Source organism: Bacillus sp. FSL R9-9834, from assembly GCF_038006905.1.
GTDB classification, from domain to species: domain Bacteria; phylum Bacillota; class Bacilli; order Bacillales; family Bacillaceae_G; genus Bacillus_A; species Bacillus_A pacificus.
In genome coordinates, this window is the sequence record NZ_JBBOWD010000001.1 from 2,016,273 (window position 1) to 2,131,615 (window position 115,343).

125 protein-coding genes and 5 pseudogenes (2 of these 130 cut by a window edge) are annotated in these 115,343 nt (G+C 33.9%); 96 read left to right on the plus strand and 34 right to left on the minus strand.

The annotated features are described in order from the left end of the window. Positions 1-44: the end of a hypothetical protein gene (locus MKY00_RS10440; protein ID WP_000540927.1), read on the plus strand. The gene continues 106 nt to the left of window position 1, outside the view; the window shows 44 of its 150 coding nt (coding positions 107-150); the start codon falls outside the window, past its left edge; it ends in the stop codon at positions 42-44. 115 nt (positions 45-159) lie between these two features. Next, entirely contained in the window at positions 160-819 is a 660-nt protein-coding gene (locus tag MKY00_RS10445) for an oxidoreductase (RefSeq protein WP_001042754.1), read from the plus strand. Between the two features lie 29 nt (positions 820-848). Here the strand turns inward: MKY00_RS10445 and namA are convergent, their stop codons facing one another. Beyond that, positions 849-1,886, minus strand: coding sequence for an NADPH dehydrogenase NamA (gene namA / locus MKY00_RS10450; protein ID WP_016717270.1), 1,038 nt, complete (start codon positions 1,884-1,886; stop codon positions 849-851). A 133-nt stretch (positions 1,887-2,019) separates the two neighbouring features. Between namA and MKY00_RS10455 the strand changes: the two genes are divergently transcribed. The 6 genes from MKY00_RS10455 (at position 2,020) to MKY00_RS10480 (ending at position 7,039) form a co-directional block, all read left to right on the plus strand. Then, positions 2,020-2,472 carry a methylated-DNA--[protein]-cysteine S-methyltransferase gene (locus MKY00_RS10455; protein WP_000283887.1) on the plus strand — a complete coding sequence of 151 codons (453 nt, stop codon included), beginning with the start codon at positions 2,020-2,022 and terminating at the stop codon, positions 2,470-2,472. Positions 2,473-2,497: 25 nt separating this feature from the next. Next, positions 2,498-3,487: a DUF2628 domain-containing protein gene (locus MKY00_RS10460; protein WP_016717271.1), complete on the plus strand. Its 990-nt coding sequence runs from the start codon at positions 2,498-2,500 to the stop codon at positions 3,485-3,487. A gap of 232 nt (positions 3,488-3,719) precedes the next feature. Beyond that, entirely contained in the window at positions 3,720-5,381 is a 1,662-nt protein-coding gene (locus tag MKY00_RS10465) for a peptide ABC transporter substrate-binding protein (protein ID WP_000823005.1), read from the plus strand. A gap of 58 nt (positions 5,382-5,439) precedes the next feature. Next, the gene (fosB, locus tag MKY00_RS10470) at positions 5,440-5,856 is read left to right on the plus strand and encodes a FosBx1 family fosfomycin resistance bacillithiol transferase (protein WP_000931692.1); all 417 of its coding nucleotides are present in this window, start codon (positions 5,440-5,442) and stop codon (positions 5,854-5,856) included. Positions 5,857-5,869: 13 nt separating this feature from the next. Further along, positions 5,870-6,415 (plus strand): short-chain dehydrogenase, encoded by a 546-nt coding sequence (locus MKY00_RS10475; RefSeq protein ID WP_016717272.1) that lies wholly within the window; start codon positions 5,870-5,872, stop codon positions 6,413-6,415. A gap of 12 nt (positions 6,416-6,427) precedes the next feature. Beyond that, positions 6,428-7,039, plus strand: coding sequence for a phosphoserine phosphatase 1 (locus tag MKY00_RS10480; protein ID WP_016717273.1), 612 nt, complete (start codon positions 6,428-6,430; stop codon positions 7,037-7,039). Between the two features lie 44 nt (positions 7,040-7,083). On the opposite strand, the gene MKY00_RS10485 is transcribed toward MKY00_RS10480, so the two are convergent. Further along, the gene (locus MKY00_RS10485; protein WP_341034904.1) at positions 7,084-7,776 is read right to left on the minus strand and encodes a CotG/ExsB N-terminal domain-containing protein; all 693 of its coding nucleotides are present in this window, start codon (positions 7,774-7,776) and stop codon (positions 7,084-7,086) included. A 182-nt stretch (positions 7,777-7,958) separates the two neighbouring features. Here MKY00_RS10485 and cotH point away from each other — a divergent pair, with 182 nt between their 5' ends. The 8 genes from cotH to MKY00_RS10525 all read left to right on the plus strand — a co-directional run bounded on the left by cotH (position 7,959) and on the right by MKY00_RS10525 (position 15,661). Next, positions 7,959-9,035 carry a spore coat protein CotH gene (cotH, locus tag MKY00_RS10490; protein ID WP_016717275.1) on the plus strand — a complete coding sequence of 359 codons (1,077 nt, stop codon included), beginning with the start codon at positions 7,959-7,961 and terminating at the stop codon, positions 9,033-9,035. Positions 9,036-9,140: 105 nt separating this feature from the next. Continuing rightward, positions 9,141-9,758, plus strand: a complete 618-nt coding sequence (locus MKY00_RS10495; protein WP_000216928.1) for an NUDIX hydrolase N-terminal domain-containing protein — start codon at positions 9,141-9,143, stop codon at positions 9,756-9,758. A 104-nt stretch (positions 9,759-9,862) separates the two neighbouring features. Next, positions 9,863-10,465 carry a DedA family protein gene (locus MKY00_RS10500; RefSeq protein ID WP_000881210.1) on the plus strand — a complete coding sequence of 201 codons (603 nt, stop codon included), beginning with the start codon at positions 9,863-9,865 and terminating at the stop codon, positions 10,463-10,465. Positions 10,466-10,561: 96 nt separating this feature from the next. Next, the gene (locus MKY00_RS10505; RefSeq protein WP_011040245.1) at positions 10,562-11,941 is read left to right on the plus strand and encodes a putative polysaccharide biosynthesis protein; all 1,380 of its coding nucleotides are present in this window, start codon (positions 10,562-10,564) and stop codon (positions 11,939-11,941) included. Positions 11,942-12,125: 184 nt separating this feature from the next. Then, positions 12,126-13,067 (plus strand): magnesium transporter CorA family protein, encoded by a 942-nt coding sequence (locus MKY00_RS10510; RefSeq protein ID WP_000932390.1) that lies wholly within the window; start codon positions 12,126-12,128, stop codon positions 13,065-13,067. Positions 13,068-13,265: 198 nt separating this feature from the next. Next, a complete protein-coding gene (locus MKY00_RS10515) occupies positions 13,266-14,162 on the plus strand; it encodes a permease (RefSeq protein ID WP_000418724.1) in 897 nt (298 codons plus the stop codon). Positions 14,163-14,165: 3 nt separating this feature from the next. Then, positions 14,166-15,035 (plus strand): TIGR03943 family putative permease subunit, encoded by an 870-nt coding sequence (locus MKY00_RS10520; RefSeq protein WP_016717276.1) that lies wholly within the window; start codon positions 14,166-14,168, stop codon positions 15,033-15,035. Positions 15,036-15,154: 119 nt separating this feature from the next. Continuing rightward, entirely contained in the window at positions 15,155-15,661 is a 507-nt protein-coding gene (locus MKY00_RS10525) for an acyl-CoA thioesterase (RefSeq protein ID WP_000141171.1), read from the plus strand. A gap of 126 nt (positions 15,662-15,787) precedes the next feature. Here the strand turns inward: MKY00_RS10525 and MKY00_RS10530 are convergent, their stop codons facing one another. Then, the gene (locus MKY00_RS10530) at positions 15,788-15,874 is read right to left on the minus strand and encodes a YjcZ family sporulation protein (RefSeq protein WP_000505094.1); all 87 of its coding nucleotides are present in this window, start codon (positions 15,872-15,874) and stop codon (positions 15,788-15,790) included. A 160-nt stretch (positions 15,875-16,034) separates the two neighbouring features. Between MKY00_RS10530 and cls the strand changes: the two genes are divergently transcribed. The 4 genes from cls (at position 16,035) to MKY00_RS10550 (ending at position 18,789) form a co-directional block, all read left to right on the plus strand. Next, on the plus strand, positions 16,035-17,219 hold the full coding sequence (gene cls, locus MKY00_RS10535) for a cardiolipin synthase (protein WP_016717277.1): 1,185 nt from the start codon (positions 16,035-16,037) through the stop codon (positions 17,217-17,219). A gap of 30 nt (positions 17,220-17,249) precedes the next feature. Next, on the plus strand, positions 17,250-17,708 hold the full coding sequence (locus MKY00_RS10540) for a spore coat protein (protein ID WP_000340557.1): 459 nt from the start codon (positions 17,250-17,252) through the stop codon (positions 17,706-17,708). 179 nt (positions 17,709-17,887) lie between these two features. Continuing rightward, positions 17,888-18,067 carry a hypothetical protein gene (locus MKY00_RS10545; RefSeq protein WP_001045960.1) on the plus strand — a complete coding sequence of 60 codons (180 nt, stop codon included), beginning with the start codon at positions 17,888-17,890 and terminating at the stop codon, positions 18,065-18,067. A 101-nt stretch (positions 18,068-18,168) separates the two neighbouring features. Next, positions 18,169-18,789, plus strand: coding sequence for an NAD(P)-dependent oxidoreductase (locus tag MKY00_RS10550; protein ID WP_016717278.1), 621 nt, complete (start codon positions 18,169-18,171; stop codon positions 18,787-18,789). A 24-nt stretch (positions 18,790-18,813) separates the two neighbouring features. Here the strand turns inward: MKY00_RS10550 and MKY00_RS10555 are convergent, their stop codons facing one another. The 3 genes from MKY00_RS10555 to MKY00_RS10565 form a co-directional block, all read right to left on the minus strand. After that, positions 18,814-19,296: a DUF456 domain-containing protein gene (locus tag MKY00_RS10555; RefSeq protein WP_016717279.1), complete on the minus strand. Its 483-nt coding sequence runs from the start codon at positions 19,294-19,296 to the stop codon at positions 18,814-18,816. 1 nt (position 19,297) lies between these two features. Further along, complete coding sequence (locus tag MKY00_RS10560; protein WP_016717280.1) at positions 19,298-20,605, minus strand: hemolysin family protein; 1,308 nt, start codon at positions 20,603-20,605, stop codon at positions 19,298-19,300. Positions 20,606-20,813: 208 nt separating this feature from the next. Further along, positions 20,814-21,683 carry a hypothetical protein gene (locus tag MKY00_RS10565; RefSeq protein ID WP_016717281.1) on the minus strand — a complete coding sequence of 290 codons (870 nt, stop codon included), beginning with the start codon at positions 21,681-21,683 and terminating at the stop codon, positions 20,814-20,816. 244 nt (positions 21,684-21,927) lie between these two features. On the opposite strand from MKY00_RS10565, the gene cbpA reads away from it, so the two are divergent. From cbpA to MKY00_RS10585, 4 genes are all read left to right on the plus strand, one after another. Further along, positions 21,928-22,575 (plus strand): cyclic di-AMP binding protein CbpA, encoded by a 648-nt coding sequence (cbpA, locus tag MKY00_RS10570; protein WP_016717282.1) that lies wholly within the window; start codon positions 21,928-21,930, stop codon positions 22,573-22,575. Positions 22,576-23,011: 436 nt separating this feature from the next. Continuing rightward, positions 23,012-24,349, plus strand: a complete 1,338-nt coding sequence (brnQ4, locus tag MKY00_RS10575; RefSeq protein WP_073531294.1) for a branched-chain amino acid transport system II carrier protein BrnQ4 — start codon at positions 23,012-23,014, stop codon at positions 24,347-24,349. A gap of 66 nt (positions 24,350-24,415) precedes the next feature. Beyond that, positions 24,416-24,745: a chaperone CsaA gene (gene csaA / locus MKY00_RS10580; RefSeq protein ID WP_016717284.1), complete on the plus strand. Its 330-nt coding sequence runs from the start codon at positions 24,416-24,418 to the stop codon at positions 24,743-24,745. Between the two features lie 17 nt (positions 24,746-24,762). Then, a complete protein-coding gene (locus tag MKY00_RS10585) occupies positions 24,763-25,290 on the plus strand; it encodes a DUF1572 domain-containing protein (protein WP_016717285.1) in 528 nt (175 codons plus the stop codon). Here the strand turns inward: MKY00_RS10585 and MKY00_RS10590 are convergent. After that, complete coding sequence (locus MKY00_RS10590; protein ID WP_033677760.1) at positions 25,263-25,568, minus strand: hypothetical protein; 306 nt, start codon at positions 25,566-25,568, stop codon at positions 25,263-25,265. The genes MKY00_RS10585 and MKY00_RS10590 overlap by 28 nt on opposite strands. A 4-nt stretch (positions 25,569-25,572) precedes the next feature. After that, on the minus strand, positions 25,573-25,869 hold the full coding sequence (locus tag MKY00_RS10595) for a hypothetical protein (protein ID WP_016717286.1): 297 nt from the start codon (positions 25,867-25,869) through the stop codon (positions 25,573-25,575). Between the two features lie 88 nt (positions 25,870-25,957). On the opposite strand from MKY00_RS10595, the gene spoIIP reads away from it, so the two are divergent. The 5 genes from spoIIP to MKY00_RS10620 all read left to right on the plus strand — a co-directional run bounded on the left by spoIIP (position 25,958) and on the right by MKY00_RS10620 (position 30,718). Next, on the plus strand, positions 25,958-27,112 hold the full coding sequence (gene spoIIP / locus MKY00_RS10600) for a stage II sporulation protein SpoIIP (RefSeq protein WP_016717287.1): 1,155 nt from the start codon (positions 25,958-25,960) through the stop codon (positions 27,110-27,112). A gap of 224 nt (positions 27,113-27,336) precedes the next feature. Beyond that, positions 27,337-27,834: a GNAT family N-acetyltransferase gene (locus MKY00_RS10605; RefSeq protein WP_016717288.1), complete on the plus strand. Its 498-nt coding sequence runs from the start codon at positions 27,337-27,339 to the stop codon at positions 27,832-27,834. Positions 27,835-27,845: 11 nt separating this feature from the next. Further along, the gene (locus MKY00_RS10610; RefSeq protein ID WP_000747655.1) at positions 27,846-28,586 is read left to right on the plus strand and encodes a M15 family metallopeptidase; all 741 of its coding nucleotides are present in this window, start codon (positions 27,846-27,848) and stop codon (positions 28,584-28,586) included. Positions 28,587-28,609: 23 nt separating this feature from the next. Further along, the gene (locus MKY00_RS10615; RefSeq protein ID WP_016717289.1) at positions 28,610-29,056 is read left to right on the plus strand and encodes an NUDIX hydrolase; all 447 of its coding nucleotides are present in this window, start codon (positions 28,610-28,612) and stop codon (positions 29,054-29,056) included. Between the two features lie 186 nt (positions 29,057-29,242). Next, the gene (locus MKY00_RS10620) at positions 29,243-30,718 is read left to right on the plus strand and encodes an amidase family protein (RefSeq protein WP_016717290.1); all 1,476 of its coding nucleotides are present in this window, start codon (positions 29,243-29,245) and stop codon (positions 30,716-30,718) included. Positions 30,719-30,763: 45 nt separating this feature from the next. On the opposite strand, the gene MKY00_RS10625 is transcribed toward MKY00_RS10620, so the two are convergent. Continuing rightward, positions 30,764-31,990, minus strand: coding sequence for an MFS transporter (locus MKY00_RS10625; RefSeq protein WP_074585558.1), 1,227 nt, complete (start codon positions 31,988-31,990; stop codon positions 30,764-30,766). A 264-nt stretch (positions 31,991-32,254) separates the two neighbouring features. Between MKY00_RS10625 and MKY00_RS10630 the strand changes: the two genes are divergently transcribed. The 4 genes from MKY00_RS10630 to MKY00_RS10645 all read left to right on the plus strand — a co-directional run bounded on the left by MKY00_RS10630 (position 32,255) and on the right by MKY00_RS10645 (position 35,293). Continuing rightward, a complete protein-coding gene (locus tag MKY00_RS10630) occupies positions 32,255-32,683 on the plus strand; it encodes an NfeD family protein (protein WP_000741991.1) in 429 nt (142 codons plus the stop codon). 2 nt (positions 32,684-32,685) lie between these two features. Continuing rightward, positions 32,686-33,651 (plus strand): SPFH domain-containing protein, encoded by a 966-nt coding sequence (locus tag MKY00_RS10635; RefSeq protein ID WP_014893804.1) that lies wholly within the window; start codon positions 32,686-32,688, stop codon positions 33,649-33,651. Positions 33,652-33,919: 268 nt separating this feature from the next. Continuing rightward, entirely contained in the window at positions 33,920-34,510 is a 591-nt protein-coding gene (locus tag MKY00_RS10640) for a histidine phosphatase family protein (RefSeq protein WP_029141109.1), read from the plus strand. Positions 34,511-34,516: 6 nt separating this feature from the next. Further along, the gene (locus MKY00_RS10645; RefSeq protein ID WP_016717293.1) at positions 34,517-35,293 is read left to right on the plus strand and encodes a Cof-type HAD-IIB family hydrolase; all 777 of its coding nucleotides are present in this window, start codon (positions 34,517-34,519) and stop codon (positions 35,291-35,293) included. Positions 35,294-35,300: 7 nt separating this feature from the next. Here the strand turns inward: MKY00_RS10645 and MKY00_RS10650 are convergent. Then, positions 35,301-35,763 (minus strand): annotated as a pseudogene (locus MKY00_RS10650) (DinB family protein). Positions 35,764-35,934: 171 nt separating this feature from the next. Here MKY00_RS10650 and alr point away from each other — a divergent pair. Then, positions 35,935-37,110: an alanine racemase gene (gene alr, locus MKY00_RS10655; protein WP_011040256.1), complete on the plus strand. Its 1,176-nt coding sequence runs from the start codon at positions 35,935-35,937 to the stop codon at positions 37,108-37,110. Between the two features lie 20 nt (positions 37,111-37,130). Here the strand turns inward: alr and MKY00_RS10660 are convergent, their stop codons facing one another. The 3 genes and pseudogenes from MKY00_RS10660 to MKY00_RS10670 all read right to left on the minus strand — a co-directional run bounded on the left by MKY00_RS10660 (position 37,131) and on the right by MKY00_RS10670 (position 39,030). After that, a complete protein-coding gene (locus MKY00_RS10660; RefSeq protein ID WP_016717295.1) occupies positions 37,131-37,844 on the minus strand; it encodes a class I SAM-dependent methyltransferase in 714 nt (237 codons plus the stop codon). Further along, positions 37,837-38,124, minus strand: a pseudogene (locus tag MKY00_RS10665) (GNAT family N-acetyltransferase); the annotation flags it as partial. The pseudogene MKY00_RS10665 and the gene MKY00_RS10660, both read right to left, overlap by 8 nt. A gap of 27 nt (positions 38,125-38,151) precedes the next feature. Then, positions 38,152-39,030 (minus strand): nitrate reductase, encoded by an 879-nt coding sequence (locus MKY00_RS10670; RefSeq protein ID WP_016717297.1) that lies wholly within the window; start codon positions 39,028-39,030, stop codon positions 38,152-38,154. A 382-nt stretch (positions 39,031-39,412) separates the two neighbouring features. On the opposite strand from MKY00_RS10670, the gene MKY00_RS10675 reads away from it, so the two are divergent. After that, a complete protein-coding gene (locus tag MKY00_RS10675) occupies positions 39,413-40,621 on the plus strand; it encodes a macrolide family glycosyltransferase (RefSeq protein WP_016717298.1) in 1,209 nt (402 codons plus the stop codon). A gap of 169 nt (positions 40,622-40,790) precedes the next feature. After that, positions 40,791-41,636, plus strand: a complete 846-nt coding sequence (locus tag MKY00_RS10680) for a YitT family protein (RefSeq protein ID WP_000755119.1) — start codon at positions 40,791-40,793, stop codon at positions 41,634-41,636. Between the two features lie 45 nt (positions 41,637-41,681). Here the strand turns inward: MKY00_RS10680 and pdxR are convergent, their stop codons facing one another. Further along, complete coding sequence (gene pdxR / locus MKY00_RS10685) at positions 41,682-43,082, minus strand: MocR-like pyridoxine biosynthesis transcription factor PdxR (RefSeq protein ID WP_016717299.1); 1,401 nt, start codon at positions 43,080-43,082, stop codon at positions 41,682-41,684. Positions 43,083-43,212: 130 nt separating this feature from the next. Between pdxR and MKY00_RS10690 the strand changes: the two genes are divergently transcribed. Both MKY00_RS10690 and MKY00_RS10695 read left to right on the plus strand, forming a co-directional pair. Next, on the plus strand, positions 43,213-43,635 hold the full coding sequence (locus tag MKY00_RS10690; RefSeq protein WP_016717300.1) for a GNAT family N-acetyltransferase: 423 nt from the start codon (positions 43,213-43,215) through the stop codon (positions 43,633-43,635). A 147-nt stretch (positions 43,636-43,782) separates the two neighbouring features. Then, positions 43,783-44,910 carry a metallophosphoesterase gene (locus MKY00_RS10695; RefSeq protein ID WP_016717301.1) on the plus strand — a complete coding sequence of 376 codons (1,128 nt, stop codon included), beginning with the start codon at positions 43,783-43,785 and terminating at the stop codon, positions 44,908-44,910. Between the two features lie 29 nt (positions 44,911-44,939). Here MKY00_RS10695 and MKY00_RS10700 read toward each other — a convergent pair. Further along, positions 44,940-45,562 (minus strand): annotated as a pseudogene (locus tag MKY00_RS10700) (DUF1648 domain-containing protein). A 136-nt stretch (positions 45,563-45,698) separates the two neighbouring features. On the opposite strand from MKY00_RS10700, the gene MKY00_RS10705 reads away from it, so the two are divergent. The 30 genes from MKY00_RS10705 (at position 45,699) to MKY00_RS10850 (ending at position 73,292) form a co-directional block, all read left to right on the plus strand. Next, positions 45,699-46,265 carry a GNAT family N-acetyltransferase gene (locus MKY00_RS10705; RefSeq protein WP_016717303.1) on the plus strand — a complete coding sequence of 189 codons (567 nt, stop codon included), beginning with the start codon at positions 45,699-45,701 and terminating at the stop codon, positions 46,263-46,265. Between the two features lie 6 nt (positions 46,266-46,271). Further along, positions 46,272-46,832, plus strand: coding sequence for a 2'-5' RNA ligase family protein (locus MKY00_RS10710; protein WP_016717304.1), 561 nt, complete (start codon positions 46,272-46,274; stop codon positions 46,830-46,832). Then, the gene (locus MKY00_RS10715; RefSeq protein WP_000222822.1) at positions 46,829-47,314 is read left to right on the plus strand and encodes a GNAT family N-acetyltransferase; all 486 of its coding nucleotides are present in this window, start codon (positions 46,829-46,831) and stop codon (positions 47,312-47,314) included. The genes MKY00_RS10710 and MKY00_RS10715 overlap by 4 nt, the downstream gene beginning before the upstream one ends. Positions 47,315-47,326: 12 nt before the next feature. Continuing rightward, the gene (locus MKY00_RS10720) at positions 47,327-47,698 is read left to right on the plus strand and encodes a cupin (RefSeq protein WP_016717305.1); all 372 of its coding nucleotides are present in this window, start codon (positions 47,327-47,329) and stop codon (positions 47,696-47,698) included. Then, positions 47,695-48,123, plus strand: a complete 429-nt coding sequence (locus MKY00_RS10725; protein ID WP_016717306.1) for a GNAT family N-acetyltransferase — start codon at positions 47,695-47,697, stop codon at positions 48,121-48,123. The genes MKY00_RS10720 and MKY00_RS10725 overlap by 4 nt, the downstream gene beginning before the upstream one ends. A gap of 309 nt (positions 48,124-48,432) precedes the next feature. After that, entirely contained in the window at positions 48,433-48,729 is a 297-nt protein-coding gene (locus MKY00_RS10730; protein WP_000918605.1) for a WXG100 family type VII secretion target, read from the plus strand. 127 nt (positions 48,730-48,856) lie between these two features. After that, positions 48,857-52,336, plus strand: a complete 3,480-nt coding sequence (gene esaA, locus MKY00_RS10735) for a type VII secretion protein EsaA (protein ID WP_262731489.1) — start codon at positions 48,857-48,859, stop codon at positions 52,334-52,336. Continuing rightward, positions 52,308-52,811, plus strand: coding sequence for a type VII secretion protein EssA (gene essA / locus MKY00_RS10740; protein WP_016717308.1), 504 nt, complete (start codon positions 52,308-52,310; stop codon positions 52,809-52,811). Before esaA ends, essA begins: the two co-directional genes overlap by 29 nt. 4 nt (positions 52,812-52,815) lie before the next feature. Further along, positions 52,816-53,067 carry an EsaB/YukD family protein gene (locus MKY00_RS10745; RefSeq protein ID WP_016717309.1) on the plus strand — a complete coding sequence of 84 codons (252 nt, stop codon included), beginning with the start codon at positions 52,816-52,818 and terminating at the stop codon, positions 53,065-53,067. Between the two features lie 73 nt (positions 53,068-53,140). Next, on the plus strand, positions 53,141-54,340 hold the full coding sequence (gene essB / locus MKY00_RS10750) for a type VII secretion protein EssB (protein ID WP_016717310.1): 1,200 nt from the start codon (positions 53,141-53,143) through the stop codon (positions 54,338-54,340). Between the two features lie 39 nt (positions 54,341-54,379). Next, entirely contained in the window at positions 54,380-58,891 is a 4,512-nt protein-coding gene (gene essC, locus MKY00_RS10755; RefSeq protein ID WP_016717311.1) for a type VII secretion protein EssC, read from the plus strand. A gap of 12 nt (positions 58,892-58,903) precedes the next feature. Then, positions 58,904-59,326 carry a YwqH-like family protein gene (locus MKY00_RS10760; protein ID WP_016717312.1) on the plus strand — a complete coding sequence of 141 codons (423 nt, stop codon included), beginning with the start codon at positions 58,904-58,906 and terminating at the stop codon, positions 59,324-59,326. 3 nt (positions 59,327-59,329) lie between these two features. Next, positions 59,330-59,617 (plus strand): TIGR04197 family type VII secretion effector, encoded by a 288-nt coding sequence (locus MKY00_RS10765; RefSeq protein ID WP_006923818.1) that lies wholly within the window; start codon positions 59,330-59,332, stop codon positions 59,615-59,617. A gap of 23 nt (positions 59,618-59,640) precedes the next feature. Next, complete coding sequence (locus MKY00_RS10770) at positions 59,641-61,104, plus strand: T7SS effector LXG polymorphic toxin (RefSeq protein ID WP_016717313.1); 1,464 nt, start codon at positions 59,641-59,643, stop codon at positions 61,102-61,104. Between the two features lie 55 nt (positions 61,105-61,159). Further along, complete coding sequence (locus MKY00_RS10775) at positions 61,160-61,987, plus strand: hypothetical protein (protein WP_016717314.1); 828 nt, start codon at positions 61,160-61,162, stop codon at positions 61,985-61,987. 25 nt (positions 61,988-62,012) lie between these two features. Then, positions 62,013-62,291, plus strand: a complete 279-nt coding sequence (locus MKY00_RS10780; protein WP_016717315.1) for a hypothetical protein — start codon at positions 62,013-62,015, stop codon at positions 62,289-62,291. Positions 62,292-62,743: 452 nt separating this feature from the next. Then, positions 62,744-63,283: an STM3941 family protein gene (locus MKY00_RS10785; RefSeq protein WP_074585556.1), complete on the plus strand. Its 540-nt coding sequence runs from the start codon at positions 62,744-62,746 to the stop codon at positions 63,281-63,283. A 195-nt stretch (positions 63,284-63,478) separates the two neighbouring features. Next, positions 63,479-64,273, plus strand: coding sequence for a hypothetical protein (locus tag MKY00_RS10790; protein ID WP_074585555.1), 795 nt, complete (start codon positions 63,479-63,481; stop codon positions 64,271-64,273). An 80-nt stretch (positions 64,274-64,353) separates the two neighbouring features. Then, on the plus strand, positions 64,354-64,818 hold the full coding sequence (locus MKY00_RS10795; RefSeq protein WP_016717318.1) for a DUF5085 family protein: 465 nt from the start codon (positions 64,354-64,356) through the stop codon (positions 64,816-64,818). Further along, positions 64,812-65,258, plus strand: coding sequence for a DUF5085 family protein (locus MKY00_RS10800; RefSeq protein ID WP_016717319.1), 447 nt, complete (start codon positions 64,812-64,814; stop codon positions 65,256-65,258). The genes MKY00_RS10795 and MKY00_RS10800 overlap by 7 nt, the downstream gene beginning before the upstream one ends. Positions 65,259-65,539: 281 nt before the next feature. Beyond that, positions 65,540-65,785 (plus strand): hypothetical protein, encoded by a 246-nt coding sequence (locus MKY00_RS10805; RefSeq protein WP_029141110.1) that lies wholly within the window; start codon positions 65,540-65,542, stop codon positions 65,783-65,785. A gap of 468 nt (positions 65,786-66,253) precedes the next feature. Beyond that, positions 66,254-66,514, plus strand: coding sequence for a hypothetical protein (locus MKY00_RS10810; RefSeq protein WP_016717321.1), 261 nt, complete (start codon positions 66,254-66,256; stop codon positions 66,512-66,514). A gap of 12 nt (positions 66,515-66,526) precedes the next feature. Beyond that, positions 66,527-67,165: a hypothetical protein gene (locus MKY00_RS10815; protein WP_016717322.1), complete on the plus strand. Its 639-nt coding sequence runs from the start codon at positions 66,527-66,529 to the stop codon at positions 67,163-67,165. Between the two features lie 464 nt (positions 67,166-67,629). Further along, positions 67,630-68,412 (plus strand): hypothetical protein, encoded by a 783-nt coding sequence (locus tag MKY00_RS10820; protein WP_016717323.1) that lies wholly within the window; start codon positions 67,630-67,632, stop codon positions 68,410-68,412. A gap of 77 nt (positions 68,413-68,489) precedes the next feature. After that, the gene (locus MKY00_RS10825) at positions 68,490-69,314 is read left to right on the plus strand and encodes a DUF3952 domain-containing protein (protein WP_016717324.1); all 825 of its coding nucleotides are present in this window, start codon (positions 68,490-68,492) and stop codon (positions 69,312-69,314) included. Positions 69,315-69,414: 100 nt separating this feature from the next. After that, positions 69,415-70,200, plus strand: a complete 786-nt coding sequence (locus tag MKY00_RS10830; protein ID WP_000267098.1) for a hypothetical protein — start codon at positions 69,415-69,417, stop codon at positions 70,198-70,200. Positions 70,201-70,235: 35 nt separating this feature from the next. Beyond that, the gene (locus MKY00_RS10835; RefSeq protein ID WP_016717325.1) at positions 70,236-71,033 is read left to right on the plus strand and encodes a hypothetical protein; all 798 of its coding nucleotides are present in this window, start codon (positions 70,236-70,238) and stop codon (positions 71,031-71,033) included. A 94-nt stretch (positions 71,034-71,127) separates the two neighbouring features. Continuing rightward, entirely contained in the window at positions 71,128-71,415 is a 288-nt protein-coding gene (locus MKY00_RS10840; protein ID WP_016717326.1) for a hypothetical protein, read from the plus strand. 82 nt (positions 71,416-71,497) lie between these two features. Further along, entirely contained in the window at positions 71,498-72,292 is a 795-nt protein-coding gene (locus tag MKY00_RS10845; RefSeq protein WP_016717327.1) for a hypothetical protein, read from the plus strand. 199 nt (positions 72,293-72,491) lie between these two features. Then, positions 72,492-73,292, plus strand: coding sequence for a DUF3952 domain-containing protein (locus MKY00_RS10850; RefSeq protein ID WP_016717328.1), 801 nt, complete (start codon positions 72,492-72,494; stop codon positions 73,290-73,292). Between the two features lie 278 nt (positions 73,293-73,570). Here MKY00_RS10850 and MKY00_RS10855 read toward each other — a convergent pair whose 3' ends face one another. Continuing rightward, positions 73,571-74,356 (minus strand): GNAT family N-acetyltransferase, encoded by a 786-nt coding sequence (locus MKY00_RS10855; protein ID WP_016717329.1) that lies wholly within the window; start codon positions 74,354-74,356, stop codon positions 73,571-73,573. A 131-nt stretch (positions 74,357-74,487) separates the two neighbouring features. On the opposite strand from MKY00_RS10855, the gene ytfJ reads away from it, so the two are divergent. From ytfJ to MKY00_RS10875, 4 genes are all read left to right on the plus strand, one after another. Further along, positions 74,488-74,913 (plus strand): GerW family sporulation protein, encoded by a 426-nt coding sequence (gene ytfJ / locus MKY00_RS10860; protein ID WP_000349987.1) that lies wholly within the window; start codon positions 74,488-74,490, stop codon positions 74,911-74,913. A 160-nt stretch (positions 74,914-75,073) separates the two neighbouring features. Then, positions 75,074-75,850 (plus strand): oxalate:formate antiporter, encoded by a 777-nt coding sequence (locus MKY00_RS10865; protein WP_000014090.1) that lies wholly within the window; start codon positions 75,074-75,076, stop codon positions 75,848-75,850. 51 nt (positions 75,851-75,901) lie between these two features. Then, positions 75,902-76,222: a hypothetical protein gene (locus MKY00_RS10870; protein WP_016717330.1), complete on the plus strand. Its 321-nt coding sequence runs from the start codon at positions 75,902-75,904 to the stop codon at positions 76,220-76,222. Positions 76,223-76,291: 69 nt separating this feature from the next. Then, positions 76,292-76,504, plus strand: a complete 213-nt coding sequence (locus tag MKY00_RS10875) for a hypothetical protein (RefSeq protein ID WP_000798747.1) — start codon at positions 76,292-76,294, stop codon at positions 76,502-76,504. A gap of 29 nt (positions 76,505-76,533) precedes the next feature. Here the strand turns inward: MKY00_RS10875 and MKY00_RS10880 are convergent, their stop codons facing one another. Beyond that, on the minus strand, positions 76,534-76,872 hold the full coding sequence (locus MKY00_RS10880; protein WP_016717331.1) for a hypothetical protein: 339 nt from the start codon (positions 76,870-76,872) through the stop codon (positions 76,534-76,536). A 187-nt stretch (positions 76,873-77,059) separates the two neighbouring features. On the opposite strand from MKY00_RS10880, the gene MKY00_RS10885 reads away from it, so the two are divergent. The 6 genes from MKY00_RS10885 (at position 77,060) to MKY00_RS10910 (ending at position 82,800) form a co-directional block, all read left to right on the plus strand. Beyond that, complete coding sequence (locus MKY00_RS10885; RefSeq protein WP_113711464.1) at positions 77,060-77,758, plus strand: class I SAM-dependent methyltransferase; 699 nt, start codon at positions 77,060-77,062, stop codon at positions 77,756-77,758. A 94-nt stretch (positions 77,759-77,852) separates the two neighbouring features. After that, complete coding sequence (locus MKY00_RS10890) at positions 77,853-79,541, plus strand: formate--tetrahydrofolate ligase (protein WP_011040261.1); 1,689 nt, start codon at positions 77,853-77,855, stop codon at positions 79,539-79,541. A gap of 90 nt (positions 79,542-79,631) precedes the next feature. Further along, on the plus strand, positions 79,632-80,159 hold the full coding sequence (locus MKY00_RS10895; protein WP_000460210.1) for a hypothetical protein: 528 nt from the start codon (positions 79,632-79,634) through the stop codon (positions 80,157-80,159). 19 nt (positions 80,160-80,178) lie between these two features. Continuing rightward, on the plus strand, positions 80,179-81,348 hold the full coding sequence (locus tag MKY00_RS10900) for a DEAD/DEAH box helicase (protein ID WP_000588613.1): 1,170 nt from the start codon (positions 80,179-80,181) through the stop codon (positions 81,346-81,348). Positions 81,349-81,551: 203 nt separating this feature from the next. Next, positions 81,552-82,361, plus strand: coding sequence for a sugar phosphate isomerase/epimerase family protein (locus tag MKY00_RS10905; RefSeq protein WP_016717333.1), 810 nt, complete (start codon positions 81,552-81,554; stop codon positions 82,359-82,361). Positions 82,362-82,416: 55 nt separating this feature from the next. After that, a complete protein-coding gene (locus MKY00_RS10910; RefSeq protein ID WP_016717334.1) occupies positions 82,417-82,800 on the plus strand; it encodes a VOC family protein in 384 nt (127 codons plus the stop codon). A 44-nt stretch (positions 82,801-82,844) separates the two neighbouring features. Here the strand turns inward: MKY00_RS10910 and MKY00_RS10915 are convergent, their stop codons facing one another. Together MKY00_RS10915 and MKY00_RS10920 are read right to left on the minus strand one after the other, a co-directional pair. Continuing rightward, on the minus strand, positions 82,845-83,483 hold the full coding sequence (locus MKY00_RS10915) for a zinc dependent phospholipase C family protein (protein WP_016717335.1): 639 nt from the start codon (positions 83,481-83,483) through the stop codon (positions 82,845-82,847). Between the two features lie 29 nt (positions 83,484-83,512). Next, positions 83,513-84,499, minus strand: coding sequence for a quinone oxidoreductase family protein (locus tag MKY00_RS10920; protein WP_016717336.1), 987 nt, complete (start codon positions 84,497-84,499; stop codon positions 83,513-83,515). 205 nt (positions 84,500-84,704) lie between these two features. Here MKY00_RS10920 and MKY00_RS10925 point away from each other — a divergent pair, with 205 nt between their 5' ends. Both MKY00_RS10925 and MKY00_RS10930 read left to right on the plus strand, forming a co-directional pair. Further along, positions 84,705-85,283 carry a sigma-70 family RNA polymerase sigma factor gene (locus MKY00_RS10925; protein ID WP_016717337.1) on the plus strand — a complete coding sequence of 193 codons (579 nt, stop codon included), beginning with the start codon at positions 84,705-84,707 and terminating at the stop codon, positions 85,281-85,283. Beyond that, positions 85,280-85,960 carry a DUF3600 domain-containing protein gene (locus MKY00_RS10930; protein WP_000050659.1) on the plus strand — a complete coding sequence of 227 codons (681 nt, stop codon included), beginning with the start codon at positions 85,280-85,282 and terminating at the stop codon, positions 85,958-85,960. Before MKY00_RS10925 ends, MKY00_RS10930 begins: the two co-directional genes overlap by 4 nt. 54 nt (positions 85,961-86,014) lie before the next feature. On the opposite strand, the gene MKY00_RS10935 is transcribed toward MKY00_RS10930, so the two are convergent. The 5 genes from MKY00_RS10935 to MKY00_RS10955 form a co-directional block, all read right to left on the minus strand. After that, positions 86,015-86,260, minus strand: a complete 246-nt coding sequence (locus tag MKY00_RS10935) for a hypothetical protein (protein WP_016717338.1) — start codon at positions 86,258-86,260, stop codon at positions 86,015-86,017. 141 nt (positions 86,261-86,401) lie between these two features. After that, positions 86,402-88,348, minus strand: coding sequence for an ABC1 kinase family protein (locus MKY00_RS10940; RefSeq protein WP_016717339.1), 1,947 nt, complete (start codon positions 88,346-88,348; stop codon positions 86,402-86,404). 110 nt (positions 88,349-88,458) lie between these two features. Further along, positions 88,459-88,893: a hypothetical protein gene (locus MKY00_RS10945; RefSeq protein ID WP_001174530.1), complete on the minus strand. Its 435-nt coding sequence runs from the start codon at positions 88,891-88,893 to the stop codon at positions 88,459-88,461. Positions 88,894-88,978: 85 nt separating this feature from the next. Then, entirely contained in the window at positions 88,979-89,950 is a 972-nt protein-coding gene (locus tag MKY00_RS10950) for an MBL fold metallo-hydrolase (protein ID WP_016717340.1), read from the minus strand. Between the two features lie 97 nt (positions 89,951-90,047). Then, positions 90,048-90,257 carry a DUF3925 family protein gene (locus MKY00_RS10955; protein WP_000844978.1) on the minus strand — a complete coding sequence of 70 codons (210 nt, stop codon included), beginning with the start codon at positions 90,255-90,257 and terminating at the stop codon, positions 90,048-90,050. 225 nt (positions 90,258-90,482) lie between these two features. On the opposite strand from MKY00_RS10955, the gene bsaA reads away from it, so the two are divergent. Further along, positions 90,483-90,965 (plus strand): glutathione peroxidase, encoded by a 483-nt coding sequence (bsaA, locus tag MKY00_RS10960; RefSeq protein WP_000219435.1) that lies wholly within the window; start codon positions 90,483-90,485, stop codon positions 90,963-90,965. Positions 90,966-91,048: 83 nt separating this feature from the next. Here bsaA and MKY00_RS10965 read toward each other — a convergent pair whose 3' ends face one another. From MKY00_RS10965 to MKY00_RS10980, 4 genes and pseudogenes are all read right to left on the minus strand, one after another. Then, positions 91,049-93,277 (minus strand): transglutaminase TgpA family protein, encoded by a 2,229-nt coding sequence (locus tag MKY00_RS10965; RefSeq protein WP_016717341.1) that lies wholly within the window; start codon positions 93,275-93,277, stop codon positions 91,049-91,051. Further along, on the minus strand, positions 93,274-94,488 hold the full coding sequence (locus tag MKY00_RS10970) for a DUF58 domain-containing protein (protein ID WP_016717342.1): 1,215 nt from the start codon (positions 94,486-94,488) through the stop codon (positions 93,274-93,276). Before MKY00_RS10970 ends, MKY00_RS10965 begins: the two co-directional genes overlap by 4 nt. Continuing rightward, positions 94,488-95,450, minus strand: coding sequence for an AAA family ATPase (locus MKY00_RS10975; RefSeq protein WP_016717343.1), 963 nt, complete (start codon positions 95,448-95,450; stop codon positions 94,488-94,490). The genes MKY00_RS10970 and MKY00_RS10975 overlap by 1 nt, the downstream gene beginning before the upstream one ends. Positions 95,451-95,786: 336 nt before the next feature. Beyond that, positions 95,787-95,927: pseudogene (locus MKY00_RS10980) on the minus strand (DUF542 domain-containing protein); the annotation flags it as partial. Positions 95,928-96,121: 194 nt separating this feature from the next. Here MKY00_RS10980 and MKY00_RS10985 point away from each other — a divergent pair. Further along, entirely contained in the window at positions 96,122-96,691 is a 570-nt protein-coding gene (locus tag MKY00_RS10985; RefSeq protein ID WP_016717345.1) for a hypothetical protein, read from the plus strand. 121 nt (positions 96,692-96,812) lie between these two features. On the opposite strand, the gene MKY00_RS10990 is transcribed toward MKY00_RS10985, so the two are convergent. Continuing rightward, on the minus strand, positions 96,813-97,811 hold the full coding sequence (locus MKY00_RS10990) for an excalibur calcium-binding domain-containing protein (RefSeq protein WP_262731513.1): 999 nt from the start codon (positions 97,809-97,811) through the stop codon (positions 96,813-96,815). 208 nt (positions 97,812-98,019) lie between these two features. Between MKY00_RS10990 and exsG the strand changes: the two genes are divergently transcribed. Together exsG and MKY00_RS11000 are read left to right on the plus strand one after the other, a co-directional pair. After that, positions 98,020-98,172, plus strand: a complete 153-nt coding sequence (gene exsG / locus MKY00_RS10995) for an exosporium protein ExsG (protein ID WP_000395674.1) — start codon at positions 98,020-98,022, stop codon at positions 98,170-98,172. Positions 98,173-98,334: 162 nt separating this feature from the next. Next, positions 98,335-98,544 (plus strand): hypothetical protein, encoded by a 210-nt coding sequence (locus tag MKY00_RS11000; protein ID WP_000830253.1) that lies wholly within the window; start codon positions 98,335-98,337, stop codon positions 98,542-98,544. 96 nt (positions 98,545-98,640) lie between these two features. Here the strand turns inward: MKY00_RS11000 and MKY00_RS11005 are convergent, their stop codons facing one another. After that, positions 98,641-99,480: an arylamine N-acetyltransferase family protein gene (locus MKY00_RS11005; RefSeq protein WP_000957152.1), complete on the minus strand. Its 840-nt coding sequence runs from the start codon at positions 99,478-99,480 to the stop codon at positions 98,641-98,643. A 548-nt stretch (positions 99,481-100,028) separates the two neighbouring features. Here MKY00_RS11005 and MKY00_RS11010 point away from each other — a divergent pair. After that, positions 100,029-101,630 carry an esterase/lipase family protein gene (locus MKY00_RS11010; protein ID WP_014893792.1) on the plus strand — a complete coding sequence of 534 codons (1,602 nt, stop codon included), beginning with the start codon at positions 100,029-100,031 and terminating at the stop codon, positions 101,628-101,630. 196 nt (positions 101,631-101,826) lie between these two features. On the opposite strand, the gene MKY00_RS11015 is transcribed toward MKY00_RS11010, so the two are convergent. Then, positions 101,827-102,351, minus strand: a complete 525-nt coding sequence (locus tag MKY00_RS11015) for a hypothetical protein (RefSeq protein WP_016717346.1) — start codon at positions 102,349-102,351, stop codon at positions 101,827-101,829. 509 nt (positions 102,352-102,860) lie between these two features. On the opposite strand from MKY00_RS11015, the gene spoVS reads away from it, so the two are divergent. Further along, a complete protein-coding gene (gene spoVS / locus MKY00_RS11020) occupies positions 102,861-103,133 on the plus strand; it encodes a stage V sporulation protein SpoVS (RefSeq protein WP_000427805.1) in 273 nt (90 codons plus the stop codon). A 112-nt stretch (positions 103,134-103,245) separates the two neighbouring features. Here the strand turns inward: spoVS and MKY00_RS11025 are convergent, their stop codons facing one another. After that, positions 103,246-103,998 (minus strand): hypothetical protein, encoded by a 753-nt coding sequence (locus tag MKY00_RS11025; protein WP_000499662.1) that lies wholly within the window; start codon positions 103,996-103,998, stop codon positions 103,246-103,248. A gap of 109 nt (positions 103,999-104,107) precedes the next feature. On the opposite strand from MKY00_RS11025, the gene MKY00_RS11030 reads away from it, so the two are divergent. The 5 genes from MKY00_RS11030 (at position 104,108) to MKY00_RS11050 (ending at position 108,310) form a co-directional block, all read left to right on the plus strand. Continuing rightward, the gene (locus MKY00_RS11030) at positions 104,108-104,755 is read left to right on the plus strand and encodes an HD domain-containing protein (protein WP_016717347.1); all 648 of its coding nucleotides are present in this window, start codon (positions 104,108-104,110) and stop codon (positions 104,753-104,755) included. After that, positions 104,752-106,647 (plus strand): ABC-F family ATP-binding cassette domain-containing protein, encoded by a 1,896-nt coding sequence (locus tag MKY00_RS11035; RefSeq protein WP_014893791.1) that lies wholly within the window; start codon positions 104,752-104,754, stop codon positions 106,645-106,647. Before MKY00_RS11030 ends, MKY00_RS11035 begins: the two co-directional genes overlap by 4 nt. Positions 106,648-106,722: 75 nt before the next feature. Then, positions 106,723-107,454: a Bax inhibitor-1/YccA family protein gene (locus MKY00_RS11040; RefSeq protein ID WP_001260642.1), complete on the plus strand. Its 732-nt coding sequence runs from the start codon at positions 106,723-106,725 to the stop codon at positions 107,452-107,454. A 106-nt stretch (positions 107,455-107,560) separates the two neighbouring features. Next, complete coding sequence (locus tag MKY00_RS11045) at positions 107,561-107,815, plus strand: DUF4318 domain-containing protein (RefSeq protein WP_000975124.1); 255 nt, start codon at positions 107,561-107,563, stop codon at positions 107,813-107,815. Positions 107,816-107,974: 159 nt separating this feature from the next. After that, complete coding sequence (locus tag MKY00_RS11050; protein ID WP_000982033.1) at positions 107,975-108,310, plus strand: single-stranded DNA-binding protein; 336 nt, start codon at positions 107,975-107,977, stop codon at positions 108,308-108,310. Between the two features lie 28 nt (positions 108,311-108,338). Here the strand turns inward: MKY00_RS11050 and MKY00_RS11055 are convergent, their stop codons facing one another. Continuing rightward, on the minus strand, positions 108,339-108,929 hold the full coding sequence (locus MKY00_RS11055; protein ID WP_016717348.1) for a TetR/AcrR family transcriptional regulator: 591 nt from the start codon (positions 108,927-108,929) through the stop codon (positions 108,339-108,341). 119 nt (positions 108,930-109,048) lie between these two features. Next, on the minus strand, positions 109,049-110,182 hold the full coding sequence (locus MKY00_RS11060; RefSeq protein WP_016717349.1) for an FAD-dependent oxidoreductase: 1,134 nt from the start codon (positions 110,180-110,182) through the stop codon (positions 109,049-109,051). Positions 110,183-110,440: 258 nt separating this feature from the next. Here MKY00_RS11060 and MKY00_RS11065 point away from each other — a divergent pair, with 258 nt between their 5' ends. The 5 genes and pseudogenes from MKY00_RS11065 to MKY00_RS11085 form a co-directional block, all read left to right on the plus strand. Next, complete coding sequence (locus MKY00_RS11065; protein WP_016717350.1) at positions 110,441-111,568, plus strand: conserved virulence factor C family protein; 1,128 nt, start codon at positions 110,441-110,443, stop codon at positions 111,566-111,568. 3 nt (positions 111,569-111,571) lie between these two features. Beyond that, positions 111,572-111,955: a thiol-disulfide oxidoreductase DCC family protein gene (locus MKY00_RS11070; RefSeq protein WP_014893790.1), complete on the plus strand. Its 384-nt coding sequence runs from the start codon at positions 111,572-111,574 to the stop codon at positions 111,953-111,955. An 83-nt stretch (positions 111,956-112,038) separates the two neighbouring features. After that, on the plus strand, positions 112,039-112,473 hold the full coding sequence (locus tag MKY00_RS11075; RefSeq protein ID WP_000063712.1) for a BrxA/BrxB family bacilliredoxin: 435 nt from the start codon (positions 112,039-112,041) through the stop codon (positions 112,471-112,473). A 49-nt stretch (positions 112,474-112,522) separates the two neighbouring features. Continuing rightward, positions 112,523-113,077 (plus strand): annotated as a pseudogene (locus MKY00_RS11080) (class I SAM-dependent methyltransferase); the annotation flags it as partial. 627 nt (positions 113,078-113,704) lie between these two features. Beyond that, on the plus strand, positions 113,705-115,343 hold the 5' portion of the coding sequence (locus MKY00_RS11085; protein ID WP_001245660.1) for a reverse transcriptase/maturase family protein. 179 nt of this gene lie beyond the right edge of the window; 1,639 of the gene's 1,818 nt are visible here — the first part of the coding sequence; its start codon is at positions 113,705-113,707; its stop codon lies beyond the right edge, outside the window.

Here is a 115,343-nt window from a genome sequence, read left to right on the forward strand (position 1 = left end):
CAACCGTAACAAAATTACGAGAGAAAGATGAGAAAAAAGAGTGAGTAAAGCACTATGCGTACGCATAGTGCTTTACTTGTGGTAAAATGAGAGAAGGAAACTCCTAAAAGTTGTATGTTACTAAAGGAGAGAAAAGTAAAATAAGAGGTATATGCATATATGAATAAGCGAACAGCGTTAGTACTTGGTGCAAGTGGTTTAGTTGGGCAAGAGATAACGCGTCTATTACTTGAATCAGATTACTACGATTCGGTTACTATTTTTGTAAGAGAACCAATGCAATGGCAACATGAAAAGTTACAGCAAAAGCAAGTAGATTATTTGGCATTAGAGGAATATAAAGAGTTCTTTGCTGTAGATGACGTATTTAGTTGTCTAGGAACAACAATCAAAAAAGCAAAAACGAAAGCTAATTTCAAAAAGGTAGATTATGAATATACGTTACGAGCGGCTTGTTTAGCTGAAAAACAAGGGGTGCAAAATTTCCTTGTTGTGTCCTCAATGGGAGCGAATCCTAAATCGTTTTTCTTTTATTCACAAGTGAAAGGAAGAATGGAAGAGGAATTGCAAAAGTTAGTAATCGGTGGTATTCACATTTTTAGGCCATCTTTATTAGTAGGAAATCGACAAGAATTTCGCTTTGGTGAACGAATGGCGGAAAAATTATCTCGTATGATTCCTTTTATATTTAAAGGAGCCTTCAAAAAGTATAAACCAATTTCAGCTAAAGATGTGGCAAAAGGGATGTATATAACTGCATTGCGAGAAGAATCAGGTATCCACATTTATAATTCGAATGAAATTACAACGATAGAATAAATAAAACCGAGAAGAAAAGCTTCTCGGTTTTATTTATTGGTACTGATTTTCCCAGGCGCTCGCTCGTATTGATACGGTTCTTCTAACTCAAAGCCAAGTTCATTGGCGGCTATTCGTGGGAAGTAAGGATTGCGAAGTAACTCACGTCCGATAAAAATTAAATCTGCTTCGTTATTATTTAAAATTTGCTCTGCTTGTGCCCCAGTCGTAATCAATCCAACTGCACCAGTTGCAATGTTAGCATGTTCTTTAATATGTTTAGCATATTGTACTTGATACCCAGGATAAACATCGATGCGTGCAGGTACAACAGCCCCAGAGCTACAATCGATTAAATCTACTCCTTGTTCTTTCATCCACTTCGTATACTGAACATAATCTTGAACTGTTAACCCGTCAGGATGATAATCATTTGCTGAAATACGGACAAATAACGGTCCGTTCCAAACTTCATTTATGGAGTCAATGATTTCGCGTAAGAAACGATAGCGGTTTTCAGGTGAACCACCATATTCATCAGTCCGCTTATTGGTAAGTGGAGAAAGAAATTCATTAATAAGATAACCGTGAGCACCGTGTATTTCAATAACGTCAAATCCAGCTTGTTTGGATCGTACTGCAGCTTGCTGAAAAGCTAATACAGTATCTTTAATTTGGTGTTTGCTCATCTCTATTGGCATTTTCATTGTTTCATTAAATGGAATGGCTGAAGGAGCTAACGCATCTGTTTCTAATTCTGCTTTTCTTCCAGCGTGAGCGAGTTGGATGGCAGCTTTTGCACCATTATCGTGTATAAAACTTGTCGTTTTATGTAAGCCTTCAATTAAACTGTCATCCCAAATGCCTAAGTCTTTATTTGAAATTCGACCTTCAGGTAACACGGCTGTTGCTTCAATCATAACTAAACCAACTTGACCGGCAGCTCTTGTTCCATAATGAATGAGATGGAAATTCGTTACTTGGCCATCCCCGTTTTCCGATGAATACATGCACATAGGTGACATAACAATCCGGTTTTTTAATGTAACATCTTTAATTGTATAAGGTGAAAAAAGTTTGTAATTCATCCAATAGCCTCCTAGATTGAATTTTCTTACATTGTATCATTCTCATTTTTGTTTCTCGAATAAAACGCTTATACGAAAAATTTTGTCTATTCGTGTTACAATAATGAATATGAATTGAATTGGAGGATGACATATGTACCAAGCTTATTATGAAAGTGAATTAGGCTTGCTAGAAATTACAGCGAACGATAAAGGAATTACGTCTGTTATATTTGTTGATGAGAGACAAGAAGAACATATAAATGAAATGATAGATCAATGTATAAATGAGCTAGATGAATATTTTAAGGGGAATAGAAAAGAGTTCACAGTCCCGTTGTCTGCTGAGGGAACAGCATTTCAAAAAAAAGTATGGGATGCGCTCTATACGATTCCTTATGGCGTAAGTGCTTCATATTTAGATATTGCAGAGAAAGTCGGAAATACGAAAGCTGTACGAGCCATAGGAGGAGCAAATAGTCGCAATCCGATTTCAATAATCGTTCCGTGTCATCGTGTAATAGGAAAGAGCGGGAAACTTGTTGGGTATGCGGGCGGTTTATGGAGGAAAGAGTGGTTATTAAAACACGAAGGTATTTTGAAATGACGTATGGATGGGAAGAGGGATTGTTTTGAAATGTATAAATTGTGGGCAACTTTGCGAGGGAAATCAGTTAAATTGTGAAAGTTGCCAGCGGACTTTGCATACTGAACAGAGTGAAGGAAGTTCGCTAATAGACAAGGAATTAGAAGTATATGTAGGGAGACAATATCCGTATTACAAAAGGAAATGGGAGCTTGAGGAAAAGCGGATTGCTAGGTGGAGCTGGAATGGTTGGGCAGCTATTTTCAATGTAGGTTGGCTCGGATATCGTAAGTATTATTTACCTGCAGCTTTATTTGTATCGTTATTATTAGCGTGTGATGCGTTTTCTTATTATATGGGCTTCAACGTAGCATTGCCGATCATTAATATGGTGCCTCTTACGTTTCTATTACTCGTTTTTATTTTATTTGGAATGGCGATTTTTGCGAATGGATTATATTATCAATTTGCAGAAAGGCGTATATATCGAATAAAAGCACGAGAAATTCAAGATGAATCGGTTGAAAAGTACCTCATTCGTGATAGTGGTGGAACGAGTAAAATGGGAGCAACAATTGTTACGATTTTAGCGGTTGCTAGTATTTTTATCAGCCATTTCTTTTTTCCGACTGATCGAGATATTATTCAAAAAGTTCGTACAAGCTCGCTATATGAATATCCATTCTTTTCAATTGGTGAATCGTTTGAAAATTATTTTAGAAATCCGGGTTGGGCATATTATCGTGGCACTGAAGGATTAGAATTCGTAGAGTTCCAAGGGGATAGTCCGGATATGTCGAAGAAAAAGGTTACGATCCAATTTGTTGTTGATTATAAATTGGGTGAGATCGAGCCATACTCACTTATGATTAATGGCGAATCTAAAAATGAGGAAGAATTTTTAAAGATAATGGACGAAATATTTAAAGTTCAAAATCCATTTGACATAGAGGATGGATTACAAGTAAAAGAAATAGAAAAAGAAGTGGATAGTAGAGCTCTCTATCCGCTTCTTTTTTTGTATATACGAAAATAATATTTGAAATAATCTGAATCTTTTGTATAATAATATGTATTATACTGGCTTTCATTTATCCCGCTTTAATGGGCAGTAAGACCCCCACCTCAAAATTCAGTCAAAGCAAAGAAGTTAGGTGGGGGGGCAACTACCCATAAAAGCCCGATTGGTTCAACTAATAATCAGTGGGGATGAATACCCCCCACTGATTAAAGTTTCACTTTATACATATAGATTGGGGGAAGGAACAATGAAGAGAAAGGCAACAACGATTGCTGCAGTTGCATTATCGACTAGCGTATTAGTTGCAGGTTGCGGAAATGGGGAGAAGGCATCTACAACGAAGAAAGAAGCAGGTAAGGGGGTAGCAGATAAGCAAGTATTAAACTTACTAGAAACAGCAGAAATTCCTTCAATGGATACGTCAAAATCAACAGACTCTGTATCATTCCGTGCCTTTGTAAATGCAATGGAAGGATTATATCGCTTGGATAAGGATAATAAACCAACTCCAGGTATGGCAAAAGACGTGAAAATTAGTGAAGATAAAAAGACATATACATTTGAATTACGTGATGCGAAATGGTCAAATGGTGATCCAGTTCGAGCACAAGATTTTGTATATGCATGGCAACGTACATTAGATAAAGCAACGGCAGCTGAGTATGCATTTATTTTATTTGATGTGAAAAATGCACAGAAAGTAAATAAAGGAGAGTTACCGTTAGATCAATTAGGAGTGAAAGCGAAGGATGATAAAACGTTAGTAGTAGAATTAGAACAACCAGCACCATATTTCCTTGAGCTTACTTCATTCCCAACATTCTTCCCTTTAAATGAAAAATATGTGAAAGAACAAGGAGATAAATACGGATTAGAAGCAGATAAATTATTATATAATGGACCTTTTACGATGAGTGAATGGAAACATGAAAGAAGTTATCAGTTAAAGAAAAACCCTAATTATTGGGATAAAGATACTGTGAAGTTAGAAGAAATTAATGTGAATATTGTGAAGGAAACAAGCACAGGAGTAAATTTATATGATAGTGATCAAGCGGACCGTGTTATTTTAACTTCTGAATTTGTTGATAAATATAAAAAGAATAAGCCAGATGAATTTAAAACGAAGTTAGATCCACGTATGTATTTCTTACGATTTAACCAAAAAAATGCAACTTTTAAAAATCAAAAAGTTCGTGAAGCAATTGACCTAGCATATGATAAAAAAGGAATTGCAAATGTTATTTTAAATGACGGATCATTGCCAGCATATTTCTTAGTACCTGAAAAATTTACGACAGGACCAGATGGGAAAGATTTCCGTACTGTAAATAAAAATTTCCGTGACAGTAAAGATAATGCAGCAAAAGCGAAAAAGTTATGGGAAGAAGCAAAGAAAGAACTTGGCCAAGATACAATTACAGTCGAATTACTAAATGATGATAACGGTAGTCGTAAAAAAGTAGGAGACTTTATTAAAGAAGAGTTAGAGAAAAATTTACCTGGTATTAAAGTGAATTTAAAACAACAGCCATATAAACAGAAGTTAGATTTAGAAAAGAAATTTGAATATGAATTCTCTTTATCTGCATGGAGTCCAGACTATCCAGATCCAATGACTTATATTGATATGTTTGTTACTGGAAGCTCATTTAATGAAATGGATTATTCTAATCCGAAGTATGATGAGTTAGTAGCGAAGTCAAAAGGAGAACTATTAAAAGATGATAAAGCACGCTGGAATGCACTTGCAGAAGCGGAAAAAATCTTAATTGGTCAAGATGCTGCCATTTCTCCTACGTATCAACAAAGTACAGCATATTTAGAGAAACCGTACGTAAAAGGTATTGCGAATCATACGTTTGGTGGGGACTTCAGTTATAAGTGGGCATATATTACAAAAAAATAGTATAATAAAAGATGAGTGAATTTTCGCTCATCTTTTATTTGTATAGGAGGAATTATAGTTGTTAAACGGAATCAATCATCTTTGTTTTTCAGTATCTAATCTAGAAGATTCTATTGAATTTTACGAAAAAGTATTGGAAGGAGAATTATTAGTTAGAGGAAGAAAACTTGCATATTTTAATATATGTGGAGTATGGGTAGCACTTAATGAAGAAATACATATTCCGAGAAATGAGATTTATCAATCTTATACACATATTGCGTTTTCTGTTGAACAGAAAGACTTTGAAAGTCTACTGCAGCGATTAGAAGAAAATGATGTTCATATTTTAAAAGGAAGAGAACGTGATGTAAGGGATTGTGAATCTATCTATTTTGTTGACCCAGACGGGCATAAGTTTGAATTTCATTCAGGGACATTGCAAGACAGACTTAATTATTATAGGGAAGATAAACCTCATATGACATTTTACTAAGGAGGAAAAGAAGTTGCATGCGCTAGTAATTGGCGGAACAGGAATGCTAAAGAGGGTGTCTATGTGGCTTTGTGAGCAAGAGTTTCATGTTTCTATTATTGGAAGAGATGAAGTGAAATTAGAAAATGTTAAACGAGAGAGTGCTATACCAGAAAATATTACATGCCTTCCGTTAGAGTATCATAATGATGACGATGTAAAGGTAGCTATTAAAAACACAATTGAGCGGAATGGCCCAATAACATTAGTTGTCGCATGGATACACTCAAGTGCAAAGGATGCGTTATCACTTATTTGTAGAGAATTAGACTTGTCGTCTGAAACATACGAAGTTTTTCATATTTTAGGCAGTAAAGCGTCGAGAATAGCCTCACAAAAAATAGGCGGTACGCGATGTAGCTATCATAGAATAATTTTAGGTTTTATATTAGAAGATACATACGCAAGATGGCTTACTCATGAAGAAATATCGGATGGGGTAATAAAAGGAATTGAAAGTAAATGTAATGAATGGATTGTAGGACGAGTAGAACCTTGGGAATTGCGGCCAACATGGTAAGGGGGAATTGAAGTGAAGACAACGGTATATGTAACAAGGCATGGTGAAACGGAATGGAATGTAGCGAAGCGAATGCAAGGACGGAAAAATTCTGCTTTAACTGAAAACGGTATACTGCAAGCTAAGCAATTAGGAGAGCGAATGAAAGATTTATCTATTCATGCGATCTATAGTAGTCCGAGTGAAAGAACCCTTCATACTGCAGAGTTAATAAAGGGAGAACGTGATATACCAATAATCGCGGATGAGCATTTCTATGAAATTAGCATGGGTATATGGGAAGGACAGACCATTGATGATATAGAAAGGCAATACCCAGACGACATACAGTTATTTTGGTATGAACCACATCTTTTTCAGTCAACATCAGGAGAAAATTTTGAGGCTGTTCATAAAAGGGTAATTGAGGGGATGCAGATTCTATTAGAAAAGCATAAAGGAGAAAATATATTAATTGTTTCTCATGCGGCAGCGGCAAAGCTACTTGTAGGACATTTTGCAGGTATTGAAATAGAAAATGTGTGGGATGATCCATTTATGCATAGTGCTAGTTTGAGTATTATAGAATTTGAAGAAGATAAAGGTGAAGTGAAGCAATTTGCAGATATAAGTCATTTTCAGTAAGCATACAAAAAAGGCCGTGAAAACGGCCTTTTTTGTATGAAAAACTAGCAATTGCGTTTTTTGTACCAGAAGTGATCGAATTTCTTGTTTTTGCAAGATGGGAATTTATGTCCGCCACCTTTGCAATCGTTCCATTTATTTCCATTATCACACGAATCGTCGCAAGAGCCACCGTGTCCATTAGGGAAGAATTCGCATTTTTTACAGTAACATCGTTTTGTCCAGTAAAATTTCTTTTCAAAGCGTACACATTTTGTAACGAACGTACAATGCTTTCTGCGAGTGCGTTTTGTAACTAACACACATTCTTTTCTACGTGTTACTTTCGTAACGAACGTCCATTTTTGAACGCGAACACGCGTACATTTCGTAACAAATGTCCATTTTTTAACATGCGTACATTTTGTAACGAACGTACAATGTTTCACGCGAGTGCATTTTGTAACTAACACACATTCTTTTCTACGTGTTACTTTCGTAACGAACGTCCATTTTTGAACGCGAACACGCGTACATTTCGTAACAAATGTCCATTTTTTAACATGCGTACATTTTGTAACGAACGTACAATGTTTCACGCGAGTGCATTTTGTTGTAGGGCAGTTACAATCTTCGCTACAGTCTATTTTTGTAGTGCAATCATCATCGCAATCAAACGTACTTGGATCTTGATGTAAGAAATCTTCCATCCCCGCACTTTTGATTTCCTCAACAGCTTTTCTAATATCACGTTTCATAGAAATCCTCCTTATCATGTATTCAGGTGAAAAGGTATTCTTTTTCATTAACAGGATATGTATATAGGTATCTTTCTGAACAGGACAAGAGTGTAATTTTATATAAATGGTTGATAGCGGATGTATGGACAAGGCAAAGTGCATACTATTGAATGAAGAGAACTGAGAAGGGATGTGAAAATATGCTACCTTCATATGATTTTTTTATTCATCCAATGAACCTAGTGGAATTGAAAAAAGACATTTGGTCAGACAGTCCAGTGCCAGCAAAATTAACTTATGGAAAAAAGAAGTATGACATTGATATCGTATATCGGGGTGCTCATATTCGTGAATTTGAGAAGAAATCTTATCATGTTATGTTTTATAAACCGAAAAAATTTCAAGGTGCGAAAGAGTTTCATTTAAATTCTGAGTTTATGGATCCGTCTCTCATACGAAATAAATTATCTTTAGACTTTTTTCATGATATTGGTGTACTTTCACCGAAATCACAACATGTGTTTATAAAAATTAATGGGCAAATTCAAGGTGTATATTTACAGTTAGAATCAGTGGATGAAAATTTTTTGAAAAATAGAGGATTACCGAGTGGTTCTATTTATTATGCGATAGATGATGATGCAAATTTTTCTTTAATGAGTGAGAGAGATAAAGATGTTAAGACCGAGCTTTTTGCAGGTTATGAATTTAAATATTCGAATGAAAATAGTGAAGAACAGCTGAGTGAATTTGTATTTCAAGCGAACGCTTTGTCAAGGGAATCTTATGAAAAAGAAATTGGAAAGTTTTTGCACGTAGACAAATATTTAAGGTGGTTAGCTGGCGTCATTTTTACGCAAAACTTTGATGGTTTTGTTCATAACTATGCACTATATCATAACGATGAAACGAACTTATTTGAAGTGATACCGTGGGATTATGATGCGACTTGGGGGCGAGATGTACAAGGGAGACCACTTAATCATGAGTATATTCGTATTCAAGGTTATAACACATTAAGTGCAAGATTGTTAGATATACCTATATTTAGAAAACAATACCGAAGTATTTTAGAAGAAATATTAGCAGAACAATTTACCGTTTCATTTATGATGCCGAAAGTAGAAAGTTTGTGTGAATCGATTCGTCCTTATTTACTACAAGATCCATATATGAAAGAAAAATTAGAAACATTTGATCAAGAAGCTGATATGATTGAGGAATATATAAATAAAAGAAGAAAGTATATACAAGATCATTTACATGAATTGGATTAATTTTGAAAGAGATTGGAACATTATCAATCTCTTTTTTTGTATAATAAAGATGTATTGGTAGAATTGACGTAATATGTACTTAATAAAGAATGGGGATGTGGAAACATGACGGTAAAATGGATTGAGTGGGCAAAACAAATACAATCTATAGCTCAAGCGGGTTTAACGTATTCTAAGGATGTGTATGATATAGAACGTTTCCAACAATTACGGGATATTTCCATTTCGATGATGTCACATTACACTAAGACAGATTGGGAAGTTGTAGAGAAGTTATTTGCAAGCGAGACAGGCTATCAAACACCTAAAGTCGATATAAGAGCAGTCGTTTTTCAAAATGAAAAGTTATTATTTGTGAAAGAAAAAAGTGATGGGAAATGGGCATTGCCAGGTGGATGGGCTGATATCGGTTATACGCCGACAGAAGTAGCAGCAAAAGAGGTTTTCGAAGAGACAGGTTATGAGGTCGATCATTTTAAGTTACTCGCTATATTTGATAAAGAAAAACATCAACCATCGCCTTCAGCAACGCATGTATATAAAATTTTTATTGGCTGTAAAATTATTGGTGGTGAAAAGAAAACTAGTATTGAAACAGATGATGTGGAGTTTTTTGGTGAGGATGAATTGCCTAATTTATCGATTGCTAGAAATACAGAAGAGCAAATTAAACAAATGTTTGCCTACATAAAAGAACCGCAGAAAGAAATAGTAATAGATTAATAATGCTTATGCCGATAATAATGTTGGAATGAAGATATTGGCAGAATGCAACCTTTATGTAATAATGGGATGGTATGTGAAGAAAAAAGGAGATAGAAAATAAAATGTTAGCAAGCATAATAGATCAGTTATTGCAGTTCTTTGCAAGCTTAGGTTATTTTGGGGTAGCGCTCGGTTTAATGATTGAAATTATCCCAAGTGAAATTGTACTTTCATATGCCGGTTTTTTAGTGGCAGAGGAGAAAATTAGTTTTGTTGGTGCTGTTATTGCAGGAACGATCGGTGGTACGCTAGCACAGATTTTTTTATACTGGCTTGGATACTACGGAGGACGTCCAGTTGTAGAGAAATATGGGAAATATCTGCTTATTAATAAACACCATTTAGACATAGCAGAAAATTGGTTTAAGCGTTACGGAGCAGGAGTAATCTTTTCGGCACGTTTTATCCCAGTCGTACGTCATGCAATTTCTATTCCAGCAGGATTAGCTAAGATGCCATTAAAACTATTCACACTGTATACAGTAGTTGCGATTATTCCGTGGTCAATACTATTTATATATTTAGGTGAAAAGCTTGGTGGAAATTGGCGACATATTAAAGAATATGCATCTGATTACACACATTACATAATTATAGGAGCGATTCTCTTTATTGCTCTATACTTCGGTTTAAAGTATTTCAAAAAGAAAAAAGCAGCGCGTTAAAGCCAATGATTTTTCATTGGCTTTTTTACTTGTTTCGGTTCTAAAAAAAAAGAGTTGTCCATAATGTGTAATAATAAAGTGTAGCGGGGGAATGTGATGAAAGGGTCACCGTTTATACGTGGAACGATATTTTTAACAATGGCAACAATGATATCTAAAATGTTAGGGTTTATATATGTTATACCATTTACAGCTATGGTCGGTACGAGTGGGTACGTTTTATACACGTATGCTTATCGTCCATATACAATTATGCTCAGCATTGCGACGATGGGACTACCACTTGCAGTTTCAAAGATGGTATCAAAATATGATCAACTAAATGATTATCATACGGTTAAGAGAGTGCTGAAAAGTGGAATTGTTTTTATGTTTATAATGGGAATTATTTCGTGTTTTACGTTGTATATGCTAGCTCCGCATTTGGCTAAACTTGTAATCGATGGAAATGATCAAACCGGGAATAGTATAGCGGCGGTCACTACTAATATTCAAATTGTAAGTTTTGCGTTAATACTTGTACCAGTCATGAGTTTATTAAGGGGCTTTTTTCAAGGGTTCCAATCGATGGGGCCTTCTGCTCTAAGTGTAGTTGTAGAGCAATTTTTTCGGGTATTAACCATCTTGATAGGAAGCTTTGTCGTTATATATATTTTAAAAGCTTCTATCTCACTAGCTGTTGGTATTTCAACATTCGGTGCTTTTATGGGAGCGATAGGTGGACTAACTGTTTTAAGTGCGTATTACATAAGGAGGAGAAAGCACTTAAAGAAAAAAGAAATGGCAAGTATACCACAAACAACGAAATCTTTTTTCTCACTCTATAAGGAGCTCTTTACATATTCAATACCATTTGTTGTGGTTGGTTTAGCAATTCCGTTGTATCAGACGATTGACACATTTACAATTAATAAATTGCTTATACAAATGGGATATATGCAAGGAGAAGCAGAGAAGATTAATGCAATAATTGGACTTGTTCAGATGGTTGTACTTATCCCAGTTTCCGTTGCGACTGCTTTTAGTATGTCACTCGTACCTGAGATGACAAAAGCTTATACAGCAGGAAATGTGAAGTTGCTGTACAAACATTTTACGAGGACGAATCTATTAGTAGTAGGTATTACGGTACCAGCGGCGATTGGAATGATGATGTTAGCAAAACCGGTATATACTCTTTTATTCGGCGCCGGAAATGATCCAGAGATGGGAAGTATTATTTTACAGTATTACGCTCCTGCCTGTATACTATTTTCGCTTTTTACAGTAACAGCTGCGATGCTCCAAGGAATCAATCAGCAACAGAAAACGGTGCTAGGGTTAGTGATTGGCATTATTGTAAAGATAGTTTTAAATATTGTATTGCTTCCGTATTTCGATTATGTAAGTTTTATTATTTCAACATACGCTGGTTACACGATTTCAGTTGGCTTTAACTTGTGGATGCTTTCTAAATATGTTATAAAGGCAACATAAGCTTTTTAAGGCAGAGAGCGCTCTGTCTTTTTCTTTGTTTAAAATATTTTTCTTGTAAAAACGTTTTCAAAATAATTTTTCTATTGAAATTTAAACGTATGTTTCATATGCTGAGAATGGCGGTTCCAAAACTGTTATGTAAGAGAGGTAGATTCCTACATGTAAAAAGAATCGGGGTGATAGTATGTTAAATATTTATTTAACAGACCGAAACGGAAAACTACAAGAGATTGAGGAAATGCAAAAGGGTTGCTGGATTAATGTACTTCATCCAACGGAAGAAGAAATTCAATATCTAGTACAAACTTTAAATGTAGACTTAGATTTCATTAAAGACCCTTTAGATGACGAAGAACGTTCTCGTATTGAAAAGGAAGACAGTAATACTTTAATAATCGTGGATATTCCAACAGTTAGACATGATGAAGAAGGAAATTCGATTTATGACACGATTCCAATAGGTATGATTGTTATGCCAGATTGTTTTGTGACAATTTGTTTAGAGGAAAACCCAATATTTGAACGTTTTATTAATCAACGTATTAAAGAATTTTATACGTTTAAAAAGACACGATTTGCACTTCAGCTCTTATATACGATTTCTACTTATTATTTAAGATACTTAAAGCAAATTAACAGAAAAACAATTGATTTAGAGCATCAATTAAATCAGTCGATGAAAAATAAAGAGATTTTCACATTGCTAGGTCTTGAAAAAAGTTTAGTTTACTTTACCACATCATTAAAGGCGAATAAAATCGTAATTCAAAAGTTAATGCGTAACAGTACATTTTTAAAAATGTATGAAGACGATCAAGATTTATTAGAAGATGTATTAATTGAAAATAAACAGGCTATTGAAATGGCGGAAATATATAGTCACATTTTAAGTGGAATGATGAATACTTTTAGTTCCGTTATATCAAATAACTTAAATAGTGTTATGAAACTGTTAACGTCTATTACAATCATTTTATCGTTACCAACGATGGTTTCTAGTTTCTTTGGAATGAACGTAAAAGTTCCGTTTGAAGGGGAAGCGCACGGTTTTGTAATTGTACTTATAATATGTGTAACACTATCTTTCACATTAGCATTTGTTTTTTGGAAGAAACGTTACTTTTAACGATAAGAAAGCTGCTCTAGCATAGTTATATAACTGCGCTAGAGCAGCTTTTTTGCTATGAAATCGAAAGTTTTGAATAGAATATAGCTTATGAAATGTAATGTATATGATAGAGGGGAATTTCGTATAAGTCTTGTTCAATTAATGAAATAGGGTTAAAATTACATATTGTTAATGAAAAGTTGGAGGAAATACATCATGGAATTGTTTCAATTACCGAAAGCATTCCTGCAAATGAATACAATCTTTATCTCCATATTGATCGAAGCACTTCCTTTTGTGCTCATTGGTGTATTTATTTCAGGATTCATTCAAATGTTTGTTACAGAAGATATGGTAGCAAAATGGATGCCGAAAAACCGATTTCTGTCTGTTTTAATGGCTACTTTTTTAGGGATGATGTTTCCAGGCTGTGAATGTGGAATCGTTCCGATTGTAAGGCGATTAATCGGAAAAGGGGTTCCGCCATATGCCGGGATTGCATTTATGTTAACTGGACCAATCATTAATCCAGTCGTATTATTTGCAACATACGTTGCCTTTGGAAGTAGTATGCACATGGTATGGTATCGTTCTATTGTAGCGATTATCGTAGCAATTATCGTTGGAATTATATTATCATTTATGTTTAAAGAACATCAATTACGAGATGATCACTTCCCAGAAGTGAATCATAAGCGTCCATTACGTAAAAAAATGTGGGATGTATGTACGCATGCTGTTGAGGAATTTTTCTCGATGGGGAAATATTTAGTATTAGGTGCGTTAATTGCAGCAGCAGTTCAAACGTTCGTACAAACTTCAACACTTCTTGCTATAGGACAAGGTCCGTTTTCTTCACCAGCTGTTATGATGGGACTTGCTTACATTTTATCACTTTGTTCAGAAGCAGATGCATTTATTGCTTCGTCATTCCAAAGTACATTTTCAACAGCATCACTTGTCGCGTTCCTTGTATATGGACCGATGGTGGATATTAAAAATATGTTTATGATGCTTGCGACATTTAAAACAAAATTTGTAATTGTCGTTACAGTTACAGTTACACTTGTTGTTTATGCAAGCTCACTACTCATTTATGCGATGGGGTGGTAGGTTATGTTTCGAGCATATATATTATTAGGTTTTACAATCTTAATCGCGCAGCTTCATATTTCAGGTAATATTACGAAGTATATTAATATGAAGTATGCCTACTTATCAAAAACAGCAGCTATTATATTAGGTTTTTTAACTGTTGTTCAAATTATAATCGTTTTCCAAAAAGAACATCAAAAAGAAAGAGAACAGCATAATTGTGGTTGTGATCATAGCCATTGTGGACATGACCATTCAAAAGATGAAAACACATGGTGGAAAAAAGCATTTTCGTACACATTGTTTTGTTTTCCAATTGTCTCAGGTTTGTTTTTCCCGATTGCAACGTTAGATTCAGATATTGTTAAGGCGAAAGGATTTCATTTTCCTGTTGCGCAAGCGGAAAGTACAGATCCATTTATGAGAAGGCAATTTTTAAGGCCTGACACGAGTATATATTACGGAAAAGAAGGATACCGTGGTGTAATGGAAAAAGGAAAGAAAGAGTTTGTTACGAAAGATAGTATTGCTTTAAAAGATGAAGATTTCTTAAAAGGGATGGAAACAATTTATAATTATCCTGGCGAGTTTACTGGGAAGAAATTATCTTTTAAAGGGTTTGTTTTCAAAGATGATTCTTCTAAAAAAGAACAATATTTCTTATTCCGTTTCGGTATTATACATTGTGTAGCGGATTCTGGTGTATATGGTATGTTAGTGAAAAAGCCAGAAGGGGTAGAATGGACCAATGATGATTGGATTCAAGTTGAAGGAGAAATATCAACGGAATTTTATCAGCCATTCCATGCGAATATTCCTGTTTTAGAAGTAACGAAATGGAATAAAGTTGAACAACCGAAAGAGCAATATGTATTTAGAGGAGCCGATTGATAACATCGGTTCTTTTTTATGGACTAAGAGTTCTGAATGTTGTTAATATTAAACGTGTAGTTCATTTAGTATAGTGATTATTGAGATATTAGGGATACATCATTAAAGGGGTGATAACAATGACAGAAGTAAAGGGGAAAACAGCCAATGAATCAAGGGTGTTCAAAACGAGCCGAGTATTTCCAACAGATTTAAATGATCATAATACGTTATTTGGTGGAAAGATATTAGCCGAGATGGATATGGTTGCTTCTATTTCAGCGACGAGGCATGCAAGAAAAGAATGCGTCACAGCATCTATGGATTGGGTAGATTTTTTACATCCTGTTCGTTCTACCGATTGTGTGAGTTATGAATCCTTTGTAATTTGGACGGGTAGAACGTCTATGGAAGTATTTGTGAAGGTAGTAGCAGAAGATTTAATTTCAGGTGAGAAGCGCATCGCAGCAACGTCATTTGTTACTTTTGTTGCACTTAGTAAGGAGAACAATCCAGTTCCAGTTCCTCGAGTAATTCCTGAAACAGAAGAAGAGAAAGAATTACATCGCATTGCTGTATTGCGTGCAGAACAACGTCATATACGTAAGGCGGAGAGTAAGAAAGTAGCCACATTACTAACTTTTTAATTTGAATATTAAGTCGTTAAAGGTATTATAACGGACTGAAATGTTTTTCATATGAAAAGCGGACACCTAACAATAGGTGTCCGCTTTTATAGTTTTTTCATCCACATATCATATGACTGTAACTACTTAGCAGAAGCAAGCAGCACCGACGATGATTAAGAGGATAAATAATACGACTAATAGCGCGAATCCATTACCATGTGCGAAGCCCATTGTTATTTCCTCCTTTTATTTTAAGATACAACATACAATATGCAAATGAGCTATCGTTTGATATGGACATATATCATGCAATGACATATTTTCTTGAATGATATTGTATTAAAAAAGGGAAGATATAGAAATAACAGTAAGTGGAGAAAGGAAAATATCCATGAAACACTTTTTCGTTGTAATCCTTTGTGTAATAGGTGTATTCATTTGGATGAACATCGATGTGGAAATGGGGAAAAAAATGGCTAGTGAATATGAAGTAGGACAAGTTCGATTAGGTGAATTTCAACTGTATACGAACGGTGAAGAGTTATATACGAATTTATTTGAGGATATACGTAATGCGGGGAAGTACATATATATCCATTTTTATATTGTAGGTAAAGATGAAATAAGCAAAGAGTTTTTACAGTTGCTCGAGAAAAAGGCATCTAGCGGAGTAGAAGTGAAATTGTCAGTCGATCGAATAGGTGGATATAAGCTGAAGAAAAAGACAATTCGTCAACTACAAAGCAACGGTGTCCAGTTTACGTTTAGTAAAAAACCTAAATTGAAACATTTATTCTATTCGTTGCATCAGCGAAACCATAGACGAATTGTTACGATAGACGGAAAAGCATCATATATCGGCGGCTTTAACATCGGAAAGGAATATCTTGGACAAGATCCGAAATTTGGCCCGTGGCGTGATTATCATGTGCGAGTCATTGGGAATGGTGCCACGGATATGGAAAGACAATTTGCTGCTGACTGGAAAGAAGATACAGGAGAAAAAATGCCTGTACATGAAAGTCTACCTGCAATTGGGAATGTAAAATATCAATATTTATTTTCAGATGGAAAAGGGTTATGGGAAAAATATGGAGCGCTTTTAAAGCAGGCTAAAAAGTCTTTAATTATTGCTACACCATATTTTGTACCAAGTAAAGAAATGATGAAAGAGTTAAAAGGTGCATTAAACCGCGGTGTCAATGTGAAAATTCTCGTACCATTTAAAAGTGATGCAGTATTGTTAAAACAAGCTGCCTACCCGTATTTGAGAGAGATGAACCATGCTGGAGCGGAGATTTATCAATATCGGAATGGTTTTTTTCACGGGAAAGTAACAATCATTGATGGAGAAATTGTTGATATAGGTACAGCGAATTTTGATAATAGAAGTTTTTATTTAAATTGTGAATCTAATTGTGTCGTATATGATAAAACAGTTGTTGCTGACGTATGGGATCGACTAAAAGAAGACTTCCATAAATCAAAAAGATTTTCGGAAGAAGATTTTGAGAAAATTAGTAAATGGGATTGGTTTTTAGCAAGAATAGCAAATGTTATAGCATCATATTTATAGCATATAGACAAAAAGTAGGGAGGCACTTTCATGGATTGTATGAAAGAATTGATGAGGTATAGTTATATGCTTATATATAAGGTTGGGGAGTATACAGGACAGGTAAGAGACGAAGAATTAAAGGAGCTATTACAGCATCATTTACCATATATGTTGCAAGCATATAATGAACAAGTGAATTTTCAAGAAGGAGAGAATGTACAGCATATAACTTGTGAACCAATTTCATTTCATTTTCATGAAATGGAAAAGGAAACTGATAGTAAATATACAGGTGATATTTATATTGCAACTTGTTATATTTCGCATTTGAAACGGTTAGCGTTAAAGTTTGCTCAAGTGGCAGTTGAAGTTGCAAATCCAGAATTTCGCTCGTTTTTAGAAAACTGCTTCCTGAAAATGAATCGTTATGCCTATAGTGTATGGCAATATGTCGTGAAGAAAGAGTATAAGATTAAACATGTATATGAAAAGGAGAAGTTTGCATAAGAAACTAAGGCGGAAAGATAGGCGCCTTAGTTTTTTACTTTTTGTGGAGAAAAAATGACTATGTATATTATCAGAAAATTTACAAATATTTACCGTTTATTTACTATTTTTCAATCTTTCCTTTAAAAATAGAGAGTAATATGGGATTGTACATATTCTATCAAAAGGAGGAAACGCAAATGAACAAATGGGTTAAATCATTAACTGCTATGGCACTTGCAAGTTCTTTATTAATGGTAGGTTGTAGTAAAGGTGAGGACAAGAAGAAAGAAGACGATACAACAACACAACAAGAGGATAAAAAGGATAAAGAAACAAGTGGAACTGAGAAGTCTACGGATTCTAAAGAAAAGAAATAATGTAATAATAGAGCTTCCTCTTTTATGTGAGGAAGCTTTTTTGTTGTAAATTGATTAAGATTATTGAAAAATAGAGAAAGAATGAAAGAGGGGGAAAACAAATGAAAGTGTGCATATTGGGAGCAACAGGGCGAGTAGGTTCAAACATAATGAAATTAGCATTAAAAGATTTAACAGAAGTGACTGCATTAGCGCGTGATTCAAGTAGAGTAGAAATAAACCATGAAAGATTACGAGTTATAGAAGGTAATGTATTAAATGAAAATGATATAAAGAAAGCGATAGAAGGAAGTGACATAGTAATTAGTGCACTTGGAACGGATCAAAATGGGACGTTAGCGAAGAGTATGCCACAAATTATAAAGAAAATGGAAGAAGAAGGAGTTCGTAAAATCATTACAATAGGAACAGCCGGTATTTTACAAGCAAGAACAAATCTAAATTTATATCGTTTTCAATCAACGGAATCAAAGAGAAAGTCGACAACAGCAGCAGAAGATCATTTAGCTGCATATAAGATACTTAGTAGTAGTAATTTATGCTGGACGGTCGTTTGTCCGACGCATTTAATTGACGGTGATGTGACAGGTATATATCGAACTGAAAAAGATGTATTACCAGAAGGAGGAGCAAAAATAACAGTTGGTGATACAGCGCAATTTACGTGGAATCTATGTAGTAAAAACAAATATGAGAATAGCCGAGTAGGTATTTCCTATTAAAAAACCATCCCGCAATTGGGATGGTTAAAAGACGATATAACATACAAATATGATAATCATAATGATTTGGAGAATGGCTTTCGCTACTGTACTGCTTAAAAAACCAACTACAGTAGCAACTCCTACTAGAAAGGCGTCTTTTGGCGCTTTTTTATGTATTAGTTCTGTAATAAATACCGATAAGAACGGTATGATAATTAAACCGAATGGTGGGAAGAAGAAAGATCCGGCAATGATCGAAATCATTCCGACACGTTCACCCCATTTAGAACTACCGTATTTCTTTAAGAAATATCCATTTGCAATAAAATCAGCAACGAAAATGAATAGTGTGAAAATGACTTGAATAATCCAAAAGGAAGTTGTTAGTTCTCCACCATTTATACCGAAATGGTAAATGAAATATCCAGCCCAGACAGCGAGTATGCCTGGAATGATAGGGTAAATAAAGGCAAGAAATGAAACAATAAAACAGGCAATGATACAGATTGTTAATAATACTGTCACTTTATAGCTCCTTCTTCGTGTCTAATTTATGTACCGCAATTTTTTTCACTTGATGTCCATCAAGTTCTAGTGCTTTAAACTGAAAACCGGCAAATTCAATGGAATAACCAGCCTCAATATTTAAGTCCACTGCTTGAGAGAGGAGCCAACCTCCAATTGTATCTAAATCACTATCATCAATATGTAGGCCAAACATATCATTCACTTCAGAAATGAGCACCTTACCGTCTAAAACAGTAAGCTTCGGCGTACGCTTTTCAATCATAGGTGATTCATCCACATCAAACTCATCTTGAATTTCTCCAATAATTTCTTCGAGAATATCTTCCATTGTTAAAAGTCCAGCCGTACCACCATATTCATCCATAACGATTGCCATCTGAACGCGATTCTTTTGTAGATGAACTAACGTTTTGCGAATTGGAACAGTTTCAAAGACAGTTAGTACTGGATGTATGTAAGATTCAAGTGGCTTATGAATGCCTTTCGTTTGATCATGAAATACTTCTTTCGTATTGATCATACCGATAATATCATCTTTATCTTTTTCGATGATAGGGTAGCGTGTATACTTTTCAGTTGCGACGATATCCATATTTTCTTCTAACGTATTTTCAGTAGATAAGCAAATCATTTCTGTACGAGGGACCATAATTTCTTTCGCAACTCGATCATCAAATTCAAAAATATTATTTACATATTTATATTCGGCTTGATTTATTTCGCCGCTTTTGAAACTTTCACCTAAAATGAGTCGTAGTTCCTCTTCAGAATGGGCCAGTTCATTTTCTTTCGCAGGTTCTAAACCGAGTAGTTTTGTGAAAAAGATAGCCGTACTATTAAGTAACCAAATGAACGGGTACATAATTTTATCAAATAAAATAAGTGGTCGTGCAAACTTAAGTGTGATTGCCTCTGCTTTTTGAATTGCAAAAGACTTTGGAACTAATTCACCTAATACAACATGGAAAAATGTAATCACGCTAAAAGCGATAATAAAGGATAAAGTATTTGCCATTGTTCCAGTAATATTAATCTTTTCAAAGAGCGGTCGTAGTAAATGTTCCACAGTTGGTTCACCAAGCCAACCAAGCCCTAAAGAAGTAATTGTAATCCCGAGCTGACAAGCTGATAAATAAACATCTAAATTAGATATGACACTTCTTGCAGCTAAAGCTTGTTTATTGCCTTCATTTGCAAGCTGGTCAATTCGACTTTTTCGTACTTTTACAACAGCGAATTCTGATGCAACGAAAAAGCCGGAAATAAGGATAAGTACAATGATGAGAAAAATATTTAATATGTCCAAGTGTATTCTCTATTCCGTCGCTTGGAATAAAGATGTCACCTCCTGCAATTATGTTATACTTTTATAATAAATCCAAATGAAAAGAATAGTCAAAGAAAAAGGGTAAATATTGGTATGTTTCTGCAATGGTTTTTGAATTTGCTGTTATTTTGTCCGCTATACAAAAGGAATAACCCTCTACTTTCAGATTCTAGAGGGTTATTTCAAATTAAGGTTTTGGAATACTTCTCGTTAAAGCGTATGATTGTTGTTTAAAGTGGTTTGTCGTCCATAGCGTTTGAAGGAATGAGAGTATACAATACGGGATATACAAAAGTAATAAGCTAATTGTAACAATAATAGGTGCATTTCCGCCGAATTGAACGATAAATTGCAATAGTCCACTTGCGTGAAAAACGCATTCCATAAAAACGAATGAAAGAATAATGGAACCTAAAATAGATTTATGATTCGAAGTAAGCGCTAAAAACAATGTATCTACAAGGAAAGAAGCTTGTTTTATTTCATATTCATTTGTATTACTTAAGAAAGGAATCCATTTTTTTATTGCTTGCATAACGATAATCATGGAAGTACTACAAACGATGATAAAAGATGAGTAGTAAGGAATCTTTATAAATTTTGTGATGTATAGGAGTAGTAATAAGACTGCGCATTGTAATAATACAGTACATAAAGAATAAGGAATCCATCTTAATAAAGAAGTGAACTTTTTAACCGATTGAGGTGCTTTAAAAAATAAATGGCCAATCCCTAAGCTGATGAAGAATCCGATTGCAAGAGTAAAGGTAAAACGAACAATCGATAAAAAATATATTTCCCACATGTAAGGGAATAACGGTGTTGATTGATTAGCAGTATGTACTATCTGATTTGCTGAGAAAAAGATAGATTCGTGCATCCAATCAATCTTTGGAATTGTCATCGAAGAAAGTTGTGCGAAGTTATGGAAAATGCTTATAAAGCCGGTGATGTATGAGTATTTATGTGTAATGAATAAAGCTGGAATAGGACTAATGATAAATATAATGAGAACACCAACGATAAATTTATATATGTGTGAGCGCAATAAAGACATGTAACCACCTACTCTTTGAATATTCAGAAAATTCTTATTCTTATTTTAGCTTTTTTCGGAGTAAGTTACAATATATTTTTCTTAAAGAAGTTTAGTATTGTAGTGGATAGAATTGAATGAAAGGTGAATAAATTATGACAAGAAAATGAATAATTTTCAGAAAAATAAAATAAATTATTTATTTTTTTCTGAAAATATAATATAGTTATGGCACAGAAAGTATTTTAACATAAGGAGGCTGTTTATGAGGATTAAAGGGAATTATGTGCCGAAAAGGGAAGTTTTATTTTGCTCAAGTTCAATTACGATAGGGGAAGCACTAGAACATTTAAATAAAACTGGTTATCGTTGTGTACCAGTTTTAGATGAAAAAAAAGAGAAATATTTAGGGAATATATATAAAGTAGATATTTTAGAATATAAAGGTTCTATGGAAGAAAATGTATTACGATTATTAAACGATAAAGAAGGATATGTCAGAGAAGACTCTTCGTTCTTTAAAGTATTTTTTACAATAAAGAAATTACCTTATTTATCAGTAGTTGATGAAAAAGGAGTCTTTCTTGGGATTTTAACGCATAAAAAGGTTTTTGAGCTATTAGAAGATGCCTGGGGCGTTCATTCTAGTAAATATTCTGTCATGATTGGGACACAAGATTATAATGGGGCTATTCAAAAATTATCGACAGTATTAAAAAAATATACAGGTATCCAAAGTTTAATGACTTTTGATAACGATGCCTTATTAGTTCGTAGAATTATGTTTACATTAGGAGAAGAGTTTAACGATGGTGAATTAGAGACGTTATTGAAAGATTTAGAAGATCACGGATTTAGAGTGGTGTATGTGGAAGAGATGAAAAATCCACGTGAAGTTGAAACGATAGAATAATATGCAAAAGCCGTCTAATTATGTTGGATGGCTTTTGTTATGTTACGTGTATAAAATTATTTGAAAATAACGATAGGATAATAAGTGAGTCTGAAACAATATTTGTGCAAAAGAATAAAAAATGTAGATAATTTTGATTTTCAAAAAAGTCAATTTGAAAATATGTTTTTATTTTTCAACTAAATATGTTACTATATGTGTGATAAAAACAAAGAGGTCTGACAACTATACTCCACGCAATACCACTCTAATGATTTAAAAATTCAAAAAAATCAAAAATTAATAATTAGAGTAAAAATAAGGGGATTGGAGAAATTATGGAGAAAGACACTGCTTTGTAAGGGGCATATTTTATCAGCTTGAACAGAGAGGAGGATGCATAGCATATTGTGAAAATAGAGATAAACAATGAAAAAGTGCTATGCAAATGAAAAGCATGAAGGGACGTTTAAGGCCAGGTGATACGGTAGCAATTGGTTTAATGTTATTTGCACTATTTTTAGGAGCAGGAAATTTAATTTTCCCACCAGTTTTAGGGCAACAAGCTGGAGAGAATGTTTGGGTTGCTACAATTGGATTCCTCGTAACGGGAGTCGGATTACCCCTATTAGCTGTAACAGCTGTCGCGTTTGTAGAGGGGGACTTGAAAGCGCTATCTTCTAGAGTTCACCCTATATTTGCGTTTGTTTTCCCATTGATTAGTTATTTAGCGATTGGACCTTTTTTCGCGATTCCGCGTACGGGAGCCGTTTCATTTGAAATGGGTATGAAGCCATTTTTATCAGAGGCATTAGTTTCCGAATGGTACATGCTATTTCTTTTCACTATAATTTTCTTCGGAATAACTTGGTATTTATCTTTAAATCCATCAAAATTAGTGGATTGGTTCGGGAAATTTCTTACACCATTGTTAGTATTAATTGTTGCTGTAATTGTCGGAAAGGCAATTGTTGATCCGATTGGAGAACCAGCTGCACCGCTAGAGGCATACAAGGAAAATGCTTTCTTTGGTGGATTTATTCAAGGATATTTAACGATGGATGCAATTAGTGCGCTTGTATTTGGAATTGTAGTTGTACAAGTTATCCGCTCTAAAGGAATAAAAGAGAGTAATCAAATTGCAAAAATAACAGTAGTATCAGGTATTATCGCGGTACTTGGTTTAACGTTAATCTATTTATCACTTGCTTATCTTGGTTCAACAAGTACATCACTTGGGGTATCAGAGAATGGTGGACTTATTTTAACGAATGTTGTAAATGAGTTATATGGAACAAGTGGTAAAATTTTATTAGGACTTGTTATTGTACTTGCTTGTTTAACAACTTCTGTTGGATTAACATCAGCTTGTGCTGGCTTCTTTACAAACTTATTCCCAAAACTTTCGCATAAAACGATTGTAACAATGGTATGTGTATTTAGTTTAATTGTATCTAACCTAGGTTTAACGCAATTAATCGCAGTTACTTTACCAGTGTTAATGATCATTTATCCAGTTGCAATCGTATTAATCGTACTTTCTTACTTCCATAAATGGATTGGGAAGCGCAATACCATTTATATTGGAGCTATTTTAGGTGCATTATTAATTAGTTTCTTTAACGGTTTAGAAAGTGCGAAGATTAAAATTGACGCGATTTCTAACGTACTACAAATGTTACCATTATATAATGAAGGAATAGGATGGCTAATCCCATCATGTATTGGCGGGATCCTCGGTTTCTTCTTCTATAAATCAAATGAATCAAGTGAACTACAAAAGAAAGGTGCTTAGGCGCCTTTCTTTTTTTAAAGGGGATTTTTTTGTTTTGTCTAAGTAATAAATGAAAGGAGTGATAAAATGGCTAATTTTGAAGATTTTTTAACTTTGGATTTACGGATTGGGACTGTAACACATGCAGAGGAATTTAAAGAAGCGAGAGTTCCAGCGATTAAACTAGAAATTGATTTTGGAGAGCTTGGAATGAAGCCGTCAAGTGCTCAAATTACGAAGAGATATAACCCAGAAGATTTAATCGGTCAGCAAATCGTTGCTGTTGTAAATTTTCCGCCAAAGCGTGTAGCGGGATTTAAATCAGAAGTACTTGTTTTAGGAGGAGTACCTGAAGCGGGTGATGTTGTATTACTGCAGCCTAATATGGAATTACCAAATGGAACAAAAATTAGTTAATGTAAAGGCGGGGGAACATGGATATTGGACGCGAATACGTACAGTGTGCTATTTCGAATTTTGAAGCAACAAAGAAACAAGGGGAACGGGTGCTTTCACAATTATCATATGAACAGATTGAATGGTCTTCTCATGAAGCAACAAATAGCATAGCAATTATAATTAAGCATCTGCACGGTAATATGCGTTCTAGATGGACGGATTTTTTAACATCTGACGGTGAAAAAATAGATCGTAACCGAGATGCTGAATTTGAAGGTGGTTATTCTTCTAAGAAAGAGGTACTCGCAGCATGGAATGAAGGTTGGGAATATGTTTTTAAAACGATGAATGCACTAACGTCAGAACATTTATTGCAGACAGTATATATTCGCGGGGAAGCACATACTGTCATGCAAGCAATTGAAAGACAAATTTCTCATTATGCTTTGCATATTGGACAAATGATTTACATCGGTAAAATGTTAAAAGAAAATGAGTGGGAATGTTTAAGTATTCCTAGAGGAAAGTCTAACTTTCATTTAGAGAAAAAGCGTTCAACATAATAATAGGAAAGAAACCGATATAAAATTGGAAGTAAGAAAACAAGCCAAATGATAGATGGCTCTGCAGTCATAAGAATGCTACCAACAATCAGCCCATATATAATAAGAAAGAAATTAATAAGTGTATTCACAGGGATAAATCGTGAGATAAAAACTTGCTGTCGTTTAAAACAATCACTATGAAATACATAAAAGCGGAAGTACCATGTGGTAGTAATAAGATCTTTCTTTCGCGTAATTCTTTTTTTGCATGTATGACAGATGAACGGTGGTTGCATTTCATTACGCTCCATTTTTTATATTTGTAATAATGTAGGACAAAAGTAGGTACAAAGTGTATATCCCTATATACGCTCCTGATATAAGAAAAAATGGATTTAGTAAAATCCCATGAATACTTGTCATAAAAACTAAGTCTTGTATTAAAACATCATATATATGAATAGAAATGATTGTACCGAGTACATAAAGTGCTAGATATGCTGAAATATGTAACGCAACACGGATGGTAGGATGCTTAGCGAGCCAATAAAAAATAAATGATAGTACAACGGGTAGTGTTCCTATTAGTAGTTTCAATTCATTTCACCTCATTAACAATATAGCCTGAATTTAGACGGTCTATTCTCTAGAGCTTGTACATAACTTGAAATAGAGAGGTGATAGTATGAATCGAGGCTTTTTTTATGTGAAATTCACGAGTGTACGTAAGTTAGTATTATTTATTATTGCTACAGTACTAGCGACTTTTTTTCTTATTAGTATGATGGTAACCTCTATGAAAGAGACGAAGTCAACGTATTTATATAATTGGTTAAATGAGTTATCAATGAATGGTTACATGTACGTTCTTGGGAAAGAGAATCATTATTTTACACAGGAATATCGAAATTTAAATCAAGATTTTTCAATATCTTCGTTTCTCTTTTCTATGGCTACGAATATTCGTTTTAACGATGTACGCAGTTTTGTCGGCAAAGAGCTACCTGGTTTCGGTAAGTACGATACAGAAATTGTTATTGCGGGGGAAGGAACAAATTATTCTAACTTGCCTATAGAGTCGAGCGTTCCACTTGAAGAAGTAGTAAAAGAACGGACTGGAGAAGGTGGACAGGCTCAAAAGCCGGATACGAATAAAGAGAAAAAGCAACCAGCTCAAACGACAGGAAAACGACAAGTTGCATTTATTTATCATTCGCATAGCTGGGAATCTTATTTGCCATTATTGAATTTAACAAATGATCCAAATCCGAATAAAGCCACAAGTTCCGTAACGAATATTTCAATAGTCGGCGAACGATTTCGTGAACAATTAGCAAATGAAGGAATCGGAGCAACTAACGACAAGACTGATGTTGGTCAAAAGTTGATTAGTAAAGGGTTAAATAGTAATAGTTCTTATAAAATGTCACGGGAAATTGTACAAGAAGCAATGGCCGGCAATAAAGAATTACAATACTTCTTTGATTTACATCGTGATAGTGCTCGGAAAAATGTCACGACAAAAATAATCGGTGATAAATCATATGCGAAGCTTGCGTTTGTAGTAGGGAAAGGTAACAAAAACTATGAAAAAAACTTGCAATTAGCAACGGCTTTACATGAGACGATTAGTAAGAAATATCCAGGCGTTAGTCGTGGTGTCATTCAAAAAGGATTCCAAACAGGAAATGGTGTCTACAATCAAGATTTGTCAGGACAAGCGATATTAATTGAAGTTGGTGGCGTAGATAATACAGAGGAAGAACTAAATCGATCGATTGATGCGCTAGCTAAAGCGTTTGGTGAATATTTCTGGCAGGCAGAAAAAGTGAATGGATAAAGTGAAACAGAAATGAATGCGAGAGTCTGAAAAAACGTGAGTGTAATGCTTGCGTTTTTTTGTAATTAATGATGTGTCACAGAATAGACATAATTTGTCGATGTTATAGTAATATCGAAATTTGTCAAATTATACTGGGAGATTTACAAAGGGATTTTCGGGAAAGTAGAGAAAATCTTTTTACAAGGAAAGCTTTTTATTATGAAATTGGTAGGGTGATTGAAATGATTAGGGAAATCAAAGTAGAAGATGCAGCATCATTTTTGCAATTAAGTAAGCAATTAGATGAAGAAACAAAATTTATGTTGTATGAACCAGGAGAAAGGAAATTCACAGCCGAGCAACAAGAGCAAATGATTCAGCGCTTTGTAGAAAATAAATATGCAACAATATTGGTAGCAGTTGAAGAAGAGAGAATAGTAGGGTTTATTTTAGTGAATGGAAATCATATTCAAAGAAAGAGACATGTAGCAAGTATTGTAATTGGGATTTTGCAAGAGTATAGTGGGCGAGGTATTGGGACTAAATTGTTTAAAGAGGTCGAGAAGTGGGCAAGATTACATGGTGTATGGCGTTTAGAATTAACGGTAATGGCCCACAATACAAGAGCTCAGGCACTATATAAAAAAGCTGGATTTGAGAAGGAAGGTGTCAAAAGAGCTGCTCTTATTATCGATGGAGAGAACATCGATGAGTATGAAATGGCCAAATTATTAAAATAAGAGGTCGTTATATGAAAAAAAGATGGATACTACTTGGTATCGTAGCGGCGATACTCATTGTTGGAGTAGCGGGAATCAATTATAAAATGTATAAGGATAAGCAAGCACGCGAGGTGAATGTAAATAACATATTTCCGAAGGCAAAAGAAACGATTGCGAATATGGATGGGGATATTGCGGTAATTAGTAATCCGAATTCGATGCTTGTGCTTGTGAATAAAAGTAGGCGTTTACCAGACGGGTATAGACCGCCAGATTTAGTTATTCCGAAAGTGCGCTACTCTAGTGAAGGTGATCAAGAAAAGAAAAAAATGAGGAAAGAGGCAGCCGGTGCGCTTGAGGAAATGTTTCAGCAAGCGGATAAGGAGCGTGTTTTCTTATTTGCAGTCTCTGGATTTAGATCTTTTGATCGGCAAAAAGCGTTAAATACAATGTATAAAAAACAAGATGGAGAAGCAAAAACAGCAATGTCGAGTGCAGTTCCTGGAACGAGTGAACATCAAACTGGACTAGCTATGGATATCACATCACAATCTGCTAAGTTTCAGTTAGAGACAATTTTTGGTGAAACGAAAGAAGGGCAGTGGCTTTCTGAAAATGCCCATAAATTTGGTTTTGTCATTCGATATACAAAAGAGAAAGAATCGATTACGGGCTATCGATTTGAACCATGGCACGTGAGGTATGTGGGAAATCCACAAGCTACATATTTATATGAAAATCAACTGACACTTGAAGAAGTAGCGCAGTGAACAATTGAGGGGAGAGAAGGATTATGACGGTGTTATATAAGAAAAAAGTACACGCATATGTGACAAGAGAAAAAGAAGGAGTTATGCAACTGCTTGTTTTTAAACATCGTGATATACCTGAAGCTGGTATACAAGTGCCAGGGGGAACAGTTGACGAAGGGGAAACGCTAGAAGCAGCGATTTTACGTGAAGTACAAGAAGAGTCTGGGTTACGTCATTTATGCATAGAACGATTCCTAGCTGATTACATCATACATGTGAAAGAAAAAAAGGAATATCAAAAACGTCATTTCTTCCACGTAACATTACTAACAGATGTAAAAAATCGTTGGGAACATATTGTCAGTGCCGGTGAGGAAGATGAAGGCCTAGTATTTTGCTACGAATGGATTGATATTGCAAAATGCCCTGAATTAGAGGGGAAACAAGGTGAGTTTTTACATTTGTTAGATGAGGTATATGTAAAATAATAAAAGAGTCTGAAGCGGAAGTTAATTCGTTTCAGACTTTTTTTATTTTTCAGGAAATAAAAGGTTTTTACAGTGGTGAGTTGAATTCTTTTAATTGGATTGTATTTGTATATGCGAGGAGCGGAGAAAATGAACAAGTAATAGATACATGTTATCAATAAAAGGCTTTATAGAAGGAGAATGACGATGGAGATTCAGTTCAATACACTACTACAAAAAGAATTAACAATTCATGATATACAAAAAGCAATGGTAGCTGGGCAATTAACTTCAAAAGAATTAGTTATGTATTACCTTCATAGAATCGCAAAGTATGATCAAGACGGACCGAAAATCAATTCTATTTTAGAAATCAATCCGGAGGCTATCTTTATTGCAGAAGCGCTAGATCATGAAAGAAAAACAAAAGGTGTAAGAGGTCCACTACACGGTATACCTGTTGTACTTAAGGACAATATTGAAACGAATGACTCTATGCATACAAGTGCAGGTACGATTGCGTTAGAACAAAATATAAGTAGTGAAGATGCATTTCTCGTTACGAAGCTGCGAGAAGCAGGAGCAGTGATAATAGGGAAAACAAATATGACAGAATTAGCAAATGCAATGTCATTTGAAATGTGGGCTGGATATAGTGCGAGAGGTGGGCAAACAATAAACCCTTACGGTACGGGTGAGGATGATATGTTTGTTGGTGGCTCAAGTACAGGATCTGCCATAGCAGTTGCTGCTAACTTTACAGTAGTATCGGTTGGAACAGAAACAGATGGTTCTATTTTGAGTCCAGCTGTTCAAAACTCTGTAGTCGGTATTAAACCGACTGTTGGTTTAATTAGTCGTAGAGGTATTATTCCGTTCACATATTCGCAAGATACAGCCGGCCCATTTGCTAGAACAGTAACAGATGCCGCTATTTTACTAGGGGGGCTAACTGGGGTAGATGAGAAAGACGTAGCTACTTATAAAAGTGAAGGGATAGCAGAGCATGATTATACAAAATACCTTGATGTTAATGGTTTAAATGGAGCGAAAATTGGTGTATATAGCAATGCACCAAAAGATTATTATGAATCTGGTGAGTATGATGAGAAATTGTTTAAGGAAACAATTGAAGTATTACGTAGTAAGGGGGCGACAGTAGTAGAGGATATTAATATTCCGTCTTTTCATAGAGAATGGAGCTGGGGTGTATCACTCTATGAATTAAAGCATAGTTTAGATAACTATCTTTCCAAATTGCCTTCTACTATACCAGTACATTCTATTTCAGAGTTAATGGAGTTTAATGAAAACATAGCAGAAAGAGCTCTGAGATATGGACAAACTAAGTTAGAAAGAAGAAAAGATTTTCCTAATACGTTAAGAAATCCACAATATTTAAATGCAAGATTAGAAGATATATATTTTTCACAAGAACAAGGCATTGATTTTGCACTGAAAAAATATAATCTTGATGCGATTCTGTTCCCTTCTTATATAGGCTCCACTATATGTGCGAAAGCAGGTTATCCGTCTATAGCAATACCTGCGGGATATATGGATAACGGGAGACCATTTGGAATTACGCTTGCAAGCACTGCTTTTCGTGAGGGGACTTTAATTAAACTCGCATACGCTTTTGAACAAGCGACAAAGCATCGGAAATCTCCTAACTTATCATAAATAAAATAAATAGGGCAGGAAATCCTGTCCTATTTATTTTGTTCATTAAAGTGACATGTTTTTTTGCTTTGTCTTATCATATTTTAATAAGTTAAATGATAAACAAGCAGAGCACAATATAAGGATTGAAGCGAGAATATAAATCGTACGAACACCGAACAAATCGGTAATAATGCCAACACTCAGCATAGAAAGACCAGAAGCTGTCGAAAGAAGAGCACCATGAGCTGTATACATTTTTGATAGTAAAGAAGGAGCGACACTTGATTGTAGAACTGTTGTTTGAGAAATATCTCTAATTTGATAACATGGTCCCATTAGAACGCACAGAAAAAGCGCAATAAAGCCGCTACTTGTCATACCATATAAAAATGTAAGAATACTAAACAGAAGAGAGCCTACCGCCATAGAGCGTATTAAATTGTTTTGAATGTATGTACTTATTTTCCACGCTAATAGACCGCCAATTAACGTCCCAACATAATAACTTGTATTAATAAATCCCCACCATTCTTCTCCTTTATGAAGGACAGTTGTTACATAAGCCATCGTAATAGCACCCATCCATATCGTCCCTGCAAAAGTTTCAATTAAGTCCATACATGTAACAGTACGGAGAGAAGGGTTTTGAAATAAGAGCTTCCAACCTTCCAATAAAGTATCACCTTTTGAAGAAGAAGGCTCTATTACTCGTTCAGTATGTATGGAACGTAATGAAAAGTGTAGTGCAACACATCCGAAAATCATCAAAATATTATTCATCATGAGTGTAGAAGAAGCACCGATAAGAAGCACAATAACACTTGTAAATGAATAAGCAGCGGCTTGTGCAATTTGTGTGGAAAAGGAAAAAATGCTATTTACTTTTACTAATTTTTCTTTCGGTGTAAGGCGCGGAAGAATACCGTATAGTAATGGAGCGCTCCAGCCACTACATAATGAAATGAAAAAAATGAAAATGAATAGTACTACAATGTTTGTGGAAAGGATCGGGAATAATATCATTAATAAAAATAATAGAGCAGTTTTTATCCACTGCAGTGTAAAAAGTAATGAATAAGATGGAAAACGATTCATTATAAGTGGTGCAGATGTATTTGCTATAAGATTAGTTATGACTTGTAATAATGGAAAAAGAGCAGTTAATGTAGCTGATTTCGTTGTGATATACATATGAGTTGTAATAATCATTACGTATACGATGTCAGCGAGAGTAATGCATATTTTCGATCCTAGATAGTAAGTTAATGAACGTTTTTGCAATAAGCACACAACCTTTCTGGGGAAAATATGACAGTAGTTATAATAATTATAATTTAAAAAATAAATTTTGAAAGAATTAAATTTTTTGTCACTTTTTGAAAGGGATTTTCATGTATAATGAAGAATATATTGATATAGTATTTTAATAATACTCATTGTAACAGTGAAAATGTACAATAGCTTGTAGTAAGCGCCCACGTATGAGAAAGGGCGGATAAACCATTCTTTTCTTCATATACATATAGAAAATGAGAAAGAAAGTGAGGGTTGCATATGGCTGCTTGGGTAATTTGGTTTATAATAGCTGGTATTTTATTTATTGCGGAAATGCTGTCGATTACATTTTACATGCTTTGGCTTGGAATTGGAGCTGTTGTCGGAGGTCTTATTGCTTTGTTTGTTCCTGAAGCACTACTGTTACAAGTTGTTGCTGGTGCGATTGTAAGTTTAACATTGACTTTCTTTACGAAAAGAATATCAAAAAACTTTCGGGAAGCAAAAGGTTTTACTGATACAGTAGATATGCTTGCAGGTAAAAAAGGGATTGTTATGCAAGCGATTACAAATGAGGCGAACGGCATTGTGAAAGTGGATGGAGATACTTGGACAGCTATTGCAGATGATCCAATTGATGCCGGAGAAAAAGTTATTGTTATAAAGAGGCATAGTACTATATTACAAGTAAAAAAGGAGAGTGAATAAATATGGTAGCATTAACGTTAACGATTATTTTCGCACTAATTGTTGTTACATTTATCGCATTAACAATCAAAATTATTCCACAGCAAAAAGTTGGAGTCGTTGAAAGATTTGGTAAGTTTCAGCGTGTTATGCAGCCGGGATTAAATTTATTAATTCCGATTGTGGATCGTGTTCGCGTATATCACGACTTGCGTATTCAACAAACGAATGTACCACCGCAGAAGGTAATTACGAAAGATAATGTACAAGTGGAAATTGATACAATTATTTTCTATCAAGTCGTTGAACCGGAACTTGCGACATATGGTATTTCGAACTATGAATACGGTGTACGTAACATTACTTCAGCAACGATGCGTCAAATCATTGGTAAAATGGAACTGGATGAAACGTTATCTGGTCGTGAAAAAATTTCAACAGAAATTCGCTTAGCACTTGATGAAGCTACAGAAAAATGGGGCGTTCGCATTGAACGTGTTGAAGTTGTCGATATTAATCCGCCGAAAGATGTGCAAGCATCAATGGAAAAACAAATGAAAGCAGAGCGTAATAAACGTGCGATCATATTAGAAGCTGAAGCTGCAAAACAAGATAAAGTCCTTCGTGCTGAAGGGGAGAAGCAAAGTAAAATCTTAATGGCTGAAGGGGATAAAGAAGCACGTATTCGAGAAGCGGAAGGTATTAAAGAAGCAAAAGAATTAGAAGCGCAAGGGGAAGCAAGAGCGATTGAGGAAATTGCAAAAGCAGAACAAAATCGAATTGAATTACTTCGCGAGGCGAATTTAGATGAACGTATACTTGCCTACAAATCATTTGAATCATTAGCTGAAGTTGCGAAAGGGCCAGCAAATAAAGTCTTTATTCCATCTAATGCAATTGAAACACTTGGTACTCTTGGGGCGATTGGTGAAATTTTTAAAGAAAAACAGGCGAAGAGATTACCTTCTTCAGATACACCAAAAGAATAATAGGAGTGAAAAGAGAAATGGGGTGTGGCATTTCTCTTTTTATTTTTGGATAGGATAAAAATATTAGTCCTTTGTCATTATGGATAGGAATTTGTTGTTTGTCATTTTTGACAGAATAATAAGTTTAGAGTGCTTGGGATTGTTAAGTGGATTAACACGTTTACTAGATGGGTTAAAAAACTGTCAAAGTAATATATTTTTGTTAAAGAAAATTTAAAATATGATATAATGGGATTTTGTGGATATTAAATGGGGGAGTGGGAAACAAGTGCAAATATTATTAATACGCCACGGAGAATCAGAAGCTGATATTTTAAACGTACATGAAGGACGAGCTGACTTTGAATTAACAGAAAAGGGAAGACAACAAGTGAAAAGGCTTGTACAGAAAGTGAAAGAAGATTTTCCACCAGATTTCATTTGGGCAAGTACATTAAAACGTGCTCGCGAAACTGGTGAAACGTTAGCAGAGGGAATTGGGTGTCCAATTCAATTAGAAGAGGAATTAATGGAGTTCAATAATGGAGTTCAAGCAGGTCTTTCATTTGAAGAAGCTAAGAAACATCCCGAGCCAAAGTTTCTTCATGACCGATTTGAAAACGGGGAGTCATTTATTGAATTTAGAATGAGAATAGAAGGCATCTTTTCTAAAATCGTGACAGAGAATACGTATGACCGAATTGCAATTGTTGCACACGGTGGTGTAATAAATAGTCTATTACGTGCGTTTTTCAAAATGCCCATTTCAATGGATTATTATTTTAAAATGGGAGATACGGGAATAAGCTTAATTGAAATGGATGGCGAACAAAAAACGGTACATTTTATTAATGATACGAATCATTTGGATGGGATGTAGAAAATTATGTACAAAGTTGTATTTTTCGATGTTGACGGTACGCTTTTAAGTGAGATTGATAGAAGTATGCACGAAAGTACAAAAGAAGCGATACATAGGTTAATAGATAAAGGGATTCATGTAGTTGTTACGACAGGGAGACCATATAGCTTATGTTCGCAATTTATGGAACTAGGCATAAATACGTTTATTTCTGCAAATGGTGCCCATATAAAATGTGGTGAAAAAGTTATACATAAATCAGTACTTTCACGTGAAATCGTTCATGATATCTCGAGATTTGCTGAATTACATGGTCACGGTATTTCTTATTTTACCGAGGATTTTGCAATGAACGGAATAGCCTCGGATAATGAGCGTGTAATGCAAGCGCTTAGCGAGACGTTGAATTTAGAGAAGTATCCTGAAAAAAGCAAGGATTTGTCTAAAGAGATTTATTGTTTATGTCTGTATGCGGATGAAATGGAATCTCAAAAATTTATTGAAAAGTACCCGATGCTTACATTCGAACGTTTTCATGGTTATGTCATAAATGTATTGGAAGATAGTAAAGTATCGAAGTTAACTGCAATTCAAAAAGTATTGGAGCATTTAAATATTTGTAAATCAGAAGCGGTTGCTTTTGGCGACGGGGGAAATGATATTGAGATGTTGCAGTATGTAGGATTAGGTATTGCGATGGGGAATGGTGGAGAAGAGTTAAAAACAAGAGCTGATTTTGTTACAAAGAAAGCGAGTGAAGGTGGTATTTTATTCGCCTTAGAAAAGTTTCATATCGTCTAACATACCTTTATTGAAATAAAAGTATGTTAGGATCTTTTATATGCTCACATAATAAAAGATGAATTTGCCCACGATGATGATAAAAGTGGGCAACAATTTCCAGCAACCATTCAAAGCGTGAGTAAGAAATACCCCAATAAGCAGTCTTCATTTCTGCTAATTGTTCATTGGAATAGGATAAAAAAGTTTTAGAAAGTAAATCGTAGCCCTGTATCATCGTTTTTTTGCATTTGCGCAATTGTTTCGGGTGTTTGTTCTTTATAGAAAGTATGCAGCTCTTTTTCCGTACTACCATTTAAAATGAGTAAATCAGCATGGCAAATAAGAGAAAGATGTGCATACATTTCAAATAATGAACGCTTCGATTGAATCGGAGCTATTTTCAAATCAATTTCAGTATATTGATCCAGCATTTGAATAGAAGTATCAACAGCAACTTTAAGTTGATGCAATGCAGATTGTACAAACATTGTAATTCTCCTCTTCTCCGTATATAATAGTTTCTTGAGGGTATTATATCATACTCAAAATTCCGAAAATTCTAGTAGTTTGACTAGCATATTGAAAAGTATTATATTGTAAAAGGTCATATGAAACGTGAAGTAGAATGGAATGCAATTATTGAGTTAGGAGTTAGACCAATGAGTTTGAAATATGGAAGAGATACAATTGTTGAAGTTGACTTAAATGCAGTAAAACATAATGTAAAAGAATTTAAAAAACGAGTGAATGATGAAAATATTGCAATGATGGCTGCTGTAAAAGCGAATGGATATGGCCACGGAGCAGTTGAAGTTGCGAAAGCTGCTATTGAAGCAGGAATAAATCAGCTTGCAGTTGCATTTGTAGATGAAGCGATAGAGTTAAGAGAAGCAGGAATTAACGTGCCGATTTTAATTTTAGGCTATACATCAGTAGCAGCTGCGGAAGAAGCAATTCAATATGACGTTATGATGACTGTTTATAGAAGTGAAGATTTACAAGGTATAAATGAAATCGCAAACCGTCTTCAAAAGAAAGCGCAAATTCAAGTGAAAATTGATACAGGGATGAGTCGTATCGGTTTACAAGAAGAAGAGGTTAAACCATTTTTAGAAGAATTAAAACGTATGGAGTATGTGGAGGTAGTAGGAATGTTTACACATTACTCTACGGCAGATGAAATCGATAAATCATATACGAATATGCAAACAAGTTTATTTGAGAAAGCTGTCAATGCAGCAAAAGAATTAGGGATTCATATTCCATATATTCATAGTTCAAATAGTGCAGGTTCAATGGAACTTAGCAATACATTTCAAAATATGGTTCGTGTAGGTATTGGGATTTATGGAATGTATCCTTCAAAAGAGGTAGATCATTCAGTTGTTTCTCTGCAGCCTGCGTTGTCGTTAAAATCAAAAGTAGCCCATATTAAGCATGCGAAGAAAAATCGCGGTGTAAGTTATGGGAATACGTATGTAACGACTGGTGAAGAATGGATTGCCACTGTACCGATTGGTTATGCTGATGGCTATAACCGTCAGTTATCTAATAAAGGGTATGCATTAATAAATGGAGTTCGAGTACCTGTTATTGGTCGTGTTTGTATGGATCAGCTTATGTTAGACGTTTCAAAAGCAATGCCAGTACAAGTGGGAGACGAAGTAGTATTCTACGGTAAACAAGGCGAAGAAAACATCGCAGTAGAAGAAATAGCGGATATGTTAGGTACAATTAACTATGAAGTTACATGTATGTTAGACAGAAGAATCCCGCGAGTTTATAAAGAAAATAATGAAACGACTGCTATTGTAAATATACTAAGAAAAAACTGAATCGATATGATTCAGTTTTTTTATTTTTGACAAATGAAAAACGCTCTGTTTGTACCGTGTGTTTGAATGTTTTTAAAACCTACGGATTCTAGTGAAGAAATTATTTCTTCACTAGAATAACAAGCTTCTTCAAAAGAAAAATCACTTCTTGCCCAATTATTATCTATGTCATGTTGAAATAGTATAAAGTTCATGATGGCTTTTTTATTTTCATCATCATATGTAGAATCAATCGTACAAACATATTCATCCGCTGAAATATGAAATGAAGCAATCCAATTTTCAAGAAATCCTTTTTCCATATTCATATCAAATACGAATGTACCTTCGCTATGCAATACGGAGTAGACATTATGAAAAACACTTTTTAATTCATCTAATTTCAAAATATGGTTTAAGCTATCGCCAGTAGAGATAACATATTGAAATTGCTCATTTATATTGAAATAGCGAGCATCATCGACGATAAAGGTTGCGTTTGGAGCGTTTTGACGTGCGTATTCAATCATTTGGGCAGAACCATCTATACCAGTTACTACAAAATGATTATCGATTAATTTCTTAGTTAGGTGACCAGTCCCGCAGCAAAGATCTAAAATATGAGAATGTGGTGGTGCATATTGTAAAACAAGTTTTTCCAAAAGTAGATAGGAGTGTTCAGCAAAATGCCCCCAATGTTTATTATAAATGGATGCGAAAATATCATAATCAGAATATATTAGTTTTTTAGACACATGCATTCACCTCAAAATTCATTACATTATAGTAGTCATGCTTCGTTTTCATTTCAAAACCACATTGTGTATAGAGTTGTAAAGCATTGTTATTTTTCGTTTCAACGTCTAATTCAATTGTTGAAGCTCCTTTTGTAATAAGGGTATGTGCCATGGACATAAGAATATCTTTTCCGTATCCTTTACCTTGATAGGAAGGATGAACGGCGAATCCTGATAGTATAGTAGATTGCTCTTGCTTCGAAACTGTAATCGTTCCTATCACTTTTTCGTTCAATATTCATTTTATAATTCCTCACATTCGTATTTAAAAATAGGATGGATGACTTAGCCACTTCTCTAACTCCACACTGCCCTGAATAGATAATAACCGGTACAAATATCGATAGGGATGTCTACATTCTACAAGATTAGGAATAGGCATAATGGTTTCGTAACCTTGTTTAAAAGCATGAGCTTCCTTTTCTGTAAATACATATTCTAAGCTGATAAAATCAAGTTCTCGGGGAGCAACTGCGTAAGCTTCTGTATCTACTAAACCTGTAATAGTTGCGCCATCTGATAAAAACTGAGTAGGGTCCATATCAATTAAAACGAGCGTTGCTTCCTTTGGTACCGGTAAGGAAGCAAGTTGTTGTTCAAAAGTAGGAAATGCGTTACGGATGCTCGTATTATCGGAATAAAACCTATTTACAAGTTCTTTACTGACTTTTAATATGTGAGACTTAAATTCTTCTAGTGGAACTTGGAAAGTACCTGATGGATTTCCTATAAACTCTGCTTGAAACGAATGAATTTCTGCTAGTCCTTTTCCAAGGCTGAATAAAATTGAATCAGATTGTCCGACAAAGGATTGCAGCGTACTTCCTGTTAGTTTTTCGACACTAACATACTTTCGGCCATTTAAAATATGTTTTTGCAAAATAGTGGGGATGGGCAAGTTAGTATGCTTTTTCAATAATTCGTGTATATATTCTAAATGATGTACGTTCCTTGGATCGATTCCAAAAAGGTTTTTGCATCCCCACCAAAAATCATTGTTTGGTTCTTCAGTCATTTTTGAGGAACGAACGATGACTTCTTCATCTTTTGTTTGGACGAGAAACACATCGCTTGCATGGTCTTCATAACTTGGATGTAAAGTTTGAACAGATAAAATAGGTGAAGCGAAGAGTTGTTGTAGCATGAAGGTGCTCCTTTTCTGTAAATTCGATAAATTCATTATATAACAGAATGTGTACGAAGTGGATAATGATAGGGACAACATAGAACTTAAATAAATTTACGGTGAGAAGTCAGTGTGAAAATTATATTTTTCTACTTTTGTATGAATTGTCAAAATAATTTTTGATGATAAATCTGTAAAAATACAAAATATAAATCTCATATTTTTCAGTAAATGAAGAGCTAAGCACACTTTCAATAGGGGTATAAAGTAGGGTATGAAAAATATTTCTCAATAATAAAATGAAGAGAAAAATGTGAAGAAATAGAATAGATTCCTTTATAATAGTTTTAAATTGATTAATATAATTAATTATTAATAATATTAGATAGGAGAGAATATGATGGCAAACGTACTCGTAATAAATTTCCCTGGAGAAGGTCATATAAATCCGACTTTAGCTATTGTAAGTGAGTTAATTCGGCGAGGGGAGACAGTTGTTTCGTATTGTATTGAAGATTATAGAAAGAAGATTGAAGCAACGGGTGCACAATTCCGAGTGTTTGAGAATTTCCTCTCTCAAATTAATATTATGGAACGAGTAAATGAAGGTGGGAGTCCTTTGACAATGCTGTCTCATATGATGGAAGCATCAGAACGTATTGTTACTCAAATTGTAGAAGAAACAAAAGGGGAAAAGTACGATTATTTGATATATGATAATCACTTTCCAGTAGGACGTATTATAGCCAATGTTTTAAAGTTACCTAGTGTTTCTTCTTGTACAACGTTTGCTTTTAATCAGTACATTACTTTTAACGATGAACATGAATCAAGAGAAGTAGATGAAACGAATCCATTGTATCAATCGTGTTTAGCGGGAATGGAAAAATGGAACAAACAGTATGGAATGAAATGTAATAGTATGTATGATATTATGAACCATCCTGGTGATATTACAATTGTGTATACTTCAAAGGAATATCAGCCGCGTTCAGATGTATTCGATGAATCGTATAAGTTTGTTGGCCCATCAATTGCTACTCGAAAAGAAGTAGGTAGCTTTCCTATGGAAGATTTAAAAGATGAAAAATTGATTTTCATTTCTATGGGAACAGTTTTTAATGAACAACCTGAGTTATATGAAAAATGTTTTGAAGCGTTTAAAGATGTAGAAGCGACAGTCGTATTAGTTGTTGGTAAGAAGATAAATATAAGTCAATTTGAAAACATTCCGAATAACTTTAAGTTGTATAATTATGTGCCGCAATTAGAACTATTACAGTATGCTGATGTATTCGTAACACACGGCGGTATGAATAGTTCGAGTGAAGCACTATATTACGGTGTCCCGTTAGTTGTAATTCCGGTAACAGGAGATCAGCCTTTAGTTGCGAAACGAGTAAATGAAGTAGGGGCTGGAATAAGGCTTAATCGCAAAGAATTAACTTCTGAAATGTTACGTGAGTCTGTAAAGAAAGTGATGGATGATGTAACGTTTAAGGAAAAAAGTCGTAAAGTTGGAGAGTCACTTCGAAATGCTGGTGGTTATAATAGGGCAGTTGATGAAATATTAAAAATGAAAATGAATTCATACTCAAAACTTAAATAAATGTTTGGAGCACACTTACTGTAATATGTAAGTGTGTTTCTATAAATAAATTACATAAAAAATCATTGTAAAGGTGAAACTTTTGTGTATATAAACTGATATCTTTGAATTAGCATTGAAATTACGTTAAAATAATACTAAGAAAATATATAAGTTTTGGGGGTAATGAATGAAGAAAGTATTTGAATACATATTATTAACAATTGGCTCGATTATTGTAGCGGGTTCATTGGAGCTTATTTTAGCACCTAACGGATTAGTAGATGGCGGGGTAACGGCTATTGCTATTATGGCGAATAAAGTTGCTGGGTTACCGCTTTATGGGGTGTTCTTAGGAATTAATATCCCGATTTTATTATTTACTGCAAAAGTAATGGGAAAGAAGTTCTTTATCCGTACGTCCTATGCAAACGTTGTGACAACACTCGGATTGATTTATTTAAAACCATTTCCAGCAATTACAACTTCTGAATTGTTAATTGTTCTTTATGGAGGAGTTCTATTTGGTGTTGGTGTAGGGATTGTAGTAAAAATGGGCGGAGCAATTGATGGATCAGAAATGTTAGCTGTTTGGATGAATAAACATTTTAAAGTGCCAATTAGTACATTTTTACTTGCTGTAAATGCAGTTATTTTCATCTTTGTTGCCATTTTGTTTTCAATTGAACAAGCGATGTTCTCATTAGCAATTTTCTATATTGTTACGAAGATGATTGATTTCATATTAGATGGTATTAATCAAGGAAAGAGCGTTATGATTATTTCTGGTAAAAATAAAGAAATAGGCGATCTACTTATGAAAGAACTGCAATTATCCGTTACATATCTACATGGAGAAGGTGGTTTTTTAGGAGAACATAAGAGAATCATCTACTGTATTACAAACCGTTTCATTTATCCGAAAATGAAAGATCTCGTTCTCTCTGTAGATCCAACTGCTATAATTGAAGCGTCTTATTCAACAGAAACAACTGGTGTCAAACGTCCGGGAAGGGCAGCGAGATCAGAAAAATAGTGAATGAAATAGCTCCACGTAAGTTATACTTACGTGGAGCTATTCTTATTTGGGGAACCAGGCCTCTTTCAATAATTGGACAACGGTTTCGATACGATTCTCTGGAATACTACCAAAACCGAGTAATACATATGACTCCTCCCTCACATTATGAACAGAATCGTATGTCGAGAGAGGGTATAACTTAATACGTTGTTTTGCAGCTGCATGAATAAGTTCTTGTTCGTTCATACTATTATGAACGTGAAGTACAATATGAAGTCCAGATTGTTCACCGAGTATATGCACGTTATTCCCCATTTCGTTTGTAATAGATTTAATTAAAGAAATATGCTTTCTTTTATATAACGTACGACTTCGGTTAATATGACGTTCCCAATCCCCACTTTGAATAAAGGTAGCAAAGGTAAGTTGTTGCATTGTAGAAACTGTTTGTTTATACATACCACCAAGTTCTTTATAGGTTTTTAGCAGATGAGGTGGTAAAACGATATATCCCATTCGTAAAGAAGGTAAAAAAGATTTCGAAAAAGTTCCCATATAAATAACACGTTCATTTGAATCTAGTCCTTGTAAAGAAGGAATAGGTTTTCCAATATAGCGAAATTCTCCATCATAATCATCTTCAACAATATACCCTTTACAATCATTCGCCCATTTTAATAACTCGAGTCTTCTAGATAACGGCATAATGATTCCGAGTGGAAATTGGTGAGATGGAGTGACATATGCCACATTGGAACCCGATTCACGTAAAGCAGAAATATGAATTCCTTTATCATCTAAAGGGATAGGGTGAACAGGAAGTCCAGAACTTTGAATCATAGCAGGTATACGGTGAAATCCAGGGTTTTCGATTCCGTATTCTTTTTTTGAACCAAGTAGTTGAAGTAGTAGCCAAAGAAGAGGCTGCGTACCTGCTCCAATAATAATTTGATCAGGTGAAGAATGTACCCCGCGAGCATGATATAAATATTTTGAAATATGTTCTCGTAGAACGAGCTCACCTTGTGGATCTTCTTTAGCAAATAATTCATCTTCATACTGAAATAAAGTTTCGTGTAATGCTCTTTTCCAGTTTGTTATCGGAAAAGCTTTTTGATCAATAAGTCCTTGACTACAATCATAATCATATTGTTCTTTTTCTTTATTGTTAGCACTGTTTGATGCAATTTGCTGTTTCTTTTGAATGACATCAATATCTACTTCCGCAACAAAAATCCCGCGTTTCGGTTTGCTTTCTACGTAACCTTCAGCTAGTAATTGTTGATAAGCGGATTCAACTGTAATACGGCTCACATTAAGTTGCATAGCTAAATTTCTGTGAGAAGGAAGACGTGTACCGGCACGTAGTGATCCATGAGAGATTTCTCGTTTCATATATTCGTAAATTTGTAAGTAAATAGGTGTTTTATTTTGTAACACTAAAGGAATATTCAGCTCCATTTGTAGACGCTCCTTGTAATGCTGGCCTTATAAAAAAGAATAGAACTGCCACTTAAGTTAAGGGCAGTCGCTTTCTATAATGATGATATAACATTTAGAAAATTTTATAAATAGTAAGGGGCGAATCATAATGAATGTTAAAGCAGTAGTAACAGAAGCGGATTTACACGATGTATTTCCCGTATTACAACAATTAAGAACGAAAATTTCAAGAGAAGAGGCAAGTTCTTTATTTCAAAAAATGAAAGAAGAAAATTACAAACTATTTTCGCTACGTAACGAAGAGAATGAAGTTGTTAGTCTAGCTGGTGTAGCGATTTGTACGAATTTTTATAATGAGAAACATGTTTTTGTGTATGACCTTGTAACTGCGGAAGCTCACAGATCAAAAGGGTATGGTAAGGTTCTGCTGTCATATGTAGAAAAATGGGGGGAAGAAAAAGGATGCAGTTCTATCGTTCTTACATCTGCGTTTCCAAGAATTGATGCACATCGTTTTTATGAAAGAGAGGGCTTTAATAAGGTAAGCTATTCTTTTTATAAAGCGTTATAATATTAAGTAGGTTCCATATGTACAAATATATGGAACCTATTTTCTTTTTCAGATTTGAGCTAGGAACAGGTCTAGCAATATAATTTGTCGAATATTAGAAATTAAAAATGGAATCTTGAATTTAGAGAATGTTAGGAGCGTTTAAACTTGGAAAAAATAAAGAAATTATCTATACCAAATGATGTAAGAGTTATCATTATTTCTGATATTCATGGAGAATTAGATCTTTTTAAGGAACTATTATATAAAGTTAATTTTAACGATGAGGATTATTTAATTATTAATGGTGATCTTTGTGAGAAAGGAAGAAATAGTATTGGCGTCGTAAACTATGTCATGAATCTTGTAAAGAACAATTCAAATGTTCATGTTGTTGAAGGGAATTGTGAAGTTATAGTTGAAGCGCTTGTAAATGAAAATCCTACTTTAATAAATTATTTGTGTACGCGGAAAAATACAATTTTTAATGAATGGCTAGCGCAATTGAATATTAACGTTCATGAAGAAAGTGATATCCGTGAATTGAAAACAAAATTAATGAGCCATTTCTCAAAAGAAATAAAGTGGCTAACAGAATTACCAACAGCGATTGAAACGGAAGATTATATATTTGTACATGCTGGCCTTGAAGATAGAGAGGATTGGAAAGAAACAGAACGAAAAAATGCGATAGCAATGCCGGAGTTTTTCAATCAATCACATAAAGTAAATAAGTATGTAGTTGTTGGACATTGGCCTGTTGTAAACTATTCAGAGAAGGCACCATCTAACAATCCTGTTATTGATAAGGAAAAAAAGATTATTGCAATTGACGGCGGAAATACGATTAAAGAGGCAGGGCAATTAAATGCATTTATCATTCAGAGGAAACCAACAGGTGATAAGTTTTCTTATACATATGTAGACTGTTTTCCAGAGTATGAAGTAATAGCAGATTTTCATGCCGATGCAACAATGCAGGGCGGGGTTACCTATCCACATTATTACATAGAGCCTATTGAGAAGAAGCAAGATTACACAATATGTAGGCAAAAGGAAACGAATACATTACTTTCTGTGAAAGATGAATACATTAGGCAACTTGATTCAGGTGAATACACAGTGAAAACGGATATATCTTGTGCGCAAATAAGCGTAAAAAAAGGGGATATTGTTTCTCTCATTGATAGTAGCTGCTCAGGATATAATTTAATTAAAAAAGATGGAGTAGAAGGCTGGATAGAGAAAGGGATTTTAGTTGAGATAGAAAAGACGAAAAAGAAAATATTTAGCTGAAATAGGAGGGATGTAACCTCCTATTTTTTTTAAGAAGTAGATTGCTTGCTATCTTTAATAAGTAAATAAATCGTACTCGGTAAAATGACAAGCGTCATTCCTAAAATAATCGCTAGTATGGCATAACCTCTATATGGAGCAGAAACGATAAATGGAAGCCCCGCTAGGAAAATACCTGCTATCATCATTGAAATACTACAAATATTTGAAGCTCTTTTTTCAAGGTGCTTATCATTCCATTCCATTCCAATGAAACGGTTGATTTAGTCGTATCAATTTTGGAACTGAAATAACCTATTAATATAAATAAAAGCCCTAATGCTAAAAATATGAAATAATCAAGAGGAAGTGAAAAGCCAAGGGCGATAAGGGCAATGACAATATCAACAAAAAATAAGAATAGTAACATTGTGTTGCCGATCCAATGGAGAAATTTCTCGTTACTCGCTGCTTTAGATAAAGCTAAAAATAAAAAGAATAAGAAGGAACATATAATTATATTTACGATCACAAAAGTACTTTTATCCATCATTGACGTAGGTGTTCCATTGAAGTCCCATTTCGTAACAATACGTAATGGTAAGAAGAAATAGAGAATAATATTTGTCGTAATAATAGTGAGAAACAAAGTGATACTAAATCGATTATTCATTGAATCACCAGCTTTCTACATGAATAATTGGTATCTTATAACAAAATTATACAATATAATAAACGATATTTGTTTTGATTTTTCAGAAAAAATATTATAATTATATATGAAATAAAGAGGAACGTAGGAGGAAATTATGAAAAGCGTAATCGTAAAAGGGGATAGAGTAACAATTCGTACAATTGAAGAATCAGATATAAAAACATTATGGAATCTCGTGTTTAAAGAAGAAAATCCAGAATGGAAAAAATGGGATGCACCGTATTTTCCGTTTTCAATGCAAGAATACTCATCCTATAAGGAGAAGATGCAAACTCGTTTAAAAGAAGAACCTCTATCCAATTTAATTATAGAAAATAACGGTCAAGTTATAGGGACGGTCGGATTTTATTGGGAGTATAAACCGACGCGTTGGTTGGAGATGGGAATTGTCATTTATAATCCGGCTTACTGGAATGGCGGCTACGGTACAGAAGCGTTAACGTTATATCGGGATTTACTATTTGAAAAGATGGAGATTGGTAGAGTAGGGCTCACGACTTGGTCTGGTAATGAACGAATGATGAAAGTAGCGGAGAAAATAGGAATGACTTTAGAAGGTAGAATGCGCAAATGTCGTTATTATAACGGAACGTACTATGATTCTATTCGAATGGGGATGATTCGTGAAGAATGGGAAGCACTATGTGTAACAAAGAGGTGAAGGGATATGTACGCTATTATTGCTACATTTGATCGTGTGTTTACTAATAAAATTACAGAATTGCAAAATGAATTAACAAATATCATTGGCAAAAATCAATTAGCCGGAGTAGAACCTCATATTACGTTAGCTGATTATAATGAGTTAGATGTTCATTTGTATAAGGAGAAATTAGGAGAGTTTGTAGCTATGCAAGAAAATACGGACCCAGTAACTTTTCCTTCTGTTGGAGTTTTTCCTACTAACGGAACGGTCTTTCTAGCACCGACTGTTACCGATGAATTGTTAAAACTTCATCATTCTTTTCATGATTATTTAAAAATTTTTCATGACAACCCAAATTCATATTACGTACCGGGAAAATGGGTTCCGCATTGTACGATTGCAAATAGATTATATACAAAGCAGTTTTTACGTGTAATGGAATATATTTATGAAAAATTTGATCATGCAACAGCTTCAATTGAGAAATTAAAATTAATAAAGGTGGATTATGAAAATGGTTCTGCCATTTCTTCTCGTATATTAGCAGAATATAATTTAAAGAGAATGGAGACATCGAGATGACATATGTAATTAGAGAAATGAAGCAAGAAGATATTCATGCTGTACAATCAGTAGCGAAAATAGCTTGGCATGATACATACGAAGGCATTATTCCGAGAGAGATTCAAGACAGTTTTTTAGACGAGGCTTATTCTGACGAAAAAATGAAATATCGTCTTGAGAATACACATTTATTCGTTGCAGAAGAGGAGGGAGAAGTAATTGGCTTTGCAAATTTTTCACCTGTTAGACTGCAAAACGAAGCAGAATTAGGCGCGATTTATTTGTTACCAGATCAACAAGGGAAAGGGATAGGAAGTGCTTTATTACAAAAAGGGCTAACGGTATTAAAAGGAATTCGGAAACTATACATTCATGTAGAAGCAGCGAATGAAAAAGGAAAACGTTTTTATGAAGCGAAAGGTTTTGCGCAATTAGAGGAATTTGAAGAAGATTTTGAAGGACATATGATGCAGACAGTAAGGATGGTTTTATACATATAAGGAGGACTAGAAGTGAAGATTTTTGATTTTAGTGAAAAAGTAGGAAAGCAAATCACAGCATTTCAATCTAATTTCATAATGTCGAAAATAGTAAATCATCAAGGGAATATACATATCGGTGCTATGCATTTAAAAGAGAATGGAATAATTGGATATCATGAAGCAGTTGTATCGCAACTGCTTCTTATTGTGGACGGCGAAGGATATGTATGTGGGGCAGATAAAGAAAAAGTGAAGGTGGAAGCGGGACAAGCTGTGTTTTGGGAGAAGGGCGAATTTCATGAAACGAGTACGGAAAAGGGATTGATGGCAATTGTGGTTGAGTCGGAGGAACTTGAACAAGCAATATTAATGCCTATTAAAGAGGAGAGTTGTGAAAAATGATAGAAAAGGCAAACCGGGAAGACACGAACGAAATAATACAATATGCAGCTCAATCGCTTTTTGAAGGCACGAGGGGAAATTGTCAGTTAAGTACAGAGAAAGCAATTGAAATTACAAGGCCGATTGTAGAAAAGGGAGCATATTATTTAGTCGTTAAAGAAGAAAACAATGTAATGGGATGGATATTAATAGGAGAAAATACGGACTATTTTTCTCATGAAAAACTAGGTTTTATATATGAATTGTATGTTTTTCCAGAGTACCGCGGGAAAGGGTTGTCAAGAAAATTAATGGAGGCTGGTATTAAGGAATTACAAAAGAATTATTCAGAAATTCGTTTGAATGTATTTGCTGGAAATTTTGCGAAAGAGATGTACGAAGAGTTTGGTTTTGTTGAAAGACAGGTAATTATGACTTTGAAGTGAGAAAAATATTGTGAGTGGGAGGAGGGAAAATCATGATTTAGTAACCAATTTATTGTTGGAATAAAAAATGGATAAGTTCTTAAAGATATATAAAATAAAAGGTTTTCTTTAAATTTATAGTCGATTTATAGAGTATGCCTCAAAAATACTAAATTAGAATTATATAATATAATGTTATTATAGTAAAAGAGAAAATTTGGAAAAATATCATTTTTTTGTTTAGAAATTTTTAAATTATTGATATAATCAATTTGTAGAATTGATTATTGGTTAATTTTACTATTTTTAAATTTTAAGGGGGATTTAATAATGGCAGGACAAATTCGCATGTCACCAGAGGAGCTTAAATCGAAAGCGACTCGATATGGACAAAGTGCAAATCAAATTGAGGACATTTTACGTCAATTACAAAACTTACAAAATGAATTAAGAGGAGAATGGGAAGGTCGTGCTTTCGAAGGCTTTGATCAACAGTTCAATCAATTAAAGCCAAAAGTACAAAACTTCGCACAGCTATTACAAGAAATTAATATGCAGCTTAATAAAACTGCAGAAGCTGTTGCAAGACATGACGAAGATCTTTCTCGTAATTTCGGTCTACAATAAGACAGATAAAAAAGAAATATATAATTTAGCCATGCAACTATAGGTTGTATGGCTAAATTACTTTAAAACTAGAGTAAGATACGAAGTCTTTAACTTAATAGACTCGCAGTTGCAGGAGTGATAAGTAGTGAAAAAGTTCAAGTGGAGCATCTTGTTGTTTATTATTTTAGCTCTTGTGTTATCAACAGGGATCTCCTATTTAGCGTTAAACCAAAATGTTAAAAAAGCAAATGAGAACACCACGCCCAAAATGACAGTTGCATTGGTAAATGAAGATCAAGGTACTGTATTTGAAGGGAATAAAATAGCGTTTGGAGATCAATTTGTAAAAAATGTAAATAAAAACACGAAACAAGAATGGTACGTAGTGAGTCGTGGTGTAGCAGAAAGTGGTTTGAAAAATAATAATTACAATATGATGATTGTAATACCTAACGATTTTTCAAGAAAAGCTGTTGCGATTGATTCAGAACTTCCAGAGAAATTAACATTAAATTACAAAGTAAATGCAACTGGAAATAAAGATTTGAAAGCTGAGGCAGAAAATACAGCCTCTGCTATTTTAGAAGATTTTAATAAGCAAATCATCGATGTTTATTTTGCAAGTGTTATCGGTAAGTTGCAAGGTGCACAAGATAATATAGGTAAAATAATTGAAAAAGGGATCAATCAAACGACTATGTATAAAAAAGATGTGCATAGCCCGCTGGCAAATTACACAAACCAATTTAAAACGGTACAAGATTACACTGGTATTTCTGTTAATAGTTTTAAAGGATTCCAAGATGTTTTAAAAGGGTTTGGTCAAGCATTAGAAGAAGGGAATAAATCTAATAATACGTATTTAGAAGGATTTAATAACTTTCAAAAAATGCAAACTGATAATAATCTGTTAGCGAATAATTTTACAAATCAATTTAATCAGTATATGAGCGATATGAATTCAGGGGATACTTTAAAGCAGTTAAGCGCATTGGAATCTGCAAATAAAATTATCGCAAATCAATTTACGCTTTCAGAGAAAGATCCTAATATTTTAGCAGATGCTTCAGCAATACAAAAATATTTAACAGATGTAAAAAAACAAGTGTCAGAATATGATACAGAACTTGCAGGGAAATTAGAGAGTGACATACAAGCGACAATTCTTAAACGATTACAAAAGTCTATATCAAATGATGGACAACACGAAGTAGTTATAAATTCGTTAATGAAACAACCAGATCTTCGTATTAAGCAACAAATTGAAAATTTAATTGCGAAGTTGCCTAGTTTGAACATGGAAGAAATCGTTCAAAGTGATTTGCCGGATGTAACGAAATTACAACTGAAAAACGTAATCCAATTTACGAATAAATATAATAAAGAAAATAATTTTAATTATGATCCAGTCAATAAAATATCTTTAGGAAACTCAATTAAAAAAGTAAAAGAAAGTTTGGCTAAAGATGGAATTACATTCAGTGATACAGCGAAAGTAATTGGAATGGATTCTTCGCAAACTATGAATATTACTATTCCGAGTGGCTTTGAGTTATATGGTAATACAGATTCACTATTAATTGATGGTGTGGACCGTACAAGTGAATTCTTGCAAAACGGAGCAGTTGCAATATCAGCACGTAATGAGGGAGATTTGAAAATTAGCCTTCATGTGAAGTTAGTAGATCCAAGTATCAATATAGATGTTTTCTCTCCAGTAACGTGGGAATGGAAATTGAATGGTAATTACGAGAAAGAAACTAGTACCGGAAAAGAAGAACCAAATAAGGAAGAACCAAATAAAGAGAATGAAGGAACAAAAACAGGAAACAGCAAAGTAGAAAATGTAGTTAATAAAGCGCAGTATGGAATAATGCCGCTAGTACACACTGTTAACAAGCCTATCATTCAAAAGACAGAACAGAGTAATAATACCGAAGGAAACCCAGGAGGCGGAACGGGAACAGATAATGGAACCGAAGGAAACCCAGGAGGCGGAACGGGAACAGATAACGGAACCGGAGGAAACCCAGGAGGCGGAACGGGAACAGATAATGGAACCGGAGGAAACCCAGGAGGCGGAACGGGGACAGATAACGGAAATGGTGGAAACCAAAATCAAGGTGGTGGCTCAACAGTTATTGAACGTACAAATAATCATGTTGTACATCAAAAGACTGAGAAGTTAACAGATAATACATCTAATGTATTAATTAAAGAAGCAGTTGAGACCGTTCAAAGTTATCAAGGTTTAATGAGTCTTTATCAAGTGTATTATGGGATTGATTTAAGAACAAATGATGTAGGTCCTAAGCTTGAAGAGGGAAGTTTAGATGCGATTGCGACGGATCATTCATTGTATTATATGTTAAATAAACAAAGTGTAATTGATTTAATTTCAAATCTTGTTTCAGCTAGCATTACGAGTGAAGTAAAGCAAGATATGATGGGGTTAAAACAAAAAATAGACTCTTACCAACAACTTATTACTAGTGCAGATCAAAATTCAATACTACTAGCAGAGAAGTTAAATGAAACGATGCAGCAAGCAACTAGTATGAATCAAAACTTAGGTGAATATTTAAAAGGTTTAGCGAAATGGCGTGAGAGTAGCTTAAAGTTAGCTGAAGAACAACAAGTATTAACGACTAATAATGCAGGTGAACAAACAGCTGTACTATCATTAGACTCTGGTATTAAATCTTTAACGATGCAAACTCAGTCATTAGTAGAGAGTTCGAAGCATAGTTTAGCGACATCAGATGATGTGTATAAAACATTTGATCAAATTAATGGACAAGCAAAAGAAATTCAGGAAAGTGGAACGACAATTGTTTCGAAAGCAGATTCGTTATTAAATGATTTTACGAAGAAAATGGAAGATGATAAAGCATTCTCGAAAAACTTTACGAAGATTTTGGCGAATAGTCGTATTGGAGATCGTCAAAATGAGATGCTATATGATTTTTTAGCTAGTCCAGTTCAAAAACAAAACGATGGGGTAATTGTAGCAGGTAATGCTTTTACGCCATACTTAATCGTATTAACTTGTTTCATTGTTGCGTTATTTACAGCGTATGCAATTGCGAATCAAGAAAAGAAACGAACGCAATCAGATCATTTTGAAGAGAGATTCTCTTTAATTGATATGAATGTACCAACTACAGTAGTAGCATTTGGAATATCGATTGTGGAAGGAATTAGTATAGGAATCATTTCGGGCCGTCTTTTAAAGTTTGGCCAGGATCAAAGTTTACTATGGATTGCGTTTATCACAATCATTATGATGGCGTTTGTATTGGTTTCAACATACTTACTGCGACAAATAAAAATGGTAGGGATGTTTATTTTACTAGTATTTTTAAGTATGTATCTATTTTTAACTGAAGCAGTTGGAAGTAAAGTAGATCAAATGTCTTCTGTAGGTAAAATGCGTCAATTTTCACCGCTTCAATATATAGAAGGATTTCTAAATGATTTTATTAGCGGTAAAGATACTGGAAAAGTTATTTTTATCGTATTGTTTGTAATTGCCATTATAGGATTAGTTAGTAATCTATTTGTATGGCACAAGAAATGGGAGGAAAAAGAAGTAAATGATCAAACAATGGAGCATAGTGGTTAAGCTATCATTTATTTGTTTCCTTTTACTGTTTGTCGCGCTACCGATTAGGAGCGCGGCGGATAGTTATCTTGGTGATGATGGAAAGATTCAGTTTAAAGTAGACCGCTTTGAAGATAAAGACCAAGAAAAAAATAAAAAGGAACATAAGGAAACAGAATTAGATAAAGCATCAATTGAGTTATTTAATAAAGATATAGAAGAAGAAATTCAAAAAAAGAAAAAGAAAGAACAAAAAGAGATGGAATCCTTAAGAGATTCTCTTTTTATAAAACAAAAAGAAAATAATCGTGTTAAAGATACGAAAAATAGTTTGTTTAGTAGTGAATACATTGTAAGAAAAAGCGCTGATGAAGTAGCAAGTAATCAAACAATGAATGAAAAGCCAATCGGTACAACAGTAATCATATTGTTAGGTGGCAGTGTTTTACTTATTTGTATAGGTATTTATACGGTTCTTCGGAAAAATTGGAGGTAAAGTAATGGCAATACAAACGCATATTAATGTAACGGTAGATTTTCGTAAATGGAATGGAAATACATATGATTTGCGTATTCCGAATCATCAATCTATTAAATATTTATTGAAAAACTTATTAGATACGCTAAAGATTGATAATCATGAAGGTTCACATTTTGTAATGAAAGTGAAAAATAAGTCAATTGTTTTAACAGATAATGATCGTTTAATTGATCACCAAATAACAGACGGAGATATTTTACAAATTTTATAAAGAATATTTCTTACTTTTAGTTTTTTGAAAATAAGTTATTACTGGTTATAAAGAAAAGGAGAAGAGGATAAACATGACGGAAAAAATAATTCAAATTGATGCAATGAACTATCAATTTCAAATAGAAAAAGAAAATTGGAAATTGGAGATGACCAAATCTCAAACACGTATAAAAGACTTCCGTCAATTCGATATAATTACGGGCGTATCATCTGAATTTGTACCATTAACAATAGAAGAAACGGATGATATGTTTACGTTTCTATATCAAGTAGATAAAAAATTATATAAGTGGGACGATCTTAGCCGTTTTAGAAGAAATGAGAAATTAAGACTACTTCGGAATGTTGCGCAGTTTCGTAAATATTTAAATAAACGAATCACGTTCTTTTTACATCCAGCCAATATAGTTTTTAATGCTAATTTAATACCAAGTATTATACATAGAGGAATTCGAGATATTGTTCCACCAACCCCGTTATTAGAAGAGCAATTTTTAACACAATATAAGTGTCTAATCATTGCTTTATTCTCCGAAAAGCACAATTTTGATGATTTATATGCTGGGTTACTAAAAGATGCAAAAGAAACAACATTTGAACAGACAGTTGCTCAAATGGAAAGTTTAGATGCATTACTGCAGTTTCTTGATGACAGCTTTGAGAAGGAACAAACAAAAACAGAAAAAAATATGCAGCTAGTACCTAAAAAAAGCTATAAATCGTTTAAATACTTAGCTTTTTCCTTCATAGCGGCGACAGTTATTTTAGCTGCTCCTTTAATATATTTCACTTTTATAAAACTTCCTTATCAAAATAAATTATTAGAAGCAAATGCGGGTTTCATAGCAACTGATTATGACAAAGTCATTACGCAGTTAAGTGAAGAGGAATTTGAATCATTACCGATTGCATCTAAATATGAGTTAGCATTTGCATACATTACAGTTGAAAAACTAGGTGAAGATCAAAAGAAATCAATTATGAAAAATATTAGTTTGAAAAGTGATGAAAAGTATTTGCTGTATTGGATGTATAACGGAAAAGGTAATTTTGATAAATCATTAGATTTAGCTAAGACACTTGATGATCCGCAGCTTATTATGTACGGCCTTGTTAAACAAATTGAATCACTGAAAAATAATCCGGACTTATCAGGAGAAGAACGTGATCAAAAGTTAAAAACATATGAACAACAATTAGATGAATATAAAAAGAAATATGGCAATTCATCGAGCGATAAAAATTTGTCGGATACAGAGAAAAAAGAGTAAGCACTTGATGAGACAGTTGAAAAGGAGCAGTGAAAACGGATGGAGCAACTATTAGTATTGACTTATGGAGACAAAATATATAAGTGCACATTACATCCAAATGAGCAATCAATAGTGTCGATTGGAAAAGAGTGGACAAATGATATTACAAATCCAAGTTTAGAACAAGAAGTAGAGTTAAAGTGGAATAATGAAGTAAATGCTTGGATGATACAAAATCAATTAATAGAATTCAATAAGGAATTTGAGATTGGAAAATCTAAAGATGTGAGCTTGAAAATTTTTATCTCTATTATCGGCACAACTAAAGTGTTTGATATCGGAACGAAACATTCTCTTACAATTAGTCAAAACAGTTATGATGATATTTCTATTATTGGGACAAATGTAGATTTAATGCTATCTCGTGAAACGTTGTACGATTCTTTTAAAGTGAATGTATATGACGGGGATGTATTTCATAATTATACGAAGCTAAAAGATAGCGTTATGTTAGAAGCGGGAGACGTATTATATTTTGATGGTGTTTTAGTAGAAATAGGCAATGAAGACATTCAAGTACTTTCTTCAGAAGAGAACGTGAAATCTACGTTACCTATTTTAGTAGAATCAGAAACAAATTATCAAAGTGGTTATCCAGATTATCATCGTTCACCGCGTATTATTTACCGTGAACCAGAAGAGAAAATGACAATTGCAAAACCTTCAAGTATGCCATCAAAACCGACTGAGCATTTGGCGAGAATTATTGCACCTTCTCTTGTCATGATTGTCGTAACAGTATTACTTGCTATCTTTATGAAATATGGGATGTTTATTATTGCATCGATTGCGATGACATTAGTAACAATTATTGTTTCTGTCACATCATATATAAAAAATTTAAAGCAATATAAAATTGACATTGTTGAACGTGATAAAAGTTATAGAGCGTATATAAAACAAAAAACGAAAGATTTACATGCAGAAAGTGAAAAACAGCGTCATGCATTACATTATCATTATCCAAATGTAGAAGTAATACGTAATATGGCAGTTCAAGTAAATCCTAGAATCTATGAAAAAACAATGTTACATCATGATTTCTTAACATTTAGCGTTGGAACAGGACAAGCTAATACGAGTTTTGAAATTCAATTTAATGAAGAAGAATTTAGTCAAACGAAAGATGAATTAATTGATATAGCACGTGAACTAAGACAGCGTTATCTATCATTGGAAGATGTACCAGTTGTAACAGATTTAATGAATGGACCAGTCGGTTATATTGGCCAACGTTCTTTAGTGTTAGAGCAATTACAATTATTAGTTGCACAAACAGCTTTATTCCATAGTTATTATGACTTGCAGTTTATTACTATTTTTCCGGAAGAAGAAAAAGAAAAATGGGATTGGATGCGCTGGTTACCACATGGAAGTGTTCGCGATATAAATGTACGTGGATTTGTATACCATGACCGTAGCCGTGATCAAGTGTTAAATAGTTTGTATCAAATATTGAAAGAACGAAAATTAAAACTAGATGAAAAAAGTTCAACGAATGAAAAAATGTACTTTGCACCGCACTATGTCGTTCTCATTACAGATGAAAAACTAATATTAGACCATGTTGTTATGGAATTCTTTAATGATGATCCGAGTCAATTAGGTGTATCACTTGTATTTGTACAAGATGTTATGCAAAGTTTACCGGAGCATGTGAAAACGGTAATAGATATAAGAGATGCAAAACAAGGGAACATCATCTTAGAACAAGGAGAGCTTGTTAACCGTCAATTTAAACTAAATCACGTACCGAAAGGATTCAATTTAGAAGACATTTCACGAGCACTAGCACCGTTAAATCATTTGCAAAACTTAAAAAATAGTATTCCAGAAAGTGTAACATTTTTAGAGATGTACGGTGTTGAGAAAGTAAAAGAACTAAATATCACAAGTCGCTGGGAGAAAAATGCAGCGCATAAATCTTTAGCTGTACCACTTGGATTACGTGGTAAAGAAGATATCGTAAACTTAAACTTACACGAAAAAGCACATGGACCACACGGATTAATAGCAGGTACAACAGGTTCAGGTAAATCGGAAATTATACAATCGTACATTTTATCTCTAGCAGTTAATTTCCATCCGTACGAAGTAGCCTTTTTATTAATTGACTATAAAGGCGGCGGTATGGCGAATTTATTCAAAAACTTACCGCATTTATTAGGAACAATTACGAACTTAGATGGAGCACAAAGTATGAGAGCGCTCGCATCAATTAAAGCTGAATTACAAAAAAGACAACGATTATTTGGGGAAAATGATGTAAACCATATTAATCAGTATCAAAAACTGTATAAAGAAGGCTTAGTAAGTGAACCGATGCCACATCTATTTTTAATTAGTGATGAATTCGCGGAACTGAAGTCAGAACAACCAGAATTTATGAAAGAGTTAGTTTCAACAGCGCGTATCGGTCGTTCACTTGGAATCCATTTAATATTAGCTACGCAAAAACCGAGTGGTGTTGTAGATGATCAAATTTGGAGTAACTCGAAATTTAAACTAGCATTAAAAGTTCAAAATACGTCAGATAGTAATGAAATTTTAAAAACACCAGATGCTGCTGAAATTACATTACCAGGACGTGCTTACTTACAAGTTGGGAATAATGAAATATATGAACTATTCCAATCAGCTTGGAGTGGAGCAGACTATGTAGAAAACAAAGAAGATAAAGAACATTTAGACGCAACAATATATGCAATAAATGATCTAGGACAATATGAAATATTAAGCGAAGACTTAAGTGGACTTGGTAGTAGTAAAGAAGTAATAAGCGTACCATCTGAACTGGATGCTGTTATTGACTACATTCACGATTACGCAGAAGTAAATGAAATTGAAGCGTTAGCTAGACCGTGGTTACCACCACTTCCAGAAAGCGTATATTTACAAGACTTACACGCTATTCAGTTCAAAGAAGCATGGACGAAAGAAAAGAAACCATTAAAAGCAACAGTTGGTCTACTAGATCAGCCTGAATTACAATCACAAACACCATTAACACTAGATATTAGTAAAGACGGGCACGTAGCGGTCTTCTCAAGTCCAGGCTATGGAAAATCAACATTCTTACAATCAGTCATTATGGATGTAGCTCGTCAGCATAGTCCGGAGCATTTGCATGTGTATTTATTAGACTTCGGAACGAACGGTTTAATGCCATTAAAATCTTTACCGCATGTGGCAGACATCATTACATTAGATCAAGTTGAAAAATGTGAGAAATTTCTTCGTCGCATAGAAGACCTATTAAAAGATAGAAAGCAATTGCTAAGTAAATACGGTGTTGCGAGTCTTGAAATGTATGAGAGAGCTAGTAAAGAAGTATTACCAACAATATTAATTACGTTAGATAACTATGATGCTGTTAGAGAAGCTGGATTTGTCGAAGACTTTGAACGCATTGTTGCACAAATTGTACGTGAAGGGGCAGCAGTAGGAATTCATTTAATGCTTACGGCTACACGTCAAAATGCATTGAGAGTACAAGTAAATACAAATATTAAACTACAAATTGCTCTATATATGATAGATGAGGCAGAATCTAGAGCTATTGTAGGAAGAACAGACTTAAAAATTGAAGAATTAGCAGGCCGTGGTTTAGTTAAAATTGACGAACCAACAATCTTCCAAACAGCTTTACCGACAAATGGAGAAGATGTCCTTACTCGAATTGAAAATATACAAGCTGAAGGAAAAGAGATGGATTCCTTCTGGGATGGAGAAAGACCGAAAGCAATTCCTATGGTACCTGAAGTTCTGGAATACAAGGAATTCATTGCATGGCCAGAAACAAGAAAAATTATTGAAGCAGGCAAACTAACATTTGGTGTAGAGACAGAAAACGTTACGCCTCTCGAATTAGATTTAACGGAAGCGTCTAATATTGTTGTAGGGGGAATTAAGAAAGATGAAGTTGAAAATGTAGTTCATCAATTCCTTCAACAGTTAGCAGACAGTGGACACTTTGACCTAGGTTTAATTGATACAAGAACACGAAATTTCTCAAACTATAGAGAGAGCGCTGCTTTATATGTAGCTGAAAAAACAGGAATTGAGAAAACGATTAAACAAGTTACAAACGCTTATAAATCGAGAGAAGCGGCGTTTAAAGAGGAGCAGGAAGCATCAAGTGAAACAGTGAATCCGGCAGAATTTATTAAGAAATTTAAGCCGATTGTAATCGTAATTGCAGATGTAAATGATATTTTAAGTAATTTAGAAGATAGCGATATATATAGTTTAGCGGAATTAATAACAAATGGTGCATTTATGGGCATCCACTTCGTAATTGGCTGTGATGTTGATTCAATTGACAGTCGATACGACTTAGTTTCAAAAACAATAAAAACGCAATCTCATGTTATTTTACTTAGAAAATCATCAGGCCAAATGGTCTTCGATGTATCTAATAAAGATTTAAGTAGTACAAAATTAAATCCATTTGAAGGGTATTTTGTTGAAAATCGTTTTGCTACTAGAATTAAAGTGCCAACTATTTAAGGGGGGATTTGCATGGGGATAGAGGAATTAAATAGTCAAAAATCTGGTTTATTAAGTAGTATAAGTCATCAACAAGGGCAATTGGCTGAATTACAAATGAAATTACGAAGGGTAATAACTGCTAAAGGGCAATTTGTAAATAATCTTGAAGCAATTAAACAAAATCAAGAGCAGTTTAAGTCTTTAGAAATAAACGAGAGTAGTTGGAAAGGGCAAAGAGCAACTGCTTTTAAAGAAACGTATGAACAACAAGTCATTTCGAATTTAGGGAAGTTTATCGGAGAACTAGGAAGAGTGCAAGAAGACATCGATCAAGCTATACGACGGCTTGAAAGAGAAATCGCTGCATGTGAGTCTAGTATTGCTTCTTTAAGTAGAAGTGTTTCAATGGTTGACGCTAGTATTCAAGTAGAAGTACAGAAAGTGGGGAAATGATAAATGGGGGAAATTAAATTAAATAAAGGGGTATTTGATGCGAAAGTAAGTGATTTGAAAAGTGGTGCTAGTGATTTAGGTAAGACTAAATTTAATGGTATGCAGTTGAGTCGTACGAATTTGACTAGATTAACTCAATTTTGTGAAGCAATCGAAATGTTATCTCAAAAGGTGCAGCAATATGAACAGTTATTAGAAAACGATTTAAATAACATACAACAAGCCGGGGAGAAAATAGTCGAACAAGATGAACAACTTGAAAAAAGTTTAAGCAGCATTCCGGGCCATTAATTTTGAAATAGGGGGGATGTAAGGTGGACAAAAATATTGAATTACAGGAAGTGAAAGAACTTCAAACACGCTTTAATTCAAATGTTGAAGAGTTAAATCAACATTTCGAATCAGTATTACAAAAAATAATGGGTGTTACACAAATTAGTTCTTTTCAAGGGAAAACAGCTGATGGAATTAAAGGGTATTTATCCATGGTTCATGGGAAAATTATTTCTAGTTATATGGAATCAACTGAGTTATTAAAAGGTCAATTTCAAAAAACAATGGAGGATTTCAGTTCTACGGTTGACAGTGATGCAGATGTCAAAATTTACGGAAGTTATTTGGATGATGTAAAGAAAAGAATTAATGGATATAATGAAGGGTTTAATCACTCTAATGACGAAGCGAGACAAACGGTAGGATCCATTAGTGATATTATTGCAATTCAATATCCATCATCCTCAGGAATTACGGAAGGATCTGTAAAAAGCCAAAAAGAAATTAGTGACACGCTTGAAAAATTAGAAACTTATAACAGTCAACAAAATGACCTGCAAGCGTTTCGTGAAATGATGCATGCATTAGACAGTGGAATGAATCAAATACGAACTAATAGTGGAGATTTTTCTAGTAGTTCAATAGAAAAAATTATGTCTAGCAAGTGGTACGGAACTATAAATAATAGCACTACGGGGGGGAGTAATGGAAATTTAGGAGATGGATTGAGCATTGGAGATATTCTTTTAATGCTTGCAACGAAAGGAACAGTTATAACTGGAAAAATGGGATTCGTATTAGGAGCATTAAATTTTGTTCAAAATGCTAAACCTAAACGTGCTGATCTTATTGATATTCAAAAAGGTTTCTTAGCGAATGGAAAAATCGCTAATACATGGGGTAAATGGCTTAAAGGGGTAAATTCAGCGTTCTCTGTAGCAAGTTCTAAGAGTCTTTTTGGGAAAGGGCTAAAGGAAATCCCATTAGTCGGGAAGGCAGTTACAACTATGGGGAAAGTTGCACAAGAATTTTCCACAATTGAGAAAGTAGCTGCAAAATTAGGGAATTTAAATCACTCATTACCTGAGAACAGTATTAAAGCAATTAATGTTCCAAAACATATAATAAAAAATTTGAAACCTTTTGGTATACCGGCGGTATTAATAAACTCTGCATTTGAAGTAGGAGAACTTCATACAGCTCTTAAATCAGATAAAACTGTGACTGAAGGAGTAATTGATTTCGGTTATTCTGGAGCGAAAATAGCTGGTAACACATTCTTTGGATGGGCTGGAGGTGTTGGTGGTGTAGAAGCAGGAGCGGCATTAGGTACACTAATTTGCCCAGGTATCGGTACAGCTGTTGGCGCCATTGCAGGTGGAATAATTGGAGCTACTGTAGGAAGTACAGCGTTTAGTAAAGCATTCGAATATATTGCACCACGAAAAAAAATGAAAGAATATGCATCGAGTTTTACAAACTCTGTAAAAAAATGGTTTAAATAAACTTATTAAAGAAAAGAGGGGAATAAAAGTCTTTTGAATAGACTTTTTAACAGTTATGGATAAACAATATACGTTTTCTTTAGAAGAACTAGCATTCCTATTAAATTATAAAGATAATCAAGCCTTTGCCAAATCACTATTACAAATAGTATATGATGAGCTTAAAGAAACAGAAACAGAAAAGATCTTTTTAACAGCAGCACATTCCTTATTAGCAAGGAATTTAATAACATTTGATGAACAAAAACAAGAAGTATTCCCAAAGCCTGATGTAGAAATATTATTTAATATTTTTAATCGGCCATCTATTTCTATTTTATTGCAAAAAATTGATTTTCAAAATGATATAACAATCACTGGTAATATTTATAATCAAGGTGACTTTAATATTTCATATCAAAGTACGAATGGAATTGTACATACAATTAAAAATTTATCAGATTATGAATTATATACAGAAGCAAAAAATCTATTGCAAATTGAGATTGAAAAACAAAATATAAATATTGATTTAGAAGAAACTTTACCAAATCATGTAGTACAAGAAATTGGTAATCTTATTACATTGTCTATTGAAGAGGGGAAAAATATTTTAATTGAGAACGGTGTAAAACCTTCACATGCAGAAGTTTTCCTAAATGATATAAAAACAACAAAAAGTATATACAGTGTTATGCGACTTGATACACAAGGCAATGGCGAGGTTATTTCAGATAAAGGTTTTTTTATTATTGAAACAGCGCAGACACAATGGATATTATCTCAATTAGATGATAGTACTATATTTGGTTTATCACAACTAAACGATAATGTTGCATTTACTTTATCTCAATTATCTAATACAAATTTTGAAAACAGAATGAAAGCATTATTCATAAGTTAACCTGTATAGAGAGGAATGTAATGCCTTGAATAAAGATTCCAAAATTGTAAAAAAAGAAAAAGGTTTTTTTGAAAGTGTAATAGCACCTATTATTGTCGGGATTATGTTTATCTTTGTAATTATATATAAAGTAGCAGAGTTTCTAGGGAAATGGATTGTTATCTTTGGAATAATATTTTTTATTGGTAGTATATTTCTTTGTATATATCTAGAAGAATATGGAGGGGTGTTGGGTGGTGTAATAGGATTAATATCAATGATATTGTTATATTTTATATTTATTAGAAAAAATAAAAAAGGTTAAGTTAATATTAAATATAAAAAACTACTATTTTGCTCTATCTTCGTTTTATCTACACATAGTTACTGTATGAATAAAGTGAAAATGAAAAAAGAGTTTCATAAATCTGAGCACTAAAACATTCAATAAGAAGAGAAAAAAAGATAATTATCACTATTGTATATGGTTGATTATCTTTTTTTGTTCTCTGTATATGAGTGTGGTTTTTAATCATTATTAAAGTAGGTAATACGCCCTATTGTCCAGCTATACGTAATCGTAATGGTGTTACTCTTATCTTAGACTGTTCCTTCATTTTTTATCTTAGAAATAGCATGAGCAGAAAGAGCGATAGTTTAAACATGTCGGGAGATTAAGTAGGAATTACATGGTGATAGGATAAATCAAGAACGTGTTGTGATGTAGAGACACAAATCAAAATAGATTTATAATACCGAAATTAATAGGAGAATCATATGGAAAAATATTATATTTATGAATCGAAAGTTAAATTAAGCAGAAGGTTTTTTTTATTCGTTGTAATTGAAGTTTTGTTGCTTATTTTTGTTATATTCACTTTCTCGTCTGAGGAAGCTTACTATGTAAGGGGGGCTATAGTTGGGATCGGTGCATTAATCATGTTAGTTGCTTTGTGGAAAATATTTAAGAAGATTATGAATAGAACACCAGTAGCCATTTTAGAATCAGAGTATATTACGGTTATTAATGATGCTAAATATCCTGTGAAAATCGCTTTAAAAGATGTAAATAGTATTTTACCCTATAAAATTCGCAAGCAGTCGTTCTTAGGAATTTTGATAGAGGATGATGTTGAAGAGAAATATATAGCTTCTATACCATCAAAAGGACAACGGATGTATCGAATTAATAAGCGTACTGGATTTGCACCGTTTAATATTCATACGAACTTATTAGAAATAGATAGAGAAACATTAGTTGCTAAGCTAGAAGAATATCATATGAACGTTTTAGCTCCAGAAGATGAAGCGCAGTAATATAATAGGAACAGCAACTTGAATCCATTTTTGAGATTTTTTTACTTGTTATAAATGAAGCATCTCAAAAGAGATAGTTTTGAATAGTATAAAGGTATATGGTGCCAATAGAATCTTCTCTTTTCATGGAAATGAGAAGGTTTTATTTTTAATCTACATGATTTAAGTAAAGGTAGTTAAAGGTGGGAAACTTGGATGTGGAATATAAAAGAAAAAGATTTAGACGAATTTAAAATAACATGTAGAAATCGTTTAAGTCCTGAGGCTGCTGTAGGTTTTATGTTAGGTTCAATCATATACACCTCACTAATAATGTTAGGTGTAATTTATGGTTTGGTGAAATTTGGTTGGTCCGTATATCCTAGTTTACTAGATGAAACAATTATTAAAATAGAGTTATGTTTGTATAGCTTACAAATCATTTTTCTTATTGTATATTTATTTCCCAAAGCCCGTTTTAAATTTCAAAAGTTACAAGCTATAGTTATATTGTTATATGCACTTCAACTTGCGACTATAGGATTTGTAACAGTAGTTGTTTCGAGTATTTTCGGTTATTCAAATGATCATGTTACATTGACTTATGTAGCCTTATTATTGTTAGGAGCTTTTATTATTCATATTTTTACAACAATTAATACCTTTAAGCAAGCTAGCGAAGGCGCATTTAGTAAGTGGGAAAATTCAGTTTCATTTTTTAGTAAGACAAAAGATTTATTAATGATTGCCTCTATACTATATGTATTAACTCTCTTAATCTTAATTTATATTAATAATGATTATACGATGGGGCAAATAGGTTGGTATGCCGTATTGACCCTTATACTATATTCGGTAGCCATAGGTGCAGCAGAGTTCCAATTATTAGCCTATTGTAGATTTAAATTTCCATCATTTTATATTTCATGGGAGGAACACGAAAGGGAACGTCAGAAAAGACTAAAGCTTTATGAAGAAAAGGAAAAAAAACAAGCCAAAGAAATAAAATAAGTTTTGCATCTTAAACATTCATTACTACATATGTAGTAATGAATGTTTATAAATTAATACTATGAAAAGGAGTAGATTTTGTGAAAGTTCAGCATAAAGCATTGTCACTTTTAAATTTAATAAGCATTACTCAAATTGTAAAAAAAGAAGATTGGTTGTTACCTGCAAGAGCATTTAGAAATCAAGTAGTTCGTAATGGGATATATGCAGTAGGACCTGTTCTATATAAATATTCACAGTTAGAAAATGAACCAGAATATGGGGAATATACGTATTGTATTCCTGTCAATGGAAGAGTTGATTTAGGTGAGAGCTCTGCATATGAGTATTATGATGCTTTAATTATTAAGAGTGCTCTATGTGTGCGATTTACAGATGAAGATGGTGATATTGAGGATGCTTATAACCTAATACGTGAGGTTGCAGAGCAGCATCATATGAAATTAGATAGTAGTTTTTATCACGTATGTTTAGATGTATATGGTGATACGTGGTTAGATATTTATGCTCCTATTATAGAAGTAGGTGAAACAGTGAAATGCTAATTGAAAAACAAAGTATTGCATATAAAAATGTTGTTTCAAGAGAATACATTTTTCATTACCCGGATATGAAAGAAGCAATTGAAGATTTTATGTCAGAAATTTCAAAAGTAAATTTAACGATAAAAGGTCCTATGTTTTACGCTTTGAAAAATATACCGTCTGATGGAAATATGTATATTGAATTATTTATGCCGGTAAATGAAGATAAAATTCCAATGTCAGAAACACTTCAATTTAGAAGTTATTACTATGTTGATGAGATGCTCATGAAACGATATACGGGAGATTATGAAAAATTAACAGAGCAGGTATATGGTGAAATGCTTCAGTATATGGAGGATAATAATCTGAATTTAGCCTCGCCAATTTATCATGTGTTTAGCGGTGATGAGTCTTTACAGTATGTTGAAGTGAAGATTGCTGTATTTAATGAAGAATAATATTTTAAGCTTGTGACTTTTAAAATATGGAAATATCATAAAAGAGATAGTTTTGAATAGGGTTTGGGGAAATGACATAAATAAAACCTTCTCTTCTTGTTAGAATGAGGAGGTTTTTTTATTCTAAAATCTATATGTAATTGATTGAATAGTTCGACATGAGGTTTTTCAGTTGGGTCAATCTGTATGGGGAGTAGTTACGTTCTGCAGTTCGCTTTGTTCTTATTTTGAAAGGGAAGATTTATTCGAAAGTCAATTTGGAAAGAGGGAAAGGTGTTATCTTGGATAAAAATTGGAATATTTCGAAAATAGAGAAAAGTATTTTTGGAAGGACAATAGTATCTATCTATAAAGCGTTAGAATTTATAGTGAAATATACAATGATTCTAATAATAATAATGTCAATATTTGTGATAATTGCTGCTGTTTATTTTAAAATATATGAGGGTATAGGGGCAGGTGTATTCCTCTTAATCTCGTCATTATTTGCATATGTGGTGTTTTTTAAGAAAAGTAAAAATGCCTAAATTAATAGTGAAAATAAAATTAAAAAGATTAACTATAATACGTTATTTCAAGAGGGAAAGTTTTGAATATGGCATGAATGTATAACAGCAAGAAAACCTTCTCTTTTCATTAAAATGAGAAGGTTTTTATATTTAATCTACATGATTTAAATGAATGTAGTTAAAGGTGGGACACTTGAATGTGCAATGTAAAAAGAAGATTCAGATAAATTCGGGGTGATATGTAAACATCGTTGGAGTCCTGAGGATGCTTTAGGATTTATGATAGAAACAATAAGGGAACGTAATGAAACTAAAAATGCCTAGAGTAACTGGTGACAGTATGAAGTTAAAGAGGAAAGCGAAGCAAGATTATGTGAATTATGAAAAGTCTTTTCATAATAATAAATCATTCTAAGGGAGCAGATTTGTTTTGAAGAATGGAAGATCAATTTGCAGCTAAGTTTAAAATGTGGCGGAGTATGTTGGGTGAATCATAGACGCAAGAAAAAGAAACCGAAACAAATAAGAAAAGAAGCTGTTCAGATAAAAACGATAGTAGAAGAAAAACCACTAAAGAAGAGTAGCAACAAGTTAGTTCATATTTTCCTAGGTATTCTTCTTTTTCCAATTCTTATATGGGCTGTCTTGGAAGGTTCTACAACACAATTAAGCAAAGGGAAGACTTTCCTTATTATCGTTTTCTTTCTCTTAATTGCAATAGGGTTATCTATGATAGGAAACAAATAAGGGGGAGTGCAGATGTTTAAGAAGAAGGAGAAAAAAAACATTTACGTTAGATTGGTAAACACACGAGGGGAAATCATTCGAGAGTTTAATTGTACAGAAAAAGACTTGCGAAAAGTAAAAGAAAATGGTACTGAAATTCGTTTGGTTGGAGATAACTCATATGAGATGGTAGCAACCGATGAACAACTAGAAAAACTAGCAAGAGCTGAAGCAGAAATTGAAGCGGAAATTAAGGCATGGGAAGATGCTTTAAATGAGAGTTTGGAGGAACGCGAAGAAAGAGAAGCGAGACAGAAGGAATTGAAAGAAAAGAATAAATGGAGTACAAAGAAGAAAGTAATCGTATTTGGACTCATATTCTTTGTATTTATTGGATTACCTATTATCGAAGGGTATCAAAATAGTAAATTAGTTGAAGAAGGTACATCATTACATGCAGAAATTGTAGGTAGGCATGTAGAGAAGGAATTCATGTTTACACACCCCACATTAGTAGTTGAGGTAGATGGTAAAAAGCATAATGTATGGGTAAGTGAAGAGACATATAAGGGAGCAGAGTGGTTAGGTAGACTAAAAGTCATCAAAACAAAAGATGGCAAAGTTGAGAAAGACCCTAGATATGAGGGTGAAGACTTAATTACGAGTTATTAAGCAGTAGGTTTTTAATATTCGCTTCTCTCAAATTAAATAACATTATTATTTGCAAAAATCGAATCCATTAAAATAAAAACAAATTTAAAATAACTGTAATAACCTCCTAGCATATTGTTGATGGGAGGTTATCACCTTTCTGAAGATAAAATTAAAGAGCTTTATTATCTCGATACAATTGTGATGACAGTAATGTTTTTACTAAGTGAGTGCAGTTTCGGGGGAAACAAAAATAGAGTATGAGGGATATGCTTAAGTGAAAGAGAGAAGAATATTTAGAGCTTTTGAGGAGAAAGAAGGCTATTTGAACTATCAAAAGCATTCTGATTATGTACGGTAATTAATGTAGAGGTAATATTATCTGAATATAGTTACGCAAAGATGAATGTACTTAAAAAGTTAGGAATGTAATGGGATTTTAGTGCCTGGAAATTATTTAAACTGTATAGAAGGTGAAAAACTGAATGTGGAACATAAAAGAAGAAGATTTAGATGGATTTCGAGTAACATGTAGCAGCCGTTTAAGTCCTGAGGGTACTTTAGGTTTTATGATAGGAACAATAGTGTACGTTTCAGTTATGATGTTTTTTCTTATTGGTACTTTAGTAACCTTTGGTTGGGATTACTATACTACTTTATTCGAAAAAACAATTGTTAAAATTGAACTTGTGCTATATAGCTTACAAATAATTTTTTTAATTCTATATTCATTTCCAAAAGCTCGATTTAAATTTCAAAAATTACAAACGATTGTCGTGTTATTATATGCATTTCAATTAGGTACAATATTATTCACAGCTCTGATTCTTCCTGGAATGTCTGATTATACAATCGACGGAATTACATTAGTATATGTAGGCTTCTTATTTATAGGAGCAGTGATTGTTCATATTGTGACAACGATTGATACGTTTAAACAGGCAAGTGAAGGTACATTTAGTATGAATGAAAGATCCGCTTCCTTTTTTAGTAAAACAAAAGGAACTATGATGAAAGTAACTTCAATATACGCATTAATCCTACTTATTTTGATTTATTTTTATAATGATTATGCGATTGATACTTTTATTGGATATGTAATAGGTACTGTTTTACTGTACACAGTAGCCGTTGGTGCAGCGGAATTCCAGTTATTGGTGTGCTGTAGATTCAAATTTAAATCATTTAATATTACGTGGGAAGAGAATGAGAGAATGCGTGGGAGAATTCGAAAACAAAATACAAAATCCAAAACGAAAAGTAAATAAGGGTGAAATGTATTACTTTTCAAAAAGGAACATAATGAACTTAAAAAAATGCTTAGGGAAATCAACGGGGTGTCAGTATGAAGTTAAAGAAGAAAGCCAAGATGATGATAGTTCTGTCAATAATAGCAAATTTATTAAGTGGATGTGGTTTTGGGGAGACGAAGATAGAGTATGAGAGATTAGTAAAGGCATTGGATGAAGGTGATATGAAGACAGTTATGTCTGCGAGTGACGATGGTTATGCTTATGTGACCCAAAGAGGTATTTATAGTACGTTTGAGCAAGAAAAAGATGGGGAGCACAGTAAAACAATTCGTCAAACCACGGAAGGTGTATATAATACAAAAGATAAAAGTTTATATGGAGAGGCGATACAAACAGTTACGACTGATATAGAAAAAGACAAGGGAAAAAGGACAAATGAGAATTATAAAAAAGAAACTATTTATAGTACTCATGTTAAGTATGAAAATGGACAGGTGAAAAGTTCGGATTCAAATCTAGATGTTTCATACGTAAACTTAATTGTAGATCGTTTAAATGGGATAGGGAAACTAAAGATGAAGCCCGAGAATGATATAAAAAAGTTTGATCAGCCTAATTCAGTCGGATATCGACTAACTGAATCTGAATTTAAAGATATTATTAATAATAAATTAAAGATACAATACGATGAATTTGATGGAGCAACAATCGTATTGCACCTGGATGCCTCAAAAAATCCAAAACAAATTTTGCAAATGAGGATAGATATAGATTTTAAAGAAAAGAATGAGGATGGAAAATTAATAGAAAATATGTTCCAAATAATAACGTATTTTAATAGAAAACAGGATAATAACCAAGATGCGAGACAGGAATATTTAAAATACAAGGCGCAGTACAACAAAAGAGATAGTTAAGAGTGGCGATGGAAATAAAAAGGTATAAAATCAGTGACTAAGAAAATTGAATCTTTATTTTGGTAATATACTATAGTTCGGGGAAAGGTGAAGCTAACAAATGTGGAACATAAAAGAAGAAGATCTAGATGAATTTAGAATTACATGTAGACATCGTTTAAGCCCTGAAGGAGCTATGTTGTTTATGTTTGGTGGAATGCTTTATAGTTCGTTATTGATGCTTTTTATTTTTGGAGCATTAATTAGATTTGGCTGGGATTACTATCCGACTCTTTTTGACACAGTAATGGTCAGAATGGAATTGTTGTTATATAGCCTACAAGTAATCTTTTTTATTATATATCTGATCCCTAAGGTACGTTTTAAATTTCAAAAGCTCCAGACATTGGTGATATTATTATATGCGTTTCAGTTAGGTACTATAGGTCTTACGGCGTTTGTTCTTCCAGGGATGAGTAATTATTCTATTAATTTTATTACGCTTATTTATGTAGGTTTACTAGTATTAGGAGCAATACTTGTTCATGGTGTAACAACATTTGATACTTTTAAACAAGCAAGTAAAGGTGCGTTTAGTATGGGAGAAAGATCTACTTCATTTTTTAATAAGGAAAAGAAAAATGTAATGTTTGGTGTGGTAATTTATGTACTAATTCTTCTCGTTTTAATTTATATACAAAATAATTACTCATTGAGCATAATGTTTGGTTACTTTATATTTACATTCATCATGTACGCGATAGCCATAGGCGCAGCAGAGTTCCAATTATTAGTCTATTGTAGATTTAAGTTTCCGTCATTTTATATTTCGTGGGAGGAACATGAAAGAGAACGTCAGAAAAGACTAAAGATGTATGAAGAGAAGGAAAAGAAGCAAACAAAATAAAGAAATAAGTTTTGCGTCGAAATGAGGAAAGATGGATGCTTAAAATAAAGGAAGAAGATTTAGGTTTATTCAAAATTGCAAATAAAAACCGATTAAGTCCGGATTATATAAGAATCTTTTATGTAGGAGTTTTTGTATATACTTCTATATCAATGTTCATCATGTTTTTAGGTGTTTTGCTGAACGGTGATAAGATTTCTCTAACTCCTTTTGAAAAGATAGTTGTACAAACTGAGGTTAAGTTGTATGCTTTGGAGTTCGTTTTTTTAATATTATTCATGTCTAAAAAGATTGCTTTTAAATTACAGAAACTACAAACAATCGTAACTGTATTTTATGCTTTTCAGTTAGCGACATTACTTTTCATAGTTATGGTTGTTGAAGGAATATATGATTTTCCATGTGACAATAAAACATTGGTTTATATCGGTTTAATACTATTAGGAGCAATCTGTACCCACATTGTAGCAACGATCGATGTTTTTAGAAAAGCAAAGCATGGAGGATATAAATTAGAAGGACCGGCTGTCTCATTTTTTACTAACACGAAATTATATTTATTGATCGGAATAACGATCGGTGTAATAGTTCTACTTGTATTAATTTTTTTAAACCTTAATTATACATTTGATGAAATGGCAATTTATGTGACACAAACAATAATATTATATATATTCGCTGTAGTATCAGCAGAATTCGTCCTATTGGTGTATTGTCGCTTTAAATTTCCATCATTTAATATTACGTGGAAACAACATGAAAAGGAACACCAAGAATTTATAGCAAATAGAAAAAGAATAAGAGAGAAAGAACAAAAGCGAAACAAAAACTGAAATGAAAGTTATAAATGATACTCGTAAACTTACATTGAAGATAGAATGAATACATTATTCATAAATTAACTAGTAAAGGGAGGAATGTAATATCTTGAATAAAGATTCTAAAGCTGTAAAAAAAGAAAAAGGTTTATTTGAAAGTGTAATAGCACCTATTATTGTGGGGATTATGTTTATCTTTTTAATTCTATATAAAATAGCAGAGTTTCTGGGGAAGTGGCTCATTATTTTGTCAATACCGAGCTATATTGTTACTATGTTTATTTTTTTATACCAGAAAGAATATGGAGGTGTATTGGTTTGTGGAATAGGCTTAATACTAATGCTATCGCTGTATTTTGTGTTTGTTAAAAAAGTAAAAAAAGCTAGTTTAATATGAAATACTAAAAACATTTATTTACTTTCAGTTTGTCTACAAAAATAGAGTTATTACATGATTTTAGAAAAGATGGTGTAATTATATGTGGAATATAAAAGAAGAAGATTTAAATGAATTTAAAAGTACTTGCAACAATCGCTTAAGCCCCGATTGGGCTACAGGGTTTATGTTTGGAACGATGTTTTTTATTTCATTAATAATGTTTTTTCTTATTGGAGGGTTAATAAGGTTTGGTTGGAGTTATTACCCGACTCTCTTTGATAAAATAATTGTTAGCCTTGAGTTAGTGCTTTATAGTCTTCAAGTAATTTTTTTAATTATTTATCTGTTTCCTAAGATGCCATTTAAATTTCAGAAACTACAAACACTTGTGGTACTGTTATATGCGTTTCAGCTAGGTACTATTACATTTACAATGTTGATAATCCCGGGAATGTCAAATTATTCAATTGATCAAATTACATTAATGTATGTTGGGTTATTATTTTTAGGTGCAGTCATATTACATATTTTAGCGACTATTGATACTTTTAGACAGGCAAGTAAAGGGGCATTTAATACGGGAGAAGAATCCTCTTCATTTTTTAGTAAAACAAAGAGGATTGCAATTAAGTGTGCTGTAATTTATGTGTTAACTCTTCTCATTTTAATTTATGTGCATGATGATTATACACTGAAGATTTTTGGATTGTATGCGGGAGGAACTTTAATAATGTACGCGGTAGCCGTAGGCGCAGCAGAGTTCCAATTATTAGCCTATTGTAGATTTAAATTTCCATCATTTTATATTTCATGGGAGGAACACGAAAGGGAACGTCAGAAAAGACTAAAGCTTTATGAAGAAAAGGAAAAAAAGCAAGCCAAAGAAATAAAATAAGTTTTGGTTTCTGAAAATTCGAATGGAATATATAAACAATTAAGGATTGTATAAAAATCGATGCTATTAAAAATTAAAGTATCTTCAACATAATCTGTATGGGTTAATAAATACCGGTAAGTAAAGGTGAACTATATTACTATCAAAATGGGAATGTAATGAACCTAAAAATGCCTAGAGAAATCAACGGGGTGTCAGTATGAAGTTAAAGAAGAAATCTAAGATGATGATAGTTCTGTCAATAGTATCAAGTTTATTAAGTGGATGTGGTTTTGGGGAGACGAAGATAGAATATGAGCCATTTGTCAAAGCTTTGGATGAAGGTGACATGAAAAAGGTTATGTCTGCGAGTGATGATGGATATGCGTATGTGAAACAAAGAGGTATATATAGTACATATGAGCAAAAGGAAGATGGAGAGCACAGTAAAACAATCTATCAAACTTCGAAAGGCATATATAATACGAAAGATAAAAGTTTATATGGAAATACAACACAAGAAATTACCTCGGAAGTAGATAATAAAAATTATAAAGAAGAAGTTAATTATAGTACAAATATTAGTTATGAGAATGGACAGGTACAAAGTACGGATTCAAGTCTGGATGTTTCATACGTGAACTTAATTGTAGATCGTTTAAAAGGGATAGGGAAACTAAAGATGAAGCCAGGAGGTGATATAAAAAAGTTTGGTCAGCCTAGTACTGTTGGATATACACTAACTGAATCAGAGTTTCAAAATATTATTAATGATAAGTTAAAAATACAATATGATGAATATGGTGGTGGATCGATCGCACTGCATATTGAGTTTACAAAGGGCTCAGAGCAGATATTGGAAGTGAGTATTGTAGTGAATTATAAAAAGAGAAATGAAGAAGGAAAGTCAGTAGAACACATATCACAAATACACACATACTTTGATAGTCAACAAGGTAATAATCAGGACGCGAGACAGGAATATATTGATTTTAAAGCACAGTATAATAAGAAGCAGTAATATTAAAAAGAGCATTTGCACGTAATGATAATAGCGACATAAGTGGAATAAATGTTTCATAAATATAGTGGGAAGAATTTGAGGGTAAACGCCCCAATTGCTGGAGTAGATGCAACAATTGGGGCGTTTATCTGTCTAAATTTAGTTTGAATGCATACCATTTTTTAGTTAGAGTCCTCGCTCCTCAAGTAGTTTCTTCATAACAACGGTGTGAAGTTTTTGTGTAATCGGCTTTTATTGCTAAGTTACAACTATTTCCTCTTATAGAGTACCTCTTATTATCGATACATCGTCCACATCCCGATGTCTTTAAATCCTAGTCGTTTATAAATTCGTCCAGCAGCTGGATTGTTATAAAATAAACAAAGTGTTCGGCCTTCTTTCGTAAAGTCTTGAATCATTTTTTGTAATATGAGTGAAGCGAATCCATTTCCGCGATAATTCGGGTGTGTACATACACCAACTACCATAGCGGATAATGAATTTTCAGCGGAAGTAGAGGCGGATGCGATGATTACGCCATCTTCTTCAATAAAGTATGTGCGTCCTGTATTTGTTTGGATAGCCTGCCTTAATATTTTCTCTGATTCATTGGTAGTCGGAAATTCAGCGATGTCACTTCGTAATTTCATAATTCGTTCTATATCATCGAGTGAGGCAAGTTTAATTGTTTCATGAATTGGTGTGCTAGGTAAGTTGTTGTCATTTAGACATTCGCAAAAATACATTTCATTTTTAGTACCTAGTTGTATATTTGAAGCAGTTTCAAATTGTTCTACGATAGTTGACTTACCAGAGAGTTTAAGCGGCTTATATGCGGAAAGAAGTGCCTCATAATCAGTGGTAATAAATTTTTCTTTACTATAGGGTATAAATGAATCGTGGAATCGGAGTAGAATTGATTTTAATGTTCCATTCTCTTTAAATACGCCCCATAATTCTTGAAAATCTTTGTCATAACCGAAAGCTTCAATATCTCCAATAATAAACAAGTTAAGGGCTGCTTCTTCTTTTAGGTAAGCGAATACTTGTTCATGATCTTTCTTTGTTAATTTTCGCATCATAACGAATCGACCTCTTTTTTATTTTTCTAAATATTACAACTTAAGTTTTTTGAAAGCAATATAAAATTTTATGTTTAGTTCACAAACTTTCGGAAAAACTAGGAAAGATATGACAAAGGAGGTTATGAACGGTGGATCATCCAATTCAAGGATTAATGAAAGCGGCAATGGAAAATTTAAAAGAAATGGTCGATGTAAATACGATTGTTGGGGAGCCTGTTCAAACGGCTGACGGTGGTGTAGTGTTAACTGTTTCTAAAGTAGCGTTCGGGTTTGGAGCAGGAGGTTCTGATTTCCAAACGAATGATGGACAAAGAGCGAACGGTAACCCTGCATTTGGTGGCGGTAGCGCGGGTGGTGTTTCTATTACACCAGTAGCATTTCTTGTGGTGAATAAAGATGGAGTAAATATTCTTCATTTACAAAATGCGACACATTTAGCAGAGAAAATGATTGAATTAGCTCCACAAACAATTGATAAAATTCAATCGATGTTCCAAAAAGATGAAAAGAAAGAGGGAAATCATCATCCTCAAAACCCAGATGAAATCCTTTAAAAACGCCTGCTTACGAGCAGGTGTTTTTTCTTGTAATCACTATGTAATAAAACACATGAAATTGTAAATAGTTTTTGAAGTTTTTTCTATGTTTCTAAAATTTTTCATGTTAAAATATGCTATAGAATTGAAACATATAAAACGAAGGTGGCTAGGTGCTTTGTCTGGAGGATCTGACCAAGTAAAGAATATGATATATATTAATGGTAATCGTCGAGGTCATTGTTTTATTACATCAGGAATTACGTTTAAAGAGTTTGCAAGTAACATCCCTTCACCGCTTCATCAAGTGTTGCTTTTGAAGCATAACTTTGAATGGACAGATTTTCATTATCATACTTTATTTGAATATGTTGAGGAAGAAAATATACATAAGTTAATTCAAGCAGAGATTGATGAATTTGATGAATTTTGTTGGGTAGATTTTGATGATGCAAGCGATTTAGATGAACTAGAGCCAAAAGAAATTGCAGAGCTTTTATATTTGGCGCACAAAAAAGAACCACTTGCAAGAACGTTCTTTCCGCTATTGAAAAATAGATTTGTTTATTTTTCACATGATGACGGATGGTACAACAAAGTGTATTATCGTAGAATTGCTGATTTTGTAGGGATGTTAAGTAAAGTTATTCCTTATAAACTCGGTGCTTTCGGTAAGAAACGTTTTTCTTTCTTCCAAAAATCAAAAATTTTCCCAGCAATTTCAAAAGAAGTGATTATGGGGCTTATTCCATTAATGGAAGATGGTCTTTATATTGATCTGGCAGGGAAAATTGAGTCAAGAAGGGGTCTCGAAATTCCGGTATATGTAGTGGGTTCGTATGAAAGTACGGATGAGGTACTAGATAATATCGATGAATTGAAAGAAGAAGCAACAGAGACTGGTTGGCTTATTTTTGATAAGAAAGAACAAGAGTGGCAATGGGTTGTAGACTAAGAAAACTTGGCGCATGCAGTCAAGTTTTCTTGTCTTTTGAAAGGAGTACAAATGAAGAAGTATTATACAATTGTGGGTATTGTAAGTATTATTCTTGTGGCAATTTTACTTATCACTTGTCCGAAAGAATCAGATTTTAAATTGTATCTAGAAGATAAGTATGCATTGAAATGTGATGAGAGTAGTTTTGAATGCACACAAAATGTAGATGGTAAAAAAGAAAAACTAAAATTTGAAAGTACAGATGCACGAAATGGTGTATTCTTTATGACTGTAAAGCAAACATTTAAAACAGAAGCTGGTGTTACGAAAGAATATAGCGCAGTAGGAATGTTTGGTACATTTCTTTTTGTTTCAGAGAAGACTTTCTAGTAATAGAAGGTCTTTTTCTTATGCTTATGTTCATATAGATGAAGTAAGACAAGCATAGGAGGGGTATTGATGAAGAACACATGTATTGTTTGTGGCGGTGAGGAGTTTTTCTCTTCTACATTATATGCACGTACGAAACAAGACTGGGCATATGCGCCAAACATGTACCGTTTTGAAAAGGTGTTTATTGAGCATCGGGATGAAGAAAATTATCCAGTGTTTCAAGAAATTACAGCGAAACATTGTTGTGGATGCGGTCATATTATGTTGTATCACGAATGAACACACCAAGTATAACTTGGTGTGTTTTTTTAAAACGCTGACAAAGCAAGCGGATAAAGTAAAGTAAATAAAACAGAAAAACTACCAAAACCAATTGCGGTATATCCAAGTGTTCTTGCTCCAAAATTGACAGCTAATAAGCCGACTAAAATCGCAAGAGAACCGAGTGTAACTGGATAAAATGCAATGGAGAAAAGCGAAAGAAATAAAGCGACATAGCCTATCATTGCACCGGTATTTGTACCTTCTATTTCATTTGCAATTTTTTTACGCTTATGTCTAATTGGAATGCCAGCTGGTGATATTTCAGCTGCATACTCTTCGTTTTTTTCACCACTTTTAAAATGATGATTTCTCTTTCTTCGCATGTACATCCCTCTCTTTCAATTGGGTGTACTTATAGTATCTTTCATCAAGAGAAGAACATGAGTATGAGTTAAACCCAAGTAAAGCAAAAATTGGAGAATAAAGATTCCTTCATTAGCATGTACATTTCCTAATGAAGATAAAACAGGAATTTTGGAAAATGATGTAGAATGAAATGAGTGATAAAGCGTGAAGGTAGGGGAATGTATGACGAAATTTAATTGGCATGAGTCAGCAGAGAAAAAATGGGATAGTAGTGCAGAATTTTGGAACCAAAATAGTCAGGAGATGTGGGATAGTGGGAGTAGGAGTACGATTATTCCATTTTTTGAACAATACGTGAAGAAAGAAGCCAAGGTGCTTGACGTTGGTTGTGGTGATGGATACGGTACATATAAATTAAGTCGCGCGGGCTATAAAGCAGTTGGAGTGGATTTATCAGAAGTGATGATTCAAAAAGGGAAGGAGCGTGGAGAGGGCCCGGATTTATCCTTTATAAAAGGAGATCTTTCTTCCTTACCATTTGAAAATGAACAATTCGAAGCAATTATGGCAATTAATTCTTTAGAATGGACCGAGGAGCCATTACGAGCATTAAATGAGATAAAGCGTGTTCTAAAAAGGGATGGATATGCATGTATTGCAATTTTAGGACCGACAGCAAAGCCACGAGAGAACAGTTATCCTCGTTTATATGGCAAGGATGTTGTTTGTAATACGATGATGCCTTGGGAATTTGAACAGTTAGCGCAAGAACAAGGTTTTAACGTTGTAGATGGTATCGGTGTATATAAGCGCGGAGTAAATGAGAAGATGTTAGGTCAACTATCTACAGAGTTACAACAATCGTTAACATTTTTATGGGTATTTATGTTAAAAAGCGCATAAAGAAATGAAAGAATTTTTAGGAGGTAAATAAGTGCAGAAAATACAAAAAACTGATACAATATCATCAGAACCAATTAAAGGGGGACTAGGGTATATGACAACTACTACAACAGTTAAATCCGACATTGAAATCGCACAAGAAGCGAGTATGAAAAAGATTCAAGAAATTGCAGCTGATTTAAATATTTTAGAAGATGAATTAGAGCCATACGGGCATTATAAAGGTAAGTTATCTCTTGATATTTTTAAGCGCTTACAGAATGAGAAAGACGGTAAAGTTGTTTTAGTAACAGCGATTAACCCAACTCCAGCTGGAGAAGGTAAATCAACAGTAACAGTTGGTTTAGGTCAAGCTTTTAATAAAATTGGTAAGAAAACAGTAATTGCACTTCGCGAACCATCTCTTGGGCCAACGATGGGACTAAAAGGCGGAGCAGCAGGTGGTGGTTTTTCACAGGTTGTACCTATGGAAGACATTAACCTTCACTTTACTGGAGATATCCATGCGATCACAACTGCTAATAACGCGTTAGCGGCGTTTATTGATAATCATATCCAACAAGGAAATACACTTGGAATTGATACGCGTAAAATCGTTTGGAAACGCTGTGTTGACTTGAATGATCGTGCTCTACGTAACGTAGTAATTGGTCTTGGTGGACCGGTTCAAGGTGTACCACGTGAAGATGGTTTTGATATTACAGTAGCATCTGAAATTATGGCCGTATTCTGCCTTGCAACAGATATTCAAGATTTAAAAGCACGTCTATCGCGCATCGTAGTTGCTTATAATTTTGCAAATCAACCTGTAACGGTTAAAGATTTAGGTGTAGAAGGTGCGTTAACATTATTATTAAAAGACGCATTAAAACCAAACTTAGTACAAACGTTAGAAAATACACCAGCTATCATTCACGGCGGACCATTTGCGAATATCGCTCACGGTTGTAACAGTGTTATCGCTACAACAATGGCAGCAAAATTAGGTGATTATGTTATTACAGAAGCTGGATTTGGTGCTGATTTAGGTGCAGAGAAGTTTTTAGATATTAAAGCTCGTGCAGCTGGTATTAAACCAGAAGCAGTTGTTATTGTTGCGACGATTCGTGCGCTTAAAATGCATGGCGGCGTAGCAAAAGATCAATTAAAAGAAGAAAATGTAGATGCATTAGCAAAAGGTATGGAAAACTTACAGAAGCACGTTGAAACAATTCAAAGCTTCGGTGTGCCTTTCGTAATTGCAATTAATAAATTCATTACAGATACAGATGCAGAAGTTGCATACTTACAAGAATGGTGTAATGAGCGTGGCTATGCGGTATCCTTAACAGAAGTTTGGGAGAAAGGTGGCCAAGGCGGAGTTGACCTTGCTGAAAAAGTGTTAAAAGAAATTGAAAAAGGTGAAAACAACTACGCACCACTTTATGAATTAGAATTACCATTAGAAGAGAAAATTCGTACAATTGCTCAAAAAGTGTATGGCGCAAAAGACATTGAATTTGCTCCGAAAGCACGTAAGCAATTAGCTCAATATGAAGGAGAAGGTTGGAGTAACCTACCAGTTTGTATGGCGAAAACACAATACTCTCTTTCTGACGATGCAACGAAATTAGGTCGTCCATCTGACTTTATCGTTACAATTCGTGAGTTAAAACCATCTATCGGTGCAGGCTTTATCGTTGCGTTAACAGGTACAATGTTAACAATGCCAGGTCTTCCAAAACAACCAGCAGCACTTCAAATGGATGTAAATGAAGATGGAAAAGCAGTAGGTTTATTCTAAAAGGTTGTAATTCATCTCGTTTATCTGTAAACTATATATACATCAAGTGGCGCCTTTCCATCGAAAGGCGCCTGTTTTTTGGAGGAAATTATGTTTGATCCAACTGCTTTTGACAATTTAAAAGTAATCGTAGAAGGTGCTGTGTATGATTTTGATCTACATGGAGATATTCTTGTAACAGATCGAAAAGATATGATGGATCTTGCTTCATTAAGTCGTATATATCATATCTCATTTCAATTAACAGAACCGTTTGAACCGTTAGTAGAAGCAACATTTTCATTATCTGTGGATGCAAAGAACTTGTCTGGTGAAATATTAGAAGTACCACAATTTACACCAGGATGCGAAATGAAGTTAGCATTTTCATTCCCGATTGAAAAACCAGAAGTAGTGTGCGGTGAAATTGAAACTTTCATGCATTCTATATGGGGAAAAGAAAGAATGATTACGCAAAAACTTTCATACGAATATAATAAGCAAGCGATTTCATATCATAATAAGGTAGAGGTTCTATTTCAAAAAGCGATTACAGAAGACCATGTTGATGATTTAATAGCTGTTATTTCACACATGATAGAAACGGTGCGAACAATACAGCATTTTCTTCAAAAATAGAGATAAAGGAGAAAAACAAATGATAAAAGATATGCAACCATTTTTACAACAAGCTTGGGAGAAGGCTGGTTTTAAAGAGTTAACTGAAATTCAAAAACAAGCGATTCCAACTATTTTAGAAGGACAAGACGTTATAGCTGAATCTCCAACTGGAACAGGAAAAACATTAGCGTACTTATTACCCCTTTTACATAAAATTAATCCTGAAGTAAAACAGCCACAAGTTGTTGTTTTAGCGCCAACACGTGAACTTGTCATGCAAATTCATGAAGAGGTTCAAAAGTTTACAGCAGGAACTGAAATTTCAGGTGCATCTTTAATTGGTGGTGCAGATATTAAGCGCCAAGTTGAAAAATTAAAGAAACACCCAAGAGTAATTGTCGGTTCACCAGGACGTATTTTAGAATTAATTCGTATGAAAAAGCTAAAAATGCATGAAGTAAAAACAATTGTATTTGATGAATTTGATCAAATTGTAAAACAAAAAATGATGGGCGCAGTGCAAGATGTAATTAAATCTACGATGCGCGATCGTCAATTAGTATTTTTCTCGGCTACAATGACAAAAGCTGCAGAAGATGCGGCACGTGATTTAGCAGTTGAACCACAATTAGTACGTGTAACACGTGCAGAATCAAAAAGCTTAGTTGAGCATACGTATATTATTTGTGAGCGACGCGAAAAAAATGATTACGTAAGAAGAATTATGCATATGGGCGACGTAAAAGCAGTTGCGTTCTTAAACGACCCATTCCGTTTAGATGAAATTACTGAGAAATTGAAATTCCGTAAAATGAAAGCAGCAGCTCTTCATGCAGAAGCAAGTAAGCAAGAACGTGAAGCAACGATGCGTGCATTCCGCGGCGGGAAATTAGAAATTCTACTTGCTACTGATATTGCAGCACGCGGTATCGATATTGACGACTTAACACATGTAATTCATTTAGAGTTACCAGACACAGTAGACCAATATATTCACCGCTCAGGACGTACTGGACGTATGGGTAAAGAAGGAACTGTTGTATCTCTTGTAACACCACAAGAAGAGCGTAAATTACTGCAATTTGCGAAAAAACTAGGTATCGTATTTACGAAGCAAGAAATGTTCAAAGGATCATTTGTAGAAACGAAACCGAAAGCACCAAAGAAAAAGAAACCAGCGTTTACAGGGAAGAAAAAGCCTAGATAAATGATGGGGAAGGCGTAACTATTTGTAGTTACGTCTTTTTTGTTTGTAATCAAGTGATAATGGGAATTGTATTAGTGCTTTTTTATATGCTTCTACTGGGGGTATCGAAAAAAGGTAGTTTATTTATTTGGTTTATACGAGGAAATAATATAAAAAAAGTCGAATATTAAACTGATGCGAAATAATAAAAAGAAGGTACACATATGGATAGGAAATTAGGGATGTTTTTAAATACTAAACATATTGAAGTAAACGAAGGAATAAAGAAGGCGAGAGAATGGGGGTTAGAATACATTCAATTATATGCTATGAATCCGACTTTCAACTTAGTTAACATTTCAAAGGTACAATGGAACACCTTAAAAGAAAACTTAGCTTTTAATGAGATTCAAGTCCCGTCATTAGCAATTAGCTTCGGAGAAAATGGAATAATAGGAACTGAAGCTGAATGTGCAATAGAGAGTTTTAAATATATTACTGATAAAGGTTTAAGGTTAGGAGCTAACATAGTAACAGCCCATATTGGGAAAATCCCAGATGATGAAAATAGTGAGTACTATGATAAAATGATACGTGTTTGTAATGAAATAGGGGAATTAGCATTCAGATTTGGAGGATTCTTTGCTATTGAGACGGGATCTGAAAAAGCGATAGTGTTAAAGCGGTTTTTAGAAAATATAAATTCAAAAGGATTAGCGGTTAACTTTGATCCAGCAAATTTAATTAGTGATATAAATGAAAACTCGATAGAAAGTTTATTACTGCTAAAAGATTATATAGTACAAACTCATATTAAAGATTGTAAAGAAGTGAATAGTGATAGTTTAAGTAAGTATATAGAAGTAGCAGTAGGAAATGGTGAAGTGGATTTCGATATATTCTTCAAAGTATTAGATGAAATTGGATTCAATGGATATAACATGATCGAAAGAAATGATTATTTTGACGAACTAGATGGGATGAGTCAGTCGATAAATTTTGCAAAGAAGTACATACCAACTCAAAAGGAATAATGATAGTACATGTAGAAACCTACTTAGAATATAAAAAACATTAGGGGGAAATGAAATGATTCATAAGGTCGGACAAATTATGCTGTATGTAAACAATCAAGATGAGGCAGTCAATTTTTGGACGGAAAAGGTAGGGTTTCATGTAGTTGCAGAGGAAGATAACAAACAAGGAATGAGATGGATTGAAATCGCTCCGAAAAGTGGGGCAGAAACAAGCATTATATTACATAATAAAGAAGTGATTTCTAAGATGAGCCCAGAATTAAATCTTGGTACACCGTCACTAATGTTCTTCTCAGAAAGTCTGGATCAATTATATATAGATTTAAAAAATAAAAATGTTACTGTTGGTGAAATGGTAACTATGCCTTCTGGTAAAGTATTTAACTTTGCTGATAGTGAAGGGAATTATTTTGCGGTTATGGAAAAGAACCGATAATAATATTGCTATGTGAAAAGCCCCCTCAAACATATTGAGGGGGATTAAATCTTTGAAATGAATTTTTCATTGGAGAGTTGATTAATATAAAATGCACCTTTTTCAATAGCAGTTTCCATATAACCGACCATTTGATTAAACGTAAATACCTGTAAGTCTTCATGCAAATGTTGCTCTGGATACAACATATCTTCAAAAAGATACTTTCGAAAAGCCAAAACATTTTCTTTAGAAACCTCTTCAATATCGACAATGTGAGCATCTTGATTGAGAAGCGAGAAGAGCTGTTGTTCTTTATCGTAATGATGAAGCAACTTTGCATTTAACAATTTAAAATCGTTATAGTACAGGGGTGCGATCGTCTCGTCATTTTCTATTCTATTTTTTAGCCAAGGTAGAAAAAATCCACTTAGCCAATTATCATCGGCAATGAGGTGAGTGTAATAGCCTAAGAGAAAAGGGGAATCCATTTGAGCTTTATATTTTTGAAAAAAAGAATTGAAAGCTATCCTTCTCGTATAATTTTTCGTTGTGCCAGCGTAAAAATGTGAAGTTCCTTTTTCTTCTGTTGAATGAACTGCATCAGGAGCTACACCTCCAAGTATGAAAGAAGTTTTATCTTGAATACATAGTTTTTCGGCAATACCGTTAGCGATAATAGCATGCATAATTCGTGATCCCATGAATGACACCTCGGTTTCAAGTATTCATTTTAGGAAGATGACTGAACAGTTAGTATTACTTTCCCTGTACTTTTTCTACTTTCGACCCATTCATGTGCTTTCCCTGCATCTTGGAGTGGAAAAGATTTCGTAGCCGTTATTTGCAAACGTCCGTCACGCAAATAACGGAATACTTCATTTGCAGTTGCTTGGAGTAGTTCAGGACGTTTTTTTCGTGTAGTTCCAAAGCTAAAACCGAGTATAGAACGGCAACTTGCATGTAAATCTTTCGTTTGGAAATTGCCAATTTCACCACTAGCATTACCGAAATGAACGAGGCGACCGTAATAAGCAAGACATTTTAAACTTCTTTCCGAAACAGTTCCAGAAATAGAATCTAAAATTACATCAACCCCTTCACCGTTTGTCAGCTCATTGACTTTCTCTACAAAATCTTCATTCTGATGACAAATTACATAATCAGCTCCAGCATATAAAGGAATTTCTTTTTTTGCTTCACTTCCGACAGTACCGATAACTGTTCCAGCCCCTAATAGTTTTGCAAGTTGAATAGCTGTAGTACCGATTCCACCAGCAGCCGCATGAATGAGTACTGATTCGCCTTGTTGAAGCCTTGCAACATTTGCGAGTAAATTATAACCTGTAAAAGATACAATCGGACAAGCAGCTGCAGTTTGAAAGTCGACTTCATCAGGTAATACGAAAGTAAGATTTTCATTTGAAACAACGTATTCTGCATAAGATCCATTTTGAGGAAAAGCAATGACACGTTGTCCAGGGTGTATATTTTTTACATGAGAGCCGACACGTTCTACTATACCAGCGACATCTATCCCTGGAATAAAAGGTAGTGCTTTATTTCCTTTTTTGCCATAACGTGATTTAATGTCAGCGAAATTTACACTTGTAGCAACAACGCGAATTAAAACTTGATTTTCTGAAATAACCGGCATATCCACATCTGTATATTTCATCACTTCAGGACCACCGAACGATGTTACAATGATAGCTTTCATTATTTATCCCCCTAAATTTGACTATATAAATCATTTTAAATCTTTATCAGAAATTGGAAAATTATATAATAGTTATGCAAGGTTATAAGTGAAGCTTATGAACGTATTGAATCATTATATTAATTTATATAAAAACTTTTGAAAAAATCGAACGAAATATAGATTACTTGCCAATATAAAGTGTAAGACAAAGGAGGGGTGGTATATGAAGGAAGAAACAGTGTATACAGATTTGATCCAATTAACTTTATCAGGCAATAAAGAAGCGTATAGCGAATTGTATGATGTAACGATTCACGAAGTATATAAGACAGCACATTTTTTAATAGATGATAAAGCGGATGTAGATGATGTCGTTCAAGAAATATACATACAACTATATGAATCGCTTCGTAAGTATGATAGCGAGAAGCCATTTCGTCCTTGGCTAATTGGACTTGTAATTAAACAAATTCACTCTTATAGAAGAAAGAGGTGGATGCGACTACGAATTATAAAAAAAGCAGAAGAGCAGAGAAAACCGGTACAAATTGATTTTTCTAACGATGTTGTAAGTAAAATATCAAACCAAAAACTAATCGAACTTATTCATAAATTACCGTATAAATTGAAACAAGTTATTATTTTAAGATACTTACACGATTACTCTCAAGAAGAAGTAGCACAAATATTACATATTCCAATTGGTACTGTGAAATCTAGAATTCATGCGGCATTAAAGAAACTACGTCAAAAAGAGCAAGTAGAAGAAATCTTTTTAGGAGAGGTAGGGAATGTGAAATGAGTTTAGATTGTAAGGTTCGAGAATCTATACAAGAAGAAGCAAAGGGGATTGTTGCACCGCCGGAGTTAAAAGAAAAAGTAATCGTTCAAATAAAAATGAATCGTGGTGGAAGTAAGGTGAAAAAACGCCTTATCGCAGGAGTTCTTGCAGCGGCCTTTTTAATCCCGACAACTGGTTTTGCGTATCAATCTATTATGGCAGATGGTATATACGGGTCTTTTGAAAACTTAAAAAAACATGCTGGAACGATGACATTAGAGGCGTACATGCGTTTTAGTGCAAAGCTATCAGAAGCGAAAGATGAAATGGGGACAAAAGAATATGAAGTGTTTACAAAAGAACTAAAGAAATTAACAAATGCAAAGCTTGCGTACGGAGATGCGAACGGTAATATTGATTATGATGCATTATCACCAGAAAAAAGAGAAGAAATGAAAACGGTAAGTATGGGCCTTCAACCATACTTTGATAAATTAAATGGTCATAAATCTAGTAAAGAAGTATTAACGCAAGAAGAGTTTGATCGCTATATGGAAGCTTTAATGACACATGAAATAGTACGAGTGAAAACAAAATCAACTGGTGCAATAAAAGTAGAAGAAGTACCTGAGGCATATAAAGAAAGATTTATGAAAGCGGAGCAGTTTATGGAGTATGTAGATGAAAAGGTGAGATAAGTAAAAAAGCTCAGAGTCTAAGCTCCGAGCTTTTCTTATTGAAACGTAAATATATTAACCACCTATGCCTTTTGCTAGCAATAGGAAGTATACAACTACTAATATTACGCCATTTAATGCAGTACTAACTATTCTGAATAACCAATTTTTTGATGCGATTGCAAAAATAATACCTAGTAATGAAAGTATACCTAGAATCGTAATAATTAAGGTTAAATTTGTATGAGGTCCTCTTAGAATAAAGAAAGAACATATACTTGCGAGAAACATTAGACACGAGAATCCAAAAAGTCTATACATAATAATTCTCCCTTGATTGAAATGTAATTTGACTTAGTACGTGATTTTCTTTAGTTTAACATAAATTTCCTAGTACAAATTGACTATATACACTATAAAAAACGAGTATAAAATATACGTGATTTCATACTCGTTTTAATATTACTTAAATTTCCTTACTGCATGAATAGCTACTCTTACAAGCAATATCGCGCTTATAAATAAACCACAGTAACCAACGACACTTAAAAATTGATCATTTGGTTCTTTCGCATTGTTTGCTAAATGCAATACGCCTACTGAAATCCCACCAAATGCAGTTCCAATAAATGCAATGAGGAATTGTGAGATGAATGTAGTAATAAATGATGCATTTGTTTCGTCAGAGAAAAAGCCGACCTTTACGGATAGTTCTCCGTTTTCTAGTTTTGAACTTAAATCATCTAGTTTTCTAGGAATGCGTCGCATGGCAGGTAACATAGAAAGTAATTCGTTTGTTGCAGCTTCTTTTAGATTTGAATAATTGTTAATTGGCATGAAACTAGCTGCATGATCTCTCGCAAAGCGCTTTGCTTCATCCATTAAATTGAATTCAGGATTTAGTTGTACCATCGTTCCTTCTAGCGTAATGAGAGAGCGGAAAGCACCTGCAACCATTGGATAAAATGCTAATTCAAATTCAGCGATTATTTGAAATAACCCTTGCATGAATTCTTCAGAACTATTTGTAGAAACGTACGTACTTTGGATTAATAATTGACTGATAGATTGTTCTAATCCTTCTTTATCAACATTTGGTTTCTTTTCAACTAATTGAAGCAGTCCATCAAGCAAGACATATGAATTTTTGCGCTCAAAGCCGATAAGCAGTCTCTTGAATGCATCTTGTTGTAGTGTTCCTAAACGTCCGACAGAACCAAAATCAAGTAATGCAGGAGTGCCATCACGAAGAATATACACATTACCTGGATGAGGGTCTGCATGGAAAATACCTTTAAAGAAAATCTGTTCTAAAATACAATCAAAGAGTTGTCGTTGTACTTTTTTCGTATCAATTTGTAATTCATTTAATAATGCTGACCCACTTTTAACACTTACTCCATCTAAAAATTCAAGCACAAGTATTTTTGAATTACTGTATTCTTGATATACTTTCGGTATTTTTACTGTCGTTTCACTATTTTTTAGTGAATCTGACACTTGTTCGAAGTTACGAGCCTCAATTTTGAAATCAATTTCTTCTTTCATTGCGATAGAGAAGCCATGTGCTAAATCAAGAAATCCGATATTTTTAGCCCAAGTTGATTTGTTGGAAATCCATAGAGCGAAGTGAATTAAAATATCTAAGTCACGTTTAATTGTCTCAGAAATATTAGGACGTAGTAGTTTAACGACGACATCCTGGTCGTTATCTTTCAACTTCGCTTTATGTACTTGGCCAATAGAGGCAGCAGCTAACGGTTCCATTTCAAAGGAGCTGAAAATTTCATCTTTTGGTATATGTAGTTCCTTTTGCAATATTTCTTCAACTTGTTGTTGTGATAAACGTGTTACATTTTCTTGAAGGTTGGATAACTCGTGAATAAAAACTGGAGGTAGTAAATCAGATCGAGTTGATAAAACTTGTCCGAATTTAATAAATATACCACCGCATTCTTCCAGTGTATTTCGAAGGGAAGTGGCGAGCTTACGATCTACTTCTGGTGAGCGCTTTAAAGCTAAATATTTTCCCATTCCGTGTTTTATTGCAATAGAAGAGACGCGCATATATCTTTTTTGTCTACCAATCTTAGCGAAGAATTTTGAAATAGGATTTCTGCTTTCTATTAATACGTCATCCATTTCGCCACGCTTAATAGGATCAAATAATTCAAAAACTAGGTAACAAAGCATCGATACAATTAATGAGCTTCCTAGCCAAAAATATCTATCAACACCGACAATCGATTCATCTTGATAGCGTAAATATAAAAACCAATACATAGCTGACGTAAGTGAAACACCTAAAGTGGCCGCACTTGCTTGTTTGAAAAAATTTAATTTTGTACCAATTAGTCGACCACTAATAAAAGACATAATGACTGCTAGTAGAAAAAATTGAAAAAACATTGTATCATTCCTCTGAATTTTATTCGATTACTGTATTATACTGGAATACAATTATTCTAACAACAAGCCAAGGAAATATAATCCTTGACTGGCAAGATTTAATGAAGTATTCAATTATATTTTTTCATATGTGCAGTATCTTTTTGTATAAAACAATCTAAAAGGGAATAGCCAGCTATTAAACTAATTATCGTAACAAAAGTTGTATTGATAAGAATAATATTAGTTATATAAGGTAGGTATGCACCAACTGGTGAAAAGAGTAGAGCTGGAGAAAAGGAAATGAATAGTGTAGGCACAGTAATGGCGATAAATTTATCCGGTTGAAAGCGCCAGTTTTGTTTACTTGTTTCACGATTAATGGATTGAAGGAATCGTAATAAAATGCCGACTATAAGAGGGAAGAGTGTAAAGTAGAATAATCTTGGATAAACGTTAAAGTTTACTTGTGCGTCTGTATCTAAATAAAATTGAATTTTCACTCCGACAAATAATAATAAGACGATAAATAATGTAAAGCAGAGGTATAGCATCACTTTTTGCATTATATTCCACCATCCTTTACTCAAAATATATTCAAAAAAAGAAGAGATATACAATAACTACTGTTGTATATCTCTTCTTTTACAGTTATTTAATAGTGGCGTTTGCTTTCTCTTGCTTCGTGAAATAATCTATAATGCCCATCGCACTAATTTCTATATCTAGATGTAAAATGTTATAAACGGAATGATCTGATGGAACGTTTAACTTTGTAAGGTGAGAAGAGACCTTATCCATTAATACAGTTTGCAAAGCTTTAGTAGCCTCATCGAAATCATTATATTTTTCAAAGACCTCTTTACCAGTATGAACGAAAATAGGTAACCAATGTTCTAGTTGCTTATATACTTCTGTAACATTGGATGATGCGCCGTAATGGCCGAAATAAATAGTATCTACATTCATACTTTGAATATGATTTTTAGAAGCAATCATCGCATCTGGTTGGAATTGTGAAGGGGACGTTGATGGTAAATATAGTTCTACACCAAGGTCTGCAAGTTCTCTATAATAAATTCCAATTGTATCGCCAGTAAAAATGCCGTTTGTTAATGAATCGTGAATGCTAATATGGTGCTTTGCATGTCCCGGTGTATCATAAAATGTAAGGATGCGGTCTTCTGCAATTTGTAACGTATCACCATGTTGTACAATATGAACACGTTCTTCTTCAATTGGAAGAATTGGATCAAAAAGTTTATCGAAATCTTCTTTGTACACAGCTTTTGCACCTAAAATGAGTTTTGTTGGATCAATCATATGACGAGCACCGCGAGAATGCACGTATAAAGTAGCATTTGGGCATTTTTCCATCATTAAACCAGCAGCACCGGCGTGATCTAAATGAACATGTGTAACGATAATGTTTTTAACTTCGTTTAAATCAATATGTAATTGTTGTAAGCCGTCTAAAATATACGGAAGAGAAGGGGCTGCACAAGTTTCAATTAAAGTAATATCATCACCTAATAAAACGTACGTACCAGTTCGTTCATTATGTTGTAAATCAAAATCATCAATCAGATATAGGTGAGAAGATAATTGTTCTACTTTTTTCATCTTTACCACTCCTTATATACGATATGTAACTATTATACGCTAAAAATACAAAAAGGCAGAAAACGAAAGTTTCGTCTTCTGCCTTTTGGTCATGTTCTTATTGTCTTTGTTGTTTATTAATAGACATAACGAATAGTCCAACAATGCCGCCAACTAATGGAAGCATAATCTCTCCCGCTAAATTAAAGTAGGAGCTTAAGAATAAACCATTTACATCGATTACCCAGCCAATCACATACAATAACATCATATATAGTACGAAATAAAACTCGCGATTTGAAATCGTTTCATGTTGTGCAGTTTTCATATTGAACACCATCCTTTTCTATAATAATAGAATATAAACTGTCACATTTTGTTCACAATTTAATTGTAAAACTTTCCATCATAAAAGTCTAGTAATTTGTGTCGAATTTTCGAACAAAAATAAAGCGTTTACAATCGTGGGAAGAAAATACGTAATAAGAGCTGTATATTCACGAATGTAGTATAGTATAAACATAGAATGATAGTGAAGAGAGGGGCAAGGATAATGACAGTTTATGATTTTTCAGCTAAAACGATAACAGGGGAAGAAAAATCGTTAAAAGATTACGAAGGAAAAGCGCTTCTTATTGTAAATGTAGCTAGTAAATGCGGGTTTACACCACAGTATAAAGGATTACAAGAAGTATATGATAAATATAAAGAACAAGGGCTAGAAATACTCGGTTTCCCTTGTAACCAATTCGGAGGACAAGAACCAGGTACAGAAGCAGATATTACTAGTTTTTGTGAGTTAAACTATGGTGTGAATTTCCCGATGTTTGCAAAAATTGATGTGAAAGGTGATAAAGCTCATCCGCTGTATACATACATGACAGAACAAGCACCAGGTTTACTCGGTATGAAAGCAGTAAAATGGAACTTTACAAAATTTCTAATTGGAAAAGACGGAAAAGTAGTAGGGCGTTTTGCGCCGCAAACGAAGCCGGTTGATTTAGAGGTTGAGATTGAGAAGGTACTTGGGGAATAACTAGGAGTTTCACTTAATTAAAAAATGCCTCAAAGAACTACTTTGTTCTTTGAGGCGTTTTCTTTACATTCACATTACCAAGATTAAATGGCTGAATGGAAGTCATTTGATTTAGGCGGAGAAGTTGCTTTTTTCATAAGTACTTCCCATAAGTGTACGGATTTTTTCCATTCTGCTGCGGCTTGTCCTTTTTGATATATAGCACTCTCATAATTGAAAGTAAGTTGTTGCATATCCGTCGAGTTGTAAAGTGTATCAACATGGAGAGCATATTCTCGGAATGTTTGACTCTCGTCTCGTCGTATACCAATTCGTGCAAATTGTTTTAGGAGAGAATCGTAAGCTTTTGTATAAACAGCATCATCTTTTCGATATTTATAGAAAAGAATGATAAAAAATGTAATCCATTTCATTCTAGTAGCGAAGATAGTGTAGCCGATGATACTAATTGGTATCGTAGAAAGGAATACGTACCACCAAGAAAATTTATTTTTAGCATTTGTAATTTTTTTAGTAGGAGTTTCTTCAGTATCTTCTATTAAACTTTTAAGCTTTGCTTCATTGTTTCTTTCGTGCATTTGCGCGTTTTGAGAATTAGTTTCTTCGCTATTTTGTAAAGTAGGAGCAGGAGTATTATTTATAAAATTATAGGGATTCGTAAATCCTTTTGTCGGTTCGAATGGAATCCATCCGTATCCAGGGAAATATACTTCGACCCAAGAGTGTGCGTTATCGTTCGCGATTTTATAAACATCCTCACCTTCAGCACCCACCAGCGTATTATCAAGAGTTCCTTCTGTATAACCCTTTACCCAGCGAGCGGGAATTCCAGCAGAACGAAGTAACACGATCATAGATGTCGAAAAATTATTACAGTAGCCACTTTTTGTATCGAAAAGAAATTGATCTACATAATCTTGGTTTTTGGCAGGGAATGAGACATTCGTTGTTTCATATACAAAAGAATGGTCGGTGAAATAGTTTTCAATAGCTAATACTTTATCGTATCGGGTGTCTTTATCCTTTGTTAGACTACTAGCTAAGTCTTTTACTCGCTGCGGTAATGCTTCTGGAAGTTGCGTGTACTTTGTTATGAAATAAGGATTTGTTTCCTGACCTTCATTCGTTTTTACAGCTTTTAAGTTTTCTATGGAAAACTCCGGGACCTCATACGTTACTTTATATGAATGTAAAGTAGTGGAAGAGTTTCCGTCCATCGTATAGATTTTTTCAGAAAATGGGTCAACGCTGTATGATATATCAGAAGAAGCCTCAACTGATATTAACCCTGCTGGATAGGTAAGGTGAGGATAACTTTTTTGCATGGTGATTGTTGCCTTAGTTGTCTCCGTTTTTGTATTTTGTTCGTACCAACTCACCACGTCATTTTTATTTTTAAAAGAAATCTTCTTTTGATTTTCAGAAACTTCCCATCCTTTTCCGGTATAAAAATCTTTCGTTTCTACTCTCCAATATTGTTTGTTTTGCGTTGCGGCTGTAAAAACAATTGTAGGATCTGCTTTAAAAGGACCACCTAATCGTGAGTCATCTAAACCATACCCAATTTTAGAAACTTCTTGCTGTTTACTTGCTTCGGATGTGTTGAACTTTAAAAAATCCATTGGGTTGGGCCATTGAGGACCAAATTTTGGAGCGAAGTATGCGATGGTTGCTGACAATACAATAAATATTGTAAGAGGTCTAAGTAATTTTGAGATTTCTCTAGCATAATTTTGTAAGTGTTCACTCTCTTTTATTCGTTCTATGCGAAGAAGACTAAGCATAAAAAAGCCGATGACAACAGTACGAATAATAGCGTAGTTTGCATTGTATACATGTAAGTTATGAAAAACGGTGATATAAATAATAGTCAATATAAGAAATAACAACCCACGTTTTTTATGAATCATCCAAAAAGAGATGAAAGCACTCAAAAACCAAAATGATAAAAAAAATAAAAGTGTTGGAAAAACTGGAGAAATATCTAGCAAATTCCCTTGAAATAACAGAGAGGAATTTTGAGAAATATCATTAAAAAATTTTGTTAACCAAGATGGATTTAAAAAAGCATTTTTATAGTATAAGAAATGAATGGTGAATAAAATCGTGAAGACTTTTATTGGAATCTGCCACTTTGTTTGAAAAAAAGAGAGAGTGAAGCAAATCCCTATAAATATTACAAAAATATCTAATCTACCTACGTTTGTAATACCGATGAGGGGCCTTAGCCATTCTAGTAAAAGTAGAAATGCGCATGCATGCATGAAAAATCTAGTCATATCCCATTGTTTTTTTGTCTGTAATGTTATCATTTGCTCACCTCAAAAAACACGTTTGTATACTGGTTTCCATAAACCACATTTACAAATATTTTTCGTTTTTGTAGAGTTTCTAGAATACTAAGTTCTCGATGTGATAGTTGATTTGCTTTTTCTTTTACGACAAACACCATTAATTTTCTATTTTTTATAGCAGCATAGTCAGCTGCCTTTTGAATATCGGGAGAAAGATCACTTGTCACGAGTATAATCGTTACGGGCTCATAAACTTTTCTTAATTCCATTTCTACACTTCGGGAGAGCGGGAATACACTGTCCGCTTGTACTTTCGCTAAATGACAAAAGATTTGATGTAACTGACTATCTCCATTGTCTAAAGGGAAAAAGGTTCGTTCTTTTCCGACAGATACGAATGACGCCGGTGAATTTTGCTTCAAAACAGATCTGACAATAGAGGCAGTAAATGTGACGACTGATTCGAATAGAGGGGATGGGGTTCTGTCCATGAATATCATAATATTATGGCTGCGCTGTTGTTCAAACTCTTTTGTCATAATGTTGTTTGTTCGTGCAGTTGCTTTCCAATCAATCCATGAAAAGCGGTCACCAGGTTTATAGTCTCTCACACCGACAGAAATGGTAGAGTCTTTTACTAAATTTATATTTGCTGAAAGTGCTCCTTGTTCGAAATGATTTTCTATTTGTCGATATGTTATATCTACATACTGAGGGTAGACTAAAAATGTATCTGGAACTGAAAAAATTACTTCTTTCTCCATCATACCGAATAAATCGCCAGTTTTGACACGTACGCTTGAAAAAGTATGCTCTCCTCTAGGGATTGTGTCGATTGCATATTGAAACGAAATATTTCGCTTCAATCCTGGAAAAAGTATTACTTTATTCATCTTCGCTTGTTTACACTTTGTAAATTGTGATGGTAATTCATCTTCTATAATTAAGTAAAGTAATGGAAAAGGAAATCTTCTTTTTATTGTAATGGTGCTTAAAAAAGGTTCTCCTGCTGCATATTCGTCTTGATTTGTTATTCGTATTACTTCAGCGTTCCGCAAAGCATAGAAGGGGAGTAATAGTGAATAAAGGCCAATAGGAATTGTACTGTAAAACAAAAACCAACTTACAAATCCTCCTTGAAGCATAGCGTATAAAAATGTTAAGACTAGGCATAACGGAATGAATGATAACTTAGTAAAATGATAGAGTACTCGTAGAATCCTTTTCATCAAAGGTTCATCTTCCTTTGGGTAGGCACGGTAGTTCGTGCAACGATTTTTGCGATAACTTGTTCTCCTGTTATTCCTTCAAATTTTGCTTCCATTTTTAAAATGAGTCTGTGAGCCAACACGTAAGGAGCTAAAAATTTAACATCGTCTGGAATAACATAATTTCTGCCATGGATAAATGCATAAGCTTGTGAAGCTTTCATTAAAGCAATCGAGCCACGCGGACTTGCACCTAGTTGTATAGAACTATAAGACCGAGTTTGACTAACAAGCTTTACAATGTAATGCTTAATCGCTTTGTCCACGCTTATTTCCCGTACGCTTTGCTGTAAATAAAGTAATTCTTCTATTGTAGTAATAGCTTGTAAATGGGAGAGGGGGGTTGTTTTTTCCATCCGGTTTAAAATTTCAAATTCTTCTTCTTGTGTAGGATATCCCATTTTTAGTTTCAACAAGAAACGATCGAGCTGTGCTTCTGGTAAAGGATATGTTCCCTCATATTCAACAGGATTTTGTGTAGCCATTACAAAGAATGGCTTGGGTAACGGTCTTGTCATACCATCAATTGTAATATTGCCTTCTTCCATACTTTCAAGTAAGGCGGATTGTGTTTTGGGAGATGTACGATTAATTTCATCAGCAAGTATAAAATTCCCCATGATTGGTCCAGGCTTGAACTCAAATTGGAGCTCTTTCGGATTGTAAATAGAAACACCTGTTACATCTGATGGAAGTAAATCAGGTGTAAATTGAATACGTTTGTAATCAGCATCAATAGATTTAGAAAGAGCACGTACTAACATCGTTTTCCCAACGCCAGGAACATCTTCTAATAGTACATGACCTTCAGCTAAGAGAGCTGTTAAAGCTAATAGTGTTTCTTTTCGCTTTCCGACCATTAACTTTTCAATATTGTTAATTATTTTTTCTATAATGGGATGTAATGAATCAAGCTGGTGCATCGTAATCCTCCTAATGTGTTATTATCGTTTTCTAATCTATTTAGCGGAAAATAGAATGTATCCATCTAATTGAGGGCAGTAAAGATTTCATCTTTAATTCTAAGAATATTCAGATTATTTATTCTGATTACATCTAGTATAATTGTTTCCGTAACTTAGGGCAATATGGTAAATAATGATTTGTAGTTTAATGTGAAAAGAGAAGCGGATAGGAAATGTAGTTATTTGGATTGAGAGGATGATGAAGCGTGAATAAAAGCATGACATGAGCATTGCTACTCATGTCATGCTTTTATTTATGCCTTTGTAATGGCACGCGGAAATAAAATATTATTTTCTTTCATGAATTGCATCAATAAGTGGCTTATTACCGCCACAACAAAAATCTATTTTATATGATTTAAAAAGATCACTAGCCTTCGGAAATTGTGTAACAATCTCACCAACAATAGAAGTTTCAGTAAATATATGTTCCATATGAATGCCTCCATAAAGTTTAAATATAATATCTAAATTAAGAATAGCGATAAATGAAAAAACAACGTGGTGATTGAAATCACTTATTATGTGTCTGATTTGAGAATAATAGGATTATTCTTCAACAGAGGACATTATAGAAAAGATGGCGAAGAATTTTGGGATAGGAAGTATATCTTTTATAGGAGGTTTTTATGCAATATGTTTATCATATGGTACCAGAAGAACTAAAAGGAGAATATTTAATCCCATTAAATGAATTGAAAAGTGTATATCCAAATTTATACGGTGAGTATATACAAAAATATAAAGATCATCCTCACAGGGAGAAATTATTAACACGTAAAATACCAAAACTAGAATGTTTATGGAATGATGTTGTGCATTTTTTACCATTGCATCCTTATGAGATTTATAAAGTATTACTGGAAATAGGAATAAACCTTCATACAAATAAACTGTTTTATAAAGTTCCTATTAGCGCATTGAAGGGTCAGTGTATGGCAATATACAAGTACTCAAAGCATAATTGGGGTGGACCAAATAGAGAATTAAAAGAATGCGAAATAGAAATCATCAACTTTAATGAATATAGAGAATTAAAGCAATTAAATACCTGCACCAAAGAATATTACAGGGAGGAATATGAAAAGGGTAGAAGATTTGGGATGTTTCACTTAATTCCACATGTTCTTGTCAAAGGAAAAATAGAGGTGAAAAATCTTGAAATAATAAATTGGAGTATTGCTCCAGTTAATGATTAATATTACAAGCATTAAAAAAATAAGATGCTAATTTGAATTGATATATGGCTTACAAGAATGGAAGAATAATAACTATACGTAGTAGTAAAAAAGAAGCTTACTAGAAGCTTCTTTTTTACTACTATTTTTCACATGCAACTCCATCGCCATCACGATCAAGATGTGAGGCATAACCTGGTTGTCCTTTATATAGGGGAGCTTTCCCAGCAGCTCTAACTGCAGCACAATTTTTGTAATATGCACTACTAGTATTTCCTGAAGCAGGTTGTGTTTGAGTTTGCTGTGCTTTTTTCTGTTCCTCTTGTTGTTTACGAGCTTGTTCATCAGCTTGGCGTTTTTGCTCTTCTTGTTGTTTGCGAGCTTGTTCATCAGCTTGGCGTTTTTGCTCTTCTTGTTGTTTGCGAGCTTGTTCATCAGCTTGGCGTTTTTGCTCTTCTTGTTGTTTACGAGCTTGCTCATCAGCTTGGCGTTTTTGCTCTTCTTGTTGTTTGCGAGCTTGTTCATCAGCTTGGCGCTTTTGTTCTTCTTGTTGTTTACGAGCTTGCTCATCAGCGAGACGTTTTTCATCTTCTTGTTTACGAGCTTGTTCCTCGGCTTGACGTTTTTCATCTTCTTGCTTACGAGCTTGTTCTTCAGCTTGACGCTTCTCATCTTCTTGTTTTTGAGTTTTTTCGTCCGCTTCTTTCTTTTCTAGTTCTTTTTTCTTCTCGCTCTCTTTTTCTTCTGCATTGTTAGAAGTAACTTTTTTACTAGTTGCTGCTGTTTTTTCAGAAGTAGGGTTTGAAATGCTTGATAACGCACCAAAAATGACAAATAAAATAGCAGTGATAATAAATTGTTTTTTTGCTACACCTGTCTTTTTAATTACGGATAAGATTGCTAGAACAAGGAAGAAAATAAATAATATGAAACTTAAAGTAGCAAAAAAATCGATGACTGGGTGTTCAGATTTTGTAGTGCCCATTCCTGTTAAGAGAATCGAAATCATAAAAAGAATAACGGTAGGACGACCATATTGTTTTGCTTTTCCATTTTTCTTAAAGAATGAAATGATACATAGAACTAAAAGAATAAAAGCAATAAAAAATAAAGCTGCACCAATATTACTCAAAATCGCCATTTTTATACCTCCATTTGTAAGATTTTCACTATTGATTATATAGGAACTTATTGGATATTACACGATTTATATAAATTTAGAAAATTAGTATTTTTAATAGACTTATAAACATTTGTTCAATATATAAGAAAAAATAGATATATTTCCTATTACGTTTTTAAACAAAATTCATAAAGTATAATATATCGATTGAAAGGAGGGGATTTGAATGGAATTTCAATTGTTAGTGAATTGTATATTACAAGAAGGTAATGCTTACTTTTTAGTAACGAAGGTAGACGATGTAATTACGTTAAAAGTACCGATTACTGCGGGAGTAGCAGGTTTATTCTTAGCTTTAGGTGTACCAAGATGTTCTTAATTTAAATCTCTACAGTAGAAAGAGGAGGACAAGCCTCTTTCTACTAATACATAATTATTTTATGTAAACTAAAATGTTATTTTAGTAATAGCACATTTAGAATGGACATGCATATACTATAATGTTTTTTAAGTTATGAAAATTAAAGAGGTGCTATTATATATGAAAAGAAGAACATTTGATATTCCAGTCACATTACGAAGAGAGTGGTTTTTAATAGAATTAGCCCATTTAACGAAAAAATATGGAATTGAAATTGCAACTAGCAAAATGGAAGCTGCACCGTTTTTAAGAGATCAAGTTACGGAATCAAAAATAGGATCAGGCCTCCAATATGATAAATATGATGATGAGTATATCATTGAAAATTAAAGGGTACCAGCAAAAATAAATTCCTTTATAACAAAATATAAAATAAAGCAGATTCTAAATATGGAATCTGCTTTATTATGCAATAATTCTAGTCAACTAGCCTCTTTCTAGTGTTTTTCCTACATATTTTTCTTGTGTTATTCCGAAAGATTCATGAAGAATGCGAGCATAATCTTTTGATTCTATTGGTCGTTTATTTTTGATGCCTTTAAAGGTTTCTGTATAATTTTTATTTGTTAATGATACGTGCCCATAATCAGTTAATTTACAAGTAATAGCCCCTTTATTAAAAGGAGATTCTTTATGTTCCACAATCACTTTTTGAATGTTATTCACCTTTTTCTCATCTATTGAATCTAAAGTAAAGGCATAGCCTATTTTCCATTCATCTGAAGGTTCAGATTGCAAGAAATTTGTAGATTCCCCGTTAGCTCCTTTTCTCATTTCTAAAATGTGTGTACCTTTTCGGGTCGTTTGTTTGCGAATTCGATATTCTCCCGTTTGAGAAGAGATGACTTCTCCGGTAAAGGGGACTGGATGTAAAGGTAGATGAGATGCAAAACCCGCGTCTATAACATAATCTTTATTATTATGATTTAATATGATAATGACATGACCATCATCGGGTTTCCATTTATTATCGTAAAGATCATAAACAGTACCAGCTACTTTATATACTTGAAACCCACAATCCATTAAAAAGTAATACAATAAGGAGTTTAATTCATAACAAAGACCGCCTCGTTTTTGAATAAGTAATTTTTCTACTAAGTTCTTTTTTGAGATATCTTTAATCGTACCAGCCATAATATCGAGATTTTCATAGGGAAGAATCAAGCCCATCTTTAAGAGGATTTCATTTAAATCATCAAATGTTACTTCTTTTACAGGAATTTTTAGTCGTTTAAAAAACTCCTTTTGTAAATTGGTCAACATAAAGCATTCTCCTTTCTTTTTACAGAATTTTCTTCTGCTCACCGCTAGGTTAGTACTTCTAAAAGTTTAATTCAAGTCTGCGAAAATTATCATAATATATGTTTCTGAAAACCTTATTATCTATTTAGAAATTTCAGTTTAATCTTTCGGCGTAGGAAAGTCTTACAGCATAAGCTTCTATTCGTTTGTTTTGTATTAAATTAAATAAAAGTACATATCTTCATTCCTCTTTTTTTATAACTAGGTAGTAATAAAGTGTTATTTTTCTAAAGTTTTTTCAAGATTTGTATACTTTATATAGACAATGATGATTAAGAGATATTTGGATTTAGTACGGTTAACAATTATTGAGAAACTTTTTTATAGTGTTCTCTCAAAAGGAAGAGATAGAAACAAAGAGAATAACGTGTGTTAAGGAAGAAGGGGTACTAGTAATCTCTTGAGAGCAGGGACAAGATTTTGTTTAAGTAAAAAGATTATCTAGTATTAAGAAAGAAGATAAAAAATTACAAAGAGCACCTTCTTTCAAAAAAAGTGGGGGGAGTAACATGCGATTGATGAGAAGATGTGTTGCCTTACTAATTGTATTTTTTATCATGGTTCCAATGATTAGCACAAATGTACGAGCAGAAGTTGTAAAAGAGCTTAAAACAGGCTTTCCAGATCAAGAAGTCTTTACACCTGGAGATTGGTTTTTAGGGCAAAAACCTGCAAATTATGATGAGAATAAACCTCCAATTCTTTTTGTACAAGGAAGGAATGGGAATGCTGATAGTTGGTATGGAAAGACAGTGTATCACGATATAAATGATATGTATGACTATGCTTTGAAAGCAGGCTATCAAACAGTATTTATACAATTATATGATGCTGCTGGAAAAGGATCAGCTAGTCAGTGGGACAACGGAAAATTGTTAGCACAAAAATTAGAAGAAATATATAATCATTTCGGTAAAAAAGTTAATATTGTAGCACATAGTAAAGGCGGTATCGATACACAGGCTGCATTAGTAGGATATGGTGCAAATCGATTTGTCGGAAATGTTATTACGCTTGCGACACCACATCATGGATCAAACTTAGCTGATTTATCATATAGTTGGTGGGCGGGATGGCTTGCCTCTATATTAGGTCAAAAAGATGATGGTACGTACTCATTACAAATGGGCGAAATGGCAAAATTTCGTTCAACGATTGATAATAATCCAGCAGCTAAATTAAACCGTTATTATACAGTTACGGGAACTAGTTGGGGCCCTGTATTCTCGGCGTTATCCATGGGCGGATTATATTTGTCATCATACGGTTCAAATGATGGACTAGTAAATGAGTGGAGTGCTAAGTTGCCGTATGGAACTCATTTATTTACAGATTCCAGATTTGATCATGATAATATACGAAAAGGATCTGCTGTGTTCTCACGAATTGAACCATATTTACGTACATCAAATGTAGCCGTACCAGCTTTAGTAGCATCCAGCACTAGTTCAAATGAAAACATAGAACAATTAAATACAACTTCAAACCAAAACATTTTAGGCGGAGAATTGCCACAAAATCAGTGGATAGAGCAAACTGTTACAGTTGATAAAAAGTCAGAAGGAATCGTTTCTATATTAACTGCTTCGTCTAATGTAGAAGTACAAATGATATCACCAAAAGGAAAAATGTATACAAATAAGGATAGCGTTATAACTACTGGTGAAGAAGAATCTTTCTTTGGTGGTGCAACAATTAGAACATTTAAATTTGATAAAATGGATGTAGGAGAATGGAAAGTTAAAATGATGGCGAAGCAGTCGAAAGATGCATATCTAGTTATAAGCGATTACAAGAATGACGCACCATTTGTTCTTCAAATGCCTACCAAAGTTAAAGTAAATAAACCTGAGTATAAACTGAAAAAATCACCTGTAGCACCTGAAATGAAAGGGGATCTTTCCATAACAGTAAGAGTTGTGAATGAAGAAGGGAAACTAGTCTCTGAATTTAATGAATTGCAAAATGTTAATAACAATACATTTACTGGTGCTTTGAAGGACATAAAGCAACCAGGAGTATATAACGTTACGATGGATATAAAAGGGATGAATAAAGAAGGACTGCCTTATAATCGTACAATTGTTAAGTCGGTTTATGTGGAGAAGTAAGGACGAATAGATATTAATATAAAAGTGTAGAAATCTTGTGTTAGAAAGATTTCTGCACTTTTTTGATTATTATCCCGCTATTTGCGGGATAATAATCAGTGGGCGTTTATGTTCTATAAGAGAGACTAGAAATTGAAGAAGAGGATTAGTTATTAAAAAAAGATGCTGAGCTAGCATCTTAATCTAAGGCGGCTTTTTATTTACTTAATTTTGTTACAGTTAATTCAAGTGAATTTATACCATTATCACAAGTTACAATTTTTTGCTTATTAAAACCGCTGTTATTTCTAAGTTGAATGGTAGAATTTTCTGGTACCGTAACAATTGTTTCACCAACGAGTTGAAGACATTCGTTATTTGCTGAATTAGTCATTTGAATTGCGAAATCTCCTTGGCTATTAGCAAGGGGATTGTTATTTAAGAATATAGTCATGACTGGAATATGTGGAAATACAGGATTTAAAGTAGTGTTAATAGTTGAAATGAAAGAAACTCTATAATCACCAGCTTGACTAAATTGTATAGTAGTAGGATTTAGTAAGGAAACTCCTCCTGCTATAGGGCCGAAGTGATTAAATGGAAAAGGATCGCCAAAAGAAACAGTTATAAATTCAGTTTGCCAAAAAGTCCCATAAGCTGGACCGGATGGTTTATGTGAGCTGGGGGGACAGGGGCAGGAACATCTTTTAAACGATTTTGAAGAATGAAAGTGAGGATTCAATCTATTACCTCCTATTATTAATAGATTTAAGACACATAGTAGTTTATGTAAATGGGAGGAAATTTGTTTGTATGCTTGTACTATATAGAAGAAAAGATAATAGATTTGGAAGATAACGTGCTCAAATAATGAAATATAGTATTAGGATATTATTTGTGAAATTTTTGAAGGAGGTTAATGAATTGCTAGAAAAATGAGCCGAGGTTCTTAATAGATTGAAGTATAGGAGAAATGATTATTATATTAATTTCACTTGAAAAGGAAACATTATTATCTTCAGTTGCACTAATGTTATCGAGTAGTGAATTTCTATGATTTGAATGTTGGTATATTAGAGTCTTTAGTTATCGCTTTTTATTTATGTAGATGGGCAGGAAGAAGACGAAAAGTATCGAATGAATGTACATATGTAGCATTGTTTGCTTTTGGTGTGAATAATAGTAAAAGATACGTTGAAATATTTTAAACTGTAACGAAAGAACGATTAAATTATAGAAGGAGCAACTTACATGGAAAATATATTAAAGGTATCTTCAAAATCAAGCCCAAATTCAGTTGCAGGTGCAATAGCAGGTGTACTAAGAACAAGTGGCAATGTAGAAATTCAAGCGATTGGGGCTGGTTCTTTAAATCAAGCGATTAAAGCAATAGCAATCGCAAGAGGATTTGTTGCTCCAAGTGGTATCGATTTAGCCTTCGTTCCAGCATTTCAAGAGGTTACGATTAATGAACAAGAAAGAACGGCGATTAAATTAATTATAGGTCCTAGGAAGAAAAGGTAACTGCAGTAATTCACTATTGAAATGACATTTAACATAACAAACAAAAAAGTGTCACAAATGCTATAAACCAGGCATTTGTGACACTTTTATAGTTTTGTAAGAATAAAAACCTCTAAAACTGCTCATTCTTCTCCCAAGATTCCACAATATAATGTGCAATCGTCGGATTGAATCCTTTCCCAACTAAAAACATAATGGCAGCAACTTCTGTTAAAGCGTGTTTGTGTGATGTATGTTTTGCTTCATTTAAACCGTAATCTACCCAAGGTTTTACGAAATCTAGTACAGGTTTCTTTAAAGGTAAGAACTGTGTACCGACAACTTGTTGAATTTGTTGTTGCGTTGGTTCTGTAATTGGTCCAGGTGGTAAGATTTGTGGCTGTGTAATATCTAATGTTGGTCCAGGTGGTAAAATTTGTGGTTGTGTAATATCTACTGTTGGTGGTTTAGGTGGTGAGACACGTGCGTCGTAGTTTGGTTGATACATTTGTTGTTGATATTGAGGTTGTTGTGGCTGAGTTGGGTATGGGTTTTGTTGAAACTGTTGTTCTTGAGTTTGTGTTGCTACATATGGATTTTGTTGAAATTGTTGTTCTTGAGTTTGCGGTGCTACATAGGGATTTTGTTGAAATTGTTGCTCTTGAGTTTGTGGTACTGCATATGGATTTTGAGGATATTCGTAACTTGGACGTGTGTCATATGGATTTTGCTGAAATTGTTGTTCTTGAGTTTGTGGCGCTGCATATGGATTTTGTTCATATTGTTGCTCTTGTTCTTCATATTGTTCTGTATATCTTTGTTCTTGTTCCTGCGCCTGAGGGTAAAATGGTTGTTGTGGGTAAGGCGGTTGATTATTATAGAACATATTTATTCCTCCTTCATGATGATGCCTACCACCTAGTGTATGGGCGGACAAGAAAATATGTGATGAAAAAATGCGGGCGTGTTACAATAAGTAACTGGGTGAAGATAAAATGACAAAACAAGAAAAGATAGAAAAAACAATTACTTTTGTAAAACATATTTTAGAAAAAGATGCGAGTGGGCATGATTGGTATCATATTGAGCGCGTACATAAACTGGCGATTTCTTTATTCGAGCAAGAAGGAGGAAATCGTTTTATAATTGAAATGGCAGCATTACTTCACGATGTGGCAGATGAGAAGTTAAATGAAAGTGAAGAAGCAGGAATGAAAAAAGTTTCTGATTGGTTAGAAGAGTTACATGTTGAAGAAGAGGAAAGTGAGCATGTTCTTCATATTATCGCCAATATGTCTTATAAAGGTGGTCATGGCGGTAAAGTGGAGTCAATTGAAGGGAAGATTGTTCAAGATGCAGATCGCTTAGACGCTCTTGGTGCAATTGGAATAGCTCGCACATTTGCGTATGGCGGGGCGAAAGGGAGATTAATGTATGATCCAACTATTCCTCCTCGTGAAGTGATGACGAAAGATGAATATAGAAAAAATAATGACCCATCTTTAAATCATTTTTATGAAAAACTTTTAAAACTAAAAGGCTTAATGAATACGAATGCAGCAAAACAAGAGGCGGAAGTTCGTCATCGTTATATGGAACAGTTTATTGAACAATTTATGAAAGAGTGGAATGCACAAATATGAAAATGTTAACTGTGGAAAACTTATCAAAATCATATGGAGAAAAACCGTTATTTGATGGATTATCATTTAGTATTGCAGAAGGACAACGTGCCGGAATTATCGGTGTAAACGGTACTGGTAAATCAACTTTATTAAAAATTATTGCAGGGGCAGAAATTCCTGATACAGGTGATATGACTCATTCACGTGGATATACAATTAGTTATTTATCACAGCAACCAGAGTTTGATGAACAATTAACAGTATTAGAGCAAGTCTTCCATGGTGATACACCTTTAATTCGTCTTCTTCGTGATTATGAAAAGGCGCTATTACATATCGAAAAAGATCCAAGTAATGAAAAGGTACAGGAACAATTATTTGCAGTGCAACAACGTATGGATGCGATGAGTGCGTGGGAAGCAAATGCGAATGCAAAATCGTTATTAACGAAATTAGGAATTACTGATTTCACAGCAATTGTTGGAAATTTATCTGGTGGACAGAAAAAACGTATTGCGATGGCGCAGTGTTTTATTGAAACACCGGATCTATTAATTTTAGATGAGCCTACGAACCATCTTGACCATGAGACAGTTGAGTGGTTAGAGGAATATTTAGCAAGGTACACAGGTGCGGTATTACTTGTAACCCATGATCGTTATTTCTTAGATCGTGTGACGAATCGTATTTTCGAATTAGATAATGGAAAATTGTATAGTTATGAAGGAAATTACAGTACGTTTTTAGAAGCGAAAGCACTTCGTGAAGAACAAGAACTTGCGCAAGAATCAAAACGTCAAAACTTATATCGCCGTGAACTAGCGTGGATTCGCCGTGGTGCAAAAGCTCGTTCGACAAAGCAAAAGGCACGTATTCAACGATTTGAAGAGTTAAAAGGTCAAGAAGGTCCAGCTGCAAAACAGTCAGTTGATATTGCGCTTAGCGGTAGTCGCCTTGGGAAAAAAGTACTTGAGTTAAAAGATGTAACGAAAAAATTTGGCGATAAAACAGTATTAAACAACTTCAATCATATCGTGAAACCAGGCGATCGTATCGGAATTATTGGAGCGAATGGAAGCGGGAAATCTTCACTATTAAATATGCTTGCAGGTAAAATATCTCCTGATAGTGGTGAAATTGAAGTTGGACAAACAGTAAAAATTGCTTACTATACGCAAGAAAATGAAGAAATGAATTTAAATCAACGTATGATTGAATACATTAAAGAAATTGCGGAAGTTATTCATACGACAGATGGAAAAGTAATTGGTGCGTCTCAAATGTTAGAACGTTTCTTATTCCCGCCGCATTCACATGGTACACCTCTTGGCAAATTATCTGGCGGTGAAAGAAGACGTTTATACTTATTACGTATATTAATGGGAGAACCGAACGTACTATTACTAGATGAGCCTACGAATGATCTAGATACACAAACATTAACGGTGTTGGAAGATTATTTAGAAGATTTCCCAGGTGTCGTTTTAACTGTATCGCATGACCGTTACTTCTTAGATAAAGTAGTAGATGAATTGTTCATCTTTACGGGAGAAGGAGAAGTGCGCGAATTTCTAGGTAGTTATACGGATTACTTAGAAATGGAAAAAACGAGAGAACTTATTGAGAAAGCGGAAGTACAGAAAGAGAAAAAAGTAGTAGAAGAAGCACCGAAACAACAACGTAAGCGTAAACTTTCATATAACGAGCAGCGCGAATGGGAAACAATTGAAGATACAATTGCGGAACTTGAAGAAAAGCTAGAATCAATTGGAGAAGAGCTTGCGAATGTTGGTTCTGATTTTACGAAAGCGCAAGAATTGTCTGAAGCACAGCAAAAAACAGAAGAAGAGTTAGAAAAAACGATGGAAAGATGGAGTGAACTATCCGACATTGTTGAAGGATTAAAATAAAAACAAGCTGCATATATTGAAAAGTAAAGAGAAAAACTTTACACTATTGGTAGAACCTATTTTAGGAGGGAAAAAATGAGAACATCTAATCCAATGTTGAAAAAAGAGGCATTCCGTAAAGAAGGAGCAAGTGCTTCTGCGATGACTATTGGCGGAACAGTAGGCAAAACGTTTATTATGCTTATCTTGCTACTTGCAACGTCTGTCTATTCATACATACAGATGATAGAGGGTACGATGAAGATGCCAGTATTAATTGGCGCTTTAATCGTTGCGGCAATCATCGCATTTGCGTCTATGTTCTTCCCGCGTATTTCACCTTTTGGTGCACCAATCTATGCGGCGGTAGAAGGGGTTGTATTAGGTAGTATTTCAGCTGTTTATACAATGAAGTTTGGCGATTCTATCGTTTTAAATGCTGTATTATTAACAATCTCAATTCTATTTGCGATGTTAGTGTTATATGCAACACGCGTAGTAAAAGTAACGGATAAATTCCGTACAGGCGTGATGGCAGCAACACTTGGAATTATGGTTATGTATTTAGTCGTATTTCTACTAAACATGTTTGGTGTAACTGTTCCGTACATTCACCAAGGTGGTACGATCGGTATTATTATTAGTGCAGTTGTTATCGTAGTTGCTGCATTAAACTTATTACTAGATTTCGATTTAATCGAAAATGGTGTACGTAGTCAAGCTCCGAAATATATGGAGTGGTACACTGCAATGGGACTAATGCTTACATTAGTATGGTTATACTTAGAAATTCTTCGTTTCGTTTCTTACTTTACGAAAAATGACTAATAAAAAAATCCTGCGTGAAAAATGCAGGATTTTTTTATTTTCAAAGATATATTGATGATGTGGTATAATATGGATGTTGGTAACCTTAAATTGAAGGGGATGGAATATGATGAAAGAGAAGAAAGGGATTATGAAAAAACTATTTTCTAAAAGTTTTTTCATAGAACTAGATGATGCTTTAACGTATCCATCGGGAGAAGTTATTACTTCAGCTATTGAAAGTTATGCAGCTGAATGTAATGAACAACTGAAATTTGAGAGTAAAGTAAAACCGATAACTTTCTACTTAGAAGAAGTATTATATCGTGCGGAAGTAAAGATGGCCCGCGGAGGATATTACATTTCATGCAGTGAAGTATAATTTTTTGAAAGCTTACATGTTTAAAGTATGTAAGGTTTCTTTTTAGTTTTTATAAGGTATAAAAATATATTTTTTATTATAAAGTATATTATTTTAAGCTTTTTACCCTTCATATATTTTTCTTTACAATGAAGAAAAATATAAGAGGTGGTATAACTTATGATGAATCGAGTTGTATTAATCGGTAGATTGACAAAGGAGCCAGAATTATACTACACAAAGCAAGGCGTTGCGTATGCACGAGTATGTGTTGCGGTGAATAGAGGTTTTCGAAATAGCTTAGGTGAGCAGCAAGTAGATTTTATTAATTGCGTCGTATGGAGAAGGTCAGCTGAGAATGTAACTGAATATTGTACGAAAGGTTCACTTGTTGGAATTACTGGACGTATTCATACGAGGAATTACGAGGATAATCAAGGAAAGAGAATATATATAACGGAAGTTGTGATTGAGAGCATTACATTTTTGGAGAGAAGGAGGGAGGGCGCATCGTAAGAAGAGGGCTTAGTAATATAGCCCTCTATCACTTTTGATTGATCCCTTCCCAAACAACATCTAATTGTTGGTTGAGTGTATTTTTCACGTTTATTTCATTAGCATGTAATAGTGAATGGGACATTAATGTATAAAAATAAGTACTCATAATAGTAGAAGTGATAATATGTATATCCCATTGACTGTTTAATTTTCCTGTCTCTTTCGCCTCTGTAATAATTGAAGACAAACCTTTTTGTAGCTGCTGTATACTTTTTACTTCATTTTCTACTAAGTAATTAGACTTTATAATCTCAAAGACGGCATGCTTCATTAAATCACCATGTCCAGTAAAACGATCTAGTAAGTCTCCTAGAACAAGTTTAATTCTTTCTTTTGGATGTTCTACATTTGCATATGTTTTTAAACTTTCATTCCATAGTTCAATTTGAGAATCACCTAAAAATAATAATATGTTTTCTTTTTTCGGAAAGTAATTGAAGAAAGTTCCTTTTGCAATCCCGCATGCAGTAGTAATATCTTGAACCGTTACATTTTCGTACCCGCGTTCTTGGAAGAGTTGTACTGCTTTTAGGAATATAAGTTCTTTTAATTCTTTTTTTCTCGTTTCTCTCAGCATATAATCTACTCCTAACACAAACAATTATATCTGTTTAATAGATAATCTCAAATAAAATCTTACTTCATGATTAAGTTTAATGTAATTGAAAGAAGGATAGAGAATGCTGTTTCTTATTATTATAAATGAAAGTTATATAGTTCATGTGCTTGCCTTTCAGAAATCCATTTTGGAATACGTTTCATTACTTCATTTCTTACTATAGTTAAAGGTTTACTTTCTATTTGCGCCATTTTTCCAACTGTCCACGCAGTGTTTGAGATTTTTTCAATTCTATCTCGTCTTTTTTGTTCGTATTCTATAAATGCTTGACGATAATGGGCATTATTTTTGATGCATTCAGCCAAAATAATCGCATCTTCAATTGCTTGGCAAGCACCTTGGCCTAAATTCGGAGTAAGTGCATGGGCAGCATCCCCAATAAAAACGATGCGTTTTTCAAAAAACTGATTCATTGGCATAATGTCTACAATATCACGATGAATCATATGAACGTCCGATGCATTATGCAAAATAGATGGTATGGGATTGTGGTAAGATTTGAAATGATTATATAAATCTTCTGTTGTGTAAGCTTTGTATTTTGGATCTCTAGCTTTCGCGTTTATGAGCGCATACCAGTATACTTCGTTGTTGGGAAGAGGGACGATACCAAATCTACCGTTCGTTCCCCAAGTTTCAATAAAATCATTTGTTAAAGAAAGATTATTAGTAGGAGTTATGCCACGCCAACACGTATATCCTGCATAACGATAATTATCCCTTTGTGTTACTTGTTTTCGAACGACAGAATGAATACCATCGGCAGAAATCAGTATATTGCCAAATGCTTCACTACCATCTTGAAATACTATTTTTAAGGCGTCTTTCTCATTTCGTTCTATTTTTACACATTCTTTTCTCCATTCGACAGTATCTTCTTGTAGTTCAGAAAGTAGCAATTGATGTAAATCTTTTCTATGAATAGAGTACATTTTTGGATAACAAGATGGGATAATCAATTTATTGAAAACAGTTCCTTTTTCGGATACAAGGTTAAAACCGTCACTTTCGTTGCCGAATTTTTTGATTTTCTCAGAAATTCCGTATGGCTCAAGTGCTTGCATTGCATTCGGAGCAATGATAATACCCGTACCAGCAACAGTAGGCTCATTGTTTTTATCATATACTTTTACTTCTATTCCTATTTTTTGTAAGGAAATTGCTGCGCAAAGTCCAGCAATACCGCCACCAATAATTATGACATTGTTCATTTGTTATCACTCCACCTTTGAATGACTTTGTTCATAAAATGACCTTGGTCATTTTATGAGTTAAGGTTAATCCCTTTTTATGTAATTGTCAATTATACTTTTAACTATAGTTATGGAATGATTAGGTGAAAATAGAATGAATGAAACTTCCTAGCAATGTAGAAAAGTAAATAGTAAAATTAAGCATCCGAGTAGGAGTATAGAGTGATAACATGTTACAATACAGCTAAGAACATGCAATAAAGGAGAGTTTTTTACGTGAAGATTAAAGCAATTGAACCGACGCCAAGTCCAAATACAATGAAAGTTATTTTGAATGAAGTATTACCATCAGGAGCACGTAATAATTATACAAATGAAAATAAAGAACAAGCGCCAATGCAAGTGCAAGAAATTTTGAAAATTGAAGGTATTAAAGGTGTATATCATGTAGCCGACTTTTTAGCAGTGGAGCGAAATGCAAAGTATGACTGGAAAGTTTTATTACAGCAAGTTCGTGCTGTTTTTGGCGAAGAAGTAGTAGAAGAAAGTGAAGAACAACAACTTGCTCATTTTGGAGAAGTGAAAGTATTTGTTCAAATGTTCTTTACTATCCCAATGCAAGTAAAGTTAACAGATGGAACGACGGAAGAACGTGTTGGTTTACCTGACCGTTTTAAAGAATCAATTATGAAAGTTCAAATGTCTGCACCAAACGTTGTAAAAGAACGTAAATGGGTGGAACAAAGTACACGTTACGGTGATTTTGAAGAAATTGGGAAAGAAGTAGTAGAAGAGATTGTTGCTGCTTATCCGGAAGAACGTGTAAATGAAACGGTTAAAGAATTATTAAATCAGGCAGGTGCTGTTGAAGTAACGATTCAAAAGCGTGAGCCATATAAAGTAACAGAAGAGATGATGAAAGATGCTGACTGGAAAAACCGTTTTGCAGCTTTAGAACAAATGGATCCTACTGAAGAAGATATTCCAGTGTTGAAGATGGCGTTAGATGATGAAAAAGTTTCGATTCGCCGTTTAGCAACAGCATATTTAGGTATGGTAAAAGGTGATGAAGTATTACCGTTATTATATAAAGCCTTATTAGATCGCTCTGTAAGTGTTCGTCGTACTGCAGGAGATTGTTTATCAGATGTAGGTGATCCGGCGGCGATGTTCGTTATGATTAAATCTCTGAAAGATCCAAGTAAATTAGTACGCTGGCGTGCAGCGATGTTCTTATTTGAACTTGGAGATGAAAGTGCAATTCCAGCATTAAAAGCAGCGCAAGATGATCCAGAGTTTGAAGTAGCAATGCAAGCACGTCTAGCGTTAGAGCGTATTGAAGGCGGAGAAGAAGCAAAAGGTTCTGTATGGAAACAGATGACGGAGTCTCGTAAAGGGGAATAATGTATGATTGTTTTCTATGATAGTTGGTGTCCGATGTGTACGGCGGTTGCAGAACGTACGAAGAAATTAGATAAAAAGGGTAAGGTGAAATTTGTTTCATTTCGAGATGAAGATGTAGTTGAGAAGTATGAACTTTCTCAAGAACTACAAAGTAAGATGGAACAAAGATTGTATATTTTTAAAAATAATAAGTGGTATGACGGCATTCATAGCATACATGTATTAGCAAAGTCCATTCCATCTTATTGGTTTGCGGTGCCTTTTATAAAGCTATCTATCGTACTTGGATTTGGAAGTAACGTATATGATTATATCGCTAACAATAGAAAACTTGTCCCAGTTGGACATTGCCGCGGTGGGGTTTGTGAAATCCCTACAAAAAAATGAAATCATCGTTATCTTTCTTTTGCACCTATTAATAGAGCGTGATATGATGAATTTGGAATGAAAGTTGAAGGAGAGATTGCAAGATGTCAAATGCTTATGAAGAATACATGCGCCAAATGGTAATCCCAATGCGTCAAGAATTAGTGCGTTCTGGGTTTGAAGAGTTAACTACAGAAGAAGCTGTAACAGAATTTATGGAAAACACAACAGGTACAACTTTAGTAGTTGTAAACTCTGTTTGTGGTTGTGCAGCTGGTTTAGCACGTCCATCAGCAGGTCAAGCAGTTGTTCGTGCTGAAAAACAACCTGATCATCTTGTAACTGTATTCGCAGGTCAAGATAAAGATGCTACTGCAAAAATGCGTGAATACTTCGGAGAAATTCCTCCATCTTCACCATCTATGGCATTATTAAAAGGAAAAGAAGTTGTTCACTTCATTCACCGTCATGAAATTGAAGGTGCAACTATGGACGAAATTATTACGAACTTAGAGCAAGCTTTCGAAAAGAATTGCTAAAGAAGGGGGAGAGTAAATCTCCCTCTTTTCTTTATATAGAGGTGAAACAATGATAGTAACAACAGCAGGAAGAACGAATAAAGAAATGATAGATTATGCAAAGCAGGTAGCGGCAGAATTAAATCGTTCTTTCGTTAAACGTAATGACATACCAGTACATAAGCTGCATGAGCAGTATGAACAAGATGTACTTGTCGTAGGCAAAAATCGATTAGCCATTTATCCAAAAGGAACAGAGGAGTCGTTTTTCTTTCATCCAAACTCAGCGATGTTTCGTGTGAAGAGATTAATGCGCGGAGAACACGATCCGTTCGTACAAGCTGCTAAATTAGAAAGCGGAATGACAGTGTTAGATTGTACGCTCGGTATGGCATCAGATAGTATTGTGGCTAGCTATATTGTTGGTGAAAGCGGAAAAGTAACCGGACTTGAAGGCAATGAGTATATGGCTTATATTATGGAAAATGGTTTGAAAACATGGTCTTCATCCGTTTCTGAAATTGATAAAGCAATGCAACGAATTGATGTAAAGCAAACTGAGCATTACGCATTTTTAAAACAATGTGAAGATAATAGTTATGATGTCGTATATCTTGATCCGATGGTGCGCCCATAAGGGCTTTTAGGGATTCAACTTTAGCAAAGTTGTAGGTTATAGGTCACACGAAAACCTATCATCAACCAACTTATCCGAGAGGGAAACCAAACGGGGAGTGTAGCATGTTGGTAAAGCCATAAGTTGATTAGTTACCAAATCACGACTGAATGGCAAGATGAACCGTTATAGATGAGGATGAAAGCTAAACTGCTTAAACGATAGTTCAAGGGGGGATATCGAGACCCGCAACGAAAGGTAACTAGTAACGTTGTGTAGTAATAGCCATTTAACTAGGTGCTTGTTAAATAGCTCAAGAGGAATAGGGATAACATTGGACTCTATTCCTTGTGACCCATTACTAACCAGCCACTGTAAGTGGAAAAGAACGAAAGTCGCATCCGACACTATAACATGCTTGTCTCTAATTGTACTAAATGGGGATTACCTAAGTTGGAATGCCAACCTAAATTGGCTATTAAGGATGATACCAAGTGTAAAACAAGGTATGTGGCTTATGAATATCTAATAAGGTAACGGAGTTTCCGTAGTAGTCCGAAATAGGGAAAGCCTATTACATGGCGAAGGGAAACAGTTTATCAGTTTAATACGAATTAGGAAGGAGCGAGAGGCTCTATGAGAAATCCAAATGAGGTATTAAACAGTCTAAATACCAAAGCTAATAATGCAAATTATAAATACAAGAGACTCTATAGAAATCTTTATAATCCAGAGTTTTATTACATGGCATATTCTAAGATATATGCCAAAGAAGGTAATATGACTAAGGGTACAGACGGAAATAATATTGACGGAATGAGTATTGAAAGAATTAACACTCTTATAGACAGAATCAAAAATGAGACATATCAACCTTATCCAGCTAAACGAGTATATATAGATAAAGCCAATGGCGGAAAAAGACCACTAGGTATACCATCAACAGATGATAAAATTGTACAGGAAATAATAAGAAGTATCCTTGAGAGTATATATGAGCAAACATTCTCTGATAATTCACATGGGTTTAGACCTAAAAAGAGTTGTCATACGGCATTGATTCAAATTCAAAGGACATATAGAGGTGTGCGTTGGTTTGTTGAAGGAGATATAAAAGGCTTTTTCGATAACATAAATCATCTTACACTTATAAATATCCTTAGAAAAAGAATCGATGACGAAAAATTCATAAGGCTAATCTGGAAATTTCTAAGAGCAGGCTATCTAGAAGAATGGACATATAACAACACATTCTCTGGCACCCCACAAGGAGGCATAATCAGTCCCATATTATCTAATATCTACCTAAATGAATTAGATCAGTTTATGAACAATTACAAACAACAATTTGATAAGGGAATACGAAGAAAAGAAACTCGTGATTATGGCTACCTATCTGAAAAGAAATATAGATTGCGGAAAAAACATGTGAATTCATGGGGACAAATGTCAGAAGAAGAAAAGAGAGAAGTTAAAACACAATGGAACGAACTACACAAAAAACAACTCTCTATCCATTCAAAAGACCAAATGGATGCAGACTACAAAAGAATAGTATATACCAGGTATGCAGATGACTTCTTAATTGGAATAATTGGCAGTAAAGAAGATGCTACTCAGCTCAAAGAAAATCTCACGATTTTTCTTAAAGAAAAGTTAGACCTTGAATTATCACAAGAAAAAACACTCATAACTCATAGCCAAAAATTGGCACAATTTCTTGGATACGATATTACAATCTCTAGAGAACAGTCAACTGCAAAAACTACACACGGACGCACAAAAAGATTATACTCCTATACGCCTAAACTATATGTACCAAAAAGCAAATGGATAAAGAATTTACTACAAAAAGATGCATTAGTAATTGAAAATAAAATAGGTACTTGGAAAGCTAAACACAGAACTTATTTAAAAGATAATGATGATTTAGAGATTCTAAGTATCTATAATGCAGAAATACGCGGTCTATATGAGTACTATAAGTTAGCGAACAATGTAAGTGTCCTAAATAAATACAAATATATAATGGAATACAGTATGTATAAGACGTTCGCAAACAAGTACAACACAAGTGTTAAAAAAATACTCAACAAATATAAAATCAACGGAAAGTTTGGTATCCAATACAAAACAAAAAATGGCGAAAAAATAAGATATCTCTATGACAAAGGATTTCAGAGACAAAAACATACAGATAACAAACCAGAAGTTGATATTCTCCCAAATACATTAAAGATGTCTGGAAGAACGAGTCTCATTAAACGATTATTAG

Bases quoted from the DNA above. Each gene is read 5' to 3' on its own strand.
- MKY00_RS10925 (WP_016717337.1), top strand. From the start codon at position 84,705: ATGAAGGAAGAAACAGTGTATACAGATTTGATCCAATTAACTTTATCA.
- MKY00_RS10765 (WP_006923818.1), top strand. From the start codon at position 59,330: ATGGGGGAAATTAAATTAAATAAAGGGGTATTTGATGCGAAAGTAAGT.
- spoVS (WP_000427805.1), top strand. From the start codon at position 102,861: ATGGAAAATATATTAAAGGTATCTTCAAAATCAAGCCCAAATTCAGTT.
- MKY00_RS10545 (WP_001045960.1), top strand. From the start codon at position 17,888: ATGAACAAATGGGTTAAATCATTAACTGCTATGGCACTTGCAAGTTCT.
- MKY00_RS11045 (WP_000975124.1), top strand. From the start codon at position 107,561: ATGATGAAAGAGAAGAAAGGGATTATGAAAAAACTATTTTCTAAAAGT.
- MKY00_RS10905 (WP_016717333.1), top strand. From the start codon at position 81,552: ATGGATAGGAAATTAGGGATGTTTTTAAATACTAAACATATTGAAGTA.
- MKY00_RS10510 (WP_000932390.1), top strand. From the start codon at position 12,126: ATGTTAAATATTTATTTAACAGACCGAAACGGAAAACTACAAGAGATT.
- MKY00_RS10990 (WP_262731513.1), bottom strand. From the start codon at position 97,811: ATGGCGATTTTGAGTAATATTGGTGCAGCTTTATTTTTTATTGCTTTT.
- MKY00_RS11035 (WP_014893791.1), top strand. From the start codon at position 104,752: ATGAAAATGTTAACTGTGGAAAACTTATCAAAATCATATGGAGAAAAA.
- exsG (WP_000395674.1), top strand. From the start codon at position 98,020: ATGGAATTTCAATTGTTAGTGAATTGTATATTACAAGAAGGTAATGCT.
- MKY00_RS11025 (WP_000499662.1), bottom strand. From the start codon at position 103,998: ATGTTCTATAATAATCAACCGCCTTACCCACAACAACCATTTTACCCT.
- MKY00_RS11050 (WP_000982033.1), top strand. From the start codon at position 107,975: ATGATGAATCGAGTTGTATTAATCGGTAGATTGACAAAGGAGCCAGAA.
- essA (WP_016717308.1), top strand. From the start codon at position 52,308: ATGATCAAACAATGGAGCATAGTGGTTAAGCTATCATTTATTTGTTTC.
- MKY00_RS10725 (WP_016717306.1), top strand. From the start codon at position 47,695: ATGATAGAAAAGGCAAACCGGGAAGACACGAACGAAATAATACAATAT.
- MKY00_RS10930 (WP_000050659.1), top strand. From the start codon at position 85,280: ATGAGTTTAGATTGTAAGGTTCGAGAATCTATACAAGAAGAAGCAAAG.
- MKY00_RS10965 (WP_016717341.1), bottom strand. From the start codon at position 93,277: ATGATAACATTACAGACAAAAAAACAATGGGATATGACTAGATTTTTC.
- MKY00_RS10590 (WP_033677760.1), bottom strand. From the start codon at position 25,568: ATGCAACCACCGTTCATCTGTCATACATGCAAAAAAAGAATTACGCGA.
- MKY00_RS10935 (WP_016717338.1), bottom strand. From the start codon at position 86,260: ATGTATAGACTTTTTGGATTCTCGTGTCTAATGTTTCTCGCAAGTATA.
- MKY00_RS10830 (WP_000267098.1), top strand. From the start codon at position 69,415: ATGTGGAACATAAAAGAAGAAGATCTAGATGAATTTAGAATTACATGT.
- MKY00_RS10870 (WP_016717330.1), top strand. From the start codon at position 75,902: ATGAAGAAGTATTATACAATTGTGGGTATTGTAAGTATTATTCTTGTG.
- MKY00_RS10950 (WP_016717340.1), bottom strand. From the start codon at position 89,950: ATGAAAAAAGTAGAACAATTATCTTCTCACCTATATCTGATTGATGAT.
- MKY00_RS10940 (WP_016717339.1), bottom strand. From the start codon at position 88,348: ATGTTTTTTCAATTTTTTCTACTAGCAGTCATTATGTCTTTTATTAGT.
- MKY00_RS10630 (WP_000741991.1), top strand. From the start codon at position 32,255: ATGGCTGCTTGGGTAATTTGGTTTATAATAGCTGGTATTTTATTTATT.
- alr (WP_011040256.1), top strand. From the start codon at position 35,935: ATGAGTTTGAAATATGGAAGAGATACAATTGTTGAAGTTGACTTAAAT.
- MKY00_RS11010 (WP_014893792.1), top strand. From the start codon at position 100,029: ATGCGATTGATGAGAAGATGTGTTGCCTTACTAATTGTATTTTTTATC.
- MKY00_RS10620 (WP_016717290.1), top strand. From the start codon at position 29,243: ATGGAGATTCAGTTCAATACACTACTACAAAAAGAATTAACAATTCAT.
- MKY00_RS11060 (WP_016717349.1), bottom strand. From the start codon at position 110,182: ATGAACAATGTCATAATTATTGGTGGCGGTATTGCTGGACTTTGCGCA.
- MKY00_RS11005 (WP_000957152.1), bottom strand. From the start codon at position 99,480: ATGTTGACCAATTTACAAAAGGAGTTTTTTAAACGACTAAAAATTCCT.
- MKY00_RS10895 (WP_000460210.1), top strand. From the start codon at position 79,632: ATGTTTGATCCAACTGCTTTTGACAATTTAAAAGTAATCGTAGAAGGT.
- MKY00_RS10605 (WP_016717288.1), top strand. From the start codon at position 27,337: ATGATTAGGGAAATCAAAGTAGAAGATGCAGCATCATTTTTGCAATTA.
- MKY00_RS10845 (WP_016717327.1), top strand. From the start codon at position 71,498: ATGTGGAATATAAAAGAAGAAGATTTAAATGAATTTAAAAGTACTTGC.
- cls (WP_016717277.1), top strand. From the start codon at position 16,035: ATGAAACACTTTTTCGTTGTAATCCTTTGTGTAATAGGTGTATTCATT.
- MKY00_RS10515 (WP_000418724.1), top strand. From the start codon at position 13,266: ATGGAATTGTTTCAATTACCGAAAGCATTCCTGCAAATGAATACAATC.
- MKY00_RS11055 (WP_016717348.1), bottom strand. From the start codon at position 108,929: ATGCTGAGAGAAACGAGAAAAAAAGAATTAAAAGAACTTATATTCCTA.
- MKY00_RS10520 (WP_016717276.1), top strand. From the start codon at position 14,166: ATGTTTCGAGCATATATATTATTAGGTTTTACAATCTTAATCGCGCAG.
- MKY00_RS10445 (WP_001042754.1), top strand. From the start codon at position 160: ATGAATAAGCGAACAGCGTTAGTACTTGGTGCAAGTGGTTTAGTTGGG.
- MKY00_RS10855 (WP_016717329.1), bottom strand. From the start codon at position 74,356: ATGATGCGAAAATTAACAAAGAAAGATCATGAACAAGTATTCGCTTAC.
- MKY00_RS10800 (WP_016717319.1), top strand. From the start codon at position 64,812: ATGCTAATTGAAAAACAAAGTATTGCATATAAAAATGTTGTTTCAAGA.
- MKY00_RS10615 (WP_016717289.1), top strand. From the start codon at position 28,610: ATGACGGTGTTATATAAGAAAAAAGTACACGCATATGTGACAAGAGAA.
- MKY00_RS10500 (WP_000881210.1), top strand. From the start codon at position 9,863: ATGTTAGCAAGCATAATAGATCAGTTATTGCAGTTCTTTGCAAGCTTA.
- MKY00_RS10635 (WP_014893804.1), top strand. From the start codon at position 32,686: ATGGTAGCATTAACGTTAACGATTATTTTCGCACTAATTGTTGTTACA.
- MKY00_RS11000 (WP_000830253.1), top strand. From the start codon at position 98,335: ATGAAAAGAAGAACATTTGATATTCCAGTCACATTACGAAGAGAGTGG.
- MKY00_RS10530 (WP_000505094.1), bottom strand. From the start codon at position 15,874: ATGGGCTTCGCACATGGTAATGGATTCGCGCTATTAGTCGTATTATTT.
- MKY00_RS10710 (WP_016717304.1), top strand. From the start codon at position 46,272: ATGTACGCTATTATTGCTACATTTGATCGTGTGTTTACTAATAAAATT.
- MKY00_RS10525 (WP_000141171.1), top strand. From the start codon at position 15,155: ATGACAGAAGTAAAGGGGAAAACAGCCAATGAATCAAGGGTGTTCAAA.
- brnQ4 (WP_073531294.1), top strand. From the start codon at position 23,012: ATGAAGGGACGTTTAAGGCCAGGTGATACGGTAGCAATTGGTTTAATG.
- MKY00_RS10745 (WP_016717309.1), top strand. From the start codon at position 52,816: ATGGCAATACAAACGCATATTAATGTAACGGTAGATTTTCGTAAATGG.
- cbpA (WP_016717282.1), top strand. From the start codon at position 21,928: ATGAGGATTAAAGGGAATTATGTGCCGAAAAGGGAAGTTTTATTTTGC.
- bsaA (WP_000219435.1), top strand. From the start codon at position 90,483: ATGACAGTTTATGATTTTTCAGCTAAAACGATAACAGGGGAAGAAAAA.
- namA (WP_016717270.1), bottom strand. From the start codon at position 1,886: ATGAATTACAAACTTTTTTCACCTTATACAATTAAAGATGTTACATTA.
- MKY00_RS10900 (WP_000588613.1), top strand. From the start codon at position 80,179: ATGATAAAAGATATGCAACCATTTTTACAACAAGCTTGGGAGAAGGCT.
- MKY00_RS10715 (WP_000222822.1), top strand. From the start codon at position 46,829: ATGACATATGTAATTAGAGAAATGAAGCAAGAAGATATTCATGCTGTA.
- MKY00_RS10565 (WP_016717281.1), bottom strand. From the start codon at position 21,683: ATGTCTTTATTGCGCTCACACATATATAAATTTATCGTTGGTGTTCTC.
- MKY00_RS10705 (WP_016717303.1), top strand. From the start codon at position 45,699: ATGAAAAGCGTAATCGTAAAAGGGGATAGAGTAACAATTCGTACAATT.
- MKY00_RS10585 (WP_016717285.1), top strand. From the start codon at position 24,763: ATGGATATTGGACGCGAATACGTACAGTGTGCTATTTCGAATTTTGAA.
- MKY00_RS10505 (WP_011040245.1), top strand. From the start codon at position 10,562: ATGAAAGGGTCACCGTTTATACGTGGAACGATATTTTTAACAATGGCA.
- MKY00_RS10985 (WP_016717345.1), top strand. From the start codon at position 96,122: ATGCAATATGTTTATCATATGGTACCAGAAGAACTAAAAGGAGAATAT.
- MKY00_RS10915 (WP_016717335.1), bottom strand. From the start codon at position 83,483: ATGGGATCACGAATTATGCATGCTATTATCGCTAACGGTATTGCCGAA.
- MKY00_RS10890 (WP_011040261.1), top strand. From the start codon at position 77,853: ATGACAACTACTACAACAGTTAAATCCGACATTGAAATCGCACAAGAA.
- MKY00_RS10835 (WP_016717325.1), top strand. From the start codon at position 70,236: ATGCTTAAAATAAAGGAAGAAGATTTAGGTTTATTCAAAATTGCAAAT.
- MKY00_RS10495 (WP_000216928.1), top strand. From the start codon at position 9,141: ATGACGGTAAAATGGATTGAGTGGGCAAAACAAATACAATCTATAGCT.
- MKY00_RS10970 (WP_016717342.1), bottom strand. From the start codon at position 94,488: ATGAAAAGGATTCTACGAGTACTCTATCATTTTACTAAGTTATCATTC.
- MKY00_RS10820 (WP_016717323.1), top strand. From the start codon at position 67,630: ATGTGGAACATAAAAGAAGAAGATTTAGATGGATTTCGAGTAACATGT.
- MKY00_RS10945 (WP_001174530.1), bottom strand. From the start codon at position 88,893: ATGCAAAAAGTGATGCTATACCTCTGCTTTACATTATTTATCGTCTTA.
- MKY00_RS10610 (WP_000747655.1), top strand. From the start codon at position 27,846: ATGAAAAAAAGATGGATACTACTTGGTATCGTAGCGGCGATACTCATT.
- essC (WP_016717311.1), top strand. From the start codon at position 54,380: ATGGAGCAACTATTAGTATTGACTTATGGAGACAAAATATATAAGTGC.
- essB (WP_016717310.1), top strand. From the start codon at position 53,141: ATGACGGAAAAAATAATTCAAATTGATGCAATGAACTATCAATTTCAA.
- MKY00_RS10875 (WP_000798747.1), top strand. From the start codon at position 76,292: ATGAAGAACACATGTATTGTTTGTGGCGGTGAGGAGTTTTTCTCTTCT.
- MKY00_RS10790 (WP_074585555.1), top strand. From the start codon at position 63,479: ATGTGGAATATAAAAGAAAAAGATTTAGACGAATTTAAAATAACATGT.
- MKY00_RS10645 (WP_016717293.1), top strand. From the start codon at position 34,517: ATGTACAAAGTTGTATTTTTCGATGTTGACGGTACGCTTTTAAGTGAG.
- MKY00_RS10675 (WP_016717298.1), top strand. From the start codon at position 39,413: ATGGCAAACGTACTCGTAATAAATTTCCCTGGAGAAGGTCATATAAAT.
- MKY00_RS10465 (WP_000823005.1), top strand. From the start codon at position 3,720: ATGAAGAGAAAGGCAACAACGATTGCTGCAGTTGCATTATCGACTAGC.
- MKY00_RS10485 (WP_341034904.1), bottom strand. From the start codon at position 7,776: ATGAAACGTGATATTAGAAAAGCTGTTGAGGAAATCAAAAGTGCGGGG.
- spoIIP (WP_016717287.1), top strand. From the start codon at position 25,958: ATGAATCGAGGCTTTTTTTATGTGAAATTCACGAGTGTACGTAAGTTA.
- MKY00_RS10680 (WP_000755119.1), top strand. From the start codon at position 40,791: ATGAAGAAAGTATTTGAATACATATTATTAACAATTGGCTCGATTATT.
- csaA (WP_016717284.1), top strand. From the start codon at position 24,416: ATGGCTAATTTTGAAGATTTTTTAACTTTGGATTTACGGATTGGGACT.
- MKY00_RS10955 (WP_000844978.1), bottom strand. From the start codon at position 90,257: ATGAAAACTGCACAACATGAAACGATTTCAAATCGCGAGTTTTATTTC.
- MKY00_RS10815 (WP_016717322.1), top strand. From the start codon at position 66,527: ATGTTTAAGAAGAAGGAGAAAAAAAACATTTACGTTAGATTGGTAAAC.
- MKY00_RS11075 (WP_000063712.1), top strand. From the start codon at position 112,039: ATGTCAAATGCTTATGAAGAATACATGCGCCAAATGGTAATCCCAATG.
- MKY00_RS10785 (WP_074585556.1), top strand. From the start codon at position 62,744: ATGGAAAAATATTATATTTATGAATCGAAAGTTAAATTAAGCAGAAGG.
- MKY00_RS10550 (WP_016717278.1), top strand. From the start codon at position 18,169: ATGAAAGTGTGCATATTGGGAGCAACAGGGCGAGTAGGTTCAAACATA.
- MKY00_RS10670 (WP_016717297.1), bottom strand. From the start codon at position 39,030: ATGCTACAACAACTCTTCGCTTCACCTATTTTATCTGTTCAAACTTTA.
- MKY00_RS10975 (WP_016717343.1), bottom strand. From the start codon at position 95,450: ATGCACCAGCTTGATTCATTACATCCCATTATAGAAAAAATAATTAAC.
- MKY00_RS10540 (WP_000340557.1), top strand. From the start codon at position 17,250: ATGGATTGTATGAAAGAATTGATGAGGTATAGTTATATGCTTATATAT.
- MKY00_RS11070 (WP_014893790.1), top strand. From the start codon at position 111,572: ATGATTGTTTTCTATGATAGTTGGTGTCCGATGTGTACGGCGGTTGCA.
- pdxR (WP_016717299.1), bottom strand. From the start codon at position 43,082: ATGGAGCTGAATATTCCTTTAGTGTTACAAAATAAAACACCTATTTAC.
- MKY00_RS10825 (WP_016717324.1), top strand. From the start codon at position 68,490: ATGAAGTTAAAGAAGAAAGCCAAGATGATGATAGTTCTGTCAATAATA.
- MKY00_RS11040 (WP_001260642.1), top strand. From the start codon at position 106,723: ATGAGAACATCTAATCCAATGTTGAAAAAAGAGGCATTCCGTAAAGAA.
- MKY00_RS10920 (WP_016717336.1), bottom strand. From the start codon at position 84,499: ATGAAAGCTATCATTGTAACATCGTTCGGTGGTCCTGAAGTGATGAAA.
- MKY00_RS10775 (WP_016717314.1), top strand. From the start codon at position 61,160: ATGGATAAACAATATACGTTTTCTTTAGAAGAACTAGCATTCCTATTA.
- MKY00_RS11030 (WP_016717347.1), top strand. From the start codon at position 104,108: ATGACAAAACAAGAAAAGATAGAAAAAACAATTACTTTTGTAAAACAT.
- MKY00_RS10690 (WP_016717300.1), top strand. From the start codon at position 43,213: ATGAATGTTAAAGCAGTAGTAACAGAAGCGGATTTACACGATGTATTT.
- MKY00_RS10850 (WP_016717328.1), top strand. From the start codon at position 72,492: ATGAAGTTAAAGAAGAAATCTAAGATGATGATAGTTCTGTCAATAGTA.
- MKY00_RS10730 (WP_000918605.1), top strand. From the start codon at position 48,433: ATGGCAGGACAAATTCGCATGTCACCAGAGGAGCTTAAATCGAAAGCG.
- MKY00_RS10880 (WP_016717331.1), bottom strand. From the start codon at position 76,872: ATGCGAAGAAAGAGAAATCATCATTTTAAAAGTGGTGAAAAAAACGAA.
- MKY00_RS10455 (WP_000283887.1), top strand. From the start codon at position 2,020: ATGTACCAAGCTTATTATGAAAGTGAATTAGGCTTGCTAGAAATTACA.
- cotH (WP_016717275.1), top strand. From the start codon at position 7,959: ATGCTACCTTCATATGATTTTTTTATTCATCCAATGAACCTAGTGGAA.
- MKY00_RS10910 (WP_016717334.1), top strand. From the start codon at position 82,417: ATGATTCATAAGGTCGGACAAATTATGCTGTATGTAAACAATCAAGAT.
- MKY00_RS10760 (WP_016717312.1), top strand. From the start codon at position 58,904: ATGGGGATAGAGGAATTAAATAGTCAAAAATCTGGTTTATTAAGTAGT.